Genomic DNA, 103201 nt, shown 5'->3' on the forward strand with positions numbered 1-103201 from the left:
GGACCCTCCCGCGCCGCCGGTGCCACCGGAGGCGCCGCTGCCGCCCGAGCCCGCACCGCCGGAGCCGGAGCCGCCGCCCACGACGGTCGGAGTCTTGGCGCCGCCCGTGCCGGTGGCGCACTGCGTCGCGCCCTTCTTGTCACAGGCGGGCGGATAAGGGGCGGTCTTGGCAAGGGTGTTGCTGCCGTCGCTGGAGAAGGTGGGGTTGTGGCAGCTCTTGATGTTGATCGACTCGACGTCGACCCCGGGGATCCTGCGCACCTGGTTGAGGCCGGCCTTCACGAGGTTGATCGGCAGCGGGGAGTAGCCGAGGTCGTCCACGTGCTGCTGCCCCTGGCAGAGGAAGTAGTACGCGAAGGCGCCGAGGGTCTTGCCCTTTTGGGTGTTGAAGTTCGACTCCAGCTTGGTCGGCAGGATCATGTAGCTGTAGCTCGACAGCGGATAGGCCCGCCGGTCCGGGTCGGTGTAGACGTCGTCGAGGATCTGCGTGAGATAGCTGGGCGAGGAGGTGTCCTCGTTGATCCGCGCCTTGAGCAGTGCCACGGCGACGTTTCTGGCGGTCGGCTCCACGTAGTACCCGGAGGCGTTGAGCACCTTGGCCACCGGGAAGCCGGTGGTGTACACGGCGTACGAGTACTCGACGTAGGTGATCGTGCCGACGTTGCCGGCCTGGGCGACATAGCCGGAGACACCGTTGGAACCGGACTGGGCGACGAAGCCGCTGCCCGCCACGAGCGGGTAGTTGGAGGTGGTCCCGCAGGGGGTGCTGCGTCCGGCCCGGCCGCAGTAGCCGTTCCACAGAGAGCCGTACCGCTTGCTCATCCAGGTCGTGAACTGCGCGGTCGTGCCCGAGCCGTCCGAGCGCACCACCGGCACGATCCGGCGGGCGGGCAGCGCCGAGGCGAGCGCCGGGTTGTCCGCCCGGATCGCCGGGTCGTTCCAGGTCTTGACGGCCCCGGTGAAGATCTTGGCGATGACGTCCCCGGACAACCGGAGGTTGGTCACCCTGCGGCCCGCGATCGTGAGGTTGTACATGAACGAGGTGCCACCGGCCACGATCGGCATGTACGCGTACTTGCGGGCCGGGGGCGGGTCGACCACACCCGAGTCCTTGATGCCGTACGGGATCTCGGACACCGCGTAGTCGACGGTCCCGTTGCGGAACTGGTTGCGGCCGTCCGAGGAGCCGGTGCCGTTGTAGTTCACCGTCATGCCGTACTGCTTGACGTTGGCCCGCCACTGGTCGAGCGCGTTCTGACTCCAGGTGGACCCGGCGCCGGAGATCGGGACGTACGTCGCCGCGGCGGCGGGCATCAGGGCGGCGTACAGCAGGGCGGCCACGAGGGCGAGGGCGGTCAGGGTCCTGGTGCGGACGCGTGCGGGGGCTGCCGGGCGTGATCCGGACATGGCGGGTTGACTCCTGGCTCCTGGGTCGTGGTCCTGGTCAGCGATGCTCTGGGCGAGTCCGGGCGGTGGCCGGTGCGGAGCGGTTGGCCATGCGCTCCGCGTCCCGGCGCGATGCCAGCACCCTGCGGTGCAGCTGGGCCCGGGTCAGCTCGCCCGGTCCGCGTCCGCCGATCAAACGGGCCAGCACGAACAGCAGCAGGACGAGGCCCATCAGCAGGGCGGCGGAGCCGAATCCCCGGGCGATGTAGGCGGGTTGGGGCGAGCGCACCAGGTCGAAGGTGGCCAGCGGCAGCGAGATCTGCGGGTCCTTGAACGGGTCGGCGTTCAGCCCGGCGTTGACTCCGGAGGTGAGCAGCACGGGCGAGGTCTCGCCGATCCCGCGCGCGGTGCCCAGGATCACCGCGGTGGTGAGGCCGGAGCGCGCGGTGGGCAGCACCACGGTCCACACCGTGCGCCACTGGCTCGCGCCCAGCGCGTACGACGCCTCGCGCAGCGAACCCGGCACCAGCCGGATGACGACGTCGGCGGCGCGGATGATGATCGGCAGCATCATCACGCTCAGCGCCAGCGCGGCGGCGAACCCGGACTTGTCGACGCCGAGGATCAGGATGACCGTGGCGTAGATGAACAGGCCGGCCACGATCGACGGCAGGGCCGTCATGGCCTCGACGATGGTCCGCACGAAACGCGCGTAGCGTCCGGGCACTTCGTTGAGGAACACCGCACAGGCGAGGCCGAGCGGAACGGTGACGGCCAGTGAGATGGTGATCTGCTCCAGCGTGCCGAGCATCGCGTGCATCACGCCGCCGTCGGTGAGCGGCTGCAGCGGGCCCGTGCGCGCCATGTCCTGGGTGAAGAAATTGAGGTGCACCAGCGCCCGGTGACCGCGCCACAGGGTGAAGCCGATGACGAAGACCAGGGCGGCCAGCACCAGGACGGCGAGGCTGTGCCAGATCACCGCGGTCACCCGGTCCCGTACGGCGACGCCCTTCTCGTCGAAGGAGACCAGCACCGCGTAGAGGGCGACGAAGAGCATGTAGCCGACCACCACGAAGCCCAGGACCGAGTCGAACGGGGCGATCCGGACGAACAGCAGGGCCGTCAGGGCGACGGAGCCCACCGCGGCACCCACCAGTGCGAGCACATCGGTGGCGTGGACGGCCGAGGTGTTGCGGCGTACCTCGCGTCCCTCGTCGGGCGTTCGGTCCACTCGCACCTGTTCCTTGTCTGCCTTGTCGAGGGGACCGCCGCTGATGGAACCGCTGTTGACGGGACCACTGTTGAGGGGACCGCTGTTGAGAAGATCGCTCATGTCAGGCCTCCGCCCCCGCGCCCGAGCGGCTGCGCGCCACGATCGAGGAGGCGATGAAGTTGACGACGAGGGTCATCAGGAAGAGGGCGAGTCCGGCGGCCATGAGGGCCGACATGCCGAACGTGCTCGCGGAGCCGTAGCGCAGGGCGATCAGCGCCGACACGGAATTGGCGCCGTTCTGCAGGATGTGCGACTGGACGGCGAAGACCGGGGAGATGATCATGTAGACGGCGATCGTCTCGCCCAGTGCCCGGCCGAGGCCGAGCATGGTGCCGCCGATCACCCCGCCGAGGCCGAAGGGCAGGACGACCGTACGGATCACGCCCCACTTCGTCGCCCCGAGCGCGAACGCTCCCTCCCGCTCACCGACCGGCGCCTGGGAGAACGCCTCACGCATGACCGAGCAGGCGATAGGCGTCACCATCAGGGCCACCACCATCCCGGCGATGAACGTGGACGAGGTGTAGACCGTCGTCGTCGCCAGCGGGTCGTGCGGGTCGGCCCCGTCGACCTTGAGGAAGGGAATCCAGCCGAAGTACGTGGAGATCCACCGGGACACCCCGACCACCTGGCCCTGGAGGAAGAAGGCCCCCCACAGCCCGTACACCACGCTCGGCACCGCGGCCATCAGGTCCACGACGCTGACCAGCGTCCGCCTCAGCCGCCGCGGCGCGTACTCCGAGATGTACAGGGCCGTGCCCAGCGCCAGCGGCACGGCGATGGCGATCGCCACGAGGCCGATGAGCACGGTGCCGGTGAGCACCGCGGCGATGCCGAAGTGGTGGGAGTCGGGTTCCCAGGCCGACGTGGTCAGGAACGAGCCCTTGGCCACACGGAGCGCCTCCGCCGCGCGGTAGCCGAGGAAGATGCCGACCAACAGCATGATCACCAGCACCACGGCACCGCTGCCGCGCGCCGCGCCACGGAAGAGGCGGTCCACCAGCTCTCCCTCGGACCGCACGGCACGCGGTACGTCCAGGATCTCCGGGTCCGCGGAATCCGGCTGTCCGAAGCCGGGGACGGCAGCGCTCACGACGCCCCTGCCCCGGCCTGGATCCGCACACGGGTCGTGGACCGAGGCGGATCGTCTCCGTCACCCGGACCCTCCGACGGCGCGGACCCCGGACCGGGCAGATGCAGACCGCGCAGCCGCGGCCGGCTGACCAGTCCGTCGCTTAACTGGGCCACCGGCACCGCGGCCAGGAACTGGTTCAGGTTGTACTGGCACTCCCGATGCCGCTGATACGCCCGCCCCGCCATGGCGACGTCCCGCCCGTCGAGTTGCACCCGCCAGGTCCAAGCGCCCGCTATGTCCGCCATGACGAGGACCGACCGCACGTCCTCGATGCGCTCCCGGAACCGCATCACCGCGGCCTGGCACGCGGGCAGGCTCTCGAACGCCCGGGCACAGCGGCCGAGTTCACGGTTGTTGGCACCGACCAGCCGCCATCCGACGGGTCTCAGTTCCGTATCCGGTCTGCTTGGTCGTGTATCCGATCTGTGCTGCGCCTGCGGACTCGCCAGCAGGTTCATTCCAAGATCTTCGGTCGGCACATACAACAAGCGCGGACGGACCATGTGGACCGACCCCCCTCCACGTCACTTTCTCGCCGCTGACCAAAAGGTCCCTCAGCGCCCCTGAGAGTCACGGTCTGTGGGGTGTCTGTGAACACGGTCCAGCGAAGGCCGAACGGAGTGAAGATGAACGGGAGGTGCTAGCGACCCAACGTGACAACGATCAAGACGCGGTCACGGAGAGCCCCGAGGGCCGTCCCGAGGGCAGTTGGGTGTGACGTTTGCCGTCGGCTCGCTTGCGGTCGTGAACGCCGGCGGGACCACGGGCAGCGGGCGCCGTCCCGTCGCCCAGCGCCGTCCCGCTGGCAGTCATATAGGCGATGACTACCGACGCGAGCGACGGGCGCCCGCTGCGAGTGTCGAGCCATGACCCGCACCACACCGCTACAGACCACCACTGGCTGGATACCGCTGGCGGTGTTGGCCACGGCCCAGTTCCTGGTCGTGCTGAGCACGTCGATCGTGAATGTCGCCCTGCCCCAGATCCGGGCCGGGCTCGACCTGTCCGACACGAGCCAGGCCTGGACGGTCAACGCCTACGTACTGGTCTTCGGCGCGCTGTTGCTGCCGGGCGGGCGCGCGGGTGATGTCTACGGTCTGCGCCGCGTGTTTCTGCTCGGCATCGGCCTGTTCGCCCTCTCCGCCCTGGGCGCGGCACTGGCGCCCACGGCGAGCGTGCTGATCGCCTGCAGGGCGGTGCAGGGAATCGGCGCCGCGCTGCTGGCGCCCACGGCGCTGGCCCTCGTGCTGACGCTCTATCCCGACGGCAACCGGCGTGGCACCGCGCTCGGCGTGTGGGGCGCGGTCTCCGGTGCCGGCGGTGCGGCGGGCGTGCTGCTGAGCGGGCTGCTCACCAGCCTGTTCGGCTGGCGTGCGGTGTTCGTCGTGATGGTGCCCCTGGCCCTGGCCGTCCTGGTGGCCACCTGGCTGCTGGTCGCAGCCGACCGACCACGCGGCGGAAGCCTGGATGTGCCGGGCACGGTGACGGTCACGGCGGGGCTGGTCGCGCTGACTTACGGCCTGTCAGGGCCTTGGCCGCTCGCCATGATCGGTCTGGCGCTGCTCGGCGTGTTCGTGGCGCTCCAGCGCCGCGCCACCGACCCGCTGCTGCCGGCGCGCATGAGCGTGGTGGCGGTGCCCAACGTGCTGATGTCCCTGCTGGGCGCGGTCTGGCTCGGCCTGTTCTACTTCCTGCCCCTCTACCAGCAACGCATCCTCGGCTACTCGCCCTTGGAGGCCGGGCTGACCCAGCTGCCCCTGGCCCTCATGATCACCCTCTCGTCGTGGGTCACCGGGAAAGTCTCCGGCCGTCCCGTGCTCCCCGTGGGCCTGCTGGTCCTCGCGGCCGGACTGGCCTGGCTGTCGCGAACCCCGGCCGACGGCACCTTCCTCGTGGACCTGCTCGGCCCCACGCTCCTCATCGGCATCGGGCTGGGGGTGGCCTTCGTCCGGCTCACCGCGATGTCCTCCACGGGCGTCCCGGCCGCCGACAACGGCCTGGCCGGCGGGCTGGTCAACGCCACCCGGCAGATCGGCGGAGCCATCGGCCTGGCCTTCCTGACGCTGCTCCCCTCCTTCGGCGCGGCCTTCGGGGCCTGCGCCGCCCTGACCCTGCTCATCTCGGCTCTCTCGACGCGAAAGGCATGACCATGCCCCTGGACAAGCCCTACATCACCGGCCACTTCACCCCTGTCTCCGACGAGATCACCGGCCGTGAACTGAAGGTGCGCGGCACCCTCCCGCCCGAGCTGAACGGCCGTTACTTCCGCAACGGGCACAATCCCAAGCCCGGCATCACTCCCAGCCACTGGTTCCGCGGCGAGGGCATGATCCACGGCGTCCGCCTCACCGGTGGCCGGGCCGAGTGGTACCGCAACCGCTGGGTGCGCACCCCCTTCCTGGACGGCGTGCCGTTCACCGGAACCGAGCTCGAAGTCAGCGCCGCCGCCACCAACATCATCTTCCACGGGGGCCGCTACCTCGCCCTGCAGGAGGCCAACCTGCCCTGGGAGGTCAGCGCCGACCTCGACACGATCGGCGTGTACGACTTCGGCGGCAAGCTCACCAGCGCGATGACCGCCCACCCCAAGGAGGACCCCCAGACCGGCGAGCTGCACTTCTTCAGCTACAGCCCCTTCCCGCCGTACCTGACCTACTACGTGGCCGACGCCACCGGCGACATTGTCACCTCGCAGGTCATCGATGGCTCCGGCCCCTCGCTCATGCACGACTTCGCCATCACCCGCGAGCACGTCGTCTTCATCAACTCGCCGGTGGTCTTCGACCACGCCGAGCACTCAGGCATCCCCTACCGCTGGCACGACGACGTCCCGCTGCGCATCGGCGTGATGCCGCGAGCCGGTGGCGACACCACTTGGTTCGAAGTCGCCGACCAGGCCGCGCTGTTGCACGTCAGCAACGCCTACACCGACGCCCAGGGCCGGATCGTCCTCGAAGCACCGCGCTTCGACCGTTCCGCCTGGGAGAACTCGTGGAAGTGGTGGGTCGGCGCCCCCGGCTACGGCACCAGCCCCGACGCCGGCTCGACCTTCCACCGGTGGATCATGGACCCGGCCACCGGCAAGGTCGCCACCGAGTCCCTGAACGACCTGGCCACCGAATTCCCGTCGATCAACGACGCCCACACCGGCTCGGTCTACCGCTACAGCTACGCCATCGCCTTCCCCGGCGCGGGTCTGTCCGGCTACCACACTGTCAAGTTCGACACTCAGACCGGCCAGGAGACACTGCTCGCGCACGGCGAGGGCCGAATGCCCGGCGAGGCCGTCTTCGCGCCCGCCGCGGGCGGGACCGCCGAGGACGACGGCTACCTCCTCACCATCGTCAGCGACCTCAAGGCCGACGCCTCGGAGCTGCTCGTCCTGGACGCGAGCGACCTGAGCACCGTGGCCGCCGTCGAACTCCCCCGCAGGGTCCCGGCCGGCATCCACGGCCACTGGATCCCCGACACCGAACAGCCGGCCTGACCCACCAAAGCCGCCCGGGCCGCTGATTCCCCCTCAGCGGCCCGGGCACCCAACGCGGCCGGCATTCACGGCCACGGGAACCCGCACTCCGAACCGCCCGCCGCGCCCCAACTGCCCGGGCCGCCGTTTCCCCCACGGCGGCCCGGGCCCACGACTCCGAGGAACCGCCATGACCTACCCCACGACCATCGACGAGAGCGCTCCCGTCGTCGCCGACCACACCATCCGGATCGCCGCCCCTCTTGAGCGGGTCTGGCAGTTGCACACCGGGATCGGCTTCTGGCCCGGTTGGCAGCCCGCCATCACCGAGGCCCGGCTCGACGGCCCCGTCGCCCCCGGTACCACCTTCCACTGGGTGACCGCGGGCCTGTCCATCGACTCCACCATCTACGCGGTCGACGCTCCGCACCGCATCCTGTGGGGCGGACCCGCGCACGGCATCACCGGCGTCCACGAGTGGACCTTCACCGAGGACTGCGACAGCGTTGTGCTCCGTACCCGGGAATCCTGGGCGGGCGCGCCGGTCGACACCGACCGGGACAACCTCGCCGCCGCGCTGAACGACTCGCTCAGCGCCTGGCTCGACGCCCTGAAGAAGGAGGCGGAGCAGGGGCCGAACCACTCCTCCTCACCCATCTGATGCCGGCCTTCGTGCCGACGATCGCCGACAGGCGCATGCGACCTGCGAGGCGTTCGCGCCCGCACCCCGGTGGGTGGCCGACTCCTTTGAGCGGCCACCTTGTGCGCGTTTGAGCGGCCGCCTCGTGCGCGACAGGTTCCTCCTTTCTGGACGCGGCGCGCCGCCTTTGGGCGTCAGCGGTAACCGGTGATCGGCCGGCGGTCGTAGCACACGGAGTCCGGGGCCGCGCTCGCGCCCTGTCGGCCCCTGATGTCCACGCGCGCGCCGAGCTTGATGGCGTCGTAGACCCGCTTCCCGTCTTTGCGTGAGAGAGCGATGGCGCCGTGGACGCTGGCCGTGGCCGAGATGTCGATCTCGGGGGGATTGAGCGCGAAGAACAGGAGTCGCTCGTGGTCACTGCGGTCCGTGAACGTGACGGCCCACCGCCTGTCGTCCGTGTACTCGTCGAACTTGCCGCCCTTGGCGGGGGGCATGGTCAGGGTGGCGTACTTGGCGCTGACGGTGACCGTCGTCTCGCCGATCGGGCACGTTGCCCGCGGTGTGCCGATGGCGAACTTCCTGCCTTCGATGGTCAGTGAGTGGGCGTCCAGGTCGACCGTGACCCGCTGGACCGGCGCCGGGGACGGGTGGGGCACGGACGTCGCAGGGGATGCGGTCGGCTTGCTGGGGGAAGCGATCGCACCGGAGGTGACGGCGATGAGGGCCGCTGCCGCCAGCGCGGAGGTGGAGAGCAGAGCGCGTCGGCCGCGGCGGCGGCGGCGCGCCTGGCTCCTCACCTGTGCGCCCGTGGCCGGGGCCGGGGCCGCGCTGTGTGCGGCCAGGCCGATCAGCCGAGCGGACAGTTCCGTCTCTGTCAGAAGTCGCGGTGGCGGCTGGTCAGACACAGGCTTCCTCCGTCGGGTGGGTTTCCTCGCTCGCCAGGTGAGCGGCCAGTGCGGTACGGCCGCGTGACAGTCGTGCCTTGACGGTGCCGACGGCCGCGCCGGTCTCGGCGGCTATCTGCTCCACGCTCAGATCGCACAGGTGATGCAGCACTATCGCGGTCCGCTGGGCTTCGGGCAGGCACCGCAGAGCGGTGACCAGCGCCACGTGGTCGGGGCTCGGTTCGGGCACAGACCGAGGTGCGGACTCGCCCCTCACCAGCTCCCACCAGTGGCGCGCCCGCCGCCAGCGGCTCATCGCCAGACGGTGTGCCACCGTACGGATCCATGCCTCGGGAGCCCGGTCACCGTTCAGGACGGACGAACGCCGGTCCCAGGCGCGTACGAACGCCTCCTGGACCACGTCCTGGGATTCGGCGTAGTCGCCCGTCAGGGCATAGAGCTGGCCGACCAGACGCGGGTAGGCGGCCGCGTAGAAGAGGTCGAACTCGTCCTCGGTCACCGTGTCGTGCTCTCTCTCACGGCGTGGGACGCGCCGCGTACGGTCGGTGCGGTGGGGGTCATGCGGTCTTGGTCTCCCCGGCGGCGCTCTGCTCGATCCACTGCTTCCAGGTCAGGTTCCAGTCGCCGTAGCCGTTGCCGGTGGCGACGGGGTCCTTGTTCGACCCGGTGACCTTGATGACGTCACCGACGATGACCTGGTCGTAGAAACGCTTGGCGGTGCCGTCGGTGGCGAGGCCGACACAGCCGTGGGTGACGTTACTGTGTCCGGCCGCCGTGTCCGCGTGCGGGTTCTGGTGCACGTAGGTCCCCGACGTCGTCAGGTGCACGGCCCAGTAGTAGTCGCCGTTGTAGGCGTCGCCCAGGCCGACGGTACGGGAGTCCATGCGCACCTTCGACGCCTTGTCCATGACGACCATCGTCCCGTTCCAGGTGTCCGTCCCCGGCGCCCCGGTGGTCACCGGGATGCTCTTCGTCGTCCCGCCGGTGCGGACGGTCATCGTGTGCGTCTTCGCGTCGACCGTGGCGACCAGCGACCTGCCGATGGTGAACTGGCGCACGCCGTGCGAGCCGACGCGGAGGGTGACCTTGGTGCCGGGCTGCCAGTAGGCGGAGTTGGGGCGGAAGTCGACACGCTGCCCGTCCAGGAGGTTGCGGTCCTTCACCCAGCTCCACGCGCCGCTCGTGCCGGACGAGGTCTGCACGCGCAGCCAGCTCTCCACGGCCTTGCGATCGGCGGCGGAAACCGGCCGGGGGAAGGTGACCGATATCGGCATGCCCACACCGACCGTCTGCCGGTCGGATATGTTCACCCGCGCCTGCGCGAGCTCGGCAGGCTCCGGCATGGACGGAGCCGGACGCTCGGACTTCTTGTCCGTGCCATCGCCGTTTCGGCCCTTGGCTTTCGCCCCCGCCGCGGCTGAGGCCCGGCCATCCGGTGCGTCGGCGGCCGCCCGTACGCCCAAACCCCCGTCCGCCGAGCAGCCGACGGCCGAGAGCAGAGCGGTGCAGGCCGCGACAGCGGCACCGACACGGCCGGCGGTCCGACCGGCCGAACGGTCCAAGTACATGAAATCCCCCTGGTTAGGTGCGGTTATCGCCTCCTATACGCATGGGCTCGGGGCGAGGTTGCATCGGAACCGAACGATTCTTCGGGAACAAAAGCCTCCCCGGCGCCCAAGTGGAACCAAATGATCCACGAAGACGTTCTTCACCTTTGAGATCCTGGCCGGACGAGAGGATGACCTTGGACACCGCACGAAACCCCATGTCCCGGCGCTGGGTGCTCACTTGGGGAGCCGGCGCGGCACTGGCTACTACCCTGCCTGCGAGCGGAAGCGCCTACGCATCGACGCCGGATGGCAACAGTGAGACCGTGCGCCGGCTGAAGGATCTTGAGCAGCGGCATTCGGCCCGACTGGGTGTCTACGCCCGCAACACCGCCACCGGCCGGATGGTGCAGTACCGCGCACACGAACGTTTCCCCATGTGCTCGGTCTTCAAGACGCTGGCCGTCGCAGCCGTTCTGCGCGACCTCGACCGCAACGGGGAGTTCCTGGCCAGGCGCATCCGATACACCGACGCGGACGTCACGGACTCGGGCTACGCACCGATCACCGGCAAGCCGGAGAACCTCGCCGACGGCATGACCGTGGCCGACCTCTGCGCCGCGGCAATCCGCTACAGCGACAATGCCGCGGCGAATCTCCTGCTCCGGGAACTGGGAGGACCGACCGCGATCACCCGGTTCAGCCGCTCGATCGGGGACAGGACCACGCGGCTCAACCGGTGGGAGCCCGATCTGAACTCCGCCGAACCCTGGCGCGTGACGGATACGACCACCCCGAGCGCCATCGGGCACACCTACGCGCGCCTGGCGCTCGGCACCGTACTCGTCCCCGAGGACCGCGAGCGGCTCACCGACTGGCTGCTGGCCAACACCACGGGCGGGGAGAAACTGCGAGCCGGCCTGCCCGCCGACTGGACCGTCGCGGACAAAACGGGAAGCGGCAAGTACGGGACCAGCCACGACGTGGGCATCACCTGGCCCCCTGGACACGCCCCCATCGTCATGACGGTCCTCACCACAAAACACCAGCCCGACGCCGCACCCGACAGCCCCCTGATTGCCGAGACCGCCGCACTACTGGCCAGAGCGCTCACCTGACCACCCGTCGCCGACCGGGGGCGGGCCTGTCCACCGCCTCGTGCTCCGGGATACGGGTAGCGTCGGCGCGTATGGACGTTGAACTGATAGAAGGTGCGCCTGAGTTCGGGCGCCTGATCGCCCAGGTCGAGGAGACCGGCGAGCGCGTCCGGCTCACCGCGGACGGCGAGCCGACGGGAGTGCTGTTGCCGGCGGCCGAACTGGCGGCACTGGAGTACTGGGCCGCACGTCACCACAAGGGCGCGCGGCCGCAGGAGGAGCCGGCGGACGAGTACCCGCCGGGGCCGACGGCGTTCGGACCCTACATCGGCTACCGCCACCCGCACGGCGGGATGACGCTCACTCGGGGCCGGGTTGTCGTGGCCGAGCTGCGTGACGCCGATACGGTGGCGTGGCTGGAAAAGCAGGCGATGTACGGGCGACAGGGGTACATGGGGCCGAAGCGCTTGGCGGCGTTCGCCGAGTTCCTCGCCCGCTAGACGCCGGTCGGCGACGAGCACTGAGCAACGTAGCCGCGGACCTTGCGGCGCATGTTCATGGAGCGGGTAGCGTCAGGGCCCATGAGCACCGATTTGCCGACCCTGTACGGACGGCGGGGCGTCGTTCTGCGGCCCGCCGAGGAGCGGGACGTCGCGGCGCTGGCAGCGATCCGGGCCATGCCGGAGGTACGCCGGTGGTGGCGGGGCGGCCCCGACCTGGCCGCCGAGGTGACCGCGGACCTCGCCGACGCGGACACCCAGGTCTTTGCAGTGGAGTACGAGGGTCGGGTGGTCGGGCAGATCCAGTGGTACGCCGAACAGGACCCGGAATACCGGCACGCGGGCATCGACGTCTACCTCGACCCGGCCGTGCACGGGCGGGGCCTCGGGACGGACGCCGTCCGCACCCTGGCCCACCACCTGATCGAGGACCACGGCCACCACCGCCTCGTCATCGACCCGGCGGCCGACAACACGTCGGCCATCGCCTGCTACCGCCGGGTGGGGTTCCGGACGGTCGGCGTCATGCGGGCCTACGAGCGTGGCACGGACGGGAGTTGGCACGACGGCCTGTTGATGGACCTGCTCGCCGCCGACCTCACCTGACACCGCATCCACACCGGTCCTCATTTCGCACGGCCCCTCGCCCAGCGAGCTGGTACTCCCCCGGAGGACGAGGATGTGCGGCGCCCCGCCGCCGGATGTCCGGGGCGGGGCGCTGTCGGGGCCGTGAGGCCGGGCGCGAGGCTATGCGGCCTTCAGGCGGCCAAAGGGCACGTCAGGCTGAGGCGCAGATGGCGTAGACGCTGATGCCGACGCTGCTGTAGCCGTCCTGCCGACCAAGCGCGATCCAACCGGCGCCGTCGGGGGTGGGGAAGGTACCCACCAGAACCGCGCCGTTGCCCTGGGCTTCCGCGCCGCCGCCGATGGCTCGCTTGCCCGACGGGCAGTAGACGGTCCGCCGCTGGAAGTTCGGGACGTTCGCGTTGGGAAGCGTGACGATCTGGTAGCCCGCGACGGCCGCGCGGGCCTGTGCGGGCTTGTGAGCGGGAACGTGCTCGGCGGACGCCTGGGCGGCCCAGCCTGCTCCGGCAGCAAGGGTGAGTGCCAGTGCTCCGGCGGTGAGGGCCGTCATTGCTCGCATGTGTTTCCTCCTGCTGAGGCGGGACGCCTTGTGTCCCGTCGCTGAACGCAACGGTGCCGTAAGCCATCGCCGCAGGTAGGGGCACCAGTGGTCAAACTCCCTGATCGTGGGAGGCAGGAGCGCGGTGCACGAGGGAGCGCAGAACACGGCGCGGATCCACTGACAGCCGGGTCTACGTCCCCCACCGCAGCCATCCCATGCTGTCGCGCCGACCAAGCCGAAGCCCTGCCAAGGCCGGTGCCCAGCCCGCGACTTGAGCCGGGCCATTTCAACATGGGCGACGCTGTCGGCCGCACGGTCGCAGCGAATGGCGGCTACCGGGACGTCGGCACCTGGTCATCCCCCACCAACATCACCAGGTCATGGAGTGGAGCGCCTCAAAGATCACTCACGGGACAGGTCTATCCTGAGCGGCTGCACGAAGGTAAATCCCGGACAATAATTCCGTCCACATTTTGGACCCGACATGGCCACGAATGGGCCGACACGGGATGCCTCGGCCCATTCCAACCCGGCCACTTACCGATCTATTACGCTTTCACTACCTATGCAGTCCCTCCTGGATTCTTCACCCAAGTTGGAGGACTAGCATGGTCATTGCACGAAGCGCCCCGTACGATCACAGCTTTTGACGGGTCGTCCTTCTCTTCGATGGAGGCCGCCATGTACGTGCATGCACGCGCATTCGTTGCAGGAGCGATGTCCGCCACGCTTCTCTCCTTCGGCGCGGGTGCGGCAATGGCTGCAACACCCCCGTCGCATCCTGCCTCGATCACGGTCAAGGCAAGCCCCACTACCGTGAAGGCCGGGAACACGGTCCGGTTCGCTGGTCGCACTTCTGGAATTCGGTCCGGAGCATCGGTGATGCTGCAGATGGACAAGAACGGAAAGTGGATTCCCCTTCACGTCAACTCCAAGGTGAAGAAGGGCAACGCGTACGCCCTTGCTACCCGAGTACACATGAAAGGAACTCAGCAATTCCGTGTCGCCTCGGGTAAGACTCACTCTTCGACCGTCAACGTGACAGTGCAGTAGACCACTTCCTCACCGAGGACAGGAGAGCCCTCGGTGCACGGCCGCCCCGCGTCAGGCAAGATTCCTCACGTCGGGGCGGCCGCCGCCGCGTCTCACCAGAGCACGATCCATGCACCGAGATCACGAAAAACTCACGCTCCCCAGGGCCAGGCCAGAGGCATTCGTCGGCGCCATCGCACGACGGCGGCAAGCCGACCGGAATCACCGCCGAGCAATGAGCTGCCGCCATTCGTTGGACGCTCGGCAGAGCGCAACTCCTTCAGTAATACAAGATGGTTAGTACGGGCGGCACGACCAGCGTGCACGACGAGGGCAGACACTCGACGAGAAGATCCACCTTCTCTGACGTTTCGTGATTTACACTTTGGCCCGTCACAGAGCGTGAGGGATATTGTGAAAAGCGTAAACGAAATTCTGCGCAAAACGCGCCGCCCCCTTGTTCTCCGCGCCGCCTTGATCACCGCGCTCGTCGCGCAGTCGGTCGCGCTCGTCGCCCAGGACTCGGAGATCGATGATCTGCGAGTACAGCACATCGACCTCCAGGGTCACCAAATCGAAGTTGGCCCATCCGGCCCACCCGGCCCTGTCGGCCCGTCCGGTCCCGTAGGCCCGGCCGGAAAGGACGGAAAGGACGGCACGGACGGGCAAGACGGAACGAACGGTATCGACGGGAGGCAAGGGAAAGACGGCAAGGACGGCAAGGACGGCACAAACGGGAAAGACGCCGTCGCTCCTCCAGCACCGGCCGAGACCAAGAGCAACGGTTGAGCCCAGGGCCACAATGCAAACGTCGAGGACGAGGCCCCCTCGGGCCGTTCCAGCGTCATGCCGGTACGTTCCACCAGCGTATGACCGGACGCGGGGATTCGCGGTCGCAGAGGGCCCTACCCGACGAATCGCGGCACCCACACGGGTGCCCCCCGGACCGGTGACCGGGCGCGCATGCCGCGCATCGGGAACGGGTCCGCTAACTCCTCATCACGAACTCCCGGCCGGAGGGGCATGGTTGTCTTGCCGGCCGGTCAATTGGGCACCGGAGGTCTGCGGCGGTTCGCCGGAGCCGATGGCGCGCCGACATGGGACCCCGCGGGGCACAGACTCACGGCCTCGCGTGGAACTTGAGCACTCAGCCCCCAAAGCCTCCGATCTCAAGGGCGCGTTGACGGGGCGACCCCGCCGAGCAGCGGTTCCGCGGCTTCCGCGCGCTCAGCCTGCTTCACCGTGATTCCCCCTGGATCCGGTGCTGTGGTGGTGCCAGTCGCCCCACCACCACCGGCTTCCGCAGCGCGGTCATCGGATCGGGCCGCCCCTCGTGCCGCCGCGAACTCGGGCACCAGGGGCGGTCTCACGCGCCCGCTCGCACTTCACCCCAATGATGTGCTCCAGGGCCTCCGTACAGACACTCCACGAGAAGGTCCAGCTTCTCCAACGCCTCGCCATCCACACTTTGGCCGTCACACAGCGTGAGGGATAATGTGAGCGACACAAACGAAAAGCCGCGCAGACCGTGGCGCCCCCTGGTGCTCGGTGCGGCACTGATCACCGCACTCGTCGCACAGTGGGCCACGGTCGTCGATCATCAAATGCAGATCGACGACATGCGAGTGCAGAACCTCAACCTCCAGGGCTACAACGTCGAGCCCGGTCCATCCGGTCCGCCAGGCCCCTCCGGTGAACCCGGTCCGCGGGGCCCCTCCGGCCCGCCAGGCAGAGAAGGCAAGCACGGGCGGAACGGGAGGGACGGGGACGACGGGGACGACGGCCGCAGAGGCAGGAGAGGGGAGCGAGGGAGAAAGGGAAGGAACGGCGAGGTCATCTCAAGCACCGACGTCGATCACGGCTGGTGAGCGACTGGCCCGGGCCATCTGTAGCCCGGGCCCCGGCAGGCCGGCCGGATCGCCTCCCACAGTGCATCCGGACGAACTGTGGGAACACCACTGCCCACCCCGACCGGTCAGCCGTCGGCACAGTTTCGACACCTCGACGTCCAATGCGCCACCTCGCCGTCAGTCGCGGAAGCCAATCCGGTTCCGTTGACTGCTGGGAGGTGGCGCACAGCCCTGCCAGTCCTCTCCCCCTGACCCCAGCGTCGGCCTTCCGACGCTGGGTGCGCAGGCCACCGACGTGCGACCCTCGCGAAGGCGCCCAATCCAGGCATGGCCCGACTGCCGGCCAGGCCACTAGGCCACGTGTCGGCCCCGCACGGTGTCGGCCACGGACGCCGCGGCGCGGATGAGTGCCGCCGTGGCCGTCGAACGGGACTGCTGCGGCCAGGCGATGACCAGGACAGACGGGGGCGCATCCGGGATCGCCCGGTAGACGACACCCGGACGTGGATAGCGAGAGGCGACAGAGGCGGGCAGCAGTGGTGTGGGACCGCCCAGTGCGACGAGCGTGAGCAGTTGGGCAAGGTCGCGACCCTCGCTGCGGCTCTTCTCGATGTACTGGTGCACGCCGTCAGGGCGCAGGCCCAAGTCGACGAGTGCCAGGCGGTCGCGGGCAGCGAGCGGGTGGGCGGCGGCCAGAGCGGCGACGCGTGGTTCGGCGATCAGCCTCTCGGAGTCGAGGCCGGTACGGTCGAACGGCTCATGAACCAGGGCCGCGTCGGCTTCCCCTTGGCGCAGCAGGCGCGGCTGTTCGGACCAGCCGCACAGCCGGACGGCGACCGGTAGTGCCGCCGGTTCCGACGCGAAGCGCGCCAGAATCGGCTCCAACAAGCCCGCGTCACCATCGGCCTTGACGGCCAGGATCAGCTTCGGCTCGACGGCCGCTGCGCGTTGGGACCGCCGCTCGGCGGCCTGGAGAGCGTCCAGGGCGATCCTCGCCTCCGCGAGGAGTACCGTTCCGGCCGGGGTCAGTGCCACGGTGTGGGTGGTTCGCTCGAAGAGGGCGACGCCCATCTCCGTCTCCAACTGGCGGATCGCGCGGGACAGGGGCGGCGGTGAGATGCCCAGCCGCTCGGCGGCCCGGGTGAAGTTGAGTTCCTCGGCGACGGCGACGAAGTAGCGCAGTGGGCGGGATTCCATGCTCTACCTCTCTGGGCCCTCTGAGGCCGGTGTCGATCGGCGATGCTCGGTATTGCTTTGAGGGTAACAAGCGCTAGCGGACCGATCCTTCAGTTCGGACGCGCCACCCAGCAGGCTCGACGACATCCACCGAGCACCTCAACTTGGAGTTCTTGATGATCGTCGTCACCACCCCCACCGGTCAGATCGGCCGACAGGTCCTCGACCGCCTCCTGGACGCGCCGGAAGGCTCGGTGGGGATCCGCGTGATCGTCCGCGACCCCGCCCGGCTTTCCGCGCGAGTACGCGAGCGCGTCGAGGTCGTACCGGGATCGCATGCCGATCCCGCCGTCCTGAAGGAGGCATGCACGGGCGCCGACCGCCTCTTCTGGCTCGTGCCCCCGACTCCCCAAGCCGACAGTGTCGAGGGCCACTTCCGCGACTTCACCGAGCCTCTGCGCGAGTTGATCGGGAGCCACGGCGTCGAACGGGTCGTCAACGTCTCCACCCTGGGCCGCGGAGTGGCGAAGAACGCCGGGCAGATCTCGGCATCGCTCGCCATGGACGAGGCGATCATGGCCACGGGCGTGCACTACCGGGCGCTGTGCCCGCCGTTCCTGATGGAGAACCTGCTCGGCCAGGCCGCATCGATCCGCGACGCGGGCGTGTTCTTCCTGGCGGTGGCGGAGAACCGGGTCCTGCGCACCTGCGCCACCCGGGACATCGCCGCCACCGCGGCCCAGTTGCTGCTCGACGACTCCTGGACCGAGCAGCACGACGTCCCGCTCGTGGGACCCGACGAGCTGTCCGCCGAGGGCATGGCACACGTCATCTCCAAGGTCCTGGACCGTCCGGTACGCCTCCAGCGGACCAGCAGCACCGACTACAAGACGACGTTGCTCCGCTTCGGCGTGAGCGACGCCTGGGCCCAGGGTCTGACCGACATGACGGAGGCCCTGAAGGACCAGGGCTTCTACGGCGCCGCCCAGCCGAGCACTCCCGCGTCCGCACCCACCGGCTTCCGCCAGTGGTGCGAGGAGGTGCTCAGGCCCGCCGTGCTGGGCTAGGCAGTACAGCACGGAGTGTCTGCTGGGCCCGCCGGTCGCTGTGGGCCCGAGTGCGTGTGTCGCCCCATGAATGGACCCGCCTGGACCGGTGCCCGGGGCAGGTCAGATGCCGCCGGTGTTGAGCAGCCGGTTGGGGGTGTCGGAGCGGACGCCGCGCACGACACCACGGGTGGCCGTGTGGTCGAGCCAGACGTGGACCTGGTTGGCCGTGGCGTGGGGGTGTGCCGACAGGTACAGCGCGATGACGCCGGTCGCATGGGGCGCGGCCCAGGACGTCGCGCCCCCGTCCTCCGTGGTCGTACCGCCGCCGGCGAGGGCGGCGGTCACCTTCTGGCCGGGGGCGTACAGGTCCACGCACCGTCCGTAGTCCGATCCGTAGGAGCCACTGTCGCTCCACACGCGGTCGGTCGAGGTGGAGGCCGCCACGACGATCGTGCCGGGGACTCCGGCCGGGGAGTGCTTGCAGGCGTCGTCATGGAAGTTGCCGGCCGCCACCACCGTCGGGATCCCGGCGTCGACCATCTTCTTCACGGCGGAATCCACGGCCGCCGACCGGTGTCCGAAGTTGAGCGACATGTTCACCACCGCAGGCTTCTGCGCGTGCGCGGTGACCCACTTGACCGACTTCACCACGGCCGCCTCGGCCGCCGCCTCGGAGCCACCGCCCTCGCTCTCGCACAGGATGCCCTGGACCCGTACGAGCTCCGCCTTGGGCGCCACCCCGTACTTCGCCCCGCCGATGATGCCCGCGACGAACGTGCCGTGGCCGAGGCCGTCCTCGCTGAAGCAGTCACGGGAGTCCTTCGGGCCCACGAAGTCGGCGCCGAGGTGGGCGCGTCCGCCGAACTCCTTGTGGGAGATGTCCATCCCGGTGTCGATCACGTAGACGTGAACGCCCTTGCCCGTAGCGGTGGTGGTGAGTTTCCCGTTCAGCGGCCGCGACCGCTGGTCCAGGATGTCCAAGTTCCACGGCACGTGCCGGGTGGTGGACAGCGCCCCGGCCTGCGCGACCCCGGACAGCTTCCCCACGGCTTCGGCAGACGCCGGCGCCGAGCCGTCGCCAGAGCGCGCCACGGACTCGCCCTTCCCGTGCCCGGGAAGCTTCCCGCCGTTCCCTGCGGCCGCCGCGCCGGCTTCCCCGCCGCAGGCCGAGGCCCCGAGCACCGTCACCATGGCCACCGCCACGAGACCGGCCTTCGTCACGTTCCGCATCACAACGCCCCCCACATCCCCGCTTCGCACACAGTCAGCGCACAAGACGACCACAGGGTGCGGGCGGTTCCAGACGGGTGCGCGGGTGCGTCGCCCCACGCGCCCGACACACGCCAGCCCCACCCGAGCCGCAGGCTTCCGTCCGTGAACTACGCAGCGAGACGGGCCGCCGGCGTTCATTCCACCGCGGTGTGTTCCAGGATCGCGGAGACGATCGTCGTCCAGTCGGCTCGGTCGACGCCGTGGCCGGCGTCCTTGAGAGTCAACAGCCTTGCCCCGGGGATCTCTTCTGCCAGTGCCTCACCGTGCCGGAGCGGGAACATCGGATCGGCGGTTCCGTGGATCACCAGCGTGGGCACGGCGATCGAGGACAGGAGCGCCTGTGAGACCTCGCCGTCCGTAAGTGAGTCGTGGTTGCGGGCCGCGGTGAAATCGTGCGCGCGCTCGACATCGCGACGGACGAGTCTGCGAGCGGCGGTCTCATCGAACGGGCGCCTGTCCCCCGCGAGCACGCGCGCGTAGGCCACCTGGTAGTCGATCACCGAGTCGGCATTCGACCAGTCGACGCGCGCGGCCGAGGCGAACCGCATGAACGCCTCAGTCGGCGCGGGAAGTTCGCTGTCGCCTGGCACGGCGGAGGACGTGCTGATCAGGACGAGTGACAGAACGCGGTCGGCGTGGCGGAGCGCGAGGAGCTGCGCGAGTGCCCCTCCGGCCGAGACACCCACGACATGCGCTGCCGGGATCTCGTAGGCGCCGAGCACTCGGGCGGCATCATCGACGAGGTCCGCGCCGGTGTAACGGGGACGGCCCGGCTCGTAGCTGACCGATCGGCCGGTGTCGCGGTGGTCGTAACGGATCACGTGGCGCCCGCCCTCGGCGAGCATCCGGCAGAAGCCCTCCTCCCACCAGAGCATTGAAGCCCCGGTGCCCATGATGAGCAGGATGGGCGGATCCGACGGGGCACCGAAGGACTCGGTGCACAGCTCGATGCCCTTCGCCTCAATGACGCGCTCGGTCATCGCTGCTCGTCAGAGGGGCTGGAGCCGGGAGCGCAGGAGGCAGAATTCGTTGCCTTCCGGGTCGGCCAGGACATGCCAGCTCTCGGTGCCGGTCTGGCCGACGTCGGCGGGTCTGGCGCCGAGGGCGAGCAGCCGCTCCAGCTCGGCGTCCTGGTCGCGGTCGGTGGCGTTGACGTCGATGTGCAGTGTGAGCTTCCCGGGCCGCGGGTCGCCGCTGGGGCTGAGCACGAGGGTGGGCTGTGGGCCACCGAAGCCGACACCCGGAGGCCCGATCTCGATGCTTCCGTCGTCCTCCCGGCCGAGTTCGACGTAACCGAGGACCTCGCTCCAGAATGCGGCGAGCAGCTCGGGGTCGGCGCAGTCGAGGACCAGCTCACTGATACGGCATGCCATGCCCGTCATCGTACGATCCCCTTCCCTTTGGCGGTTGGCGGCCGACAGCCGACAAGTCCGATGCCCGGCTGGGACCGGGCCGTGCTGTGCTCGGCCGCGGGACCGGCCGTAATTCGCTTGACCTGGCCACGAGTCAACCCTGCATGGTGGCGGGGCACCGCGACTTGTGGTGCCAGATCCCGGGGAGGCGGCCGCAGCAATGGAGATACGTGCCACGACCGACAAGGACCTCGACGTCTTCGTCGACACACTCCATGCCGCGTTCGGACGCTTCGCGGACACCCCGACCGAAGGCGGCGGGGTCTGGTGGGCGGCGTTCGAAATGAACCGCAACCTGCTCGCCATGACGGCGGACGGGCGGCCCGTCGGCACCGCCGGTGCTTACTCCTTCGAGCTCACCCTGCCTGGTGAGATCGTCGTTCCGGCCAGCGGGGTGACCGCCGTCGGCGTCCTGCCCTCGCACCGACGCCAGGGCGTGCTCAGCGCCATGATGCGTCATCAGCTCACCGAGCTGCGGGCCCGCGGGGAGTTCCTCTCCGTGCTGCTGGCCTCCGAGGCGCCGATCTACGGCAGGTTCGGCTACGGACCGGCGACCTACACACGGCGGCTCACGGTGCCGCGCCACCAGGGCGCCCTCGCCCTCCCCCGGGCGCGCCGAACAGCCGACGCCCCGGCGGCCGGCACGGACACCGGCTCGGTCGAACTACTGCGGCGAGCCGAGTGCGGCGAGATCCTGGAGGAGGTGTACGACCGATACCGCCGCGCGCAACCCGGCGCGCTGTCCCGGCCGCACCGCTGGTGGGCCTCGGGCGCGGGGCGGCCTCCGGTCTCTCCGGCGCCGCGCTACGTCGCCGTACACCGTGATGCCGACGGTGTCCCGGACGGGTATGCCAGCTATTTCCTCGACGAGCCCGACACCTTGACGGTCGACGAGATCATCGCCGTCGACGACGCCGTCTTCACGGCCTTGGCTCGGTTCGTACTCGGACACGACCTGGTCGCCAAGGTCGTGTTCAAGCACTTCCCGCCCGAGCATCCGCTGCGCTGGCAGTTTGCGGACTTCCGCGCCGGTCAGGTGAGTGACGACACGGACTGGCTCTGGGTGCGGTTGCTGGACGTCCCGCGTGCGCTGACCGCGCGCGGCTGGTTCATGGACGGTGAGCTCGTCCTCGACGTCGACGACCTGTTCCTCGGCGAGCACGGCCGCTACCTGCTGACCGTCCGCGACGGCAAGGCCGAGTGCGTCCCGACGGATCGGGAGCCCGATCTGTCCTTGGACGTGCGCGACTTGGGCTCGGTCTACCTCGGCGGCACCGCCCCGAGCACGCTCGTGCGTGCCGGACACGTCCGGGCCCACCGCCCGGGCGCGGCTACCCTCGCCGACGCCCTCTTCCGTGGCGAGCGCTCCCCGCACTGCCTGCACTGGTTCTGACCGTGCCCGGGCCGACCCTGCACAAGTCCCGTCTTCTTCGGCCGGCTGCGGCAAGCGCAGGCGCAGGCGTCGGCGAAGCGTTGCTGCGTGGCATGGGCGTACCTGCCCCCGAGTCACCGTCCGGCGATCCTGCCACGATGATCACAGACGCGGCCGCGTTCAGCGTGGACGTACCCAACCCGGCGTCCAGGTCCCGGCGGCGTCGTGGCCGGTCGCTGTGGCGGCGAGGTGGGCACGGAGGGTGGCCAGTGCTGGGTGGGGGTTGTCGCGGTGCCAGAGGAGCGAGTGCGGGTAGACGGGCGTCGGGTCGGTCACCGGGATGCGGCGCAGGCCGTGGGCGGCGGGCCAGACGAGGCGGGTGTGCTCGCCCATGAAGGTGGCCAGGGCCGGGGTGTCAGCGACGGTGTCGAGGAGCGCGTCGGAGCCGAAGTTGGGGCCCGTCGCCTCGATGGTGAGGCCGAACTCGGCGACGAGGTCGTCGTAGTAGGCGGCCCACTCGGTACCGGGGACGATGCCGGGCATCCAGATCCGGTGCCCGGCGAGCTGAGCGACGGTCACTGCCCGGGCTCCCGCCAGCGCGTGGGCGGGGCCGGTGAGGAGTTGGAGCGGCTCGTCGAGCACCCGGACGGACTCGATGTCTTCGGGAAGGGGCCGGCCAGGCGCGGCGACCGCGCGGAAGGACGCGTCGATGGCACCGGACCGGATGGCGGCGACGGCCGTCTCGATGTCGAACAGCATCACCACGTCGAGCTCGATCTCGGGGTGGGCACGGTGGAAGCCGCGCATCAGGCCCGACGCCGCGCCGCGCGAGGCGATGATGTCGACGCGCAGCGGACGGTGGCCCGTGCGCACGGACGCGACCGCGCGCTCGGCGACGCGCAGCAGTTCGCGCGCGTGGGGCAGGAACGCCTGCCCGTCGATGGTGAGCTCGGCGCCACGCGCGGTGCGGGTGAACAGCCGCACACCGAGGTTGCGCTCCAGCGCGGCGATGCGCTTGGAGACGGCCTGCTGGGTGACCGCCAGCTCGACGGCGGCCTCCTGGAACTGCCCCGCGTCGGCGGCGGCGACGAAGGTCCGGACGGCGTCTAGGTCCATACCGACACCCTATGTTCACAACTGTTGGTTGTGGCTGGAGACCCTGCGGTTGTTTGATCGCAGGTTGTGGTGCTCCCCTTGATGCTTCCGAACGCGGATCGGTTGTGCCGGTGCGTGGCGAGGGGTCGAACGAGATCTCACCGCGTGTGCACCGCAGCATCCGGACCAGCCGGTGATTGCTCGTAGGATCGCGTGACCATCTCGGCCTGTACTCCGAGGAAATCGGCCTGACCAGCGAGCAACTCGGCAACTTCCCCCAGGCGTTGACCCACCTTGCCCTCGTCACCGCCGTGCTGAGCCTGGACAGCCATCTCGACGCCGCCAGGCCGGGCTTCCCTCCCACCTCTGCGGTTCCACTCCCTTTCGTCTACGCGCAACCGATGGCGGCGGTGGCCGGAGGTCCACCTGTCACGCCGACCACCCCATATCCGTCGGACCATGTCACCGCAGGTGAGCGCACTTCAGGCTGCCGCGTGGCGGCGCGGGCGATGGCGGGAGGCGACGGTTGCGGTCAGGGCCTCGATGGCGTCGACGGTCGCGGTGCTCAGGCGGACGGCGCGGCTGGTCGTGACGCTGCCGTCGCCGTCGGACGTCTGGGCCAGCAGGCCGCAGCGGGCGGTGAAGGAGTCGTAGACCGACCGCAACGCCCCTGGGGCCACGGTCTCGGCTCCGGCGGCCGCGCGGGCCAGGGCGGTGAGATGTTCGTGCAGCGGATCGACCAGCTCGGTCAGCTCCGGCACGGTGTCCTGCGGGGTACGCGGCAAGTGCTCGCCCAGCAGGGTGGCGCATCCGGCGACCGTCGACACCTGAGTCCTGATCTGCTCCAACTGCGCGGTCGACCAAAGGCCGCGGTGCTCTGCCGGTTCGGCGTGCGACTGTTCCACCGCCGCCTCCAGGTGCTCCCTGACCTGCCGTGACCGTGCCCGCAGTGCGTCGACGGCCGCCTGGTCGGTGGCCCCGACGTCGGCATAGCCGGTCAGCAGCTCGGGCAGCAGCCGGTCCTGCACCCGCAGCCACTCCGCGAGCAGGCCGGGCACCCGCCGGGTGGACCAGGTCGGCCAGAGCAGGAAGATGAGTACGGCGATGGCGGCGCCGACCACCGTGTCGGCGGCGCGCGCCCATGCCGTGGGCCCGGGCAGCCCGCCGATGTGGTGGATCAGGAAGACGATCCAGGTGGTCAGCCAGAAGTTGAGCATCAGCTGCCCGGTCCGCAGGGTCACGAACGCCGCCGCCGCGAGCACCACCGACAGGACCGCGAGGCCCGCGGGCGACCAGTCCGGCAGGGAAAGCACCCAGGCGAAGAGGCCGCCCAGTACGGCCCCGGCCGCTCGTCCCCAGGCGCGGGCGAGGGTGTGTCCGTACTCGGGGAAGAGCACCAGCATGGTGGTCAGGGCCACCCAGAAGCCGTGCGCGGAGATGCCCAGACCGCCCCACCCGCCGATCGAGCGGCCGATGACCTCGGCGGCCACCACGCCCACGGCGAGCCGCACCGCATGGCGGAAGATCGGCGACTGGGGATGCAGCTGCGCCCGGATACGCCGGGCGGTGCGTGCCACGGAGGGGGTGCCCGTGTACAGACCCGGCACCTCGGTGTGGGGTTCCAGTACGTCGCCGAGGCGGTCGTCGGTCGAGCGCCGGGCCAGCTGCTGGGCCGAGTGCAGGCGCGCGGCCAGGTCATGCGGGCCGCGCACCGACGAGGCGGCCGCCCACGACTCCAGGAGGGTCCAGACCTCGTCGGGTGTACGGGCCTCGCGGCCGGAGGCGACCGTACGGGAGATGTTGCCCAGCACCTGCGCGGTGGCGGCCGCTGCCTCCTGGTCCCCGGCCGTTGTCGCCGCTGGTGCCGTCAGCCGCACGGTGTGCAGCGCGCGGCGGATGCGCTCTGCCTCGCCCAGCAGTCCGAACAGGGCCGCTGCCGCCGGCCGACTGAACTGCGGCAACAGGTCCAGGGCCTGCCGGGCCGCCGTGAACGGGGCGGACCCGCCCAGCGCGGCGGAGTCCGCCGCCGAAGCCTCGGCGAGCGAGCGGTACAGGGCCGCGAGGGCGCGGCGCTGGGCGGCGAACCGCGGACCGTACGGCGGGAGCAGTTGCACCACGACGACGAGTCCTGTCCCGACCGCGATCCACCCGGCCATCATCAGGCCCGTGCTCACGTCGGGAGCGAGGTCAGCCGTGATCATCAGCCCGATGACCGCGAGGCAGGCCCGAATGCCGGGCGCGATGCCCAGCGTCCGCCACAGCCCGGTGGCGAACGCCGCGACCGCGAGCAGCAGCAGGAACACCCAGGTGGTGCCGTGCACCAGGGCCCCGAGCACCGCCATCGCACTGAAGGCCGCGGCCATCGCGAGCGCGTTCACCACAGGATGCCGCAGCGGGCTCAGCAGCGTCCCGATGCCGCAGATGAAGGCACCTACGCTGGCCATGGCCCCGGCCACCGGGTCGTCCAGCAGCAGGCCGAGGATCGTCGCGAGCAGCACGCCCAGTACGGCCCGCGCGATGGCCGACGGGGCGGCGAATGCCCGCTGGATGCGCAGCCCGTCCCGTCCGATCGTGATCAGCGACGACCACCAGCGCATGTCCGGGCCTCCTTAGCGGCACGGTGGCACGGCGGCGCGAGAGCACCGCTCTCCATCTTCTGCCGGCCCGGGCGCGGCTGCCACGCCGGCGACAGCAGCGGGCCCGGCAGCTCCCGCGCCGAAGAGGCGACGGGCTCGGTCCGCGGTCGGCTCCGGCTTCGCTGTCGCGGGCGTCGTGCGCGGTGGCGCCGGCCGGTGAGGGGTTGGCGGGTTCCGGCAGCTTGCTCATGCGCGGCGAGCGCCAGGACGCCGGGGCGCGAGACGCCCTGCGCGCCCGCTGAGTGCGTCCCGGGCACCCTGGTCGACCTCTTACAGCCTCTGCCTGCGCACGGCACGGTTACGGGTGGCTACGCCAAGCAACGCGCAGGCAATGGGGCAACTCGTACTGCAGGGTCGGATGGGTGTCCTCGCTCATGCCGACGCTCAGCACAAGGGGCACACTCCCAGAACATCGCGATGTTCTGCACCTACCTCAAGCAGAAGCCTTCGCGGCCAAGCCCAAGGCGACTCAAGGTGCAGACGTGCGCGTCTTTGCCGGTCCGAAGTCCGCGGTCAGCCGCTCCAGCTCGTGTACGGCGGCGCGGACGTCGTATGTCCGCAGGACGGGCTTGCGCAGCCAGTCCTGCGGCCAGACGTCCCAGACCCAGTACTCCGGCCTGCGGTCTGGGCTTTCGTAGTCGTCGTATCGGTACAGGAGGCATGGGTCCAGGATGTCGACGTCTCCGCCGGCGAAGTCGAAGGCCCTTGCGAGGCGCAGGGAGTTGTGGCTGGAGAAGGGAAGGAAGCGCACGAGCGTGCTGGCCTTGGCCATCCGCCAGAGCAGCTCCTCGACAGGTGGCACCCACGAGTTGATGCGCCGGAGATGATCGTCGCTCTCCGGCGCATACCGAATGCGTGCATCCCACTCGGGATCCGGTTCCGTCACGTGACCAGTGTGGCCGCCTGCCCGCGAACCTGGAACTGCCCCGGGCCCCTGCCGGCGCCAATCCGCGGACCGAATGCGGAACCCGCCGATTGCGGAGCCCGCCGACCTGCGCGAGTCGGCCCCGTGGACGCAGGGGCCGTATGGATTCCACGACCCACCATCGGTCAAGCGCCGGGTGCTGACCACGGCGCTGGTCGGTGCCCTCACCGCAGGGACGGTCATCGCCACCGTCCAACCGCGCCCGACGTATTGGGCGCTCACGGACCGTCGACTGCTGTTCGTCGACGCCAGGACCGCGACGGGCCGACCTGGCAAGCTCCTCATGGCCCTGCCGCGCGAGTTGATGTCCCTCACCCCGATGAGGAAGGCATTGCTGGGTCTGGGAATGCAGACGTCCTCACTGTTCAAGGGCTGGAGCAGGACCTGAAGCTCACCTTTCCCCCTGCCTGCAGGGCCGCTCGTAGGACCTCGCCTCCCGTATCGCTCTCGCGGCCTGACCCACCGCCGCGAGGCGGGTCCTTATGGCGGGCGCTGCCGGCGGCCTCGGCTCGTTGCATGGCGGTTGCCATGCTGATGCCGAGGCCGGAGGGGAGGCGTGTCAGAAGCTGGGCGCTCCAGGAGTGCGCTGCGGTGTCGGGACGATGCCCTGGTTCACGCGGGGGCTCTGGCGACCGGACGTCGTGCAGGTGACGTCCTGCGCCGGGAGCTTTCCGCTGCTCAGGTACGCGTTGATGGTGCGGTTGGCGCAGAAGCGCGGGTCTCCGGAGTAGACGCCGTGGCCCTCGCCACCCTTGACGTACACCATGCGCGAGCCCTTCAGGGCGTGGTGCATGCCCAGGCCGCTGGTCAGGGGCGTCTGGGAGTCCCACTGGTTCTGGACGGTGAGCAGGCCGACGTTGTTGTCCACCTTGGTGACCGGCTCGACCGGCTTGTCCCAGAACGCGCAGGGCGTGATGTTGGAGCCGAAGTCGCCGTAGATCGGGTACTTGGCCTTGTCCCGGATCGCGTCACGCCGGTACTGCTCGACGTCGTGCGGCCAGGCGGCGGTGTCACCGCAGACGACGGTCCAGAAGGCGGCGGAGCCGTTGTCGGCGGGCGGCTGGGCGGCGGAAGCCACGGAACGGCGCGGTACCGGCCGGCTGTCCGATGTGAGGGAGCGGTGGGAGATCCGGTGACCGTCGGCGGCCCTCTTGAAGTCGACGACCGACTCGGCGGCAGTCTGGGGGCTGAAGAACTGTTGGCGCAGGGTGGCACGGATGTCGTCCCCGGTGAGCTTGTCGCCACCGACGTCGATGGGAGTGCGGTCGGCCCGGGCGATCAGGTCCCAGAACGTCTTCTTCACCTTGGCGGCCGTGTTGCCGAGTTTGTAGGTGCGGTGGCGCTCCGCGGTCCACTTCGTCCAGCGGGTGAAGGCCGGTTCGGTGCCCTCCGCCCAGACCTGGATCATGCCGCGCCAGATGCGTGCGGGGTCGACCGCGCTGTCCAGCACGAAGCGATCGGTCCGCTCGGGGAACATCTGCGCGTAGACGGCGCCAAGGTACGTGCCGTAGGAGTAGCCAAGGTAGGAGATCTTCTTCTCGCCCAGAACAGCGCGAATGACGTCCATGTCGCGGGCCGTGTTGCGGGTGGTGAAGTACGGCAGCTTGTCGCCGTACTTGGCACGGCACTTGTCGGCCACGGTACGGGCCCACTTGACGTCACGGCTGAACGTTGCGGGCCTGTAGGGGTGTTCGATGTTCTCCTGCGCGGCGGTGAGACCGCACGTGAGCGGGCTGCTGGTCCCCACGCCGCGCGGATCGAACCCGATGAGGTCGTACTGCTCACGGACCTTCTTGGGGATCGTGTCCTTCATCATGGCCGGCATGTCCAGGCCTTCGCCGCCCGGACCACCGGGGTTGAGGAAGAGCGCGCCGTGCCGCTTGCCGGCGACACTGGTCCTCATGCGGGAGATGGCCAGTTTGATCGTCTTGGCTTCCGGGTGGCTGTAGTCGAGCGGGACCTTGATCGTCGCGCACTGGAATGCGGCAGGCAGTGCCGCGTCGCATCGGTGCCACGAGGGCTGCTGGTTCTCGAATCTCTGCAGCGGCGGTTCCGCCGCGGATGCCGGCGCCGGGGCGAGGGCGGGGATCAGAGTTGCCGTGATCCCCGCAGCGACCAAGGGCGCCATGCGTCCTATCCGCACGATGGCCATACCTTTCTATCAACTTCCGTGACAGCACGACGATTTCGTGGCGGTGGTAGCGGGCGAATCCATCCGAAGGGCAATTCCGCTACGACTCCAGGCGTAGTCAGAAATGGACGTGCGGATGACAACCCGGACGGGCCGATCACCATCCGCACCGTCCGAACGCGGTGGGAGGATTGGCGGGTTGCAAGGCATGTAGAGCCCGCCAGGAAACGGACGGACGCCGCAATGGGAGGCACGGTGCGACGCAGGACAGCCGCGGTCGAGGGTCAACACGGTTCGGAGTGGGGCTGGTTCCTCGCGTGGATCGCGGTCGGCGGGTGTCTCGCCCTGGGACTGGCCGCCCTGTTGTCGGTGGGTGTGGTCCTGATCGTCCTGGCCGCGGCCGTCGGCGTGTTCCTGCTCCGCAAGGGGCACAGGAACGCCGTCGTCGGGGGCGTCGCGGGCCTGGGCCTGCCCCTCTTCTACCTCGGCTACCTGAACCGGGGCGGCCCCGGGACCGTCTGTTACGCGACGGCAGGCGAGCGCACCTGCACCGACGAGTTCGCACCGGTGCCCTTCCTCGTCGTCGGCGCGCTCCTGTTCGCCGCCGGGTTCGCAGTCTTCCTGGTTCTCGATCACCGGCACCGGCGAACGAGCTGATGACTCCGCCGCACGCCAGGAAGGGGACGGCGGCCGATGGACCGTGCCTTTCGGATCAGGCCGGCTCAGCGGTCCACGGCCAGGCAGCCTCTCGGCCGGCCTCGATGAGGCCGACCATCCGGAACGCGGCGTCCGTGAGTCCGCCGAAGGTGTGCCGGTGAGGGCCCGTGGGGCCGTGGGCGGGCCGGTACCCCGCCAGGTTCCACGTGTAGACAGGGATGTCGGCCGGGACCGATTCGGCCGGCCCGCGTGGGTCGCCGTAGGGGGCGGCCTGCTCATCAGTGACGATCAGGACCCGGTCGTGCTCCCGGTAGTGGGTGCGCACCGCCTTCGCGGTGTACGTGCCTCCGAGACTGTGGAACCGTTTCAGCACGTCGAGCACCGGCTCGTCCCGCTCGAACGGCACCACTCTGTTGTTCCACCCGAACTCCACCAGATCCGCCTGCTCGGCACGCATGGCGAGCGCGGTGCCGAACACGGCCGCCGCGTCTGCCCGGGTCAGCTTGGACCGCTCGGAGACGGTGTCCCAGAACATGGAGTCGGACCGGTCCACCAGGATCAGGGTCCGGCCCGGCAGGGGCGGTACGCTGGCCAGGGAGTGGCCCAGTGCCCCTTCCAGCGCTGCTGCCCAGCGCTCCGACGGCGCGTGCTGGTGGGCGGCCAGGTAGCGGAAGGGGAACTGCCGGGACCGGGCGACCTCGGAGGCGTCGGAAAGCCGTGCGGCGACCCGGGCAGCGGCGTCGTCCGAGACACCCGCCTCGTCGAAGTTCCGCAGATTCCGCAGGAGGGCCATCGGGCCCATCGTGGGGATCACGGCTTCCCAGACGGCGGCGTCCATCGGTCCGTGCAGCCAGCCCGCCAGGGCCTCCCACGTCATGCCCGCCGCGGCCAGTCGCTCGGGGCCGTCCGGACCGGTCACCACCGCCCGCCGCTCGTCCGCGGCCGAATCCATGAGCGCCCGATGGGCGGTCAGTAGGCGGTCGGAGGTCGGCGGAACCGCCCGTTCTGGGTGGTGGGCGCGGTCCAGGGCGTACCGGAAGAGTGCGCCCTGCCAAGGCTTGTCCGGGGCAGGGGAGGCGTGCACCAGGTTCAGCACGTCGCCGAAGCGGAAGCCCTTGGACGCGGTGTCGTACTTGAGCAGGGATCGGGACGTGTACAGCCGGCGTACGCCGTCGGCGACGCCCCGCTTCACGGGCTGCGGTACGTTCCGCCCGTACACCGAGATCCAGTGGGCGAGCAGTTCACCGGGCTCGTCGGCGCGCTGGAGCACCGAGTCGATCACGGACCGGTTGGACGGGCCTCTGGACGCCCCGGCCGCAAGCCGGGCCCGCACGTACGCGGCGGCGCCCACCAGGGACGCCGTGCGCATATTGCCCTCGCCGCGCAGCCAGCGCAGCAGGCCGGCCGTCCACACAGGGTCCTGGACAGCGAGTTCACCGACGAGACGGGTGTACCGGTCGTCCCGTTCCTCACCGCTCTCGTAAAAGGTGCCCTGGGAGACGAAGTTGCCGACCGCAAGGAGGAAGAGTTCCTCGCGGGGCTCCCGGACGAAGGCGGGGCCGCCTTCGTAGGTACGGAAGTCAGGCTTGGCGGGCCCGTGATGCGGCCGCGGTGCGGGCAGAGAGCGGGCGGCCGCCGAAACGTGCGGGGCCACGAGCATCTCGGACCAGATCTTGGAGACGCGTGGGGTGTGACGAGGCAGTGAATCCCCCCGGATTCAAAAGATTGGACGGCCCCGACCCAGAGGTCTGACGGGGCGAAGACGGCCGCGCCTGCCGAGATCAAAGAGGGCGGCGGCGTCACTTGGTTGTCAGAAGGAAGTAGCCGCAGCCGAGCGCATCGGAGGCGCGGTCGCGATGCCAACGTACAAGTACCAACGGGCCGCACACCAACGAATTACGCGGGCCCGTTCTCGGAGGTCATGCGTGTGATCGTCCGGCTGCTCCGCAGGAATTCACAGTGACTCTTCGTAGCGCATCGGATGCTTTCAGCCACCCCAGCCCCGGGCCGCCATTCGCATGCTGCGATAAACTGCGACAAAAGCATCCGGGCCAGTTGTCTTCCGTGGGTCCGTTCTCCCGTAGGTCGGTGTTCATGGACCTCAACACCATCACCGAAGTAATCCGGCGACCCTCCGAGCGGCCAGGTACGGAGTGGCACGAGGGCGACGCCTGGCTCGCAGGTGGGACGTGGCTCTATTCCGCGGAGCAGCCGGACCTGCGACGGCTGATCGACCTGACGGCGTTGCCGTGGGAGCCCCTCGTTGCGACGGACGAGGGGCTGGAGATCGGCGCCACGTGCACCATTCGCGACCTGTACGCCTTCCCATGGCCCAAGGACTGGACCGCCGGAATTCTCTTCCGGAAGAGCTGTGAGGCATTCCTGTCCTCGTTCAAGGTCTGGAACGCGGCGACCGTCGGCGGAAACATCTGCATGTCCTTGCCGGCAGGCCCGATGATCACGTTGACGGTCGCGTTGGAGGCGCAGTACGAACTATGGGCGCCCGATGGCTCCGTGCGCTTTGTCGACGCACTTGATTTCGTCACGGGCGACCACCGCAACGTTCTCACTCCCGGGGAGATCCTTCGGCGCATCACCATTCCGAAGCACGCCCTGCGTAAGTGCACCGCGCACCGTCGCTTCACCCTGACCCGGCTCGGCCGTTCGACGGTGTTCCTCGTCGGCACCCAACGGCTGGGAGGGAGTGACCTGTTGCTCACCATCACCGCCGGCACCACGCGGCCGGTCCGTATCGCCTTCGACTCCCTGCCCGATGTGCGAACCCTGCGACAGAGCATCGACGCCGTGCCGGCCGACGTCTGGTTCGCCGATCCCAACGGGACCCCTGATCACCGTCGGCATCTGACACGGCACTTCGCCGAGGAGATCTGCCGCGAACTCACGGCTGGGGACCTGGCATGAGCTACCTCGTGAACGGCAAGGAATTCGACCGGGAACCAGCACCCGGCCAATGCCTGCGCACCTTCCTGCGCGAACTCGGCCACTTCGGCGTCAAGAAGGGGTGCGACGCGGGCGACTGCGGCGCCTGCACGGTGTGGCTGGACGGCACACCGGTACACAGCTGCATCACCCCCGCGTTCCGCGCGGACGGCCATGAGGTGACCACGATCGAGGGCCTCGGGCGGCCCGGCGCCCCGCATCCCATGCAACGGCAGTTCGAGGATGCCCCGGGGTTCCAGTGCGGTTTCTGCACCGCAGGGATGATCATGACGTCGGCGACCTTCACCGAGGACCAAAAAGCGGACCTGCCAAGGGCGTTGAAGGGCAATCTCTGCCGCTGCACCGGATACCGGGCGATCGAGGACGCCGTGAAGGGCGTGGGCGCGGTGGAGACGGCGGCACCGGGCAAGGCCGTCGGGACGAGTGTCGGTGCGCCCGCGGGCCACGACGTGGTGACGGGTCACGCCGAGTTCACCATGGACACGCATATCGACGGCATGCTGCACCTCAAGGTGCTGCACTCCCCCCACGCGCACGCCCGGATCCTCTCGATCGACAAGAGCGCCGCCCTCGCGGTGCCCGGGGTGCACCGGGTCTACACCTGGGAAGACGTACCCCGCAAACGCTTCAACACGGCGATCCACACCGACCACCTGGTCGACCCGGACGACACCTACGTCCTCGACGACAGGGTCCGCTTCGTCGGTCAGCGCGTCGCCGCCGTCCTGGCCGAGACGGTGGGCGCGGCCGAGGAGGGCTGCCGACGTCTCGCGGTCGAGTACGAGGTGCTGCCGGCGGTGTTCGAGCCCGAGGCGGCGATGGCCGACGGCGCACCCCAACTGCACGGCTCCGACGATCCGTTCGTCCGCGATCCCGTGCACAACATCCTCATCGAACTCCACTCGCACATCGGCAACGTCGACGCGGGATTCGCCGCGGCCGACGTGATCCACGAGGGCACGTACTTCTCACCGCGGGTGCAGCACGCGCACCTGGAGACGCACGGTTCGATCGCCTGGCTGGAGGACGGCCGGCTGAACGTCCGCACCAGTTCGCAGTCACCGTCGATCGCGAAGGTCAAACTGGAGTACCTGTTCGCGCTGCGCCCGGACCAGTTGAGGGTGTTCTGCAAGCGCGTCGGCGGTGGCTTCGGCGGCAAGCAGGAGGTGATCACGGAGGACCTGGTCGCGCTCGCCACGCTGGACACCGGGCGGCCCACCTGTCTTGAGTTCTCCCGTGAGGAGGAGTTCACCACGGCCTCGCCGCGGCATCCGATGAGCCTGACGGTCAAGCTCGGCGCCAAGGCCGACGGAACGCTCACCGCCTTCCAGGTGCGCAACGTGTCGAACACGGGCGCCTACGGCAACCACGGCGGCGAGACGCTGTTCGCGGGCGGGGCCGCCGTCATGCTCTACCGCTGCCCCAACAAGAAGTACGACGCCTACTCCGTCTACACGAACACCGTGCCGAGCGGGGCGTTGCGAGGTTACGGGATGACGCAGCCGGCGTTCGCCGTGGAGTCGGCGATGGACGAACTGGCCCGTGCTCTTCACCTGGACCCGCTGGAACTGCGTCGGCGCTACATCGTGCGACCGGGTGAGCCCTTGGTCGCTCTGCACGACGGGCCCGACGACGTGATCTTCACCGAGGACGGACTCGCCAAGTGCGTCGATCTGGTGGGCGAGGCCCTGGCCCGTACGGCCGACCGGCCGCCTCCCGGGCCCGAGTGGCTCGTCGGAGCCGGCATGGCGAGTTCCCTGCACGAGACCGCGCCGCCGACGGAGCACCTCTCCGAGGCCTGGGTCACGCTGGGCGACGATCTGATCTACGAACTGGCCGTCGGGACCGTCGAGTTCGGGGAGGGAACCTCCACGGCGCATGTCCAGATCGCGGCCAACCAGTTGGGTACGACGCCGTCGCGGATCCGTCTGGTGCAGTCCGACACCGACCGCACGGGATTCGACACCGGTGCCTTCGCGAGCGCGGGCCTCTTCGTGGCGGGCAACGCGGTCCTGCGGGCGGCCAATGCCGTACGCGACCGCATCCTGGAGTTCGCCGCGGCGCACACGGGCGTCCATGTCGTGATGTGCACGATGGACGACGACGGTGTCATCTGCGGGGACCGGCGGGTGTCGCTGGCCGAACTTGTCGCGCTGGCCCGGAGGCGTGGGATCCGTTTCACCGCCGCGCGCAAGGCGTACGGCTCGCCCCGGAGCGTCACCTCCAACACGCAGGGGTTTCGGGTCGCCGTGCACCGTGTGACGGGGGAGATACGGATCCTGTACAGCGTGCAGGCGGCGGACGCCGGGGTGATCATCAATCCGGCGCAGGTCCGTGGGCAGGTGGAGGGCGGTGTCGCCCAGGGAATCGGCTTCGCGCTGACCGAGAACCATCATGTCGACGACAACGGCGTCATGGTCAACCCGAACCTCCGGAACTACCGCATCCCCACCTACGCCGACATCCCCCGCACCGAGGTCCTTCTGGTGGGCTCGGCGGATTCGGTGGGGCCCATGCGGGCGAAGGGGATGGCGGAGTGCTGCATCAACCCGGTCGCCCCCGCGCTCGCGAACGCGGTGCATGACGCCACGGGCGTCCGCTACCGTGCGCTGCCGCTGACTCCGGAACGCATTTACGGCCGACTCCCCGCGGAGCAGTCGGTGTCGGCGGGTTGAGCCACCATGGACGCCGGAAAGAACGTAGCCGCCGCGGCGACGGCGATCATCGGCCAGAAGGTCCTGCCCGGGATGGACCGGGACTTCGAGTCGTGGCAGGAGGGCCTGAACTCCGCGGCCGCCTACTACCCGGGTTTCCTCGGTGCCGAGGTCTCCCCGCCGACACAGCTGCAATCCGACTGGGTGGTCGTGTACCGGTTCGACTCGGTGGCGCATCTGCAGGCGTGGATCAACAGCGGGACCAGGCAGACGTATCTCGACGTCGGTGCCAAGTACTTCGACGGTCCGGCGACCCAGCAGGTGGTCAGCAGTGGCACCCAGTCACTGGATCCGCTGGTCACCGTGGTGGTCACCCACCGCGTCCACCCGAACCAGGTGGACGCCTTCCTCGACTGGCAGCACCACATGGTCCAGGAGGAGAGCAAGTTCGAGGGGTTTCGCGGGACCGAGCTCTTCCGCCCCATCGAGGGGCTCCAGGAGGAATGGACCACGCTGTACCGCTACGACAGTGCCGAGCACCTGGACGCCTGGCTGACATCGCCCCAACGGCAGCAGATCCTCGCCGAGGGCGAGCGGTTCAGTGACTTCAACCTGCGTACGATCGACAACTCGTTCGGCAGCTGGTTCGCCTTCGAGGGCAACGGCAAGGAGGTACCGCCACCGCCCTCCGAGACCAGGACCTCCCTCGCCATCTGGGTCGGCCTGTACCCGACCGTCGTGCTGCTGACGCTCGCTCTGTCCCCCCTGCACCTGCGGCTCTGGATCGGCCTGCTCGTGGGCAACCTGCTGTCGAGCTTCATCATGAGCTTCCTGACCATGCCGTACTACGTGAACCCGCTGCTCGGGCGATGGCTGCGGCCACCGCCAGACGAACCGGCGGCAAGGAGCAACCTCCGCGGCCTCGGTATCGTCGCGGTGGCGATGGCCTTCTGGGCTGTCGTCTTCTACCTCGTCACGGTGCACTTCTGGACGCTGCCCTGACTGGCAACACCCTGGACACCGGCAGCCCTTCGTGAACAGCGGGGGTCGGTCCTGCGCGGACCGACCCCCGCTTCGGGCGTACGGATCAGGTGGTGCGTCGGTGCGTCAGACGACCTTGAGCGCACTCCAGGCCGCGGCCACGGTGGCGTACTCGGGACTGGTGGCGCCGTAGAGGTCCTTCGCCGCGTTCAGCGTCGCGGTGCGAGCACCCTTGTAGTCCGTGGTGGAGGTCATGTAGACGGTCAGCGCCCGGTACCAGATGGCGGAGGCCTTCTGGTTGCCGATGCCGGTGACGGTGGAGCCGTTGCAGGTGGGGCTGTTGTAGGACACGCCGTTGATGGTCTTGGCGCCGCTGCCCTCGCTCGCGAGGTAGAACCAGTGGTTGCCGACGCCCGAGGAGTAGTGGACGTCGAGCCGGCCGACCGACTTCGACCAGCAGTCGGCGGAGCGGCCGTCCAGGGACGGCTTGTCGAAGCGGCGCAGCCACGGCGGGGTGGACTGGTCGCTGAAGAGGTAGTCGGGGGTGTCGACGGGGTTGTTGGCGTACCACTCGACCATGGTGCCGAGGATGTCGCTGGTGGCCTCGTTCAGGCCGCCGGACTCACCGCTGTAGCGCAGGTTGGCGGTGGCCGAGGTGACGCCGTGGGTCATCTCGTGGCCCATGGTGTCGAGGTCGACCTGCTCGGGGTCGGTGGTGCCGTCGCCGTCGCCGGTCAGCATGCAGAAGCAGGAGTCCGACCACTGGGCGTTGTCCCAGTTGGTGCCGACGTGGACGAAGACGGTGGCGCCGCGGCCGTCGTTCTTGATGCCGTTGCGGCCGAAGGTCGTCTTGTAGTAGTCGAACGTCTTCGCGGTGTTGGCGTGCGCGTCGACGGCGGCGGTGGCGCGGTCGGTGGAGAACTTCTTGCCGTCGCCCCAGATGTTGTCGGCGTCGGTGAACAGGGTGCCGGAGGAGCTCTTCACGGACGAGGACGAGAGGTTGTGCGCGTCCTTGGTGATGTGGCCGCGCACCGGGTCGATCAGGGCGAAGCTGCCGTCGGCCTGCTGGGTGGTGTCGATGCCGATGTCACCGGTGTACTCGGAGTGGCCGGTGCCGGTCGCCTCGCGCTCGGCGTCGTAGTTCTCGATCGCCGCGCCGGTGGTGGCGTCGGTGACGAAGACCTCGCCGTGCGGCTGGCCCTTGTCGCCCAGGCCCTGCACGGTGGTGCGCCAGGCCAGGCGCGGGGTGCCGTCGGCTGCCCATACGATCAGTTCGGGGCTGGACTTGGCGTTGCGCACCAGCCCGTGCGAGCGCTTCAGGGCGCCGGCCGCGGTTCCCCTGGCGTCGACTCTCGGCTTGACGGACTTGAGCGACACCTTGTGGGCCTTGGCGCGGGTGGATCCCTTGAGCGAGCCGTCTCGCTTCTGGTGGACGACGAAGTCGCCGCCGACTATGGGGAGGCCGTGGTAGGTCCGCTCGAAGCGGACGTGCTGGGTGCCGTCGGCGTCGATCACGACGTCCTTCACCCGGAGGGCCTGGCCGGCACCGAACCCGAAGGCGTCGGCGTGCCGGGTCACGTTCGCCTTGGCCTGGGATATCGCCGTGTCGCGGACGGAGGATCCGCGGGGCACCGCGTCGGTCTGCGAGTGCGCGGGTACGGCCATCGCCGTGGTGATGACGCCGGCGGCTACCATCGCGGAAAGGGCAAGAAGAGGACGGGACATGACGGGGGGATTCCTTCGCTCGTCGTGGGGTGACGACGTCCTAGGACGTTGACGCGAAGTGTTCAGTAGGTGACATGTCCCTGACGCGACTTCATCTGGGATATAACCGCGGAGCTATAGGGCAGGGGGACCCATGGAGCGGCCGGTCAACTGCCCTCGCCCAGGGCGAACTTCCGGCCCCCGTCCTCCCACCAGGCCAGATACTGCGGCCGCTCCCCCACCATCGCAAGATAGGCGGCCAGCAGACGCTCGCACGCCGCGTCGGCGAGTTCGGGCGGAACCGAGTCCGTATTCCAGGCCAGTACCAGCCGCCGATGGAACGGGACGTCCACGAGCGGTCGCTGCACAGTACCCCGGGCGGAGACATCGGCGGTCGGCCAGACCCCGCAGACGGCACGCCGACCGGCGACCAGGATCTGCGCCACGGACAGGTCCGACGTCACATGGGCGATGCGCGGAGTGAAACCCGCGGACTGACAGGTGAGATGGAGGTACGCGTGCACGCCGCTCTCGTCGGCCTCCGGCATCACCCAGTCCTCCCCCGCCAACTCATGGAGAGCGACCGACTCCCGGCGCGCCAGCGGGTGGTCCTCGGCGAGCAGCACGAAGACCGGCTCACGGAGCAGTGTGCGCGTCGCCACCGACTCGCCGACCGAAAGGGGAAAGCCCGGGAACTCGCCGAACACGGCGATGTCGCATTTCGACAGGCTCAGCGACTTCACCAGGGTGTGCACGGAGCGGCGGGCATCTATGGTGAGCCGCCGCTCCGGGGCGAGTTCGAAGAGGGTGGTGACCAGCAGGGACACCAAAGGGCCGGCGGTTCCGCCGGCCTTCAGCGGGGCGGTGGCCTGCCGGTCCGCCTCGGCCGCCGAGCGCGCGTGTTCGCGCAGCCGGTCGAAGCCGACGACGAGGTCACGGGCGCAGCGCAGGACGTACTGTCCGTTCTCGTTCGGCTTCACCCCGTCGGCGCCGCGGATGAACAGCGGGCCGCCCAGCTCGTGTTCGATCCGCTTCAGCTGAGCGCTCATGGCCGGTTGCGAGAGCTGCAGCCGTGCGGCGGCCCTGCGGATGCTGCCGGCCTCGGCGACGGTCAGCAGGATGCGGAGGTGACGGAACTCAAGGTGCATGAAGCATCCCCCGCTCAGCGCGGAGGGGCCCATGCACCCCCCGTGACCAGCAGAACCAGCTGCCCGACGGCATGGTGACCAAGAATCCGACGGACCTGTGAGGGCGACAAGCACGGGACGGTAAAACCTATGCGCGAACGCGACGGCGTTTCACCGGCAGCACGGTCTCAGTCTGTACATATCGGCACGATTCACCGGACTGCCCTTGTCCTTGAGATCCTTGAGAAAGAAGCGCGGTCGCGGCAGCTGATGTTCAGAACGCCGTGTGGGCGAACCAGCGGTCCAGCAGCGCGGCGTCTCCCGTCACCTCGTAGCCGGGCTCCTCGTACGACTGGCGCCCGTAGAGGAGGAGCAGAAGGTCGGCTGCGGACGCGCTTACCGCCGCGTGCGGCTCGGACGTCCCGGCGTCGTCCGCGGCCGTCGGCGGCAACGAGCGCAGGCCGTCGGGGTCCAGTCGCACCCGCCACTCGACATCGCCGGCGTCGCCGAGGTCGGCGCAGCGGAAGGCGATGGTCTCGCCGGTGCCGCGCAGTTGGGTCACGGCCGGGGCGAAGCCGCCCGCGTAGGGCAGGTTGACGAGGAACTCGTCCACCCCGTCCGCGGCCAGCACGGGATCGATCCCCGTCTCCTGTCCGACGGCGCGTTCCGCGTCCACCCGGTGCACCAACGTCTCGAACAGCATGCGCCGGGCCCAGAACCGCGCGTGCTGGTCCTCGCCCCAGGCCCACATGGGCGCCCCGGGGTCCGTGTCCCGCAGTACCGCCGCTACCGCGGGCACGCCCGCGGCCACCCAGGCGGCACGCTCCCGCGCGTCGTCGGGCCCGGGTTCCACGTCCCGGGTGGTCGGACGCTCCTGCACCAGCGCGGTCAGCAGCCCGCCGAACCAGCGCTGGAGCATCCCCACGTGCCGGGTGAGGTCGGCCAGCGACCAGTCGGGGCAGGAAGGCACCGCCGTCCCCGGATCCGCGCTCCCGGCCGCCTCGGCGAACGTCAGCGTCTCGCGCTCGATCGCCTGCCGGTAGATGTCGTACGGGAGCGGGTGTCCCGCCCGGCTGGTCGTCGCCATGTGCTTTCGCCGTCCTGTTGTGGGTCCGGATCTCGTCGCGCCAAGTCTGGCTGCTGGAGTGCACTCGAACGCAAGTCGGCACGGCCCTGACCCGCAGCTCCGGGCGGCTGCGCGCCGTGTCGCTCACTGGCGACGCTCGCCTTCACGCATACGCGCCCACCCTCACCCGACGCCGGGCCATCAGCGAGGAGTCCCTACACGGGCACCGGTTCAAGCCATCTCGGCCGGCGCTCAACTACAGGGCATCACCCGAGGGTTCGAGAATCCTTTCTTCCGCCTCCGGCCCAGGTCGGCGGCCGGACGGCCTTCGTCGGGCCGTCGGTGTGGCGCCCCCTCGGATTGTCCGGATCACGGTCTCCGACCCCGCTGATTGTCAGTGGCGTGCACGAGGGTGCCGTCCGCAGACCACGTCCACGTCCACCTCTTCCTGAAGGAGACCGGTGCAGGCGACGCCTTCACGCAATCCCCCGCTCGGGCTACGGCCTCCCCGCCGTCCCCTTGACGAGTGAATCGAACGGACAGGTGCCCGGCACTCGAGCCCACAGCACTTGGCCGCGACCTAACGCATCGAACTTTCACTCGACCATTCGCCCGATGCGACCCGTATCGGTCCTGTGATCAGGGCCGTTGTCCGGAGTGCTCTGCCCGTTCCACCAACCGAGGAGAACCCGTGAATCCCGTGCTCGTACTCACCGCCCATCAGCCTACGTTCGAAAACCCTGGGGCTCAGGCCACCTCCCCGACCGGTCTCCGCCGCGCGGTTGACGCCCGCCGCGTTCTGTTCGCATCCGCATCACGCCCGTCTACGAGGTGGGGTGCATGACCCACTCGACCATGCCCTCGCCGGCCCTGCTCGCCTGGGCCGCCAAGGAACTCGGCACAGAGGTGTCCGTTGCGCGGGCCCGCCACGGTGTCGCGTCCCACCCGCGCGAGAATTCCCGCGTCTGGGCCCTTCGCCGCCCTGACGGCATCCGGTTCTACGTCAAGGTCGAGCCCGAGCCTCTGATGTACGAGCGGGAGACCTTCGCCCTACGGCACGCGGTTCCAGCGCTCGGCGCCGGCCACGCCCCGCAGCTGCGCGCCTCAAGCGCCGAGCACCTGGCCCTCCTGCTGACCGCTGTCCCCGGCGCCCCGCTCGACAGACTGACCCTGGCTCCCGCCGAGGAACTCCGCGCGCACCGTCGCGGCGGTGCTCTGCTGGCCCTGCTGCACGCGGCCGGTGACCTGTCAGGCCCCCATCGTGTGGGGGCCGAGCGGGCGCTGCAGGCCGCGGCCGACAGCGCCGACCGACACCTGCGACAGGCCGGGGACAGGCTGACGCCGGCCGAGCTCCGGCTGGTGCGCGACCTCGCCGAGCGGCTGCGCGATCTGCCGGCCCTCCCACTGGCGTTCATCCACGGTGACGCCCGGTCCCGCAACCTGCTGTGGTCCCAGCGTCCGGGTCGCGCCGCGTGGATCGACTTCGAGCGTTCACGGTTCGCCACGGCAGTACAGGACTTCGTACCGATGAGCTGCGGGATCTGGGCGGAGCGGCCCGACCTGCGAGCTGCGTGGTTCCGGGGCTACGGCCGCGATCTGCTGCCCGAGGAACAGCACGCGCTGAAAGGGCTGGCGGCCCTGGACGCGGTGAGCTGTCTCGTACGGGGCCCCGCGCACGACGATCCCGCGCTCACCGGGCGGGGACGGCGCACCCTGGACCGGCTGATGGCGGGGGTGTTCGCATGACGTCGTCCCAGGACAAACAGGTGGACCCTCCAGTGGAGGCGGCGTCCCACAACGGCGTGCCGCCAGCCGTCCCGGCGGCACGGGCAGGGACCTCGCAACCGGCCGCGCCGCCCGAACTCGACTACAACGGCCGCAAGCACCGGCGTGCCCTGGATGACGCGACGCTGTGGGACATGGCCCGCCGGATCCCGAGGGCACTGGCACAAACGGCCCGGCTCGCCTGGTCCGTCGACCGGCGCATGACCGTCACGATCGTCGTCTGCCAGCTGCTGTCCGGCCTGGGGACGGCCGTGATGCTCAGCGCCGTCGCCGAAGCCCTGCCGAAGCTGACCGCCTCCGAGCCCCGCCAGGGGCTGGAACAGGCATGGCCGGCGCTGACCGTCGCGGTCCTGGCGATGGCCGCGGGGGCGACGATGTGGATCCTCGCGGACTGGGCGACCCGGCGTCTCAACCCGAAGATCGCCTCGGCCGCCGACCTCACCCTGGTCGATCTGCACATGTGCGCCGAGCTCTCCGCGTACGACACCGAGGGCTTCACCGACCGCAGCCGGGCGGCGGAGATCGGTGCGTTGCGTGCCGTCGACCTCGCCGACGACGCGAAGACGCTCACCAACGGCCTCGTACAGCTGGTGTCCGCCGCGACGGTGCTCACCTCCCTGCACCCGCTGCTGCTGGGCGTGCTCCTGCTGTCCGTGATCCCGAGGGGGCTCGGCGGGGTGATCGCCGCCCGCATCGACTACCGCGTCCACGACCGGACCATCTCCGCCCGCAATGTGCGGGGCATGATGCGCTGGTGGCTGACCACCGCGGAGCTCGCCGACGAGCTGCGCGCCAACACGATGCGGCCGTACCTGCGCTTCTGGTACCGGACGATGTGCGACCGGGTCGAGGGCCGGGAACTCGAAGGTGCCCGCCCGTATCTGCTCGTGACGCTGCTGGCCGCCGCACTGGCGGGTGTGTTCACGCTGGGCATGTGGGCGTCGCTGGCCGCGCTGGTCCTCGCGGGCGCGATGTCGGCGGCGACCGCGGGCACGGCCGTCGTCGCCTCGCAGACCGCCGGCCGTGCGCTCAACTCGATCGTCCGCTATGGAGCGGTGATGTTCCATCACGGGCTCTACCTCAGTGACTACTACGCGTTCGTCGACGAGATCCGGTCCCTGGCCACGGCCCGGGGCTCCGCGCAGGTCAAGGCGCCCCGGCGGATCCGCCTCCAGGGCGCCGGCTTCACCTACACGTCCAAGGACACCCCGGCGCTGCACCCGATCACGCTCACCCTCGACCGGGGTGAAGTCGTCGCCCTGGTCGGCGAGAACGGCGCCGGCAAGTCCACGCTGATCAGGTTGCTCACGGGGCTGACCACGGCCACCGAGGGAGCGGTGCTGTGGGACGACACCGATCTGGCCACCGCGGACGCGGAATCGGTGTGGCGGCACGTCGGCCTCGTCCCGCAGAAGAACGGGCACTGGCCGTTGGCGGCACGGGAGAACATCACCCTCGGCCAGCCTCGGGAGCACAGCGACGACCGGGTCTGGGCGGTCGCTGACCAGGTCGGCATGGCTGACGCGCTGCGCACGCTGCCCGTACAGCTCGACACCCTGCTCGCCCGATCGGTCTGGGGCGGGCATGAGCTGTCCGGCGGGCAGTGGCAGCGCCTGGCGTGCGGGCGGGCCATGTACCGAGAGCCCGCCGTTCTCGTCCTGGACGAACCGACCAGCGAGATGGACGCCCGGGGCGAGCACCAGATCTTCCGCGAGCTGCGGGCGATGGCACCGGACCGCATCACGATCGTGGTCACGCACCGGCTCGACAACGTGAAAATGGCCGACCGGATCGTCGTTCTCGACGGTGGCCGAATCCGCGAACAGGGCCGCTTCGAGGACCTCGTCGCCACCGAGGGCAGTCTGCTCGGCGAACTGCACGCCCTCTCCCAGGACCGCTGACCGACCACAGCACGGGGCCGTGCCGGTTACGGCACGGCCCCACACTCTCGCGGCCGCGGTCGCCTCCGCGCTGGGCACGGCCACGGCCGCTGAGGGGCGCGGTTCACTCGGCGTCGAGCTGGTGGTCGGCCCAGACGTAGCTTTCGGGAAGCAAGTCGGTGATGCACACGGTTCGGATGTGGTCGTCCTTGCCGACGATGACCTTGAGGGCGGGGAAGTAGTCGAGAAGGACCTGACGGCACCGGCCGCAAGGGGGAACAACCCCTCGGTCGCGGTCGCCCACGGCGACGATGGTGTCCAGCTCGTAGGCGCCCTGGGCGGCTGCCGCGCCGATGAGGACCAGCTCGGCGCAGGGCCCTCCGGTGAAGTGGTATGCGTTCACCGCAGTGACGATCCGGCCGTCCTGGGCGCGGGCTGCGGCAGCCATGGTGTGGTTGTCGCCCCGGCAGCGAGTGCGGGCGACGTGCGCTGCGGCCTGGACGAGTTCGTGATCGACGGGCTGGGTTTGCGTGGTCATCTTCTCTGCCTTCGTCAGGTGTCAGGCGACGTTGACCCGCGTGACGACGGTGTGCAAGCGGATATCGGCGGTGTGCTCGTTCCGCCGGATGATGTGGCCCACGCCGCCCGGACCAGCATCCAATCGGCGCGTCACGTCCGTACGGGGCAAGGATTGCCTGATGCGGCACCGGTTCACGGCGACGATCTCTGACCGCCCGACGCGTGAGTCCTGCGGCGATCAGTGTGGCCGCAGCCCGTCGAAGACAACCTCGAAGACCCGCTCGCGGGCAGCCGGGTCGGCCGCGAGCTGCTCCATCGCCGCGCCTGTTCCGGCCAGCAGGGCGAGCAGCTCCGGCAGGCCCAGCTCCGGGCGGACCGCCCCGGCCCGTTGCGCTCCGGCCAGCAGTTTCTCCAGTTGGGCCCGGATGGTCGTACTCGACTCCCGCAGGGCCGAATGCACGTCGACGCCGGCCGCGGCCAGTGCCTGGGCGAAGTCGTTCTTGCCCGCGGACTGGTCGATCAGCAGACGGAAGCAGCCGAAGAAGGCTTCGGCGGGCTCGGACTCGGCGGCCAGCCGCGCGGTCTGGGCCGCCATCGTCTCCAGCCGGCGCACCATCACCGCCTCCAGCAGTACCTCCTTGGTCGGGAAGTGCCGGAAGAGCGTGCCGACCCCGACCCCCGCAGCCCGGGCGATCTCCTCGGTCGGCACGCCCACGCCGCGGCTGGTGAACACCTCCGTGGCCACGTCCAGCAGCTTGGCTCGGTTGCGGGCCGCGTCCGCCCGCAACGGGCGCTCCTGAGCGCCGCCCATCCCTCTCACCTCTTCCCGCCCATGTCCAAACCATCTGGACAACCGGAGTCGGCAGTCCGTATCGTCGCAACCGGAGTCACTAGTCCGATTCTAACGACGACGACGGCCGGAGGTTGACCATGCCCGAAACGCGGTCACCGCGCGACGTGTTCCACAAGCTGCTCGACGGCATCACCGCCGGACGGTTCTCGGAACTGGCCGACCTCTATGCCGAAGACACCGTCGTGGAAACCGTCTTCGAGCCGCTCGGACCACGCCAGTTCGAGGGCCGGGGCACGCTAAGAGAGCGGTTCGCGCAGGTCGCGGCGCACTCACCCATCGAACTGACCTCGTCGAACGTGGTGGTCCGGGAGACCGATGACCCGGAGGTGATCGTCGCCGAGTGGGACTACCAGGTGCACCACCGGGTGACCGGACGGACCTTCGAGGCCGCCAACATCCAAGTACTGCGGGTCCGTGACGGCCTCATCGTCAACAGCCGTGACTACCACGACCACTTGGCCCTCATCATGGGCAGCAACGGCCTGCCGCAGCTGGTGGCGGCACTGGAAGGCCGGTAGCGCTCATGCGTGGCGAGGCCGCAGACCGACACCATCACCATCAACCCGGCTGCTACGGAGCCGAGATGTGTACTTCGTGAGGTACGCCTCCAGCTCGGCGGCACCGGTCAGCAGCGCCCGCCCGCGGGCGGACAACCGGCCGTGCCAGTCGCACAGTGCGGCCTCCAGCGGCTCCAGCCCGCCGGCCGTGCGCACCTGGGCGATCAGCGGAGCGATCTGCTCCAACAGGTAGCCGCCGCGCCTGAGTTGGTGGGCCAGCCGGGCATCCCGTACGTCGGCCTCGTCGTAGACGCGGTACCCGGTCCGCGGGTCGCGGTGCGGCCGCACCAACCCGGCGCGCTCCCATGTGCGCAGCGTCGCGGGCCGGATTCCGAGTTTGCCCGCCAGCGGCCCGATGAACGTGCCACTGGGCCCGGACACCGCGCCCGGCTCGGTGCCCACACCGGGCTCGGGCGCCGCGGTCGGCTCCAGGTCGCGCAGGGCACTCTCCACGGCCTGGAGGGTCCGGCGGTCGTCGAGAAGCTGGGCGTGGCTCTCGTCGATGAGACGGAACGCCTCGTCGGCCGAACCCTGGTTCACGGCCCGCATGATCGACGTCGCCGTCTGGTGGCCGTGGCCGGGCACCAGGGCGAGGAACGCGCGCAGGGCCTGCGCGTGCAGCGGGGTGTAGGTCCGGTAGCCGTGGGGTGTGCGACCGGCGGCCGGAAGGATGCCCGCCTCCTCGTAGTTCCTCACCGCCTGCGTGGACAGACCATGCCCGCGCGCCAGATCGACAGGCCTGAGCCGCTCACTGGTTTGAAGGTTTTGCCCCATGAGACCGAAGATATCGCGGCAGTATCGCTGCAAAGTTTCAACCGAAGGTTCAACGATAGCGTTGAAGGCATGGCTATCGACATCAAGGACACCGCTCATGCCGTCGAGGCTGCCGCCGTCATGAGGCTGCTCCCGGCCCGCCCCCGGCTGCTGGCCCTGGGCGAGCCCACCCACGGCGAGGACACGCTGCTCTACCTGCGCAACGAGCTCTTCGAGCAGCTCGTCGAGCAGGAGGGCTACCGGACGATCGCGATCGAGAGCGACTGCATGATGGGTTTGGCCGTGGACGAGTACGTCGCCTCGGGCACGGGCACGCTCGACGAGGTCATGGAGACCGGATTCAGCCACGGCTGGGGCACCTCCGCGGGCAACCGCGAACTCGTGCGCTGGATGCGCGCCTACAACGACGGCCGTCCCGCGTCCGAGCGGCTCCGCTTCGCCGGTTTCGACGGCCCACTGGAGATCACCGGCGCCGCGAGCCCCCGGCAGGCCCTCACCGCACTCCACGCCTACCTAGCGGCCCAGGTGGACGCGCACCTGCTCCCCTGCACCGCGGAAGCGCTCGACCGCCTGCTCGGCCCCGACGACCAATGGACCAATCCCGCCGCGATGACGGATCCGGCCCAGTCCGCGGGGCAGTCGGCCGAGGCCGGGGAACTGCGGCTGCTCGCCGACGATCTGGTGGCGCTTCTCGACACGCAGATGCCACACCTGATCACGGCGACCTCGCGGGACGACTGGGACCGCGCGCGCCTGTACGGGCGTACCGCCACCGGCCTACTGCGCTACCACCACTGGATGGCCGACACCTCGCCGGCCCGCATGACACGGCTGGTGAGCCTGCGGGACCAGATGATGGCCCACAACCTCCTCACCCTCGCCGAACGGGGCCCGGCTCTCGTCCACGCCCACAACTCCCACCTGCAGCGGCTGAAGAGCACGATGCAGATGTGGGAGGGGCCGGTGGAGTGGTGGAGCGCCGGTGCGCTGGTGAGTGCCCAGCTCGGCGAGGCGTATGCCTTCGTGGCCACGGCTCTCGGCACGATCCGGCACCAGGGCGTGGACACCCCGCCGCCGGACACCGTCGAAGGCCTCCTGTACGCGCTCCCGGAGGACCGCTACGTCATCGACGCCCCGCGCCTGGCCACCGCCCTCGGCGACACGCTGCCCGCGCTCCGCGTCTCCCCCTGGTTCGGCTACGCCCCGCTCGCCCCGACCCACCTGGCACACAGCGACGGGCTCGTGTTCGTCAAGGACGTCCCGACGAGCGACTGCGTGTGAGTTGGCACCGTGCGGGCCGGGGGTCGCGCAGGCCCCTGGCCCGCATCCTGCCGGAAGGACATCACGCGTGGTGCGGCGTACGCTCGTCGGCAGGGGACTCCTGGTCGACGTCGTCGGCAGGGCCCGCAGAGGACGCGTCGGCGTGCCCCGCGTGCGGCGTCCACCGTCACCCATCACTCACGAGCACCGCACGCTCGTCGCCTGCCTCCCACGGCTCCGTAGCAAGCCGGACCCGGACGAGACCGCGGGAGGATCCATGACCGCACTCGGTGACCTGATCGAGATCGACGAGCGGACCGTGCTGGTCCTCGGGCAGGAACTGCGTGTCGAGCGCGATCAACCGGATGTCGCCAACTCCCTCGTGCACCGGAGCGGCGACACCCTGGTGATGGTCGACACCGGCGTCACCTCGGCCTTCCGCGCGGCCCTGAGGGAGGCGGCCGACCGCGTCGGGCCCTGGTCCCGGGCGCTGGTGCTGACCACGCACGGCCATCCTGACCACGTCGGCAACAACGACCTTGCCGACGAACTGGGCGTGCCGGTCGAGCACTACGTCCCCGCCCGTGACCTCGACCAGATGCGGGACCCCGGGCCGTACTGGATCCGGTCCTTCGAACGCATCGCCGGGTTGGCACCTCTCCCGGTGCCGCCCGCACTGGTCGGCGCCAAGGTGGTGTCGCTCTTCCAGCCCATGCGCCCGTTCGGCCAGACGACTCGCACCTACGAGGAGCGACCGCTGGAGCGGATTCGGATCGGCTCGCTCCGATTCACCGGCTGGACCTTCGCCGACGGCGCGGTCCGCGTGCTGCGCAGCCAGGGCCACTGTGCCGGGCATGTGATCGTGCACTTGAGAGACTGCGGCGTCCTGCACCTGTCCGACGAGGGCAACGGACCCTGCGGTGCGATGTGTGACGCCGACCAGCTCAAGATCCAGACCGTGCTCGGCGCCGTCTCCCTTCTCTTCGAGGAGGAGGAAGCCACGCTCCTCACCGACGGGCACACCTTCGCCCTGCGCCGTGGCGCTGACGTGGTGTCCTACCTGGACGGGCTGCTGGAGCAGGCCACCGCCCTGCAGGTGGCGGCACTCAAGCTGACCGGTGAGAGCAGGCAGGTTCGGCCGAGCGAGTTCACCACCCGCTTCGCGGAAACCATCGCCGATCTAGAGGTCGGGGGCGCCAACCCGAACGCGATGTTCACCGCCATGATGGCGGTCAACCAGCTCCGCGAACTCGGGCTACGGCCGGAGTCCGGAGCCGTCGACGCGCCTTGGTCCCGGCCCACCCCGCACAACCCCGATCCCACGGGACCTGCCCCTGGTTGACGCAACTGGCCGAGAAACTCGTCTGGTTGCCGAGGCTCAAGATCTGCTCAGGTACCGGAACCTATTCCGTCGGCTGGTGCATCCTGCCTGTCAGGACCACTTGCACAAGGGGGAAAACGCGTGAAGACCATGCTCAGCCGCGCTACGACTCGTCTGCGCGACATCGTTTCCGGCCGCCGACGTCTCAAGGAGTACGGCGACCCGGAGGCCCATCGCTACAGCCACAACCGCGACGCCAACCTCGCCTACCACTACCGCCCGACGTCGCAGGTGCCCATGAACGGGCCCGGCGGCATGTGAACGGCACTTACGCGAGGCGGCGCGTCGGCCAGGCACTCACGCGAGCCGGCGCGTCGGCCCGGGCGGCGCGCGGGCCTCTGGCCGCAGAGCCGTCCAGGCAGACCGCCGCCGGGACTCTCCCGTCGGCCCATCCATGAGCATTCCCACCCTGCTCCCTCAGGGGGCACCGGATGCGCGATGCTCTCGGCACTCCGGTGGCCCAGGTGGGTGCCGACCGGGGCGGCGACGCAGATCACTAGGCTCCACACCATGACCAGTGATCCCGGATTTTCCTGCTCGTGCTGCGGCGCGCACCACCCCGAGCTCCCGATGAACTTCACGGCCGCGGCCCCGGCCGTGTGGAATCCGGCCTTTGCCGACGCCGAGGACTGTCTGCTCTCGTCGGACCAGTGCGTGGTGCAAGGGCAGCACTACTTCGTCAAGGGCCTCATCGAGATACCGGTCATCGGCGGCAACGAGGTCTTCTCCTGGGGTGTCTGGGTCTCGCTCAGCCGCGAGAACTTCTCCCGCGCTGCCGACAGGTGGGACACGCCGGGCCGGGAGTCCGAGAAACCGTACTTCGGCTGGCTCACCACCGACCTGCCGGTGTACTCGCCCACCACCCTCAACCTGAAGACGAACGTCCACACCCGACCGCTCGGCGAACGCCCCTTCGTCGAGCTCGAACCCACCGACCACCCCCTCGCCGTCGAGCAGCACACCGGGATCACCCTGGACCGCGTCCGGGAGATCGCCGCGGCCGTGCTCCATCCCGCCGCCGATGGGTAACCGTGATGGCCGACATGGCCGACACGGCAGCGGCGTTCACCCCTCGGCGCCAGAGGGCTTGAGCCGCCGGGCCCGGGATTCGTCGCGGTGCACGGACTGCGCGGCCCAGCCGCGGACATCAGGCCCTGGCGGGACGGGGGCTTCCGGTACGGGACAGCCGCCGTGCAGATCAACCGTGCCGCGGGCGCGACAACCGGGGCCGGGTGTGTTGCCAAAGCGCACGGCCGAACGCTACTTCTCCCTCTGGGCGGGTCAGTTGGCCGTCAGCTGCCACATGACTTCTCCGTCGTGCCAGTGATCCGTGGCGGTGAGGCCGGAGGCGGTCGCGACGGCGGCGGATGCTTTGTGGTCGGGGTGGATGTGGGCGATGACCGTCCCCACGCCTTGTTCCCGGAGCCAAGCGACCAGTCCTTGGGCCGCTTCGGTGGCGATGCCTCGCCCCTGCCAGGGCGTCCCCACGACCCAGGCGATCTCCGCCACTCGTCCGTTGTCACTGACGGTGACCGTGGCCTGGACCGTGCCGGTCAGGCAGGTCGCGTCGCGGAGCTGAATCACCCAGTTGCACCAGGAGACAGTGGGGTCGGGTGAGCCGGCGACCAGGCGTTCATAGCGAGTGCGCAGAGCCTGCGGGGTGGCCGGGTCGCCGCCGATGAAGGTGTGCAGGTCCGGGTCGGACAGCACCGCGGCCATCTCTTCGGCGTGCTCGACCGACAGCGGCAGGAGAGTGAGCCGGTCGGTGTGGATGATCTGGGGGACGATGAGGGTCACGCTGTCTCCCGCTCGGGGCGTTCGGTGAGGATGCGGAGTTCGGATCGTTTGGCGAAGTGCGGGTGCACCAGCGGTGCTGTCGGGCCCGCAGGTGGTGAGCTGCCGATATCCTCGCAACCGTGATCTTCGAGGGAATAGCGGGGATGGCCGCAGGCCCGCCGACGACAGCTCGCTTGCGTGATGTGCTGAACCGTGCCGCGCGCGTCGTGATCGTCGAGGGAGCGCCCGACAAGGCCGACTCCGTCGACGTGCCGCGGATCGTGGTGACCGGCGCCGAAATCACCGACTTGGCCGAGCTGTTGGCCGTTGTGGACGGCGGGACCGGCGACAGCTGCCGGTGCAACGGCTGGCCGACCATCATGGTGCACGACTCAAGCGGCGAACTGATGGCCTGCTGGACACTGCATCACCAGTCCGGTCTCCGAGGGGGCGGTGACTGCGACGCGGACTTGCGGGACGGTCCGGCGCTCACCGCATGGCTGGCGGAGCGAGGCCTGACCCGCTCACGGGATGCTCAGGCGGCGCGGGCTTTACAAGAGGCCAACGCCGAGGCTCGCCGGATGCGTTGGGTCCAGGGCGCGCCTGCCGGGCTGTCCGAAGCGGCCGCGGACGTGGCTTATCCGCAGGGTGGTGACCTCGGAACCTGGTCACGTCGAGTGCGGGACGCCGGAGAGCGGCTCGCCGCTGTCACCCGACACCACTATCCCGACGCGATCGAGCGGATTCGCGTCCTGCTGGCCTGGGCCGGGCTCCCCACCAGGGAGTCCACCGGCGGCCTCATGTGGTACGACATGGCGGTGGAACGCCTGCTCCTGGCCGAAGAACCCAACCTCCTTGTCACCGCATGCGCTGCGCGGCCGCCGAGTCCGGTCCAACTCGACGGTGCCGCCGCACTGTTCAGCTCGCTCGAATGGACCCGAGCACACGGCATGCAGCTGCCCGAGCCGCTGAGGTCGATGCTGATCGAGCACATCCAAGAGAACGGTACCGACCCCATGAGGTTCCGGATGCGTCACGGCTACTACGGTGCGGATCGCTCCGTCTGACAGCAACTCGCCGTAATTCGCCCTAGCGGTCCGGCCGCGGCAGGGCGCCGCCCACGAACGGTTCCCGTGGCGTACGGCTGACCTCCACATTCGCGATGACGAAGACCCTGGTCATGAGAACGAGGTATGTGTCCTCAGGCTCGCTCGGGGCACGGTCACGCACCACACGGAGCCGCTGCTGTCTCCGTGCATCCCGACGCTGGAAGACCCTTTCACCGGTTAGGCAACGCGTTCTCGGGGAGCGTCGCCCCACCGGCCGATCGTGGCCAGGTTGCGGGAGCCGGGGATGCCGGTCCGGACCCCGAACAGGATCCTGTTCGACGCCGCCCGCCCGGGCGACCTGCCGCGCCGCCTCCCCGCACCGCGACGTCGCCATGCCTCTCGCGCGAGCGGTTACACCGACTGCCGTACCGGTTTCACCCGATTGCACTGGGTGAGCTGGCTCGGCGCCGTGGGCGCGTGAAGCTGATTGCCGTAGGGCCTGACGGAAGGCGAGAACAGAATGAGCGCGGTCCATGGCATACGACGCCACACGCGGCGTCTCCACGGCGCGGCGGCGGGATTCGCCGTCGCTGTCCTGTGCGCGGTCCCGGCGGCACCGGCTTCAGCGGATGGTGGCGCAGGCGGTGTGAAGCCCACCGTCGTGCTGGTGCACGGTGCCTTCGCCGACGGTTCCAGCTGGAACGGGGTGATCAAGCGCCTGCGGCAGGCGGGGTATCCGGTCATCGCTCCGGCCAACCCGTTGCGCGGGCTGGCAAGTGACGCCGCGTACATCCACAGCGTGCTGATGAGCGTGCACGGACCGGTCGTACTCGTCGGTCACTCCTACGGCGGCGCCGTGATCAGCGAGGCTGCCGTCGGGGATGTCCAGGTCAAGGCGTTGGTCTTCATAGCCGCCTTCGCCCCCGCGGAGGGGGAGGGTGCTCTGGAACTGTCCAACAAGTTTCCCGGGAGCACTCTCGGCAGTGCACTCAACAACGTGCCCTTCCCCCTTCCCGGCGGTGGCACGGGCACCGACCAGTACATCAAGGTGGACAAGTTCCACGACCAGTTCGCCGCCGACGTGCCCAGGTCGGTCACCGACCTGATGGCCGCCGCCCAGCGTCCCGTGGCCGCCTCGGCCCTGGAGGAGAAGGCCACCAAGGCCGCCTGGAAGACGATCCCTTCCTGGACTCTGATCACCACCGAGGACCGCAACATCCCGCCGGCCTCGCAGCGCTTCATGGCCCGGCGCGCCCATGCGCACACCGTCGAGGTCAAGGCGTCCCACGCCGTCTCGGTGTCCCAGCCGGGGGCGGTCACCCGCCTGATCGAACAGGCAGCCCAGGGCACCGCCACCACGACGACCGCCGCCGATCCTTCCGGCGCGATCCTCGCGGACACCGGCTCCGAGCGGTCGGCCACACGGGCCATCACCCTCGGCGGCGTAGCCGCTGGGTCGGTGGCCGCCGGTTGTGCCGTCGTCCTCCTCGGCCGACGCTGGCGATCGGGAGCGAAGAGCGGTCGCTGAGGCCTGTGCTTGCTGCGATGGCAGATGTGCGGCTCGCCGCATTCGATGCCGGGGGTGATGGGCGCGGCGTGGGCCACGCCCATCACCCCTCGGATGCGTCAAGCCTGACGTGCCCGGTCAAGGGTCAGGGCACCACCGTCTTCTCGGCGATGCGGGGCTTGCCCTCGCCCGCGGCGTTCCAGCTGCAGATGAAGACCTGGTAGTGGTGGCCGGGGGTGAGACCCGTGATGCGGCGCAGGGGACGCACGGTGGGGGCGTAGCCGTAGACGCGGGCGAAGGTCAGCGGGGTGTCCTGGTCGTAGACGTAGACCGCGTAACGGGTGAGCGAGTCGTCGTAGACGGGGGTCCAGCTGACGTCGAACTCGCCGGGGCCGGCGGCGGTGGCGGTCACCTCGTCGGGCGGGTCGGGCGTGGTCGGGTGGGCGATGCCGGAGACCGGAGCCGACCAGGCCGACTTGAGGTGGTCGGCGTCGCCGGCGACGGCGCGCACCCGGACCTCGTACCGGTGACCGTCGACCGGCTGGAAGCTGTACTGCCACGGCAGATCCCACCGGTTGAACTGGGCGGCGGGGACAGCGGTCTCCCAGGGTTTGTCGGTGCCGGAGACCACTTCGCGCCATTGCACGTCGTAACTGTGGGCTCCGATGACCTTGTTCCACGTCACGGTGACACCCTGTTGGGTGCCGTCGAAAGCCAGGCCAGTGGGGGTGGCCATCTGCCGGTCGGGGACGTTGTCCGGTACCTGGGGGTCTTGCGTACCGATGTCGAACGCCTTGTGCAGTGCGGTGCCGAAGGCGCGCGCGATGCGGTATTCACCGAGCGGGTTGGGGTGCAGTCCGTCGTAGGCGGTGGCGCAAGTGGTGGCGGTGGGGTCGCAGTTCATCGCGCCTGTCGAGGTCGGCGAGTACGACGGGCGAGGTGGCCGTGCTCCACTGCGGCACCGCCTGGTCGAGAGCCGCGTCGTAGTCCCGGGTGCGTTGTGGGAGCTGTGGGTTGGCGTTGCCGAGGCTGGTCCGTTGCGGTACGTCGGCCAGCACGATGTTTACGGCCGGGTTGGCCTTGCGGGCGTTGTCGACGAAGTTCTTCATGGTGTCGACCAGGCCCGCGCCGGCGCCCTGCCAGCCGATGTCGTTGAAGCCCAGTTCGACCAGGAGCACGTCGGGCAGTCGGCCTTGGGCTTTGAGCTGGTCCATGACCGGCTCGATGGTGTCCACGTCCTGTCCCAGGCGGCGCCCCCACATGGCGTAGTGGGCGGAGCCGCCCTGGGTGAAGCCGGGATCGGCGCTCGCGGCGTACGGTCCGGTGAATTGGGCCGGGCCCGGATCCTCCGTTGCGGGTTCCCCGCCGTTTTCCACCGGGGGCGGCGGCTGCGGAGGGTGGGCCTCCTCCGATTTCCTGGTTCCGGTCAGCGGTCCGACGAAGTTCGCCTTCCACTGCTGGTCGCGAGCCCACTCCCACAGGCGGTAGCGCCAGGTGTGGTCACCCTCGTACCCATTGCTGATCGAGTCACCGACGATCATTACGTTGCACGCCTGGTCCGAAGCGGCGTCAGCGCCCACGGCGCCTGTGTCGTCGCCCGGGTCGGGTTTGTCCGCTTCGGGTTGGCTGGTGGCGCCGCCCGAGCCGCCCGGGACGGTGCCGGCATCACCGCACTGATCCCTGGGCTGGGCCTCGGCAGCGGAGAACGCGACCGCGTTCTCGAAGGTGCAGATGTCCTCGTACGGCTCCGACGGCTGCCGGGCGAACCACTTGCTGCGGTCGACGAGCTGAAGCCGGTAGGGCCGTGTGTCACGGCTGTTGCGGAACCAGCCGATCAGGTTGTCGGTGTGGCCCACGATATAGCTGGGGTTGTTCGGCCCGCTGTCGTCCGGGTCGATCGAGTAGCTGTATCCCTTGGCATCGGGGCTGATGTCGTCGTCTCTGGTGCCGGGGTACGGCTGGCCGCCGATGCACGCCCAACCGTAGAAGTAGCTCCAGGAGTTGACGTCCTTCTCGTCGAAGTGCCGCCACTTGAAGCCCTCTTCGAGGTTCTGCTCGTCGAAGGCGACGCAGGCCTGTGCGGCCTTGTTGCGCAGGTGCACGGGGCCGTTGCAGGTGCTGCCCCACCACCAGGCGTTCCAGATGAGCTTTTCGTAGGCCTCGTGGTCGGGGTCGACTTCCCAGATGCACTTCACCTTGCCGCTCTTCTTCAGCTCCGGCAGCTCCCGGGTCTCCCAGGTGTTGTCGTCGCGTACGCATTTACCCTTGAACACCCATGCCTCGCCGGAGGTCTGGCGGGCGTACTCCGCCGAGGCGAAGCGCCAGATCTCCTTCGCGTTGTTGTCCGGGGTGTCGAACGGCGGCATCTTGACGCCCGCTTCGGCGAGCCGCATCTCCAGCGTCTTCTGGCCGCGCCACTTCGCGAACTTCTCGGCGAGCGGCTTGACGCTGTCGTCCTCGCTCTCGCAGGCGCCCACTCGGCCGGTCCAGAAGATGTTGCTGCCCGGCCTGCTCGCCAACGCGGTGCGCACCTCGTCCTGGGTCGGGATGTCGGCGGCGCCGGCGACCGACGGCAGGAGGACCTGTCCGGCGCCGAGCGTGACCACGGCCAGCAGGACCACCAGCCACCTGTGCAGTGTCCGTCTGAGCCGACGGCGGTGCCGCTCAGTGGTCATCGTCGTCATGCGTCGCGCCATGACCGGCTCACCCCGTCCTCCAGCACCGTCACGGCGGCGCGTAACGAACTTGTCAAAGGAATCTCCTCATTCCGTGGCAGGCGTCCCGGGAGCCCGGATTGCCAAGAGGGGAAGGTGCCGGTGGTCCTGAGGGAAGAGCCGGCCCGAGAGAGGATCGCCGGACCGGTGACCGCCCGGCACCCCCCATTTCAGTGAGTGGAACCGCATCGGTGTGATCCGCGAGACTTCCGGCATGACCGGTCCCACCGACGCCGACACCAACACCGACACCGACACCGACGGCGCTGTCGAGGAACCCTCCGAGGCCGGCGGGCACCGCCCCGCCCCCGGCGAACCCCTCCTGGAGCGCGCCTTTCGGCTGCTGGCCTGTTTCGGGCCCCACACACCGGTGTTGTCGCTGACCGGCCTGGCCGCCCGGGCGCAGCTGCCCAAGGCCACCGCCTGGCGCATCGCCCGCCAACTGGTCGACCACGGCGCGTTGGAGCGCACCGCGGCCGGCCACTACACCATCGGGTTACGCCTGTTGGAGCTCGCCACCCTCGCGCCGCGCGGCCACGGCCTGCGCGCCGCCGCGCTGCCCCACCTGCACGACCTCTGCCACGCCACCCGCCAGCACGTGCAGTTGGTAGTGAGCGAGGGCTCGGAGGCCGTACTGGTCGAGCGACTGTCCGCCCGCGACGCGAAACACATCAGGTATCGCGTCGGCGGCCGCCTCCCGCTCAATGCCACCGCACCGGGCCTGGTCCTGCTCGCCTGCGCCCCACGCACGTACAGGAAGACTTCCTCACCGCCGACCCGTCGGCGAGGGAGGACGAGGAGCGCCCCACTGGTGAGGCGCTACGGGCCGAGCTGGCGGCCATCCGCCGTAACCGCTACGCGGTGTTCTCCCGTTCCCCACGCCAAAACACGATCACCGGGGTGGCCGCCCCCGTCCTCGACCGCCACGACAACACCGTCGCCGCCGTCTCCATCGTCGGCCCGACCGAGCGGAGCCGGCCGGCACACATACCCGCAGTGGTGACCGTGGCCCGCGTCATCACCCATGCGCTGGCCACTGACGCCGTACGCGGCTCGGTCCCCGGCGCTTGAACACTCGCCGCCCACCGGGCTCACCCGTCGACGTGCTGCCAGGGGAAGGGCGCGAGGTCGGGCTCGACCCAGTCGGTTCGGGCCGGGGTGCCGGCCAGTGTGGCGGGCCGGTAGAAGCGAGTGAGCAGCTTCTTGTCGAGCAGGGAAGGGTGTTGGTGGGCGAAGGCGTCGAAGTCGGCGGTGTCCGACTCGCCCGCGTGGTGGCCCACCAACTCGACCCAGGCTCGGCTGACGGTGACGTTGTACTTCTGCGGGACACCTGCGTAGCGGGCGGTGCGCTGAATGCCGTCACTGATCAGGTTCACCGCCGCGCCGGTTCCGTAGCGCCGGACGGCCAGCCAGGTCAGGTGTACGTGCTGGCGGTGACCGAATCGCTCGGCTGTGGCCATCACCTCCCCCATGAGCTCGGTGAACGGCGAAGGCTCCCCCTTGGTGCCGTGGTCGTTCGTCATCACGTTCCCTCCTTGATCAACGCGTCCACAACGGCGTAGAAGCCGGCGACCGTCTCGGCAGGCAGTCCGTCCAGCGCACGGCTCTCAAGATCAGCCAGCGTCTGCCTGATCAGGGCGGCCGTCGCGTGCCCGGACTCGGTCAGTTCGATCAGCACCGAGCGGCGGTCGCCGGCTCGTGTGCCGCGGGTGATGTGGCCCCGTCGCTCCAACCGGTCCAGCACGCTGGTCAGGGTGGTGGGGCGGGTGCCGACGGCGGCGCCCAGCTGGGACACGGTGCGGCCCTGGCCGTCGGCGAGGTTGGCCAGGGCGTTGATCTCGGAGGCGGTCAGGTCGAGGTCGACGAGTTCGGCGGCGATCAGCTGCAGGGTGGCGTGGGTCGCACGCTGCAAGGTCAGCAGCACCGATCGTTCGGATGACACGGATTCGGACTTCACGTTTTCGGATACTACGAAATCGTATTACTGGTGCGCAAGCCCAATCCGGTACGGCCACTGTGGATCAACGGGCGAGATGACGTTGCAGCTCGATGTGCCGGAACTGGTACACCGCACCGACTTGCCTCAGTACGCCGCGATGTTCATGCGCGTCTTGCATGAACGCCATGAGGTCGCGCGGGGCCCCATGGCACAGCGTCAAGTACACCCGTGCCACGACGAAGTAGGCCCAGGCCGTCTGGGACAGTCCCCCCACCATGCCTCCGGCGAGACCCAATGCGATACCTCCCGTGACGCCGACCGCGACACCTCCGGCGACGCCGACCGCGAGACCGAACGCGAGACCGAAGACGACGAAGGCCCGCCGGTCCAGGGCGAACTGGGCGGCCGGCCCGACAACGGATGTCGGCTCGGGCTCTTCGGTCTGAATCCCGAAGGCGATGCCACCCGCCACGCCCCCGACGATCCCGAAAGCGATCTTTTCCAGGAGACTGCTCGCGATCCCGCCGGCGAATCCGAATGCCGCGCCACCGGCGACTCCCGCCACTGTCCCGCCCGCGATGCCGCTGGGTGACCAGCGCAGCCGCGTGCTCGGAGTGGCGGAGCCCACCCTGTGCCCGAAGGAGATTCCGATCGCGACACCGACGGCGATTCCGATTGCCGCCCCGACCGCGAGGCCACCGGTCAGGCTCCCCGCCAGGCCTCCGGCCAATCCACCGGTGAGCCCACCCACGATGCCGCTGGGCGACCAGCGCAGCCAGCTGCTCACGGTGGCGGAGTTCTCTCTGTGGCCCCCCACGATGCCTCCGGCGATCCCGCCCGCGACCCCGCCCGCCAGCCCGAACGCCATGCCGATCGCCACTCCGAGGGCGATCCCGATGCGCGACCAGCGGAGCCGGACTCTCGACGGGGCACCCAATCCGTGGCCGAAGAAGATCCCCAGCAGGACCCCTGCCGCGACGCCGACCGGGACCCCACCCGCCAGTCTTCCCGCCATGCCGAACGCGATGCCCGAGGCGAGCCCCCCTGCCAGCGTGGCCGTCAGGTAGCGCATGCTCAACGGCAGCGCCCGCGGCAGTTCCCACCAGGCCAGGTCCGGGATGCCTTGGCGCTGGCTCTCCAGGAACCGGGCGAGGAACACGAAGGTACGGAGCGCCTGTTCGGAGCTCCACCGTGGCGGGTGCGGATTCTCCGGGTGTTTGGTGTAGGCGGCAGGAATGAAGGCACGAAAGAGGTGGGTGTCGATGGCGGCGCGGTCGGGGAATCTGTCTGCGTCGCACAGCTCGTCGGGGCGCAGTGCGCTGCCTTCGCCGGTAGGTGGGGAGTCGGCTCGGCAGTGGGGGTTGTAGATGGTGCAGGCCAGGAACAGCCCCAGTGGGGTGCTCAGGGCCTCGCTGACCGGACTACTGGTCCCCAGTTGGGCGACGACCGAGTCCCAGCGTCGGGCTGGCGGCGTGTCCGGTCCCCCGGCGTCGCGGTGGAGGTAGGCAACGGCTGCCTGAGGGCTGAGAGGCTGCAGGTGGATGGCTGCGGCGCCGTTGAGGCGGACGCTGAGGTCCGAACGGTTCAACACCGCGCGGTAGGCGTCGGCGCGGCTCGCCAGTACGAGGGGTTGCCCGGCCGCCAGAGACCGGTTGAGGGCGTAGAGCACGGTGGCGTGCCGGTCGGGCGGCAGTTCATCGAAACCGTCGAGCAAGGGGAGAATGCGGCCCGCGTCCAAGAGCGTCCGTGCCAGGTCGCCGCGGGCGTTCCCGTTGCCGAAGTTCCACCTGGGCGCTGGACTGAATTGGCGGGGGTAGGTGCGGCGAAGCTGGTCGGCCAACCATGCCATCAATCCTTGCCGGCTGGGATCCCAGGAAGCCAGGGAGAACAAGACCGGGACGGGGCTATCGGTCGTTCGGCGTTCGATCAGGTCCTGCAACAGCCGGATGAGCAGCACGCTCTTGCCCGCGCCACGGTCACCCAGAACCACCAGGCGCCGTGTGGGCACGCGGTCACCGAACACCTCCCCGATCTCGCCGCCCGCGCCCGCCAGCCCGGCAGCGTCCGCGGGCCACCGCGCTGGGTCGCCGGGCGGTCCGCCCGGCCAGGCGTGGGCCAGATCCGTCAGGAGCGGCCAAGGCTCGGCCAGCTCTGCCTCAGCCGCCCGCCATGCCACCGGCAAGGGGTAGGGGTCGAGGACCCGGCACACAGCAGGCTCGTTGTCCCATTGCGTCTTGACCTCCACCGCCAGCTCACCGGCCGTGGTGTCCAGATCGATCACGCCGGCCGTGGACCCGGCACGGTAGGCCGCCCAGGCGATGTACGCCGGTGCCAGCCCCATCAACACTGTGACCGCCGTCTCCGGCACGCTCAAGTCGAAGTGCCGGGCGATCGCCAGAGCTCCCGCACCGCCCACTAACACCAACAGCAAGTACCAGGTCCCCACGCGCCCCGGCGCACGGCGCCCGCCCCCGTCGCTCATAGCCCATTATCTTCCCGCATCAGCAAGCCAATTGGGCTTGAATGCTGCGGTGCGAACAGCCAGGAATCCAGGGCCGACCACCACTGTGTTCAATGAGGCTGTGGGTGCACCAGGATCTGTTGAGCTACGCCAACCGTGGATGCCCACCCGTTCGAAGTGGAGCTGTACGAGACCGGGAGTGTCATCGACTGATGCTGGGATCACCGGCAGGTGATCGGCCGGGCTTCTTGCCGGTGGTGGGCAGCAACGGGGTGACGATCTTCTCCATCGTGGTTTGTGTCACCGCTCCCATCCGGGTGGCCGCGATCTTCCCTGCCGGGTCGATGACGATCGTGAAGGGGAGTGACTGCGTGTTCACCAGGCCGCGCGGCAGCCTCAGGGCCTGTCGGCCCGACGGGTCGTGCAGGGACGGGTAGCCGAGGCGGCGGTCTTTCTGGAAGGCGAGCCCGTCGGCGCGGCTGTGGTCGTTGTCCAGGCCGAGGACCTGGAGTCCGCGGCCTGCCCACGCCCGTTGGATCTTTGCCAGCTCGGGCGCTTCAGCGCGGCAAGGGCCGCACCAGGACGCCCAGGCGTTGACCACGACGACCTTGCCCCGGTAGTCGGACAGGTGGACCGTACGGCCCTCCAGGGTGGTCCCGGAGAAGTCGGGGGCGGCCGGGCGTTCGCCTTCCTTCAGGGTTCGGGTGAGGGGGTCGGAGGGGCTGGTGTCGCCGATGGGGGCCGGTGTTGAGCAGCCGGCCAGGACCGCGCAGATGGCGGCCGCGGCCGCGTAGGGGCGTCGCGTCTTGGTCACTGGCTGGTCCGGTCCCTGTTCGCGGAGTCTGCCTCGTGGTCTTTCAGGACGACCTGTAGGTGGCCGGAGCGCCATGCGGACAGCAGCCACGCGGCCGGGAGTTGGAGCGTGAAGAGGGCGAAGTACGCCATGAAGAACGCGCCGTCTACCGGCGCACCGTCGCCGGCCGCCCATACGGAGACGCCCCAGGAGGCGAGGAACGCCGCGAGGTAGAGGCCGCCGTCGACCAGGATGACGCGCCGGCGCGGCAGGGGCGTGTCCAGGCGGCGGGCCAACGTCAGTACTACGGTGGTGGCCGCCACGAAGACCGCGTTCCACGGGTCTTTCAGCCAGAAGGACAGCCAGGTGTCGATGCCGCCGGATGTGGCCTGCCATGCCAGGTCGACGGCCGCACCGGTCAGCCAGGACAGGACGACGACGGTCAACGCGTATAAGAAGGCACTGCGCCAAGTGACAGTCACATCAACCCCCATGTGGTGCGGGCCGCCCTGCGGCGGCCCGCTTTCCCGTTCGTTCATTCTCCTACTGGTGTCCTGGCGTCCTGGCGGCCGGGTCTGCCGTCAGGGTTGCCGCGTCCGAGGCAGGGAGAGATAGAGGCGGGTGCCTTGCGGTCGGTAGCCGACGCGCTCGTAGACGCGGCGGGATCCCTCCCCCGAGTACTCCAGCCAGACGGATCCGGCGCCCCGGGCGAACATGGCTTCGGTCAGCGCAGCGGTGACCGCGGCGGCGATGCCTCGGCCACGGTGTGCAGGGCGGGTTCCGACGCCGGACAGCTCTGCGGTGTCCTCGGCCGGCGGGGAGCAGGACGCTCCGCCGGCGACGCCGCCCTGCGGAGCGCGGACGAAGCGCACTGCTCCGCCGCGCTGCTGGGTGCGGCGCAGTCGGGCCGCACCCTGTGCGGAGGGGGTGAAGGCGCCCTCGAATGCCTCGGCGAGTGCGGCGTCGAGGTCGGCGAACTCCTCGTCGGTGGTCGGGTTCTCCACGTACGGGGAGTCGGCCGACGGGGGCAGGATCAGCGTGTGCGGTGTGCAGACGAGGTACTCGTGCACCGCCTCCGTGCCGAAGCCGGCCGCCCGCAGGACCGGTGCCACGCCGGGGGCCGCTTCCGGTGCGAACTCCAGCCGCGGCAGTAGACCGCGCTCCCGGAAGGCTCCGATCAGCGCCGCGACGTCCCGCTCGGTCGGCTCGACGCCGGGTAGCGGGGTCGCGTAGTTGAGGTAGGGGTTGTCGGTGTCGGGGGTGAAGCCCGCGACGAAGCCGCCGGTCTCGACGACCAGGGGACGGCGGCGGAGGTTGGTGACGGCAAAGCTCTGGACCTGGATGTCCATGGTGGGTGTTGACCTCACGAAGTCTCAGGGAGAGCCCCTGACGAACTCGGGGAGTTCGGGGCACGGGAGAGTGGCGATGCGTCAGGCACCGCGTCGTGGGCCGCCGTGGGAAACACCATGGCAGGCTGAGGCTGCTGCGGGGAGCAGGCGCTCAGTGCCGACGGCGGCCGCTGGGGGACGCCGAGAACATGGGCTTCGTTCCTCACCGTGAGTGTGTCTGCAAGGTCGCAGAGCGCAGCACACTGTTCCATGACCGATCGGAGCGGGCAAGCGGATTATTCCGAGTCGGCAGGCAGCGCACATATCGAGCTGTCGTCGGGGCTCCGTGTCACGGCAGGGCGAGGACGCAGAACTCGTGGCCCTCCGGGTCCTCCAGGCACGTCCACGGGGCGTCGCCCTGGCCGACGTCGAGGTCGGTGGCGCCGAGGGCCCGCAGCCGGGCCACCTCCGCCGCTTGGTCGTCACCGGGGTACGGCAGCAGGTCAAGATGGACGCGGTCCGGCACGGTCTTCACGTCGGGCGTGCGGAGGAACTCAAGATACGGGCCGACGCCCTTGGCGGAGCGCAGCGTCGCGTGATCGTCGGTCACCTCGTGCAGGGTCCAGTCCATCGCCTCGCCCCAGAACCGGCCCATGGCACGCGGATCCGCGCAGTCGACCACCACCGCGGCGATCGGCCCGGTGTCGCGGTAGGTCTCCCGAGGCTCCAGCACGCAGAACTCGTTGCCCTCGGGGTCGGCGAGTACCGTCCACGGCACGTCGCCCTGGCCCACGTGGGCGGGCGTCGCACCGCGAGCCTTGAGGCGTGCGACCAACTCCGCCTGATGGGCCGCGGAGGTGGTGGCGAGGTCGAGGTGCACACGGTTCTTCGTTGCCGTCTTGGGTTCCGGGACGGGAACGACGTCGATGCCGACGGCCACCGGGTCCGGCCATACGAGGCCGCCCGCGGGGCCGACGTAGGTGGCCACGCCGGGGCTGTACGCAGTCCAGCCGAGCACCTCGGCCCAGAACCGGCCCACCGCCGAACCGTCAAGGGCCTTGATGATCACGTGCACGGGTCGCAGTGCCATGCCGGCGATCCTATGTGCCCGTCCCGCAACTGCTGTGTGGGTCACCGGACGGGTCCCGCGGGCTGATCGGGTGGTGGGGGAGGCGTAAGGCCGAGTGCGTGCTGTGCGAGCCAGAGGGCCTCGGCGCGTGCCAGCCGTTTGGGGACGGCGGTTGTCGACAGGGCCAGGGCGGCGGCGGTGGCCTCGATGTGGGCATCGTGTTGGAGCCACAAGGTCAGTGTCCACGCGCGGTGTGACGGCTCGGCGGGGACGTTCCGGCCCGACGACCATGTCAACGGGCACCCGTCCAACATGTGCCTGACCTCCTACAACACCCTCGTCTACCTGGAGACCTGCCAGGACGGCAACTGGTGGCAGCAGTGGGAGGAGATCTGGACGGGGAACGCCTGGAAGCTCCAGCACCGCGGTGACGGCTGGGTGAAGGGCTTCTTCCTCGACAGCGACGGCTCGCGCACCTACACGGAGCCCGGGAACGACGGTCGCAACCAGGTGTGGCACTGACAGTTCCGACACCCCGCACATGTCTGACGCCTCTCCAACGCGGCTGAAGGCGATCGCGTCGGGCTGAACAGCACATCGATGGCCGCTGCGGCATACGAGACACACGCTGCAGCGGCCCTCTTCGTGATCACGGCTGCGTGGTCACCGTACGGATGCCGCGGCTTCGCAGGTGCGCCCGCTGTTTGTCGGCCGTGCCGGAGGGCCGCGCCGGCACCGGGCGATCGCGGTGCACCAAGAGCACTGTGCCGGAGAAGGTGTCGTCCCATGTAGCGGCGGTGTCGAGTTGGGCCCGGACCGTCGCAGTCTGCGGCCTTGACCAGGCCGCTGTGGTGGTCGGCGATGACCAGGCGAACCCCGGACTGTCCCCTCGCGCAGTGAGCGTTGGTGTGGTGCCGGGCCGCCTGATCGCCGCCCTGGCAGGATGGCGGCATGGAACATGTACTTGGAATCGGTGGTTACTTCATGCGGGCCGCAGACCCGGCGGCCCTGAACACGTGGTATCGCGATTGCCTGGGCCTGGACGCCGATGAGCACGGCGTGTGGAATCAGGAAACCGGACCGACGGTGTTCGCGACGTTCGAGTCCGAGACCGACTACTTCGGGTCCCGCGCCCAGCGGACCATGCTCAACTTCCGGGTCCGCGACCTGGATGCGATGCTCGCGCAGTTGCGCGCCAAGGGTGCGGACGTGGCCGAGGAGACCCAGGACATGGACGGTGTCGGTCGGTTCGGCTGGGTCACCGATCCCGAGGGCAATCGGATCGAGCTGTGGCAGCCCGCCTGACCGTGGCTTGGGGAGAGCACCCCAGGGCTGTGTGCGGCCCGTCTTCCGCGGTGGCCTAACGTGGGCCCGACCAGCGGCCCCGACCGGGAAGACGACCTCACACATGCCCTTAACGCGCCGCGCCCGACTCGCCCTCACCGGCGTGACGTGCGCCCTTGCCGTCGGCGCCGGCCTGACCACCTACGCGCTCACGCATGTCGACGCGGATGCCGGGGTACACCCGGCCAAGGCCTCCGGCGCCCCACAGTGCCGCCGCATCACCGACACGGCCCCGGCAGCTCTCGGAGGTCTGTCCCGCCGCGACAGCAGCCTTGCGGGCGTGGCCGTGTGGGGGGACCGTGACATCCTGCTGCGCTGCGGGGTCACACCCCCACGACTGACCCCGGATCCGTGCTTCGCGGTCAACGGCGTGGACTGGGTCATCGACCAGGCGCAGTCCACCCACACCCGCAAGGTCATCGTCAGCTACGGGCGCACCCCGGCCACACAGGTCGTCTTCGAGGGCCGAGGCAAGACCGACGCCGCCCTGATCGACCTGTCCCGACTCATCGCCCCGATCCGGCAGACCGACCACTGCATCCCCTCGCAGTGACCGGTTCTGTGCCCGAACCTGGTCGGCGGGCGGGCACAGAACACGGGCCGACCACCTCGCGCAGTCGCCCGCCGCCACCATCGCCAGCATTCCGGCTTCGACAACTCCCCCACCGGGTTGGCCAGCCAGACCAGTTCACTCAGCCCCAGCCCGCCCCGCTGAACCAACAAAGCGGCCTGGGCGAGGAGTTCACGGCCCCGTGCAACCCGGGGCAGCCCGGGTTCCGTGTAGGGCGTGAGGAGCTGCGGAACCGGCATCGACTCGGTTCCGGCGCAGGCGACGTATGGATGCGTGGCACGAGGAGGAGCGTGACGGATCATTCCCGCGAGACCGACTTCCGCGCCTGGGTGATTGAGCACCGAACGCGCCTGCGTACGACGGCGTTTTTGCTCTGCGGTGACTGGTACCTCGCCGATGACCTCGTCCAGGACGCGCTCGGACGGCTCTACTCCAGGTGGGGCAAGGTGGTGGCAGGCGGCGATCCGCGTGCGTACGCCCGTCGGATCCTGTGCAATCTCCACACTGACCACCGGCGTCGGCCGTCCCGGCGTGAGATCAGCGAAGCGGATGTGGCCTCGCTGCGCGCACACCCGCACATCCGCATGGCCGAGCGCGACGACGAGTTGATCGCCGCCTTGATGACAATCCCGGTCGGACAGCGGACCGTTGTGGTCCTGCGCTTCTTCGAGGATCTGTCCATAGAGCAGACCGCGGCCCTGCTCAGGACGAGTCCGGGCAACGTCAAGAGCCAGACGAGCCGCGGGCTGGAGGCCTTGCGCTCCGCACTCCGCACGCCGCCCACCCAGCATGCGCGACCGACCGGGATCGAAGGAGCATCGTGAACCCCGACCAGACGCCCGACGAACTCACCGCGCGCATCGCGGCCATCAGCGTCAGTGCTCCCGCCGACCATATCGACATCGACGAGGCGGTCCGGGCGGGGACGAAGCGACGCCGACGCCGACGGCTCGCCACCGCCGGCGCGTTCACCTGCGTCGTCGCGCTCGCCGGATCGGTGGCCGTCGCGACGCAAGCGGGCCACGACCAGCGCGACACCATGGCCACACCCACCTTCGGCCGCGCAGCCCTGACCGCCAACGACCTCGGCGGGCGCTGGATCGCCGTCCGGGTCCAGGGCCGTGACATCTCGTCGTGGCGCGACGTCAGCGGCATTCCGGCGAACATCATCATCGGCGCCGACGGCGAAGCGAATGCATGGCAGGTAAACACTGCCTGCGGGCCGCTGGTCGGCGGTGATTTCACCCTGGGGACGGACGGCTCCTTCACCGCCACGGTGCCGCCACGGCGGTTCCAGTCCTGCCCGAGGCTCGCCACGCCGCCGCCCGACCTCCCAGAGGCGATGGCTCGTACCGCCTACGTCGCCGTGGACGCGCAGGGTGACGCGCGCGGCCGAACGCTGCGGTTCCTGGACAGCCACAAGCGGCTCATCGCCCTGTGGCGTGAGGACACCGCGATCAGTTCGCGCGCCGCCATGACTTCCGTGTGCAAGAAGGCGCTCGGGCGCGAGTCCGCCTCCAACGGCACCTTCACCACCGTCGAGCATGTCCGCGCGAAGCACCTGGCGGCGACGAACGCCAAGTCCGAGGACGTTCTGCCCGACGTGCCCGGCGGCACCATCGCCGTCCGCTGCTCGGCGACCGACCGCGGTTCGCCGGCCAGGTACGCGGTCACGGTCGACGGCCACAAAGTGAGGCTCCGCCCGGTCATGTAACCGACCGCCCGCGAGGACCGACGGGGCCGATCAGCCTGCCCCCTACCCTGTACGAGTGATCGACTACGGCGGTTCCGGTAGCCCCGCGGTCCGCGTGGGAAACCCCGGCCAGGCCTCCCTGCTTCTCTCGGAGCCGACACGGCAGTTCGAGGATGAACCAACTCTCGACTTCCGCGGCTGGGAAGGGGCACGTACCTGGCACTCCCTCTACTACGACCTGACCATCGCGGCGGAGCACCGCCCCGGTGGCTACGTCCACCTGACCTGGGGCATCCACGACCGGGCGCCTTCCGAGGAATGGCACTTCGAGACCACCACGGTGCACCCGGCGGGCGAGGACATGGGCAGCCTCGCCGTCGAGGTCCGTACGTTCATCGCGACCGTGGCGGAGTAGACAGGCGAGGGCGCTCGGCGTGCGGCCCTTCCCGTAGTAAGGCGGAGGGAACCGAGTGACCGGCGTTTGTGGTCTCCGCGTCTACAACGAACGGGAGACAGCCGATGGTTCAGGCAGGGCCGCCGAGTTCTTCGAGGAACTGGTCCAGAGGAATGCTGCTCGGCGTCCTCGTCGGGGGTCTGACATCGGTGGTCTCGATCGCCGCTGTCGGGAGGGTGTGGGCCGCGTGTGACATCGGCGCCAATGGAGCAGCCGACAGCATGACTCTCCTTGGTCTCGCTCCTGTCATATGGATCGCCGCAGCCGTTCCGTGGGTCGTCCTGCACGGCACCCTGGGAAGACGTCACCCCAAGGCAGCGCTGGCCGCGGGGCTCGTCTTCAGCGTGTGGTTCACGTGGTTCCTGGTGACATGGCTCGGCATGGCGGACTCCTACCCGGCCCCTCTGTGCCCAAGCAACGTTCCTTCCTGGTGGCCGAGCTTCATCCCTACCTAGCCGTGCGGCCGGACCGATGTGCGCGGGTGTACCGATGGCCCGCCCATGAGCCGAGCCATACCGGCCGGAATGTGTGATTCCGGCGTTGATGACCAGAACGCGACCATTTTCAGCCACACCTGCGATCAGGCGGGCCGCATGCGCGATCGGTCGGCACGGTCGGGTGATCGGTTGCGGCTCCACTGCTCGAAGTTGGGACCGACAGGCGTCATTCATCCGAAAGTGGCCGCCATCTGACGCAAAATTTCCCGCCTTGACGCCAAAGATGCAAAGGAATCGACCGAAACTGAGCATTGGCCTTTGACGGCTGATCTGTCGGTCCCTGAATGTCGTTCACATGCCCGTAACACCCCGAGCCGCCACAAGCGGCCCGTTGCGCATGCCCGATTTCCGCTTCTTGCTCGCCGGAGCAGCCGCAGGGCAGCTCGGCGCCCAGGTCACCCTGGTGGCGCTGCCCCTCGTAGCCGTGCTCGAACTCGACGCATCGGCCTTCCAGGTAGGACTGCTGACGGCGGCCGAGACCGCCGCGTTCCTGCTCATCGGGTTGCCCGCCGGAGCGTGGACCGACCGGATGCGCAAGCGGCCCCTGATGATCCGGGCCGACATCGTGCGCGCGGCGGCCATGGCGAGCATCCCGCTCGCAGCCGCCGCCGGCGCCCTGACCATGGCCCAGCTCTACGCCGTGGCCCTCATCACCGGCGTGGCCACTGTCTTCTTCGACGTGGCACACCAGAGCTTCCTGCCCCAACTGCTGCCCAAGGAACAACTGGTGGCCGGCAACGGGGCGCTGGAGACGGTCCGCTCCTCGGCGCAGGTGACGGGCCCCGGACTCGGCGGCGGACTCGTCCAGTTGGTGGGAGCCCACCTCGCGATCGTGGCCGACGCGATCGGCTACGCCCTGTCCGCGCTGCTCCTCCTCGGCATCAAGACACCCGAGAACAGCCCCCAGCCGGAGCCCAGTTCCTCCTTGCGCAAGGACATAGCCGAAGGCGTGCGCTTCGTCTTCGGGCACCCGCTGCTGCGCGTCATCGCCCTCACCACCGGTCTCGCCAACCTCTTCAGCGCCGTGGTCATGGCGACCCAGACCGTGTTCCTGGTACGGGTGCTGGGGCTGGAGCCCGGCGCGATCGGCCTGGTGCTGTCCGCGTCGGCCGTCGGCGGACTCGCCGGTGCGCTGTGTGCCGGAGGGCTCGCCGCCCGGCTCGGCCAGGCCCGCACGATCTGGCTGTCCCTGCTCGTCACCGGCCCGTTCGCACTGCTGTGGCCGCTGTCCGGACACGGAGTGGCCGGCGCCGCCATGTTCGCGGCCGGGTCCGGCGTCGTCTTCTTCGGCGCCGTCGTCTACAACGTGGCCCAGGTGAGCTTCCGTCAGGCGCTGTGCCCGCCCCGGCTGCTCGGCCGGATGAACGCCACCCTGCGTTTCCTCATGTGGGGAACCCTCCCGCTCGGCGGACTGCTCGGCGGCGCCCTGGCCGACACCTTCGGCCCGCGCACGGCACTGGCATGCAGCGCCGCGGGCTTCCTCGCCGTACCCCTGCCGCTGCTGCTGTCCTCGCTGCGCGGGATGCGGGACCTTCCGACGACCACGGACACCGACGAGCACCCGACCGACGACGCCCCCGCCCTCGCGGAGGACCGGTCCGAGTACCAGTCGGCCGACGACCAGCCCGCCGCCGACCAGTCCGCTCCGGTGAGCTGAGCTCCCCCGGCCCTCCCGTCCGCGACAGCTCCGCAAGCCCCGCAAGCCCCGCAAGAACGTTCCACCACAGAAAGGCCCACGTGCCCAGCATCACGAGCCAGTATCTGGCCCGCTATCGGCGACTCGGCGCCGGCGAAGGGGCCGACGATCCGCTTCCCGTCACCGGAGCCCAGCGCCGCTTCGTTCTGGTGCGCTCCCTGGACCCCGTCGGGCGACCGGACCTGGTGCCCATGTTCTTCGCCTTCCCGCGCGGCACCGTCGACCCGGCGCGTCTCACGGCGGCGGCCGACCGCCTCGCCGCCCTGCATCCCGTGCTGCGCGCCCGGCCGACCGTGGTGCGCGGCACGCCCGTACTCCTCCCGCAGCAGCCCGCCGTACCGCTCGCCCGGGTGCACCCCGCCCCCGGTGAGGACACCACGTCCACGCTGCGCCGGGCGCTCGCCGACTGGACCCCGCAGGGCCCGCCGATACGGATGTTCCTGGCACAGGACGAAGCGGACGACGGTGAGGAGGTCCTCGCCATCGTCCTGGACCACGCCGCCTGCGACGGCCAGTCACTGGCCCGCCTGGTGGACGAGCTCGAAGCCGCCTACACCGAGGGGCCCGCCGCCACCGGGCCGGGCCCCGGCGAGGCCGTCGCCGAACTGGCCTCCTACCGGGAAGCCGTCCTGCTCCAACTGGAGGCCGAGGACCGCGCCTCCTCCCCCGCCGCGATGGCCTATTGGGGCGAACGGCTGCGCGCCACACGCGAACAGGCGCCGCAGCCGCGGGCGAACCGACCGATTGCCGCGGAACTGCCCAGCGGCTCCGCCGAGTTGATGCTGCCCTCCGCCGCCCCCGGCGTGCCCTTCCCCGACCTGCTCGACGCCTGCCGGGCCGCCGCGCGGACGCTGTACGGGGCGGGGCACGTCGTACCGATCGGGTATCCGTGGGGCGGGCGGCCGCCCGGCGCCGCGCCGGTGCTCGGCTGCTTCCTCAACACCGTGGTCTTCCCGGCCGCGACCGCGCAGACCTCCGACGCGCACCCGACGTCCTCCGCCTGGTGGGACGACCTGGACCGGGCCGACACTCCCTTCGACGCCGTGGTGCACGCCGCCCGGGCCGCGGGCTCCGGCTGGACCGGCCGGCTCGACGGCCTGCTCACCGTGGACGACGCGACCCGGCGCCCGCTGCTGCGCCTCGGTGGTGTGACGGCCCGTGAGATCCACATCGACGGCAGATCCGTCCGCGGTCCCTTCGCCGTCTCCGTCACCCAGGGGACCGAGCTGCACCTGCGCATGGTGTGGGACCGCGCCGTCCTCGACGACGACACCGCCGAACGCGCCTTCACCGCACTGACCGACGCCGTGAGAGAACCGGCCGGCACACCCGGCTGATCCGTCCGCGCCGGTGCCGACCGGCCCCGACGACCGACAGGCACCGACGACCCGACCATCACCGACAGTTGGGCCCCGCCGCGCGATCCGCGGACGGCCCGCGCACCCCCGCCGGGCACGACCGCGCCCGGCACGAACAGAACCGACCCGACAACCCCAGGGATCGCCCATGCTCCCCCTCTCCTCCTCGCAGGAGATCGTCTGGCTGCACGAGCAAGTGCAACCGGGCAGCCGCGCCTACAACTTCACCGGCGCCCTCGACCTCTACGGCACCCTCGACGTCGAGGCACTACGCCGTGGACTCGGCGCCACACTCGACCGGCACCCCGGTCTGCGGCTCGAACTCGTCGCCGTCGAAGGGGCGATGCCCGGACAGCGCGTGGCCGGGACCTGCGCGCCCCGCCTGCACACGGTCGACCTGAGCGGCGAGGACGATCCGGAGGCGGCGTTCGCGCGACTGCTGCGCACCGAGGCCGAGACGCCGCTCGACACCTTCGAGGCGCCGCTGCTGCGCTGGACGCTGGTCCGGCTCGCCGAGGACCACCACCGTCTCATCCATGTCGAGCACCACCTCATCCACGACGGCCACTCGTTCGCGATCCTGCTCGACGACGTCTTCCGCGTCTACCGGGGTCATGTCCTGGGTGAGCCGGTCACCCTGCCGCCCGCGTCCTCGTACGCCGACCACGTCCGCGCCCAGGCCCAGGCCCCGTTCGCGACGGAGAGCCTCGACTTCTGGACCCGCGAACTCGGCGACCTCGCCCACGACATGCCGCTGCCCGGACTGACCCGGCCCGGCGCACGGCGCAGGCACCACGGCGGACAGCTGCGTCAGTCGATCGGCGCCGACCTCGCCGTACGACTGCGGGAACACGCCCGCGAGCGGGGGCTGACGCCGTTCGCCACCCTCCTCGGTCTCTTCGCCGAAATGCTGCGCCGGCACAGCGGCCGTTCGCAGATGGTCGTCGGCACCGCGGTCGGCAACCGCCCGCGCGGCTACGAGGACGCGGTCGGGATGTTCGTCAACACGATCCCGCTGCCGCTGAGGCTCGACCCCGCCGCGCCGGCCGAAGAGGCCATGGACGAGGTCACCGACATCCTCATCAGGGCCCTGCCGCATCAGGAGGTGCCGGTCCAGGAGCTCACCCGCGCCCTCGGCATGCACACCTCGGGCGCCGACAACCCGCTCTTCAGCGTCATGTTCAGCGCCCATGACGCGCCGCTGCCCGAAATCGACATCCCCGGACTGGAGATCACCCTCTTCGAGGGCTTCAACACCGGCACCACCCGCTTCGACCTGGACGTCGTGCTGCTGCCGGACGACAGGCGGGGCGTCACCACCCGCCACGGGGCCGCCGGTATGACCCTCGTCTGGGACTACGACGCCGACCTGTTCGGCGAGGACGTGGCCAGGCTGCTCGCCGGACGGTTTCTGGACCTGGTGCGGGCCTACCTCGACGCCCCCGCGACCGCCCTCGCCGACCTCGCGCCCACGCGCCCGCAGGAGATCCGGCCGGCCGCGCTGGCGGAGCGGCCGGAACGCGACCCGCTCGACCCGGTGGCCGGCCAGGAACCGGAGCTGCCCGCGCTGCTCATCGGTGCCCGCCGCATCACCTACGGCGAGCTGGACGCGCGGGTCGAGGCGCTCGCCGAACGGCTGCGCGCCGCCGGGGTGACGGCGGGCCTGCCCGTGGCCGCCGTACTCCCCCGCGGCCTCGACTCGGTGACCACGCTGCTGGCCTGTCTGCGCACCGGAGCGGTGTACTGCCCGCTCTCGCCGTCCGACCCCCAGGCCCGCATCGACTTGCTCCTGACACGGCTTGCCCCGGCGCTCGTCCTGACCTCGGCCGACAGCGCGGTGACGATTCCGGACGGCCTGCCCGCCGCCCCGGCCGACTCCCCCGTGCTGCCCCGGGCACACCAGGCGGAGGCGGTGCCGGGTGCCTCGTACATCATCCACACCTCGGGCTCCACGGGTGTCCCCAAGCCGGTCGCCGTCGGCCGCGCGGCGCTGGAGCACCATCTGACCGCCACCGCCGACCGTTTCGGCCTGGCGCCCGGCGACCGGGTCCTGCTGTTCGCCCAGCCGTCCTTCGACGTGGCACTCGAAGAGGTACTGCCGTCGCTCCACGCCGGAGCCTGCCTCGTCGTCCCCGAGCACGAAGTGCCCACCGGCCCCGAACTGACCGGACTGCTCGGCGCGGCCCGTGTCACCGTCGCCAACCTTCCCACCAGCTATTTCCTCGCCACCCGCGAGGACATGCGGCCCGCGCTGCGGGACGGGGCGTGGGCACCGCGACTGCTCGTGCTCGGCGGGGAGCGGCTGCCCGCCGACGTGCTGCGGGACTTCATGGCCGACACCGACGTCAGGGTGCTCAACGTGTACGGCGTCACCGAGGCCGCAATCAGCTCGACCGTTCACGAGATCAGCCGCGAGGCGCTCGCCGACGGGGCCGAGATCCCGCTCGGCACGGAGCTGCCCGGCGAGCGGGTGCACGTCCTGGACGCCGGGCACCGCCCGCTGCCCTCCGGCGCGGTCGGTGAACTCGCCATCGCCGGACCGGGACTCGCCGAGGGCTACGCCGGCAACCCCGAGGCCACGGCCGCCCGCTTCGTGACCGTCGACGCGCTCGGCGGTGAGCGGGTCTACCTCACCGGTGACCTCGGCTACCGGGGCCTCGACGGTCTGCTGTACTTCCTCGGCCGCCGCGACAACCAGATCAAGCTGCGCGGCCACCGCATCGAACTCGAAGAGGTGGAGGCCGCCGCTTCCGCCGCGCTCGGCGGCCGTTCCTGCGCGGTCGTCCTGGACCGGGAGGCGCCCGGCGGCCCCCGGCTCGTCGGCTTCCTGGAGGCCCCGGCGGGTGCGGACGCCCACGGGGCATGGGACGAGCACGCGTTGCACACCGAGTTGAGCCGGCGACTGCCCGGTGCGCTGGTACCGGCCCGCTGGGCGCGGCTGGAGAGCATGCCGACGCTGGCCGGGGGCAAGCCCGACCGGGTGGCGCTCGCCCGCAGGGCCGCCGCGCTCGAACCCGCCGAGCCCTCCGGTTCGGCCAGTTCCGCCGGTTCCGCCGTGTCCGAGGGCACGGCCGGCGACCAGCCAGCCGTTCCCGCCGATCCGATGACCGCCCTGCTCGCCGAAGGCTGGCGCGAAGTCCTCGGCCACGGCCGCTTCGACGAGACCTCGCACTTCTTCAAGACCGGCGGCCACTCGCTGCTCGCGGCTCAGCTCGCCGCCTGGCTGGAACCGCGGCTCGGGCAGCGCCCGCCGCTGCGAGTGCTGTTCCAGAACCCGGTGCTCGCCGACCAGGCCGGTGCGCTCGCGGCCACCGCCCCCGCCACCACCTCGACGGAGTCGTGATGACCGAGACGTCCCACCAGCCTCTGAACCCCCTGACGGACCGGACCGCCGTCGCCGACCGCGCCGTTGAAGGTGCCGAAGGCGTCGAGGGCGCCGGAACCGTCGAACGCACCGAGACCGTCGAGGCGATCGAGGGCGCCGCGCTCAGCATCGCCCACGGCACCGCCCCCGCCGGAGCCGCCAAGGTGCTCTCCCTCTTCGAGGAGTGGGTCGGCCGCACCCCCGACGCCGCCGCGGTCATCGACGGCGGCCACAGGTGGACCTACCAGGACCTCGATGCCGCCGCCGCGGAGGTCGTCGTCGCGTTGGGCGACCGCGTACGCCCCGGCGACCTGGTGGGCATCTGCCTCGACCGCTCGGCCGCCCTCGTGGTGACCGCGGTCGCCCTGGCCCGGATCGGCGCCGTCTATCTGCCGCTGGGCCCCCGCCCCGGTCAGCGCCGTATCGACGCCGTCACCGAGGACCTCAACGTCGTCTGCCTCGTCGGCGACCCGCAGGTCCTGCCGGAGCGGCACCGCACCGCCCACCACGTCCCGCTCGCGCTGCCGTCTGAGGGCGCCAACGTCGGCGGTACGGTGGTCGCCGCCTTCGCTCCTCCCGGCCCCGGCGCGCGCCGGGCACCCGACGAGGCGTTCTACGCCGTGCTGACCTCGGGATCTACCGGACGCCCCAAGGCCGTCGCCGTCGCCGAGGACGCCCTCGGCACCCTGCTCGACTGGTACCGCCACGAGACCGGGCTCGTCCCCGGTGACCGGCAGTCCCTGCTCATCGGCGTCGCCTTCGACCCCCACCTGCTGGAGCTGTGGGCGGGGCTCACCTCAGGCGCCGCGCTCGTACCCGCCCCGGACGAGGTCCGCTGGGACCCGGCCGTGCTCACCGACTGGTGGCGCGACGCCGGGGTGACCGTGTGCGTCGGGGCCACCCCGATGATCGAACCACTGCTGGACCGCCCCTGGCCGCGGGATCTGGCCCTGCGTCATCTGATCGCGGGCGGCGACCGGATGAGGCGTCGGCCCGGCCACGACGTCACCGCCACGGTCCACAACGCCTACGGTCCGGCCGAGGCCACGGTCGCCACCACCACCTTCGCGATGACGGGCACGGACCGGCTCGCGGGCGAGCAGACCCCGCCGCCCATCGGATCTCCCCTTCCGGGCGTGACCGTCGTCGTCACCGACACCGAAGGCCGTGTCGTCCCGCGCGGCGAGGACGGCGAACTCCGCATCGGCGGCACCTGCCTGGCGCTCGGCTATCTGGACCCCGAGCTCACGGCTCGCCGCTTCACCGCCCCGCCCGCGGGCCTGAACTTGCCCGACCGCCTCTACCGCACCGGCGACCGGGTGCGGATGAGGCCCGACGGTCCTGTGGAGTTCATCGGCCGCCTCGACGACCAGGTCAAGATCAGTGGCGTACGTATCGAACCGGCCGAAGTGGAAGCCGCGTTCGAGCAGGACCCTTCGGTGCGCAGCGCCGTGGTCACCGCGCCCCGCACCCCCGACGGCCGTACCCGCCTCGTGGCCCATGTGCGTCCGGCGGCCGGGGCCGCCTGCGACGCCGACGCACTGCTCGCGGCGGTACGGGCCTGGCTCCCCGAGCAGGCCGTGCCCTCCGAGGTCCGGATCGTCGACAGCTACCCCCTCGACGCCAACGGAAAGGTGGACCGGGCCGAGCTGAGCCGTACGGCCGCCGAACCCGCCGCCCCCGGCGACGGCGACGGCGACCTGCCGACCGGTGCCACGCCCGGCGAACTGCTCGTCCTGCGCGCCGTACGCGACCTCCTGGGCCGCCCCGGCATCGCGCTCACCGACAACTTCAGCGACTCCGGTGGCACCTCGGTGCAGGCCGCCCGGCTGCTCACGGCCATCGAGCGGGACAGCGGCGTACGGCTGCGCGCCCCGCAGCTGCTCCGCCAGCCCGACCTACGGGCCGTGGCCGCCCTCATCGACCAGCGCCGCGCCGACGCACCGCAGCCGGGAGCCTGAATGACCCCCATCGACCCGCACACCCACACCACCCGGAAGGACGGCTCCGTGCCCACCTCCGACTCCCGGACCACAGCGGCCGGGACCCGCTCGGTAGCCGACGGAGGACTGCCCGCCCTCGTGGCCCGGCTCGCCGAGGCGACGCCGGACGCGCTGGCCGTCGCCGACGGCGACACCACTCTCACCTACGCCCAGCTCGACCACTCCGCCCGCGCCCTCGCCGCCCATCTGCGCGACAACGGTGTGTCCCGCGGCGACCGGGTGGGCCTGCTGATGCCCCGCTCGGCACGCGTCATCGTGGCCCAGTTGGCGCTGTGGTGGGCCGGTGCCGTCTGCGTACCGCTCGACCCGGCGCACCCGCGCCCGCGCACCGAGGCCGTGTGTGCCGACGCCGGGGTGACCCTGACCGTCGGCGACCGCAAGCTGCTGGAGTCCGCGGCCCCGGCCGGCCCCGCGCTGCCGCTGCCCGACGAGCCGCTGCTCACCGGTGCCGTACTGGCCGAGACCGAGGCGGACCCGGACCCCACGGCGTTCATCATGTTCACCTCGGGCTCCACCGGTCGGCCCAAGGGCGTGGCCGTCCCGCACCACGCCGTGGCCGAGCTGGTCACCCGTACCACCTATGTGACCATCACCCCGCGCGACCGTGTGCTGTTCCACTCGCCGATGACCTTCGACGCCTCCACGTTCGAGGTGTGGGGAGCGCTCGCGGCGGGTGCCGCCGTGGTCGTGTGCACCGTCGAGCGGCCCTCGTTCGAGGACCTCGCCCAGCACGTGGAACGGCACGGCGCCACCGTCGCCTTCCTCACCACCGCGCTCTTCCACCAGCTCGCCACCCGCCGGTCGCGGGTGTTCTCGATCCTGCGCAGCGTCCTCGTCGGCGGTGAGGCCCTCGCGCCCCAGCACGCCCGCACCGTCCTGCGTGCCTTCCCCTGGCTGGAACTCGTCAACATCTACGGTCCGACCGAGACGACCACCTTCGCCACGGCCCACCGCGTCACCGACGCCGACTGCGACGGGCCGATACCCATCGGCCGGCCGATCGCCGCCGCGACCGTGCACGTCCTGGACGACGACGGCCGGCCCGTCGCCGAAGGCCGGCGCGGTGAACTGTGGATCGGCGGCAGTCGGTTGGCCCACGGCTACGTCGGGCAGCCCGAGCTCACGGCCGAACGGTTCGTCGAGCATCCCGAACACGGACGGCTCTACCGCACCGGTGACGTGGTGTCCCCGCGGCCCGGCGGAGCCCTCGACTTCCACGGCCGCACCGATGACCAGGTCAAGGTACGAGGCTTCCGTATCGAACCGGGCGAGGTCGAGCACGCCCTGCGTGAGCAGTCCGACGTGGACGACGCGGCGGTCACCGTGCACCGGCCGACCGACGACGACGCCCGGCTGGTCGCCTTCGTCGTCGCCGCTCTCGGTCCCCTCCCCCGGGCCGACTCCCTGCGCGCGCGGCTCACCGCCGTACTGCCCGCCCACCTGGTCCCGGACTCCGTGACCGTCGTCGAACGGCTGCCGCTCACCGGCACCGGCAAGGTCGACCGGCGCGCCCTCACCGCCCTCGTCGGCAGCGACGCGAGCGCTGTGCCGGCGGCGCCGATGAACCCGCTGGAGCAGGCCGTCGCCGACGTCTGGAGCCGGGCGCTCGGCACCGAAGTCACCCGGCCCGACGCCGACTTCATCGCCCTCGGCGGTCACTCGCTGCTCGCCCTCGTCGTCACCGACGATCTCCGCGAGGAGTTGGGAGTGGAGCTGGCGCTCGCCGAATTCTTCGGCGCCCCCACGGTCGCCAGGCAGGCCGCCCTGGTCGAACGCGCGCTCCTCGCCGCGCACGGCGATCCGCGCCCCGACACCCCGGAGCACACCGATGGCCACTGACACCTCCGCGGACCGCGGCCGCCAGGAAGAACTGCTGCGCCGGGCACGCGCCCGCGCCTCCGCACGCACCACGCCCGCCGCCGCCCCGGCCACTACCACGGCACCCGCGAGCGGTCCGGCACCGCTCTCCCACGCGCAGCGCCGTATGTGGCTCATGGACCGGCTCGGCCACGCCGGAGCTTCCTACAGCGTGCCCTTCGCCACCCGGCTGCGCGGCCCCCTCGACCTGACCGCGCTCACCACCGCACTGACCAGGCTCGTCGGCCGGCACGAGATCCTGCGCACGCGCTACGGACAGCGGGACGGCGAGCCCTACCAGGAAACGATGGACGCGCCCGCGACGGTCACCGTGCCCGTCGTGGACGCCGACGAGCCGAGCGCCGCGGCCCTGCTCACCGACGAGGCGCGCCGCGCGTTCGACCTCTCCGCCGGCGAAGCGCTGCACGCCCTGGTCCTGCGCCACGGCGAGCAGGACCATACCGTGCTGCTGACGTTCCATCACATCGCCATCGACGGCGGATCACTGGACACCGTCACCCGGGAACTGACCGCGCTCTACACCGCCGCTGTGCAGGGCACCGAACCGGCCCTGCCCGCCGCGCCACCGCAGTACGCCGACTTCGCCCGGCGCGAGCACGAAGGCGCCGGCCGTACCGAAGCGGGGCTGCGCCACCGGGAAGCACGCCTCACGGGCGCCACGGCCCCGCGCCTTCCGCACCCCGAGGGGACCACGGCCGTCACGGGCTCCAAGCCCGCCGGCACCCACACCGTGGCGCTCGCCGAGCGAGTGCCCGAGGCGCTGCGGGCACTGGGCGGCGAACACCGCGCCACCGTCTTCACGGTGGCCCTCGCGGCGTCGTTCGCCGCGCTGCACCGGCTCACCGGGGACGAGGATCTGGTCATCGGGGTCGCGAGCACCCACCGCCAGGGCGCGGCCATGCGCGACCTGGTCGGTCTGTGCGTCAACACCCTGCCGGTACGGGTGAATCTGACCGGGGACCCGGCGTTCACCACGCTCGTCGAACGGGTCAGGGACGCGCTCCTGGAAGCCCAGCGGTGCCGACACGTGCCCTTCGACCTGATCCTGGAGCGGCTCGGCGCCGCCGCACGGGGCACCGACGGAACCGCACTGGTCCGGGTGACCGCCGACGTCCTCGGCGAACCCGCGACGCTCCAACTGCCCGGCACGGTGAGCGAGTACGTCGAAGTGGGCGCCGAGGACGCCAAGTTCGACCTCACCTTCGGCCTGGTCGACGCGGGGGATCCGGCCGCCGTGGTGCAGTACGCAAGGACCGCGCTGGACGACGCCACCGCGGCCGTGCTCGGCGCGGGGTACGCGGCCCTGCTCGAGGCGGTGGCGGTAGAACCGGGGCTGAGGCTTTCGCAGTTGCCGGACATCGCACCCGTCGGGCACGACGGCTTGAGCGACCGGAGCGGACAGGACGGAGAAGACGGCCGGGAGGTCCGGAGCGCGACCCCGGACCACGACAACACCCCGGCCGGGCAGCGCGCTGAGGCCGCGCTACTGTCCCATCCCCGCGTCGTCGACGCCACCGTGTCCGAACTGCCGGGCGGTCTCCTGCTCGCGTACGCCGTGCTGCGCGACAGCGTGGGCCCGACGCCGTACGAGCTGCGCGCGCACCTGCGGACGGTCCTGGCACCCGGGGCGGTACCCGCGGCCGTGACCCTGCTGGACGCCATGCCGCGCAGGGCCGACGGTGCGATCGACAAGGACCGTCTGCCCGGACTTCCGGCGCCCTCCGCACTGAATGGACCGCGCGCGGAGACCGTCACCGAGGGCTTCACCGCACTGCTGGGGCGCACCCCGGCACCGGACGACGACTTCTTTGACCTGGGCGGGCACTCCCTGGTCGCCGTCCAACTCGCCGAACGACTGCGCTCGGCGCTGAGACTGCCGCTGACCGGGCTGGACGTCCTCCAGGCACGCACACCACGGGCGCTCACCACGCTGCTGGACACCCGCGCGCACGAGCAGGCCGCCAAGTCGGCCCGCCTCCACGAGCAGGCCGCCAAGTCGTCCCGGGTGTCGGGCACACGGCGGACCACCCGCCCGGGCACGGTCCTCGTCACCGGAGGCACCGGTGGGGTCGGGGCGTTCGTCCTTCGTGAACTGGCCGCTCAGGGGCGTCCGGTGCTGGCCCTGGCGCGTCCCGAGTCCGCCCATCTCGTCGCCGGGGACGGCGTGGAGGTCGTCGAGGGCGACCTCGCCGATCCGGCGGCGCTGCGGGAGGCGGTCGCCGGCGCGGACGCCGTCATCCATGCCGCGTGCACGTTCACCCGGCCCGAGGTGGACCTGGCGGCGATGGAGGCCATGATCGAGGGCTGGCGGCGCGGCCCGTTCGTCTTCGTCAGCAGCGTCGACGCATACGGGCACCCAGCCGACCATCGGGTCACGGAGGCGTCGGCCTCGCAGGAACCGCTCAGTGCCTACGGTCGGGGCAAGCTCGACTGCGAGGCACTGCTGCTGCGGGCAGCCGGAACCGAGGGCCGCGGCGGCGCGAGTGCCGTGCGGTCGCCGATCGTGTGGGGCGCCCACGACCGGCTGCGCGACCAACTGCGCTGGGGATCCACGGGACTGCTCTACCAGGCGGCTCACGCGGGGCGGCCGATCGAACTGCCGCGACCGGGGACGGCCGGACACCCCTGGTACGGGGCGGCTTGGGTGCACGCGGCGGCCCTCGCCCGAGCGGTGACGTCCTGTCTGGACGCACCGGTGCACGGTGTCGCCAACGCCGTCAGCGGCCATGTGTCCTGGCAGGAACTCGCGTCCGACCTGACCACCCTGCTCGGCAGCGCGAGCACCGCCCAGGAGACCGACCGCGTTCACCAGGACCTCGACCACCGCTGGCACTACGACAGCCACCGCCTGTCCGTCCCGCTGCGCGCGCAGCCGGGCGAGGACCGCTACTCGGTCCTGGCCGCGATGATCAAGGGCGGGACGGAGGACGACGCGTCCTGACGTCGGGAGCACCTCTCCGTAACGTCTGGCGGAAAAGCGTCTGACGGACAACCCGGTGCGATGCTGTGCGGCGCAACGGCGGCCACGAAGGCCGCTGTGCGCCGCGCAGTCATTCAGCCGATTCTTGGTGGTCGGAGTAGATCACCAGGGTCTGTTCGGGCTGCTCGGCCAGATGAAACGCGGTGTAGGCGAAGTCGACGATCCCGCGCTCCCGGCACCGTAGCCGTTTCCGTCCGCCGTGCCGGGCCTGCACGTCGTACTGCGGCCACCAGGCCCGTACTTCCGGGCTGCCCGCGTTCAACTCGTCGATCAGCCGGGTGTATCGGGGGTCGCCCGGGTGGCGCCCGGCAAGCGTCCTCAGGCGGGCAAGCAGTCCGCGTGCCTCGCTCTCCCAGTCGACCAGAACGTCCCGGGCGGCAGGTTCGAGGAACGTCCAACGGGCGAAGTTCGCTCGCCCGTCCGCCGCGGTGAGGTGCGGGAACAGATCGTCGGCCGCCTGGTTGTGGCTGAGTACGTCGTAGTTGCCGCCGATGATGTACGCCGGATGCGGCTGGAGCAGGAGCGGGACGGCAGCCACCTCGGCGGCGAGGGGCTCGGGTCCTTCGATGTCGACCGCAGGCGCATGACCGGCGAGCCGGAAGAGATGACCGCGCTCGTGTCGATCCAGCCGCAGCGCCGAGGCGAGGGCGTCGAGCACCTGGTCCGAGGCGCGGATGTCCCGGCCCTGCTCAAGGTACGTGTACCAGGTGGCGCTGATGCCGGCGAGCAGCGCGAGTTCTTCCCGGCGCAGGCCCGGTGTCCGCCGTCGGCCGGATTGCGGCAGCCCGACCTGGTCAGGAGTGATCCGCTCCCTGCGACTGCGCAGGAAAGCGGCCAGCTCACGGCGCTGGTTCGGCTGCGTCGGCATGGTGGATGGCACCCCTGGTTCCAGAATAAATAGCTTCTGGATACCAGGCTAAAGCCCTTACAGACTGGATCCCGAGGGGGGAGGTACGGCTCCCACCGATGACCCGTGGGTCATCGGTCACCGGTATTTCAGAAGGAAGAGGCGGACATCGTGTCGGGAATCGACGGCAAGGTTGTGGCGATCACGGGAGCCAGCAGCGGCATCGGCGAGGCGACCGCGCTGCTGCTCGCCGAGCGAGGCGCGCGGCTCGTCCTGGGCGCGCGCCGGTCCGAGCGGCTCGCGGAGCTGGTAGCGCGGATCGAGAAGTCGGGTGGCGCGGCCGTGCAGATCCGCACGGACGTGACGCGACGGGACGACCTGCACGCCCTGGTCGCGCTGGCCGGCGAGCGCTTCGGCCGGCTCGACGTGCTGGTCAGCAACGCGGGGGTCGGCACCATCTCGCCGCTGGACGATCTGCGGGTCGACGAGTGGGACCAGATGGTCGACGTCAACGTGAAGGGTGTGCTGCACGGAATCGGCGCAGCGTTGCCGGTCTTCCGGGCCCAGGGCGCGGGCCACTTCATCGCCGTCGCCTCCACGGCCGCGTTTCGCATCGTGCCGACCATGGCGGTCTACGCCGGTACGAAGTTCGCGGTCCGCGCCATCTGCGAAGGCTTGCGCCAGGAGGCCGGTGATTCTCTGCGGGTGACCACTGTCTCGCCTGGCGTAGTAGGGACCGACTTCGCTGAGGCATCGACGAATCCGCAGGTCCGAGCACAGATCACGGAGATGCGGGACCGGATCGCGATCCCGCCTGAGGCGATCGCCCAGGCCATCGCGTTCGCCATCGAGCAGCCTGCGACCATCGACGTGAACGAGATCGTGGTCCGCCCCACGGCCCAGAGCTGACCCCGCCCGGGTTCGAGGCGCATTTCGGTCCTGGGCCTTGAATCAACGGCGCGACATCGGCAGGGAGTTCGAGCTGTTCTACGGTGCTGGGGAACCGGAGCGGTGGCTCGTCGTGGTGAGGCGTCGCAGCGCGGCGTGGGCGGGTGGGCCCCAGGTGGGCTTGCCGCCCGGACGGCCGTGTATGCCTGCCTCTCCGATGAGAATGCAGACGAGGACTTGCAGCACGGCCCAGCCACGGGCGCGGCGCCGGGTCGCTGCGTCCGGGGCCGGCTGCCGCAGAAGGTGCCGCCCGCGGTGAGGACGTTGGCCGGATGCAGGTCGCCGTGGAGCCACAGCGCCGGGCCCGCCCACGCGGGCGCGGCAACGGCGTCTTGCCAGACCGCGCGGACGGCGTCCGGATCGGGGAGCAGTCCCAGCTCGGTGGCCGCGGCAAGCTTCTCGGCGAACTGCTCGGCACTGTCGGCCAGTGGCCATAGTTCTCCCGAAACGGCAGCACAGCCGACGCAGGGTCCGGCCGATTCGGCCGGACCCTGCGCGTGGACGGTTGAGCTACCCCAGCGGAAGGATCACCGCGCGTCGGACTTGCGGTGGCCTCCTCGGCGGCCGGAGCCGCGGCCGCCGGTGTCGGCAGCGCCGCCGCTCGTTCCGCCCGCCGCTGCCCGTCGGCCGGAGCCGCGGAGGTCGTTGCCGGAGGCAGCGCCCTTCGCCGCGGCGCCCCCGACCCGGCGGTCGGAACCGCGGCCGCCTGCGCCCGCGGCACCCCCGCGGACCGCGGACGTCCCGCCGGAGGCCCCGGCCCCGGCCGCGGCACGGCGGTCCACGCCCCGGTCCCTCGTTCCGTTGGCAGCACCCGTCGCCGTCTTGGCCCCGCCGCCGTTCCGGCGGCGGCGGGATCGGCCGCCGGGCTCGGCGCCGGTCCTGCGCTCCGGGCGGGACGCCGTCGGTGTCGCCGGCTGGGGGACCTCGATGGTGACGGCCACACCGGACGGCTCGCGGGCGCCGGTGATGGTGGCCAGTTCCGCGTCGCTCGACGTGATGCGGGCCGTCCGGGGGCGGATGCCCGCGTCCGACATGAGCCGGGTGACGTCCCGCTTCTGGTCGGGCAGGACCAGCGTGACCACGCTTCCGGAACCGCCGGCCCGGGCCGTGCGGCCGCCCCGGTGGAGGTAGTCCTTGTGGTCGGTGGGGGGATCGACGTTCACGACGAGGTCGAGGTCGTCGACGTGTATGCCCCGGGCCGCGACGTTCGTCGCCACCAGGGCGGTGACCTGGCCGTTCTTGAACTGTTCCAGGGTGCGGTTGCGCTGGGGCTGGGACCGGCCACCGTGCAGGGCCGCCGCGCGGACACCGACGGCCAGCAGCCGCTTGGCGAGCCGGTCGGCGGACCTCTTGGTGTCGAGGAAGAGGATGACCCGACCGTCACGGGCCGCGATACGCGTGGTGACGGCCTTCTTGTCGGTCTCGTCCTGGATGTGGAGCACGTGGTGCTCCATGGTGGTCACCGCTCCCGCGGACGGGTCCACGGAGTGCACCACGGGGTCGGTCAGGAACCGCTGCACCAGGCGGTCGATGTTGCGGTCCAGGGTGGCCGAGAACAGCATGCGCTGTCCGTCCGGCCGCACCTGCTGGATCAGCTTGGTGATCTGCGGCAGGAAGCCCATGTCGGTCATCTGGTCGGCTTCGTCCAGCACCGTGATGTGCACATGGTCGAGCACGCAGTCCCCGCGTTCCACGAGGTCGTTCAGCCTGCCGGGTGTCGCCACGAGTACCTCGGCACCACGCCGGAGCGCACCGGCCTGCTTGGTGATGGACAGCCCGCCGACCACGGTGGCCAGCCGGAGGTTCACCGCCGTCGCGTAGGGGGTCAGCGCGTCCGCCACCTGCTGGGCGAGTTCACGGGTGGGCACCAGCACGAGAACGAGGGGCGCCTTGGGCTGTGCGCGCAGTCCGGCCGTGCGGGCGAGGAGGGCCAGCCCGAAGGCGAGGGTCTTGCCGGAGCCGGTGCGTCCCCGTCCGAGCAGGTCACGGCCGGCGAGCGAGTTCGGCAGGGTGGCGGCCTGGATGGGGAAGGGGGAGGTCACACCTTGCGCCGTGAGGGTCTTCAGCAGCGCGGCGGGCATGTCCAGACCGGCGAAGTCCTCGACGGCGGGAAGTGCGGGCGTCGTGCTTTCCGGCAGCCGGAACTCACTCGGTGACGACGCGGACGGTGGGCGGGACGAGGCGCGCCGGTTCGGCTTCTGGGGCCTGCGGGACATGCGGTGATCTGCCTTCCTGGAAACAGCACAAACCGGGGTCCGCACCATGACGGTGCGGACCCCGGTGAGCGGATACGCGTCCCGTGATCAGGCGGGGACGATGTTCTCCGCCTGCGGGCCCTTCTGGCCCTGCGTGACGTCGAAGGAGACCCGCTGGCCCTCCTGGAGCTCACGGAAGCCCTGGGTCGCGATGTTCGAGTAGTGGGCGAAGACGTCCGGACCGCCGCCGTCCTGCGCGATGAAGCCGAAACCCTTTTCAGAGTTGAACCACTTCACGATTCCCTGTGCCATGACTTTCTCCTTCAATAGGCAGAGGCCCCATCCGGAGATGCCGGAAAACAAATAATGCGCCTGAAGGATAAACATTCCCGTCAGGCGCACATGGGTTCATGGGTACCACAACTGCAACTCGGGAACCTTAACACAGGTCCGGCGGCCCGTGCGGAGGGTCACCCCGTCCCTGAACGGCTCGGGCCTGTCGATCGCGGCTGGGTGGCGGACAGCGAGGGGACCGGGGGATTCGGTGGTTCGGTGAGGCGTTGGGAGCCTCCGGGGCCCGTGCAGCCGTGTCGGCCGGAGGTGAGGACGGCGCAGGCCCTGACGGCGGACGGGGTCGGGGCGGCGAGCATGGCGCTGTAGGTGTCGGTGTCGTAGTGCACCTTGTTCTGGTGGGCGCTGTTGCCCGGGCCCACGACGCGGGCGATGTCGCCGGGGCGCCCCCAGCTGATACGGGCCCACGCGGCCCTGCAGGCCTCGCTGTAGCGCAGTTCCACATAGACCTGCTGCACCTTGGTCATGGCCGAGGTCCACGCGTCACCCCCGCAACCGGCCTCCTTCGGGTCCTTGCCGGCGCACCTGTCCGCGAAGCAGTTCACGTCGAGTTGCCTGCCCGCGGTGTCGGTGGCGGATACGGCGGCTCGTGCGGTGCGTGCCGACGAGTCCCCGTTCATCAGCACGGCAAAGGTGCCCAGGACTACGACGGTCAGGACGAGAGCCCCCGCCCAGAGCAGCCGTACGTTCCGGAGAGGACGCCGTCGCCCCGCGTCTCCTGTGGTGGCAACCGGTGTTCGGGGCGCGACGGTGTCGCCGGAGGAGGCGGTCGCCTCGGTTCCGGAGGCGGACGGCGTCGGGGCGGTGGCCGCGGTCAGGTCGGCGGCTGCTTCCGACGGCGCGGCCTGCGCCGCTCGTCCGCTGCCTGCCTGCTGATCGTGGGTGGCAGCCTTGGCCAGTTCCCACAGCGCGGCGAGCCGGGCGGGCTCCGCGTCCAACAGCTTCCCCAGAACGGTGACCGCCTGCCGTGGCGGCAGCGTCTTGCCGTTGAGGTACCGCTCCCAGGAGGACTTGCTGTACGGGGTCCGCTCGGCGAGTGCCGCCAGGCTCAGTCCGCTGCGGATCTTCAACGTCCGTAAATCGGTGAGCAGAAGACGGACGTCCGATGGAAGGTCGTCCGGCAACGCCTTCCACTCGGTCACTGAGGCCCCCGGCACCACCAGTTGTCTCCCGTATCTCCTCACCGTATCGACGTGGCATAGGCCACCAGCACCGTCAATTCCGCCGAATTCATTGGCCGTTGGCTGCGGACGCGGCTAAGACGGGTGGATGCGTGGGAGGACCGCGGCGAGCGCCGCGCTGTGCGTACTGGTCGTGGGAGCCCTGTGCGCCGGGGCCGCTCGGACGGAGGGCGAGCGGGGGCCGGGCGGTCGGGTAGTCCTGTCCGACCTGCACGCGGCGGACTTGCTGGAGTCCGGCCGAACCGCGCCCAGTGATGTCGTCGGGCTGCGGCAGGCGATCCTGTGGGCCGACGGCTACCTGGCGAGACACCGGGTCTCCTGCGCGTACGACGGTCCGACGGCCGTCACGACGCGCGCATGGCAGAGCAACCACCACCTGTCGGCAGACGGGATCGTGGGCCCGGCCCTGGGGGCGAGGAGGCCGCCCATGCTGTTGCCGAGCAGGGCACCCGACGGCTGTCGACCTCGGGCAGAATCATGGCGAGGTCCAGCACCGGACCCACCACGTTCTCCCACTCGGGGCGGAAGACCAGACCTTCGCGGTGCAGGGACCTGGCTGACCGGGACCGTCGAAGGCGAGCACGGTGTAGCCGCGCTCGACGCCGGCCATCGCGCCGAAGAAGGCCCTCTCCTCAGCGGCGCCGTCGAAGCCGTTGTGCATGACCACGGTCGGGCGCGGCTCCCCCGAGGTGTCGGCCCGGTAGAGGCAGCCGGGCAGCGTGGTGTCCTCGGACGGGATCTGGACCGGCTCCATCCGGGGGCTGAAGAGGACTGCCGCCGCCGGGAAGCAGTCCACGGAGCGCGCGAAGGCAAGCTCGTGCCGTGGGTCACAGGGATGGCCGTGCAGGAAGAACTCGGCCGACCGATAGTAGTTCTAGGCCCGCAGGAAGCCGTCCCGGGCGCTCACCGCGTGCCCCGTGTCCAGGGCCCGTGCGGCCTCGCCGGCCACCCGGTCGGCCATGCTCAGCCACTCGTCGTGCCAACTGCCGTAGTCACCCGCGATGATGCCGCGGATGACGGCGACCACCTCACCGAAGTCGGAGCCGCCGTAGGCGATATGGCCGAACGAGCGCAGGGTCTCGTACCAGAACTGAGGGTCACCGGGAAACAGCAGTCGCTCCATGAAGCTTCTCCTTGGCGTCGGTGTTGCCGAGTGAGCGTGCAGGGCTCATGGAGCACAGGCTCTTCGCGGCTGGTGTCCACTTTCCAGGCCGTACCGGGGCGGCAGCTGTCCATTGCTGTCCACTTGCGCTGCGCACCCCATCTATACACATCACGTATACACATCATGTATACGTGATGTGTAGAGTCCCCCTGAGGAGAGCAAATGAGTGAGTCACCGTCGAATCAGAACGCGCGCAACCTTGCCGCCCCAGAGGGGGCCGGGAACGATGACCCGAAGCACGTCCCTCAGCAGTCGCCCGAAGTGCAGCAGAACGACCTACCGCACTACCGGGTCGAGCTGGAGAGCATCGATGAGGGGATCGTGCGGGTGGACTACGTTCACGCGGGTTCGATGGAGGAGGCCTTGGTGAAGGCCCGCGAATCGGACGAGTGGCCGAGTAGCGGGCCTGGCAGCGACCCCAGCAGGTTTCACGTGGTGGAGGTGAGCGAGGAGAGTGCCTCCAGCGAGGCTCGACACCAGAGGAACGCGCGCCGGCGGTACATCAACACCATCGTGGAAGCCGGCCTGACGGCACTGGGCAAGACCGCTCCCGATCGCTCGGACGAAGAGTTCTTCGACGTCTTGTGCGACTTCTTCAGCCGGGCCATCGTTTGGCCCGAACACATCGGCTTCCCCTCGGACGATACGGAGGCCGACCGCCTGCTGAAGCCCAACGACGTGTCCAGCGTTCTGGCTCAGCTCCTCACAACTCACCTCACGCATCACGGCTTGAAGGTGACACAAAGCCTTCCGGAGTAGACACCGCACGAGTCATGACGAGGTGGACTCCTCGACGTACGGACGGCTCGTGCCGGAACGGTCGAGGTGGCGCAGGGCCAGTAGACCGCCCACACCCGGAACGAGCGCCACGGCTTTCGCGGTGGCCGGGGCCTGCCTGAGCCGCCAGGCCGCGCCGACGACGAACAGGTAGGCGCACCCGTGACTGGGGCCCATCACGGCGGAGACGGGTCGGAGGTGTGCCGTAGCGAGGTTGGCCAACATGACGACCAGGGTGACGAGTTCGACATGCGCCGCGATGCGCAGCGACCGCAAGTGCCCCACGCTCACACCTCGTTGACGGACTCGGGGCGGACGCGACGCCGCTCGCCGGTGAGCTTGGAGGAGGGCAGGCGTCCGGCCTTGGACGTGCCGGTGAGGGTGTCGCCGTCGAGCCTCACGTCGAAGGCCAGGTTCAGCCGCAAGGGCTTGGTGATGGCCTGCTTCCAGGTCAGCCGGTCGCCGTCGAGGACAACCTCGGTCAGCGGAACGTCCTCGCCCGTCCCATGGGCGGTCCCGGTCAGGACGCCGTCCCGGGAGCGGAGTTCGATCACGGCCTTCATCCGGCCGATCGGGGTGGACATGGTCAGATCCCAGGTGCCTTCAGCGGACTGCATGGTGCGTTGCTTCCTCACGGTGTGGTGCACGACAAGACGGTGCGGGGCGGGGTCAGAAGGAGACGACCCAGATCGAATCGGAATCAGAATCAGAATCAGAAGGAGACTGGTGCCGGCCCCTGGGCGCGCCAGACGACACCGCGCCGCTCGTGGGCGAACAGCTCCTCGACGGCGTGAGCGACGCGGGGACCCACCTCGCGCTCCAGAAGGTAGAGGCCAAGGTCGAGTCCGGACGTGACGCTGCTGCCGGTGACGAGGTCGCCGTCGTCCACGACGCGGGCGTTCACCACGTGGACGCCGGTGGCGTCCAGCAGATCCAGCCCCAGGTGGTGGGAGGTGGCATGGCGACCCTCCAGCAGTCCGGCCATGGCCAGGACCAGCGAGCCGCCGCACACCGTGGCGACCGTGACGTCCGGATGCGCCATCGCCGTCTTCAGCAGGGCGGGCAGCTCGGTGGTCAGGGTGCGGCCGAGCAGTACGGGGATGAGCTCGTCCTGCTCCGCCTCGCCGGCCCCCTCGCCCTCCTCGGGAACCTCGCCCGGTTCGCCGATGCGGCCCGAGGCGCCGGGCACCAGGACGTAGCCCGGCCGTTCGGCGTCCAGGGCCGCCGTGGCACGCAGCGCCAGTCCTCCCGTACCACTGACCACCTCACGGGGGCCTTCGGCCGAGACCAGTTCCACGCTCACCGCGCCGTCGGATGCCATGCCGCCCGCGTACAGCACCTCGTAGGGGGCGATGACGTCGAGCGGGTCGAAGCCGTCGAACAGAACGATCTGAACGTGCATGGCACTTCCTCGGGGATTACGGAGAACGGGGTCTACGTCGAAACCGGCCCGGTATCGGGCCGCGAACGTTCTCGACGCTATGCGGCCTCCGACGCACCTCCCAGTGGCAAAAGTGTCACTGTGCAACGGAATAGTGCCAGGGCTCCGTCCGCGCGGAGCGAAGGCTGATCCGCAGCCCGTCGGAGGGGTACCTTCTCGCCCTTCACACCATGCGGATCACTCGCCCGGCTGTCAGTGGGGTGCGATGGAATGGCCGCGTGACCGTATTTGACGTGGCCAGGGCGCTCCCGGGTATCGAGGCGCTGCGCAGCCATTGCCAAGGGCTCGCCATGCTGGACGCCGTACTCAGCCCGGAGTGGGATGCGCGGTTCTACTCCTACGACGCCCACTGGGCTGAGGGCAAGCAGATGGCGTCGATGCGGGACGGCATCGGCGGTGAGTACGCGATCGCCTTCTCAGCCGCCGGGGCCTACGTCCGCGGTTTCGACCACGAGTCGCTCATGAGTCCCTGGGCACGTATGGACGTACCCGCGGTATGGCCGGGCGTGGTCGACGACGTGCCGGAGGTCTTCCGCCCGTACGTCCAGGAGCCCGCCTTCTGCGACGAGCGCGGTGTCCCCGCCATCACCTGCTGCCTTTGGCGCGGAACGCCCGACACCCTCTGGCAGACCGGCGCCATTGTCTTCCCCGAGGAGGGGGACGGCGCCCCGGACGGTGCTGACGTCCTTTTCGAGCTCCTCGTCGACCGCTCGCCGGAGGCCTACGCGAAGTGGGCGTCCGAGTACTACGAAGTTCCCGTCGACGTCGAGGCCGTCCGTCACGTCCTGGCCGGGCACCCGCTGACCGCGGAGATCGTCGCCGTGCTCAACCCAGACATCGAGCTTTTCGGCCTGGCCGAGGACATTGCGGAGATCGGATACCCGACTTGAGGGCGTCGGCGCGCCAACTCGCGGCAACAGACGTCCCGTTGGGATACCCGCTCGCGATCAGCGGCCCCTCGTCTGGAAGTTCGATGCAGGCCAGGGCTGTTACGGGTCCGCCCTCCGGGCGGGCGACGACCGGATCGGCGTCGCTGTCGAGCCGGCGTGCCCGCAGGGTGCCGTCCTCGTCGCTGGTGACGGCGAGCGTTCCGGACACGGTCCAGGGGCCGACGCCGTCGTCACTCGCCGAGTACTGCTCGGTGCCGGGCTCCATGGGGTCCGGGGACGTCGAGAGCACCGTCCAGCGGCCACTGATGTCGTCCGTGTCGAGGAAGCAGCGCGATCGGCTTCGGGGCGTCCTGCACCGCACGAGGCGTCTCGATCCGCTCGGACCAGTCGAGACCCATGCGGGCGCCCAGCGTCTCCAGCGCCTCCGCGCTGCGGCCGTAGACGGTCAACTCGGCGTCACCCGCGCCGGTGTCGTGGAAGACCAGCGCGTCGAGTGCGCCGAACACGGTGATGTGCTGACCCAGTTCACGCCACGGCTGGTAACCCAGCGTGGGCAGTTCGTCCTTGACCCACGCCACGATTCGTTCGGTGTCGTCGTCTCCATACACCGTCCAGCCGTAGTACGAGGGCAGTCGCTGTACGGCGAGTTGCAGGAAGAACTCGGAGAGGGAGCCCGCCTGGAGCACCCACTCCCCGTCGGAGACGGTGACCAGCACCCGTGGATCCGGCTGTCCTGCCTCGGCCGCCGGACACCCCCACTCGTTGCAGTACTCGTACTCGACCTTGAACACGCACATCCGGCGGTCGGCGCCGGCCGGCACCTGACCCGTGCATCGGGCAGCCCGCCCGCGACGCCGTACCCGCTGGGGTCGGGCCGCAGCGTCGGCGGGTACTTTGGGTGCGTCCAGTACAGGCGCGGACTGTGCGTGAAGGAGTTGAACGGCAGCTCCCACCACGTTCCAAAGGTCCGCAGCCGCGCATGGACAGCCGTCAGCCCACAGCTGCTGCGCCGCGCAGGCACCCGAGAGCGACCGTCAAACCACCCAGCACCCCGGCGACCGCAGATCCGCTGGGTGAGGGCAGCTTCGAAAGGTGAAGGACGCCGTGACACAGCCCGCACCCACGCCAGTGTTCCCAGCCGCTGGAGCTGGACGACCTCACCGTCCGTGAACAGGTCGCACCGCATGATCACAACCGCGGGCGCCGCCTGGCGACGAGGGCGGCGATGTCGTCGTCGAGTGCGCCGCCGCTGTAGGCGATCAGGTCGCGGTGGAGATGGTCGAGGAGTTGGTGGGGCGCATCGACGCTCCATGAGCGGATGCGATCGGTGAGGGGGTAGAAGGCGCCGCAGCGGTCGCGGGTCTCAGTGACCCCGTCGGTGTACAGCAGGAGCTGGTCTCCGGGGTGGAAGGGGGCGAGGTCGACGTGGTAGCCGTCGCTCACCAGGTTGCCCAGGTTGAGCGGCGGCGAGGGGGCAGCGGGATCCAGCTCACGGACCTCGCCGCGGTGCAGCAGCAGCGGGGGCGGGTGGCCGCAGGTGACGGTCCGGACGACCGGTTCGTCGTCCGGGATCTCGGCGAGGAGAGCGGTGATGAAGCGTTCCGTGGGCTCCGAGCCCGGAACCTCCGGGTACTGGGCGGAGTAGCGGCTCATGCTCGTCTCCAGGCGGCTCGCGAGGCGGGGCAGGTCGGGCGCGTCGTGAGCGGCCTCACGGAAGGCGCTGAGCAGCGTCGCGGCCGCCTGGATCGCGAGCAGGCCCTTCCCGCGTACGTCCCCGATGAGCAGCCGTACGCCGTACGGGGTGCGTATCGCCTCGTACAGGTCGCCCCCGATCCGGGCTTCCGCCGCGGCGGCCAGGTAGAGGCTCTCCAGCGTGACGTGCCCGAGGTGTCGCGGTATCGGATGCAGCACCGCCAGCTGGGCTGTCTCGGCCACTGAGCGGACCTGAAGCAGCTGATGAGCGCGTCGGCTCAGCAGGCGGTTGAAGGAGACGGAGAATGCCGCGATCGCCACGAGGGTGGCCAGCTCGGAGTAGGCGGTCGCGTCCCGCAGCGCATCGAAGTCCACCATCAGGCCGAGAAAGATGCCGCACGCGCCCACTCCGGTGAACACCGTCCCCCACAGGGGCAGCAGTGCGGCGGCGGAAACCATGGCCGTGGCGAGGAAGGCATCCGGCCTGACATCGCGGGGTGTGAAGAGGCCGACGAGCAGGCCGACGAGCAGCAGCAGAGCGGGCACGACGGGCAGCAGCCTGCCCCGCGCACGAGCTCTGCGCGGGACTCCGCGATCCTCAGGAGACCTCGCCACCGTGCCGCTCCCCAAGGTCACACAGGCCGAGCAGCAGCCTAGGTCCGGAAGCCAGGCCACCGATTTGGGCAATTTTATCGCCGTCCGCCCGAAGCCTACGAAGATGCGGCTCCAGTCGGGCCCGCTCCGCGTTCGCCAGATCACCGGCCGGACGGTTCCCGGTCCAGCTGATCGCGGCATTGATGGGATCCGCCGGCATTTCCGCCTTCGAACGTCGACATTTCTGCCTTCAAGCGAGGACCGTCGACAGCCGAGGAGGCACCGAGCTAGCCCCCTCACACCATGTACACACTGTGATTACGCGGCGTAAACAAGGCATCGTGAGCCCCACCCCAGGCCATCCGTCCCGACGCCTACGAGCCCTTGCCGCTGGCCTCCAGGAAATCGGCCTGCCCCGCCAGATCCGCCGCGATGTCGTCCCAGTCCGGTCCGTGCAGCCACAGATTCTCGGCAGCCTCCCGCATCAGCGCCGGCTCGTCCGGCCGCTGCAACAACACCAGCCACCTGGAGCCTACGACGCCCGTCCAGGAGACCCCGCCCGCAGACAGAAGATCTTGAGATCCCCATTGCTGATCTGTTGTCAGCCGCCGCCTGACCTGCGGCGTAACAATCGTTACCACCGGGGGGAACACCCATCATGAAACGCGCCCTCGATGCCTCGGCGCCCTGACCGCCCTCACCGCCGGTCTCGTCATCAGCGGTCTGTCGACTCAGGCCGCTTCGGGGTGCGGCACCACGACCAAGTACTACGACACGCACGGGTACTACACCGACGTCCCGACCGTCGGACTGCGTGGCACGAACTTCTGCACGCTGCGCCGTGGCGCCTCCAACAACGTCGTCTACGCGCTCCAGGTCACCCTGGACTACTGCTACGGCAAGGACACGGGCGGCTTCGACGGTGTCTACGGCCCCAACACCCATGACGCGATGGAGTGGCAGTGGCGCGCCATGAACGGCTCGCAGCTGTGCGACAAGCTCTCGGTGTGCGGCCCGCCGCGCGACGCCTGACCGTCATCCGGCACTCCGCACGATGGCCCGCCACCGCGGGTGGCGGGCCATCGCTTTGTCCAGATGGGAGGGAGGTCGGCGGCGTACGAGAGTGGCCCGTACGGGGGCAACCTGGAAGGTCAGTGGTGGGTCGGGAGCGCGCAGCGGAAGCCAGCGGCGGTGGCGGTGGCGGTGGCGGTTGTGGCGCCTTGGCCGTCGTCGAGGCCGTCGTAGCGGGAGACCTGCGGGTAGCTGCACAGGTTGCGGGTGATCTGCTCGCCGGAGGCGTTGCGCAAGGTGGCGGGGAGGGTCCGAGGGACCTTGCCGTGTTCGACCCAGTTCCGCAGGGCGCCCAGGTCGTCGACCGTGGCGCCGCTGCCGTTGTTGAGGCCGCAGTGCGGTGTGCCCGGGGCGAGGAAGAGTCGGTAGAAGTCGTCGACTTTCTTGGCGCCGCCCATCGTCCGCTCGACCTGCTTGCGGTACTCCACGGTGCCCTGGGTGGGGATGTACTCGTCCGCCTGGCCGTGCCAGGTCAGGAGCTTGCCGCCGGAGTCGCGGAAGGCGGTCAGGTCGGGGTCGTCGGTGCCGATGACGCGGTCGTACTCGGCCTCGGACTGCTTGAACAGCTGCGTGAACTGGCTGTAGGTGATGGACGAAACGTCGAAGGACGGCTGTTTCTTGAGCCATGTGGCGATCCAGGCGGCGGGTACGGGGAACGGCGCGCCCTTGACGTTGCCGTCGGCGTCGGGCGGGGTGGTGCCCGCCAGGCCAGACAGGGCGGCTCCGACCGGGACGCCGGACCACAGCTTCTTGCCCGACGGGGTGCGCGGGCCGTCCCAGATCTTGTGTACGACCACCGCGTCGGCCGCCGTGATGGTCAACTCCCGGCCCGCGCACAGTACTTTGGTGCCGATCAGGCTGCGCGGGTCGAAACCGCACCGTTCGGGGGCGTCGACCAGGCCGTCCTCGGCGCCGTCCAGCGGGTCGCAGGTCTTGACGGCGGCGTTCGTGAAGGCGTCCAGCTCGCACGGGGTCGGGTAGGTCTTCTCCTGGTTCATGACGACCTGCGGCCAGAGGGTGGCGACCTCGAACTCGTCCCAGTTGACGGCGGGCGCGTTGGCCAGGATGCCGTCGTAGTCGTCGGGGTGGCGCTGGGCCTCCGCGTAGCCCTGACGTCCGCCGGTGGAACAGCCGTTGAAGTACGCGTAGGAGGCGGGCCTGCCGTAGAAGCTGCCGATGACCTCCTTGGCGATCACCGCCGCCTCGTGCTCGGAGCGGCTGGCGAAGTTCTTCAGCAGCGCCGCGTTGACCTGGCCGTCGCTGTTCAGGGCCCAGCTGGTGTCGACGTAGGTGCTGACGCCGGCGTCGGTGGTCGCGGCGGCGTAGCCGTTCTTGACCGCGTTGGCCAGGCCCTTGCCGTAGTCACCGGCGGCATAGGCGCTGCCGCCGATCGTCTGCAGGCGGCCGTTCCAGCCCCGCAGGGGCAGCCATACCCGCACCTTGGCGTGATCGCCGGCTCCCGGGTGGGTGAGCGTGATCGTCACGTCGCAGAACGCCGGTACGTCGTCGACGTGGTCCGCGGGCAGCGGCCAGACCTCAGGTACGTCCACGGTGCCGGCCTCGTGCCGGACGGCCGTCGTCTTCTCCACCTTGGTGCCGGCCGGGGCTTGGACGGACTGCGGGGAGCAGGTGACAGGGGTGGATACCGAGGCGGGGCCGCGTGACGGCTGCGCGGACGCGGTCGGCAGGTAGACCGCCGCCGTGATCAGCGGCACGCCGGTCGCGAGGGCAGCAAGAAGTCGTCGTTTCATGGTGTTTCCCCGATCAAGAGGCAATTCAAGAGGCAAACAAGAAGTGGGGGCAGGGCGGTTAGGTAGGGGGGCTTACGGCAGCCAGTGCTTGTGGTGCCGTTCGGCCCAGGTCCGGCTGACGTGTCCGGTGCGCATGGCGAGCAGCGCTTCCGGGTCGGCCAGGGCCTTGCGCAGGTGTGCGATGAGGGCGATGGCGATCGCCCAGGCCACGAGGTCGTGGACGAAGATCGCGCTGGTGCGGGAGATGAAGGGCAGCAGGCCCACGCACCACATGAGCAGGCCGGTGAAGAGCATGACCAGGACGGCGCCGGCGAGGGAGCCCGCGTAGAGCTTCTGGCCCGCGTTGAACTTGCCGGCCGGACGGGCCTCGGGGGCGGTGCGGCGCCGGAGGGCGGCGCTGAGCCACTGTCGGTCGTACGGCGCGAAGCGGTTCAGCCTGCGCAGGTCCGCGCGGAACGCGGCGGAGAACAGGCCCAGCAGGGAGGGCAGCGGCAGGGCGATGCCCGACCATACGTGGATCGTGGCCAACAGGTGGCGTCGTCCGATGAGTTGGCTGAGCGGGGCGAAGTAGAGGCAGGCCGCGGTGGTCACGCACAGCAGCATCAGAAGAACGGTGGTCTGGTGGACCGTGCGCTCGACGATGCTGAAGCGGCGTACGCGGTCGCGGAGTTCAGGCCGCCCTGTCGTGCCGGTCGGCGTCGTCGAGCCAGCCGTCGACGGCATAGCCGCGCTCCTCCCAGTAGCCGGGGACGACCTTGTCGGTGACCGAGATGCCGGACAGCCACTTGGCCGATTTGTAGAAGTACATGGGCGCCACGTAGAGGCGGACCGGGCCGCCGTGTTCGTGGGTGAGGGGCTTGTCCTGCATGGTCAGGGCCACCAGGACGTCGGAGCGGCGTGCCTGTTCCAGGGTGAGGCTCTCGCTGTAGGCGCCGTCGAAGCAGGTGAAGCGGACCGCCGCGCCGCTAGGGCGCACGCCGGCGGCGTCGAGGAGGTCCGCGAGACGCACCCCGGTGAAGGGGGTCTGCTTCACCCGCCAGCCGTCGGTGCACAGCACGTCGTGGACGATCCGGGTCTGCGGCAGGGCGCGCAGTGCGTCCAGGGTGTAGGTCCGCGGTGTGCGCACCAGGCCGTCGAGCCGTAGCCGGTAGGTCGTGGCGTCCTTGCGCGGCACCGAGCCGACGACGCTGTAGTAGCGGAAGCCTCCCGGGTTGGGCAGCAGGCCGGTCAGGCCCGTGGGGTCGGCCTGGGAAGCGGCGCCGAGGAATCTCTCCCAGCCGTGCTGGAGGTAGGGCGCCGCGGCGAGTCCGGCGGCGCCCGCGCCGAGGACGCCGAGCAGCGCCCGCCGTCCCACCGGGGCTCCCTCGGACGCCCGCTTCGGTGTTCCTCCTGACATGGTGACTGCGCTCCTTCGCGACACACGTGTGAACTCTGCCGGGCCGCCCTTCGGAGTCGACGTCACCGGTTTAACTGGTGACGATGCTGGCATGGGCGTCTTCGGGCTGTCAACACACGCATCCGGCCGCGGCGGACGGCCGGGGAGCAGCGGGACGCAAGTGGGCGCGAGAAGGAGGCTGTTACGCTGCCGGCGACGTAGACCGTGCACCGAGACGTAGACCGCGTATCGAGGAGTCGCAGACGTGGCGGGTGACGACGACATCTCCGGGTGAGACCCGGATCTGACGGCCACCGGACGCACTGAGGGAGCGCCGCAGAGGTGGCCCGTTCGTCGTACCCCTTTTCCCCATGTCTGCCCGGGGCCAGCGGTAGCACGGGCCTGGTCGCCCCCAACGGTTCCGGCAAGAGCACCCTGCTCAAGCTGATCGCCGGCGAGCTGCGGCCCGCCACCGGCTCGGCGTCCGTCAGCGGCACGCTCGGCCAGCTGCCGCAGAGCCTGCCCCTGACCGGTGACCTGGTCGGCGCGGGGCAGCTGGAGAGCGCGCTCAACTCCTGTCGGGGCGCTTGGTGGTCAGCCACGACGAGCGGTTCCTCGCCGAGATCGGGGTGAACCGCTGGCTGCGGCTGGCAGATGGGAGCATTGAGGAGACGGGAGCGCCCGAGGTGTGAGCCGCCGGCATGTGCAACGGCCCGCGCGCGGGCTGCGGGTGGAGTGAGGCTTGCGCCCAGCCCGAGCCTTGCGCCACACCACAGTCACCTGTCAAGATGGTGATGTGAATCTTGACCATGTCTTCGTGTGCGGGCACCCGGCGCTCGACTTCGCGGCCACGCTGCGCGCCCGACGCTCGATTCGGTTCGAGATGTTCGTGACGCCGGACCGGCTCAACGCCTGGTACCTGGAGTCCGGGCTCGTGGACACGATCACGCCCGGCGAGCCGGACGACGTCCGGGCGGCGATCGCGCTGCGCGAGGCCGTCTACCGGCTCGTCACCGACCGCCGCCTCGGCGAGGACTTCGACCGGCAGGCCCTGGCGGTCCTGAACGCCGCCGCGCGCCAGGTCCCGGTGACGCCACAGCTCACCCTGGCGGGCCGGCACACCGACGCAACCCCGCAGCAGGCCCTGGCCACCGTCGCCCGGCAGGCCGTCGAACTGCTCAGCGGCCCGGACGTCCCGCTGCTCAAGGAGTGCGGCAACCCCGAGTGCACGCGCGTCTACATCGACCGCTCCCGGGGCATGCGGCGACAGTGGTGCGGCATGGAGTCCTGCGGCAACAAGATCAAGGCGGCGGCCTACCGCGCTCGCAAGAAGACGACGCCCACCGCGGCCGGGAGCTGAGCCGGCGGGGACACGTGTGCCCCGGTCAGTGGGCACACGTGTCGCCGCCGGGCAGACATGTCCACAGGTGGTCTTCGGCGTGGACAGCTTGCACGGCATCGCCGACGACGGTGAGTGAACGCCACAACGGGACGCACCCCGGCCGAGGCGGCGTCCGGCTCGACGAAGGCCGGCGCGCCGTGGCAGGCACACCGGCCTCTGCTCGGCGACCGCCTGGGCGGCCACGACGAGCCGCGCCCGGCCAAGGAGCAGCGGTCCGTGATGTACACCCCGGTCAGAGCCGACCGGGACGGGTGGAGTGACGCAGGGTGAGTGCCGGTTACAGCCCGAGGTCGAGGGCGAGGCACGAGAAGTACTGCCACGAGCCCTCGGGGTTGTACGTGGTGGCGGTCCCGCCCGCCTCGCTCTCCACCTCTTGGGTCATATCCTCGAAGCGGATCCGCTCGGGGAGCTTGCCAAAGCGTGCGTGCCGTGCCGCTGCCGCGGCGACGTCCGCCGCGAGTTCCTTGTTCATGACCCGTACTCCACTTCGTCGGTGTTCTTATGCCGAGCGGATCGCGTCCGTCCTACTGTCGCACTTGACATCCCCGAGGATGCACCCGCATGCGTCACCAGTCAAGGCGGTGATGAGCGTGAGGGTGTGCACACATGCGTCGCCGGACGGGCCGACGTCCGTCGAACAGTGACGGCCCTTGTACTTGGCGTAGGCGCCGAGCCCCACCGCGTCGCGCTCGCGACTGATGCCGTCCTTCGATCTTGAGGGCTCACCAGTCAGAGGCGGTCGGCGTCGACGACGGCCTGCGCGAAGGCGGTCGGCGCCTCCTGGGGCAGGTTGTGGCCGGTGCGCGCGAGGGTGCGGTGCTCGTAGCGGCCCGTGAAGTGGTCGCGGTAGGCGGAACCGTCGCCGGCCGGGGTGAAGGGGTCGAGGGCCGGGTCGAGGGTGATCGCGGGGACGCCGATGGGCGGCTGCGCGGCAAGTTGTGCCTCGTAGCGGCTGTAGCGGCGGTCGGTCTCGATCAAGCCGATGCGCCAGCGGTAGTTGTACAGGACGATGGCCGCGTAGTCGGGGTTCATGAAGGCCTGGGCAGTGCGCTGGAAGGTGGCGTCGCCGAAGTCCCAGGTGGGTGAGACGAGGGTCCACACATAGCGGCACAGGGCGATGCGTTCGTCGACGTTCTCCATCGCCTTCTTGCCGCGCTCGGTGGCGAAGTACCACTGGTACCACCAGTTGTGCTCGACGGCCGCGGCGGCTGGCTCCTGCTGCGCCTTGCGGTTGGTGATGAGGTAACCGCCGGTCGAGACAAGGGCCTTGACGCGTTCGGGCCACAAGGCGGCGATGATGTCGGCGGTGCGCGAGCCCCAGTCGAACCCGGCGAGCACCGCCTTCTCGATCTTCAGGGCATCCATCAGGCCGACGATGTCGAGCGCGACGGCGGACTGCTCGGCGGTACGCGGGGTACGGCGGGACAGGAAACGGGTGCTGCCGTGGCCGCGGAGATAGGGAACGATCACGCGGTAGCCCTGGTCGGCGAGGAGTGGGGCGACGTCGACGTAGCTGTGGATGTCGTAGGGCCAGCCGTGCAGGAGCAGGACGGCCGGGCCGTGGGCGGGTCCGGCCTCCGCGTAGCCGATGTCGAGGACGCCGGCCCTGACGCGCTTGAGCGCGGGGAAAGCGGTGTGGGTGCCGGGGGTGACGGCGGGCAGAGTGATGGTGGCGGGGGTGGGTGTACCGCCCGGGGCGTGCGCGGTCGCCGCTGCGTCGGCACCGTTCACGCCGTACTCGCCGCCCGCACCGCGGGCGGCTGACGCGGTGGACTGCAGGCCGGTCAGTGAGACCGCGGCCGCGCCGGTGCCCAGACCGACGGCCCGGGTGAACGTACGCCTGTTGATCATGAGAAGCCCCTCCGTCGTGCGCATTCCGGTGACCGGTCCGTGACCGGGAGAACTGCCGCCCGCGCTCTTGGGTGCGAGATCGCCGCGGCATGTGTCGCAACGACACTCACACAGAGCGCGTCACCTGTCAAACAGGTGACGAGAGTGAATCGCCTTGAGCGTCACCGCCACGGAGGCCGCACCCCTCACGCCCCACCGGCCCACCGGCCCACCGGCCCACCGGCCCACCGCAACGCATCACCGCCTTGACTGGTGACGACACGGCGTGACACATTCGGCACCGGTCAGGGGGGTGACGATCGTCTCGCCCCCTCACCGATATGCCTGGAAGAAATGCCTGAAAGGGGCTTGTCGTGGTGAACATCAAGGGTGGACGCAAGCGGCGGATGACGGGTGTGGCCGCGACGGTCACAGCGGGGCTCGCGCTCGGCGCCTTCGCCCTCAGTGGCACCGCCGACGGCGCGACCCGGACCGTCGGCCACCTGGCCAGGCCGACCGTCATCCTGGAGCACGGCGCCTTCGCCGACGGCTCCAGCTGGAACGGCGTCATCGCCCAACTGCGCGCCGACGGCTACCCGGTGGTGGCCGCCGCCAACCCGCTGCGCGGCCCCGCCTCCGACGCCGCCGCGCTGCGCACCGTTCTCGACCACGTCAAGGGACCCAAGATCCTCGTCGGCCACTCCTACGGCGGCAACGTCATCAGTCAGGCCGCCACCGGCGACCCCCAGGTCAAGGCCCTTGTCTACGTGGCCGCGTTCCTCCCGGCTCCCGGGGAGAGCGCGCTGGAGCTGACCGGCAAGTACCCCGGCTCCACCCTCCCCGACGCGCTCGACCCCGTCACCTACCGGCAGCCTGACGGCACCACCGCCACCGACCTGTACATCCGACAGGACGAGTTCCGCCACCAGTTCGCCGCCGACGTCCCCGCCGGTCAGGCCGCACTCATGGCCGCCGCTCAACGCCCCATCGCTCAGGCGGCATTGGAAGAGCAGGCGACCAGCGCCGCCTGGAAGACCACGCCGTCCTGGGACATCGTCACCACGCGCGATCTCAACATCCCCGCCGCCGTCCAGCGCTTCATGGCCAAGCGCGCCCACGCCCGCACCACCGAGGTGGCGGCCTCGCACTCCGTCGCCGTCTCCCACCCCCGCCTCGTCGCGGACGTCATCGAGCGGGCCGCCCGCGCCACCGCCGGCTGACCGGGCGGCTGGACAAGACGGCCCCACTCCCCCCACACCCGCACACCCGCACACCGGCGGGTCCTCACGGCCCGCCCGGCCCGCTCGGCGCTTCCCCCTCGCGGTCGTCGCCGTCCTGCCACACCCCCATCCGCGATACGCCCCTGAGCTCGCCATGCCCGTCAAGGGCACGGCGAGCTCACGCGCGTTGACGCAGGGGCACTGCTTCGCACTGGGTCGCACGTGCGGCTTGCTTGATCGCGCCCGCACAGGTCCGCCGCGTCACTACCTTGACGGGTGACGCGACCACTTGCCATGATGGCGTCACTGCCTCAACCAGTGACGCACTAAGGGCGTCCCGGATCCGAGGCCAATCGAAACCTCCGACCCAGATGGGGAGCACGAGCCATGGCAGTCACCTACACCGCCCGAGTCGACGTCGACGGAGAGGGCCGTAACGGCGGACACGTCCACTCTTCCGACGGCCTCCTGGAGACCCAGCTCGCCATCCCCAAGGAATTCGGCGGAGCGGGCGACGCGACCAACCCCGAGCAGTTGTTGGCCGCCGGCTGGGCCGCCTGCTTCCTCGGTGCCTTGCGTCGCGCCGCCGCCATCCGCAAGATCCGGCTCACCAGCACCACCATCACCGCCGAGATCACGCTGACCCACGGCGACGACGGCGAGTTCTCCCTCTCCGCACTCCTCAGCCCGGTCCTCGGCGGCGTGGACCAGGCCACCGCGGAGGAACTCACGCAGGCCGCCCACCAGATCTGCCCCTACTCCAAGGCCACACGGGACAACATCCCCGTCACCCTCAACCCCATCGCCACCGCG

95 protein-coding genes and 3 pseudogenes are annotated in these 103201 nt (G+C 70.2%); 46 read left to right on the plus strand and 52 right to left on the minus strand.

The genetic code is table 11. The annotated features are described in order from the left end of the window. The 4 genes from pstS to IPZ69_RS14150 form a co-directional block, all read right to left on the minus strand. Nucleotides 1–1407: phosphate ABC transporter substrate-binding protein PstS (pstS, locus tag IPZ69_RS14135; protein WP_235454462.1), on the minus strand; the 1407-nt coding region annotated here is incomplete at its 3' end. Nucleotides 1408–1444: 37 nt separating this feature from the next. Next, on the minus strand, nucleotides 1445–2719 hold the full coding sequence (pstA, locus tag IPZ69_RS14140) for a phosphate ABC transporter permease PstA (RefSeq protein ID WP_235454463.1): 1275 nt from the start codon (nucleotides 2717–2719) through the stop codon (nucleotides 1445–1447). 1 nt (nucleotide 2720) lies between these two features. Then, nucleotides 2721–3752, minus strand: a complete 1032-nt coding sequence (pstC, locus tag IPZ69_RS14145; RefSeq protein ID WP_235454464.1) for a phosphate ABC transporter permease subunit PstC — start codon at nucleotides 3750–3752, stop codon at nucleotides 2721–2723. Continuing rightward, nucleotides 3749–4084, minus strand: coding sequence for a hypothetical protein (locus tag IPZ69_RS14150; protein ID WP_235454465.1), 336 nt, complete (start codon nucleotides 4082–4084; stop codon nucleotides 3749–3751). The genes pstC and IPZ69_RS14150 overlap by 4 nt, the downstream gene beginning before the upstream one ends. A gap of 576 nt (nucleotides 4085–4660) precedes the next feature. Between IPZ69_RS14150 and IPZ69_RS14155 the strand changes: the two genes are divergently transcribed. The 3 genes from IPZ69_RS14155 (at nucleotide 4661) to IPZ69_RS14165 (ending at nucleotide 7921) form a co-directional block, all read left to right on the plus strand. Beyond that, complete coding sequence (locus IPZ69_RS14155; protein WP_235454466.1) at nucleotides 4661–5941, plus strand: MFS transporter; 1281 nt, start codon at nucleotides 4661–4663, stop codon at nucleotides 5939–5941. After that, entirely contained in the window at nucleotides 5938–7281 is a 1344-nt protein-coding gene (locus IPZ69_RS14160; protein ID WP_308407459.1) for a carotenoid oxygenase family protein, read from the plus strand. The genes IPZ69_RS14155 and IPZ69_RS14160 overlap by 4 nt, the downstream gene beginning before the upstream one ends. Before the next feature lie 169 nt (nucleotides 7282–7450). Further along, entirely contained in the window at nucleotides 7451–7921 is a 471-nt protein-coding gene (locus IPZ69_RS14165) for an SRPBCC family protein (RefSeq protein ID WP_235454467.1), read from the plus strand. A gap of 173 nt (nucleotides 7922–8094) precedes the next feature. Here IPZ69_RS14165 and IPZ69_RS14170 read toward each other — a convergent pair whose 3' ends face one another. From IPZ69_RS14170 to IPZ69_RS14180, 3 genes are read right to left on the minus strand one after another with little or no spacing between them, the layout of a single operon-like run. Continuing rightward, nucleotides 8095–8805, minus strand: a complete 711-nt coding sequence (locus IPZ69_RS14170; RefSeq protein ID WP_235454468.1) for a L,D-transpeptidase — start codon at nucleotides 8803–8805, stop codon at nucleotides 8095–8097. After that, nucleotides 8798–9304 carry a SigE family RNA polymerase sigma factor gene (locus IPZ69_RS14175; RefSeq protein WP_235454469.1) on the minus strand — a complete coding sequence of 169 codons (507 nt, stop codon included), beginning with the start codon at nucleotides 9302–9304 and terminating at the stop codon, nucleotides 8798–8800. Before IPZ69_RS14175 ends, IPZ69_RS14170 begins: the two co-directional genes overlap by 8 nt. 58 nt (nucleotides 9305–9362) lie before the next feature. Then, nucleotides 9363–10148, minus strand: coding sequence for a L,D-transpeptidase (locus IPZ69_RS14180; protein WP_235454470.1), 786 nt, complete (start codon nucleotides 10146–10148; stop codon nucleotides 9363–9365). A gap of 395 nt (nucleotides 10149–10543) precedes the next feature. Between IPZ69_RS14180 and bla the strand changes: the two genes are divergently transcribed. The 3 genes from bla (at nucleotide 10544) to IPZ69_RS14195 (ending at nucleotide 12555) form a co-directional block, all read left to right on the plus strand. Beyond that, nucleotides 10544–11470, plus strand: a complete 927-nt coding sequence (bla, locus tag IPZ69_RS14185; RefSeq protein ID WP_235454471.1) for a class A beta-lactamase — start codon at nucleotides 10544–10546, stop codon at nucleotides 11468–11470. 71 nt (nucleotides 11471–11541) lie between these two features. Beyond that, nucleotides 11542–11949, plus strand: coding sequence for a type II toxin-antitoxin system prevent-host-death family antitoxin (locus IPZ69_RS14190; protein WP_235454472.1), 408 nt, complete (start codon nucleotides 11542–11544; stop codon nucleotides 11947–11949). An 81-nt stretch (nucleotides 11950–12030) separates the two neighbouring features. Then, a complete protein-coding gene (locus tag IPZ69_RS14195; protein WP_235454473.1) occupies nucleotides 12031–12555 on the plus strand; it encodes a GNAT family N-acetyltransferase in 525 nt (174 codons plus the stop codon). A gap of 172 nt (nucleotides 12556–12727) precedes the next feature. On the opposite strand, the gene IPZ69_RS14200 is transcribed toward IPZ69_RS14195, so the two are convergent. Continuing rightward, on the minus strand, nucleotides 12728–13093 hold the full coding sequence (locus IPZ69_RS14200) for a hypothetical protein (RefSeq protein WP_235454474.1): 366 nt from the start codon (nucleotides 13091–13093) through the stop codon (nucleotides 12728–12730). A 663-nt stretch (nucleotides 13094–13756) separates the two neighbouring features. Between IPZ69_RS14200 and IPZ69_RS14205 the strand changes: the two genes are divergently transcribed. Beyond that, complete coding sequence (locus IPZ69_RS14205; protein ID WP_235454475.1) at nucleotides 13757–14128, plus strand: hypothetical protein; 372 nt, start codon at nucleotides 13757–13759, stop codon at nucleotides 14126–14128. A 372-nt stretch (nucleotides 14129–14500) separates the two neighbouring features. Here the strand turns inward: IPZ69_RS14205 and IPZ69_RS14210 are convergent, their stop codons facing one another. Next, nucleotides 14501–14677: a hypothetical protein gene (locus tag IPZ69_RS14210; protein ID WP_235454476.1), complete on the minus strand. Its 177-nt coding sequence runs from the start codon at nucleotides 14675–14677 to the stop codon at nucleotides 14501–14503. A 1631-nt stretch (nucleotides 14678–16308) separates the two neighbouring features. Further along, nucleotides 16309–17154, minus strand: a complete 846-nt coding sequence (locus IPZ69_RS14215; protein ID WP_235454477.1) for a LysR family transcriptional regulator — start codon at nucleotides 17152–17154, stop codon at nucleotides 16309–16311. A gap of 155 nt (nucleotides 17155–17309) precedes the next feature. Here IPZ69_RS14215 and IPZ69_RS14220 point away from each other — a divergent pair, with 155 nt between their 5' ends. Beyond that, nucleotides 17310–18200 (plus strand): NAD(P)H-binding protein, encoded by an 891-nt coding sequence (locus IPZ69_RS14220; RefSeq protein WP_235454478.1) that lies wholly within the window; start codon nucleotides 17310–17312, stop codon nucleotides 18198–18200. 102 nt (nucleotides 18201–18302) lie between these two features. Here the strand turns inward: IPZ69_RS14220 and IPZ69_RS14225 are convergent, their stop codons facing one another. The 3 genes from IPZ69_RS14225 to IPZ69_RS14235 form a co-directional block, all read right to left on the minus strand. Beyond that, the gene (locus IPZ69_RS14225; protein ID WP_235454479.1) at nucleotides 18303–19412 is read right to left on the minus strand and encodes a S8 family peptidase; all 1110 of its coding nucleotides are present in this window, start codon (nucleotides 19410–19412) and stop codon (nucleotides 18303–18305) included. A 176-nt stretch (nucleotides 19413–19588) separates the two neighbouring features. Then, a complete protein-coding gene (locus tag IPZ69_RS14230; RefSeq protein WP_235454480.1) occupies nucleotides 19589–20434 on the minus strand; it encodes an alpha/beta fold hydrolase in 846 nt (281 codons plus the stop codon). A 9-nt stretch (nucleotides 20435–20443) separates the two neighbouring features. After that, nucleotides 20444–20827 carry a VOC family protein gene (locus IPZ69_RS14235; RefSeq protein WP_235454481.1) on the minus strand — a complete coding sequence of 128 codons (384 nt, stop codon included), beginning with the start codon at nucleotides 20825–20827 and terminating at the stop codon, nucleotides 20444–20446. Between the two features lie 199 nt (nucleotides 20828–21026). Here IPZ69_RS14235 and IPZ69_RS14240 point away from each other — a divergent pair, with 199 nt between their 5' ends. Beyond that, the gene (locus tag IPZ69_RS14240) at nucleotides 21027–22259 is read left to right on the plus strand and encodes a GNAT family N-acetyltransferase (protein WP_235454482.1); all 1233 of its coding nucleotides are present in this window, start codon (nucleotides 21027–21029) and stop codon (nucleotides 22257–22259) included. Nucleotides 22260–22418: 159 nt separating this feature from the next. Here the strand turns inward: IPZ69_RS14240 and IPZ69_RS14245 are convergent, their stop codons facing one another. From IPZ69_RS14245 to IPZ69_RS14255, 3 genes are all read right to left on the minus strand, one after another. Then, a complete protein-coding gene (locus tag IPZ69_RS14245; protein ID WP_235454483.1) occupies nucleotides 22419–23354 on the minus strand; it encodes a LysR family transcriptional regulator in 936 nt (311 codons plus the stop codon). A 461-nt stretch (nucleotides 23355–23815) separates the two neighbouring features. After that, a complete protein-coding gene (locus IPZ69_RS14250; protein ID WP_235454484.1) occupies nucleotides 23816–25930 on the minus strand; it encodes an FUSC family protein in 2115 nt (704 codons plus the stop codon). A gap of 508 nt (nucleotides 25931–26438) precedes the next feature. Continuing rightward, on the minus strand, nucleotides 26439–26771 hold the full coding sequence (locus tag IPZ69_RS14255; RefSeq protein ID WP_235454485.1) for a hypothetical protein: 333 nt from the start codon (nucleotides 26769–26771) through the stop codon (nucleotides 26439–26441). Nucleotides 26772–26928: 157 nt separating this feature from the next. On the opposite strand from IPZ69_RS14255, the gene IPZ69_RS14260 reads away from it, so the two are divergent. Beyond that, nucleotides 26929–27282 carry a hypothetical protein gene (locus tag IPZ69_RS14260; RefSeq protein ID WP_235454486.1) on the plus strand — a complete coding sequence of 118 codons (354 nt, stop codon included), beginning with the start codon at nucleotides 26929–26931 and terminating at the stop codon, nucleotides 27280–27282. A gap of 171 nt (nucleotides 27283–27453) precedes the next feature. Here the strand turns inward: IPZ69_RS14260 and IPZ69_RS14265 are convergent, their stop codons facing one another. Beyond that, the gene (locus tag IPZ69_RS14265) at nucleotides 27454–29022 is read right to left on the minus strand and encodes an alpha/beta fold hydrolase (protein WP_235454487.1); all 1569 of its coding nucleotides are present in this window, start codon (nucleotides 29020–29022) and stop codon (nucleotides 27454–27456) included. Between the two features lie 258 nt (nucleotides 29023–29280). On the opposite strand from IPZ69_RS14265, the gene IPZ69_RS14270 reads away from it, so the two are divergent. Continuing rightward, nucleotides 29281–29682: a hypothetical protein gene (locus IPZ69_RS14270; protein WP_235454488.1), complete on the plus strand. Its 402-nt coding sequence runs from the start codon at nucleotides 29281–29283 to the stop codon at nucleotides 29680–29682. A gap of 55 nt (nucleotides 29683–29737) precedes the next feature. Here the strand turns inward: IPZ69_RS14270 and IPZ69_RS14275 are convergent, their stop codons facing one another. Beyond that, on the minus strand, nucleotides 29738–31342 hold the full coding sequence (locus IPZ69_RS14275) for a TROVE domain-containing protein (protein WP_235454489.1): 1605 nt from the start codon (nucleotides 31340–31342) through the stop codon (nucleotides 29738–29740). Nucleotides 31343–31776: 434 nt separating this feature from the next. Between IPZ69_RS14275 and IPZ69_RS14280 the strand changes: the two genes are divergently transcribed. The 3 genes from IPZ69_RS14280 to IPZ69_RS14290 are packed head-to-tail and all read left to right on the plus strand — an operon-like array spanning nucleotide 31777 to nucleotide 36299. Continuing rightward, nucleotides 31777–32604, plus strand: coding sequence for an FAD binding domain-containing protein (locus tag IPZ69_RS14280; RefSeq protein WP_235454551.1), 828 nt, complete (start codon nucleotides 31777–31779; stop codon nucleotides 32602–32604). Continuing rightward, a complete protein-coding gene (locus IPZ69_RS14285; protein WP_235454490.1) occupies nucleotides 32601–35318 on the plus strand; it encodes a molybdopterin-dependent oxidoreductase in 2718 nt (905 codons plus the stop codon). Before IPZ69_RS14280 ends, IPZ69_RS14285 begins: the two co-directional genes overlap by 4 nt. Nucleotides 35319–35324: 6 nt before the next feature. After that, a complete protein-coding gene (locus IPZ69_RS14290; protein WP_235454491.1) occupies nucleotides 35325–36299 on the plus strand; it encodes an antibiotic biosynthesis monooxygenase in 975 nt (324 codons plus the stop codon). Between the two features lie 105 nt (nucleotides 36300–36404). On the opposite strand, the gene IPZ69_RS14295 is transcribed toward IPZ69_RS14290, so the two are convergent. The 3 genes from IPZ69_RS14295 to IPZ69_RS14305 all read right to left on the minus strand — a co-directional run bounded on the left by IPZ69_RS14295 (nucleotide 36405) and on the right by IPZ69_RS14305 (nucleotide 40196). Next, on the minus strand, nucleotides 36405–37973 hold the full coding sequence (locus IPZ69_RS14295) for a M4 family metallopeptidase (protein WP_235454492.1): 1569 nt from the start codon (nucleotides 37971–37973) through the stop codon (nucleotides 36405–36407). Nucleotides 37974–38149: 176 nt separating this feature from the next. Continuing rightward, nucleotides 38150–39130: a LysR family transcriptional regulator gene (locus IPZ69_RS14300; protein WP_235454493.1), complete on the minus strand. Its 981-nt coding sequence runs from the start codon at nucleotides 39128–39130 to the stop codon at nucleotides 38150–38152. 253 nt (nucleotides 39131–39383) lie between these two features. After that, nucleotides 39384–40196: a maleylpyruvate isomerase family mycothiol-dependent enzyme gene (locus tag IPZ69_RS14305; RefSeq protein WP_235454494.1), complete on the minus strand. Its 813-nt coding sequence runs from the start codon at nucleotides 40194–40196 to the stop codon at nucleotides 39384–39386. 819 nt (nucleotides 40197–41015) lie between these two features. On the opposite strand from IPZ69_RS14305, the gene IPZ69_RS14310 reads away from it, so the two are divergent. Both IPZ69_RS14310 and IPZ69_RS14315 read left to right on the plus strand, forming a co-directional pair. Beyond that, the gene (locus IPZ69_RS14310; RefSeq protein WP_235454495.1) at nucleotides 41016–41921 is read left to right on the plus strand and encodes a phosphotransferase; all 906 of its coding nucleotides are present in this window, start codon (nucleotides 41016–41018) and stop codon (nucleotides 41919–41921) included. Continuing rightward, complete coding sequence (locus IPZ69_RS14315; protein ID WP_235454496.1) at nucleotides 41918–43861, plus strand: ATP-binding cassette domain-containing protein; 1944 nt, start codon at nucleotides 41918–41920, stop codon at nucleotides 43859–43861. The genes IPZ69_RS14310 and IPZ69_RS14315 overlap by 4 nt, the downstream gene beginning before the upstream one ends. Before the next feature lie 103 nt (nucleotides 43862–43964). On the opposite strand, the gene IPZ69_RS14320 is transcribed toward IPZ69_RS14315, so the two are convergent. Together IPZ69_RS14320 and IPZ69_RS14325 are read right to left on the minus strand one after the other, a co-directional pair. Then, nucleotides 43965–44378, minus strand: coding sequence for a cytidine deaminase family protein (locus IPZ69_RS14320; RefSeq protein ID WP_235454497.1), 414 nt, complete (start codon nucleotides 44376–44378; stop codon nucleotides 43965–43967). Between the two features lie 219 nt (nucleotides 44379–44597). Continuing rightward, the gene (locus tag IPZ69_RS14325; RefSeq protein ID WP_235454498.1) at nucleotides 44598–45170 is read right to left on the minus strand and encodes a TetR/AcrR family transcriptional regulator; all 573 of its coding nucleotides are present in this window, start codon (nucleotides 45168–45170) and stop codon (nucleotides 44598–44600) included. A 119-nt stretch (nucleotides 45171–45289) separates the two neighbouring features. On the opposite strand from IPZ69_RS14325, the gene IPZ69_RS14330 reads away from it, so the two are divergent. Continuing rightward, the gene (locus IPZ69_RS14330; protein ID WP_235454499.1) at nucleotides 45290–45730 is read left to right on the plus strand and encodes a nuclear transport factor 2 family protein; all 441 of its coding nucleotides are present in this window, start codon (nucleotides 45290–45292) and stop codon (nucleotides 45728–45730) included. 3 nt (nucleotides 45731–45733) lie between these two features. Here IPZ69_RS14330 and IPZ69_RS14335 read toward each other — a convergent pair whose 3' ends face one another. After that, the gene (locus tag IPZ69_RS14335; RefSeq protein WP_235454500.1) at nucleotides 45734–46543 is read right to left on the minus strand and encodes a TioE family transcriptional regulator; all 810 of its coding nucleotides are present in this window, start codon (nucleotides 46541–46543) and stop codon (nucleotides 45734–45736) included. 69 nt (nucleotides 46544–46612) lie between these two features. On the opposite strand from IPZ69_RS14335, the gene IPZ69_RS14340 reads away from it, so the two are divergent. The 4 genes from IPZ69_RS14340 to IPZ69_RS14355 all read left to right on the plus strand — a co-directional run bounded on the left by IPZ69_RS14340 (nucleotide 46613) and on the right by IPZ69_RS14355 (nucleotide 50213). Beyond that, entirely contained in the window at nucleotides 46613–47824 is a 1212-nt protein-coding gene (locus IPZ69_RS14340; protein WP_235454501.1) for an erythromycin esterase family protein, read from the plus strand. Nucleotides 47825–48080: 256 nt separating this feature from the next. Next, on the plus strand, nucleotides 48081–49145 hold the full coding sequence (locus tag IPZ69_RS14345; RefSeq protein ID WP_235454502.1) for an MBL fold metallo-hydrolase: 1065 nt from the start codon (nucleotides 48081–48083) through the stop codon (nucleotides 49143–49145). Nucleotides 49146–49265: 120 nt separating this feature from the next. Continuing rightward, entirely contained in the window at nucleotides 49266–49445 is a 180-nt protein-coding gene (locus tag IPZ69_RS14350; protein WP_235454556.1) for a hypothetical protein, read from the plus strand. Nucleotides 49446–49754: 309 nt separating this feature from the next. Beyond that, entirely contained in the window at nucleotides 49755–50213 is a 459-nt protein-coding gene (locus tag IPZ69_RS14355; RefSeq protein WP_235454552.1) for a DUF2199 domain-containing protein, read from the plus strand. A 252-nt stretch (nucleotides 50214–50465) separates the two neighbouring features. On the opposite strand, the gene IPZ69_RS14360 is transcribed toward IPZ69_RS14355, so the two are convergent. Next, on the minus strand, nucleotides 50466–50981 hold the full coding sequence (locus IPZ69_RS14360; protein ID WP_235454503.1) for a GNAT family N-acetyltransferase: 516 nt from the start codon (nucleotides 50979–50981) through the stop codon (nucleotides 50466–50468). 119 nt (nucleotides 50982–51100) lie between these two features. Here IPZ69_RS14360 and IPZ69_RS14365 point away from each other — a divergent pair, with 119 nt between their 5' ends. The 3 genes from IPZ69_RS14365 (at nucleotide 51101) to IPZ69_RS14375 (ending at nucleotide 53537) form a co-directional block, all read left to right on the plus strand. Then, a complete protein-coding gene (locus IPZ69_RS14365) occupies nucleotides 51101–52027 on the plus strand; it encodes a hypothetical protein (RefSeq protein WP_235454504.1) in 927 nt (308 codons plus the stop codon). Nucleotides 52028–52115: 88 nt separating this feature from the next. After that, on the plus strand, nucleotides 52116–52250 hold the full coding sequence (locus tag IPZ69_RS14370) for an Imm7 family immunity protein (protein ID WP_235454553.1): 135 nt from the start codon (nucleotides 52116–52118) through the stop codon (nucleotides 52248–52250). Between the two features lie 405 nt (nucleotides 52251–52655). Continuing rightward, nucleotides 52656–53537, plus strand: coding sequence for an alpha/beta fold hydrolase (locus IPZ69_RS14375; RefSeq protein WP_374293271.1), 882 nt, complete (start codon nucleotides 52656–52658; stop codon nucleotides 53535–53537). Between the two features lie 124 nt (nucleotides 53538–53661). Here the strand turns inward: IPZ69_RS14375 and IPZ69_RS14380 are convergent, their stop codons facing one another. Then, a complete protein-coding gene (locus IPZ69_RS14380) occupies nucleotides 53662–54420 on the minus strand; it encodes a fibronectin type III domain-containing protein (RefSeq protein WP_235454506.1) in 759 nt (252 codons plus the stop codon). Further along, the gene (locus IPZ69_RS14385) at nucleotides 54350–56212 is read right to left on the minus strand and encodes a GDSL-type esterase/lipase family protein (RefSeq protein ID WP_235454507.1); all 1863 of its coding nucleotides are present in this window, start codon (nucleotides 56210–56212) and stop codon (nucleotides 54350–54352) included. Before IPZ69_RS14385 ends, IPZ69_RS14380 begins: the two co-directional genes overlap by 71 nt. A 232-nt stretch (nucleotides 56213–56444) precedes the next feature. On the opposite strand from IPZ69_RS14385, the pseudogene IPZ69_RS48070 reads away from it, so the two are divergent. Continuing rightward, nucleotides 56445–56933: pseudogene (locus IPZ69_RS48070) on the plus strand (IclR family transcriptional regulator); the annotation flags it as partial. Nucleotides 56934–57091: 158 nt separating this feature from the next. Next, a complete protein-coding gene (locus tag IPZ69_RS48075) occupies nucleotides 57092–57301 on the plus strand; it encodes a hypothetical protein (protein WP_445330171.1) in 210 nt (69 codons plus the stop codon). A gap of 20 nt (nucleotides 57302–57321) precedes the next feature. Here the strand turns inward: IPZ69_RS48075 and IPZ69_RS14395 are convergent, their stop codons facing one another. The 7 genes from IPZ69_RS14395 to IPZ69_RS14425 all read right to left on the minus strand — a co-directional run bounded on the left by IPZ69_RS14395 (nucleotide 57322) and on the right by IPZ69_RS14425 (nucleotide 63841). Next, nucleotides 57322–57753, minus strand: a complete 432-nt coding sequence (locus IPZ69_RS14395) for a hypothetical protein (RefSeq protein WP_235454509.1) — start codon at nucleotides 57751–57753, stop codon at nucleotides 57322–57324. Further along, complete coding sequence (locus tag IPZ69_RS14400; protein ID WP_235454510.1) at nucleotides 57753–58172, minus strand: MarR family winged helix-turn-helix transcriptional regulator; 420 nt, start codon at nucleotides 58170–58172, stop codon at nucleotides 57753–57755. The genes IPZ69_RS14395 and IPZ69_RS14400 overlap by 1 nt, the downstream gene beginning before the upstream one ends. Before the next feature lie 79 nt (nucleotides 58173–58251). Further along, nucleotides 58252–60651 carry an NACHT domain-containing protein gene (locus IPZ69_RS14405; RefSeq protein ID WP_235454511.1) on the minus strand — a complete coding sequence of 800 codons (2400 nt, stop codon included), beginning with the start codon at nucleotides 60649–60651 and terminating at the stop codon, nucleotides 58252–58254. A gap of 181 nt (nucleotides 60652–60832) precedes the next feature. After that, nucleotides 60833–61444, minus strand: coding sequence for a TlpA family protein disulfide reductase (locus tag IPZ69_RS14410; RefSeq protein ID WP_235454512.1), 612 nt, complete (start codon nucleotides 61442–61444; stop codon nucleotides 60833–60835). Further along, on the minus strand, nucleotides 61441–61905 hold the full coding sequence (locus tag IPZ69_RS14415; RefSeq protein ID WP_235454513.1) for a hypothetical protein: 465 nt from the start codon (nucleotides 61903–61905) through the stop codon (nucleotides 61441–61443). Before IPZ69_RS14415 ends, IPZ69_RS14410 begins: the two co-directional genes overlap by 4 nt. Before the next feature lie 99 nt (nucleotides 61906–62004). After that, nucleotides 62005–62772 (minus strand): GNAT family N-acetyltransferase, encoded by a 768-nt coding sequence (locus tag IPZ69_RS14420; RefSeq protein ID WP_235454514.1) that lies wholly within the window; start codon nucleotides 62770–62772, stop codon nucleotides 62005–62007. A gap of 328 nt (nucleotides 62773–63100) precedes the next feature. Then, on the minus strand, nucleotides 63101–63841 hold the full coding sequence (locus tag IPZ69_RS14425; protein ID WP_235454515.1) for a VOC family protein: 741 nt from the start codon (nucleotides 63839–63841) through the stop codon (nucleotides 63101–63103). Nucleotides 63842–64027: 186 nt separating this feature from the next. Between IPZ69_RS14425 and IPZ69_RS14430 the strand changes: the two genes are divergently transcribed. The 12 genes from IPZ69_RS14430 (at nucleotide 64028) to IPZ69_RS14485 (ending at nucleotide 81619) form a co-directional block, all read left to right on the plus strand. Further along, on the plus strand, nucleotides 64028–64342 hold the full coding sequence (locus IPZ69_RS14430; RefSeq protein ID WP_235454516.1) for a hypothetical protein: 315 nt from the start codon (nucleotides 64028–64030) through the stop codon (nucleotides 64340–64342). 429 nt (nucleotides 64343–64771) lie between these two features. After that, nucleotides 64772–65125: a VOC family protein gene (locus IPZ69_RS14435; RefSeq protein ID WP_235454517.1), complete on the plus strand. Its 354-nt coding sequence runs from the start codon at nucleotides 64772–64774 to the stop codon at nucleotides 65123–65125. Between the two features lie 103 nt (nucleotides 65126–65228). Beyond that, nucleotides 65229–65717, plus strand: coding sequence for a DUF3515 family protein (locus tag IPZ69_RS14440; protein ID WP_235454518.1), 489 nt, complete (start codon nucleotides 65229–65231; stop codon nucleotides 65715–65717). A 287-nt stretch (nucleotides 65718–66004) separates the two neighbouring features. Further along, nucleotides 66005–66559, plus strand: coding sequence for a SigE family RNA polymerase sigma factor (locus tag IPZ69_RS14445; RefSeq protein WP_235454519.1), 555 nt, complete (start codon nucleotides 66005–66007; stop codon nucleotides 66557–66559). Continuing rightward, complete coding sequence (locus tag IPZ69_RS14450) at nucleotides 66556–67449, plus strand: hypothetical protein (protein ID WP_235454520.1); 894 nt, start codon at nucleotides 66556–66558, stop codon at nucleotides 67447–67449. Before IPZ69_RS14445 ends, IPZ69_RS14450 begins: the two co-directional genes overlap by 4 nt. Before the next feature lie 55 nt (nucleotides 67450–67504). Next, the gene (locus IPZ69_RS14455) at nucleotides 67505–67843 is read left to right on the plus strand and encodes a DUF6228 family protein (RefSeq protein ID WP_308407460.1); all 339 of its coding nucleotides are present in this window, start codon (nucleotides 67505–67507) and stop codon (nucleotides 67841–67843) included. Nucleotides 67844–68674: 831 nt separating this feature from the next. After that, complete coding sequence (locus tag IPZ69_RS14460; RefSeq protein ID WP_268834572.1) at nucleotides 68675–70036, plus strand: MFS transporter; 1362 nt, start codon at nucleotides 68675–68677, stop codon at nucleotides 70034–70036. An 80-nt stretch (nucleotides 70037–70116) separates the two neighbouring features. After that, the gene (locus IPZ69_RS14465) at nucleotides 70117–71412 is read left to right on the plus strand and encodes a non-ribosomal peptide synthetase (RefSeq protein ID WP_235454522.1); all 1296 of its coding nucleotides are present in this window, start codon (nucleotides 70117–70119) and stop codon (nucleotides 71410–71412) included. A gap of 169 nt (nucleotides 71413–71581) precedes the next feature. Beyond that, nucleotides 71582–74776, plus strand: coding sequence for a non-ribosomal peptide synthetase (locus tag IPZ69_RS14470; RefSeq protein WP_235454523.1), 3195 nt, complete (start codon nucleotides 71582–71584; stop codon nucleotides 74774–74776). Further along, nucleotides 74776–76758, plus strand: a complete 1983-nt coding sequence (locus IPZ69_RS14475; RefSeq protein WP_235454524.1) for a non-ribosomal peptide synthetase — start codon at nucleotides 74776–74778, stop codon at nucleotides 76756–76758. The genes IPZ69_RS14470 and IPZ69_RS14475 overlap by 1 nt, the downstream gene beginning before the upstream one ends. Next, nucleotides 76759–78639 (plus strand): non-ribosomal peptide synthetase, encoded by a 1881-nt coding sequence (locus tag IPZ69_RS14480; protein WP_235454525.1) that lies wholly within the window; start codon nucleotides 76759–76761, stop codon nucleotides 78637–78639. Then, complete coding sequence (locus tag IPZ69_RS14485; protein WP_235454526.1) at nucleotides 78629–81619, plus strand: condensation domain-containing protein; 2991 nt, start codon at nucleotides 78629–78631, stop codon at nucleotides 81617–81619. Before IPZ69_RS14480 ends, IPZ69_RS14485 begins: the two co-directional genes overlap by 11 nt. Nucleotides 81620–81728: 109 nt before the next feature. On the opposite strand, the gene IPZ69_RS14490 is transcribed toward IPZ69_RS14485, so the two are convergent. Then, on the minus strand, nucleotides 81729–82526 hold the full coding sequence (locus tag IPZ69_RS14490; protein ID WP_235454527.1) for a helix-turn-helix transcriptional regulator: 798 nt from the start codon (nucleotides 82524–82526) through the stop codon (nucleotides 81729–81731). Nucleotides 82527–82676: 150 nt separating this feature from the next. On the opposite strand from IPZ69_RS14490, the gene IPZ69_RS14495 reads away from it, so the two are divergent. Next, entirely contained in the window at nucleotides 82677–83414 is a 738-nt protein-coding gene (locus IPZ69_RS14495) for an SDR family oxidoreductase (RefSeq protein ID WP_235454528.1), read from the plus strand. 78 nt (nucleotides 83415–83492) lie between these two features. Here IPZ69_RS14495 and IPZ69_RS14500 read toward each other — a convergent pair. The 6 genes and pseudogenes from IPZ69_RS14500 to IPZ69_RS14525 form a co-directional block, all read right to left on the minus strand. Then, nucleotides 83493–83884, minus strand: a pseudogene (locus IPZ69_RS14500) (phosphotransferase); the annotation flags it as partial. Between the two features lie 96 nt (nucleotides 83885–83980). Further along, nucleotides 83981–85669 carry a DEAD/DEAH box helicase gene (locus tag IPZ69_RS14505; protein WP_235454529.1) on the minus strand — a complete coding sequence of 563 codons (1689 nt, stop codon included), beginning with the start codon at nucleotides 85667–85669 and terminating at the stop codon, nucleotides 83981–83983. A gap of 87 nt (nucleotides 85670–85756) precedes the next feature. Further along, the gene (locus IPZ69_RS14510) at nucleotides 85757–85960 is read right to left on the minus strand and encodes a cold-shock protein (RefSeq protein ID WP_235454530.1); all 204 of its coding nucleotides are present in this window, start codon (nucleotides 85958–85960) and stop codon (nucleotides 85757–85759) included. A gap of 158 nt (nucleotides 85961–86118) precedes the next feature. Further along, complete coding sequence (locus IPZ69_RS14515) at nucleotides 86119–87141, minus strand: helix-turn-helix domain-containing protein (RefSeq protein WP_235454531.1); 1023 nt, start codon at nucleotides 87139–87141, stop codon at nucleotides 86119–86121. Nucleotides 87142–87655: 514 nt separating this feature from the next. Continuing rightward, nucleotides 87656–87976 (minus strand): hypothetical protein, encoded by a 321-nt coding sequence (locus IPZ69_RS14520; RefSeq protein WP_235454532.1) that lies wholly within the window; start codon nucleotides 87974–87976, stop codon nucleotides 87656–87658. A gap of 78 nt (nucleotides 87977–88054) precedes the next feature. Then, nucleotides 88055–88303, minus strand: a complete 249-nt coding sequence (locus IPZ69_RS14525) for a hypothetical protein (protein ID WP_235454533.1) — start codon at nucleotides 88301–88303, stop codon at nucleotides 88055–88057. Between the two features lie 204 nt (nucleotides 88304–88507). Between IPZ69_RS14525 and IPZ69_RS14530 the strand changes: the two genes are divergently transcribed. Further along, complete coding sequence (locus IPZ69_RS14530) at nucleotides 88508–89104, plus strand: hypothetical protein (RefSeq protein ID WP_235454534.1); 597 nt, start codon at nucleotides 88508–88510, stop codon at nucleotides 89102–89104. A 12-nt stretch (nucleotides 89105–89116) separates the two neighbouring features. On the opposite strand, the gene IPZ69_RS14535 is transcribed toward IPZ69_RS14530, so the two are convergent. The 3 genes from IPZ69_RS14535 to IPZ69_RS14545 form a co-directional block, all read right to left on the minus strand. Continuing rightward, nucleotides 89117–89407, minus strand: coding sequence for a DUF3817 domain-containing protein (locus IPZ69_RS14535; protein ID WP_308407461.1), 291 nt, complete (start codon nucleotides 89405–89407; stop codon nucleotides 89117–89119). 2 nt (nucleotides 89408–89409) lie between these two features. Further along, the gene (locus tag IPZ69_RS14540; protein ID WP_235454535.1) at nucleotides 89410–89739 is read right to left on the minus strand and encodes a hypothetical protein; all 330 of its coding nucleotides are present in this window, start codon (nucleotides 89737–89739) and stop codon (nucleotides 89410–89412) included. Nucleotides 89740–89834: 95 nt separating this feature from the next. Next, nucleotides 89835–90524 carry a DJ-1/PfpI family protein gene (locus tag IPZ69_RS14545; RefSeq protein ID WP_235454536.1) on the minus strand — a complete coding sequence of 230 codons (690 nt, stop codon included), beginning with the start codon at nucleotides 90522–90524 and terminating at the stop codon, nucleotides 89835–89837. 257 nt (nucleotides 90525–90781) lie between these two features. On the opposite strand from IPZ69_RS14545, the gene IPZ69_RS14550 reads away from it, so the two are divergent. Next, complete coding sequence (locus IPZ69_RS14550; protein WP_235454537.1) at nucleotides 90782–91453, plus strand: hypothetical protein; 672 nt, start codon at nucleotides 90782–90784, stop codon at nucleotides 91451–91453. 230 nt (nucleotides 91454–91683) lie between these two features. Here the strand turns inward: IPZ69_RS14550 and IPZ69_RS14555 are convergent, their stop codons facing one another. From IPZ69_RS14555 to IPZ69_RS14580, 6 genes are all read right to left on the minus strand, one after another. Next, a complete protein-coding gene (locus tag IPZ69_RS14555) occupies nucleotides 91684–92274 on the minus strand; it encodes a hypothetical protein (protein ID WP_235454538.1) in 591 nt (196 codons plus the stop codon). Nucleotides 92275–92641: 367 nt separating this feature from the next. Then, nucleotides 92642–93691 (minus strand): PP2C family protein-serine/threonine phosphatase, encoded by a 1050-nt coding sequence (locus tag IPZ69_RS14560; protein WP_235454539.1) that lies wholly within the window; start codon nucleotides 93689–93691, stop codon nucleotides 92642–92644. 422 nt (nucleotides 93692–94113) lie between these two features. Next, nucleotides 94114–94257 (minus strand): hypothetical protein, encoded by a 144-nt coding sequence (locus IPZ69_RS14565; RefSeq protein ID WP_235454540.1) that lies wholly within the window; start codon nucleotides 94255–94257, stop codon nucleotides 94114–94116. A 633-nt stretch (nucleotides 94258–94890) separates the two neighbouring features. Beyond that, nucleotides 94891–96561 (minus strand): tannase/feruloyl esterase family alpha/beta hydrolase, encoded by a 1671-nt coding sequence (locus IPZ69_RS14570; protein WP_235454541.1) that lies wholly within the window; start codon nucleotides 96559–96561, stop codon nucleotides 94891–94893. Between the two features lie 72 nt (nucleotides 96562–96633). Next, nucleotides 96634–97284: a cytochrome b/b6 domain-containing protein gene (locus IPZ69_RS14575; RefSeq protein ID WP_235454542.1), complete on the minus strand. Its 651-nt coding sequence runs from the start codon at nucleotides 97282–97284 to the stop codon at nucleotides 96634–96636. Further along, nucleotides 97232–97957: a molybdopterin-dependent oxidoreductase gene (locus IPZ69_RS14580; RefSeq protein WP_235454543.1), complete on the minus strand. Its 726-nt coding sequence runs from the start codon at nucleotides 97955–97957 to the stop codon at nucleotides 97232–97234. Before IPZ69_RS14580 ends, IPZ69_RS14575 begins: the two co-directional genes overlap by 53 nt. A 366-nt stretch (nucleotides 97958–98323) precedes the next feature. On the opposite strand from IPZ69_RS14580, the pseudogene IPZ69_RS14585 reads away from it, so the two are divergent. The 3 genes and pseudogenes from IPZ69_RS14585 to IPZ69_RS14595 form a co-directional block, all read left to right on the plus strand. Beyond that, a pseudogene (locus IPZ69_RS14585) lies at nucleotides 98324–98485 on the plus strand (ATP-binding cassette domain-containing protein); the annotation flags it as partial. A 247-nt stretch (nucleotides 98486–98732) separates the two neighbouring features. Beyond that, a complete protein-coding gene (locus tag IPZ69_RS14590; RefSeq protein WP_235454544.1) occupies nucleotides 98733–99296 on the plus strand; it encodes a CGNR zinc finger domain-containing protein in 564 nt (187 codons plus the stop codon). Nucleotides 99297–99410: 114 nt separating this feature from the next. Further along, nucleotides 99411–99608: a hypothetical protein gene (locus IPZ69_RS14595; protein WP_235454545.1), complete on the plus strand. Its 198-nt coding sequence runs from the start codon at nucleotides 99411–99413 to the stop codon at nucleotides 99606–99608. Nucleotides 99609–99615: 7 nt separating this feature from the next. On the opposite strand, the gene IPZ69_RS14600 is transcribed toward IPZ69_RS14595, so the two are convergent. Beyond that, nucleotides 99616–99810 (minus strand): hypothetical protein, encoded by a 195-nt coding sequence (locus IPZ69_RS14600; protein ID WP_235454546.1) that lies wholly within the window; start codon nucleotides 99808–99810, stop codon nucleotides 99616–99618. Nucleotides 99811–100067: 257 nt separating this feature from the next. Continuing rightward, entirely contained in the window at nucleotides 100068–101189 is a 1122-nt protein-coding gene (locus IPZ69_RS14605; protein WP_235454547.1) for an alpha/beta fold hydrolase, read from the minus strand. 353 nt (nucleotides 101190–101542) lie between these two features. On the opposite strand from IPZ69_RS14605, the gene IPZ69_RS14610 reads away from it, so the two are divergent. Then, nucleotides 101543–102388 (plus strand): alpha/beta fold hydrolase, encoded by an 846-nt coding sequence (locus tag IPZ69_RS14610; RefSeq protein ID WP_235454548.1) that lies wholly within the window; start codon nucleotides 101543–101545, stop codon nucleotides 102386–102388. A 387-nt stretch (nucleotides 102389–102775) separates the two neighbouring features. Beyond that, the coding region (locus tag IPZ69_RS14615) for an organic hydroperoxide resistance protein (RefSeq protein WP_235454549.1) at nucleotides 102776–103201 on the plus strand (426 nt) is incomplete at its 3' end.

This window comes from Streptomyces olivochromogenes, from assembly GCF_021538895.1.
Taxonomy (GTDB): Bacteria; Actinomycetota; Actinomycetes; order Streptomycetales; family Streptomycetaceae; genus Streptomyces; species Streptomyces olivochromogenes_A.

Coding starts and splice junctions, on each gene's coding strand:
- pstA (WP_235454463.1), bottom strand. CDS start 2,719: ATGAGCGATCTTCTCAACAGCGGTCCCCTCAACAGTGGTCCCGTCAAC.
- IPZ69_RS14150 (WP_235454465.1), bottom strand. CDS start 4,084: ATGCGGTTCCGGGAGCGCATCGAGGACGTGCGGTCGGTCCTCGTCATG.
- IPZ69_RS14155 (WP_235454466.1), top strand. CDS start 4,661: ATGACCCGCACCACACCGCTACAGACCACCACTGGCTGGATACCGCTG.
- IPZ69_RS14160 (WP_308407459.1), top strand. CDS start 5,938: ATGACCATGCCCCTGGACAAGCCCTACATCACCGGCCACTTCACCCCT.
- IPZ69_RS14165 (WP_235454467.1), top strand. CDS start 7,451: ATGACCTACCCCACGACCATCGACGAGAGCGCTCCCGTCGTCGCCGAC.
- IPZ69_RS14180 (WP_235454470.1), bottom strand. CDS start 10,148: ATGCCGGAGCCTGCCGAGCTCGCGCAGGCGCGGGTGAACATATCCGAC.
- bla (WP_235454471.1), top strand. CDS start 10,544: ATGACCTTGGACACCGCACGAAACCCCATGTCCCGGCGCTGGGTGCTC.
- IPZ69_RS14190 (WP_235454472.1), top strand. CDS start 11,542: ATGGACGTTGAACTGATAGAAGGTGCGCCTGAGTTCGGGCGCCTGATC.
- IPZ69_RS14195 (WP_235454473.1), top strand. CDS start 12,031: ATGAGCACCGATTTGCCGACCCTGTACGGACGGCGGGGCGTCGTTCTG.
- IPZ69_RS14200 (WP_235454474.1), bottom strand. CDS start 13,093: ATGCGAGCAATGACGGCCCTCACCGCCGGAGCACTGGCACTCACCCTT.
- IPZ69_RS14205 (WP_235454475.1), top strand. CDS start 13,757: ATGTACGTGCATGCACGCGCATTCGTTGCAGGAGCGATGTCCGCCACG.
- IPZ69_RS14215 (WP_235454477.1), bottom strand. CDS start 17,154: ATGGAATCCCGCCCACTGCGCTACTTCGTCGCCGTCGCCGAGGAACTC.
- IPZ69_RS14220 (WP_235454478.1), top strand. CDS start 17,310: ATGATCGTCGTCACCACCCCCACCGGTCAGATCGGCCGACAGGTCCTC.
- IPZ69_RS14225 (WP_235454479.1), bottom strand. CDS start 19,412: ATGCGGAACGTGACGAAGGCCGGTCTCGTGGCGGTGGCCATGGTGACG.
- IPZ69_RS14230 (WP_235454480.1), bottom strand. CDS start 20,434: ATGACCGAGCGCGTCATTGAGGCGAAGGGCATCGAGCTGTGCACCGAG.
- IPZ69_RS14235 (WP_235454481.1), bottom strand. CDS start 20,827: ATGGCATGCCGTATCAGTGAGCTGGTCCTCGACTGCGCCGACCCCGAG.
- IPZ69_RS14240 (WP_235454482.1), top strand. CDS start 21,027: ATGGAGATACGTGCCACGACCGACAAGGACCTCGACGTCTTCGTCGAC.
- IPZ69_RS14245 (WP_235454483.1), bottom strand. CDS start 23,354: ATGGACCTAGACGCCGTCCGGACCTTCGTCGCCGCCGCCGACGCGGGG.
- IPZ69_RS14250 (WP_235454484.1), bottom strand. CDS start 25,930: ATGCGCTGGTGGTCGTCGCTGATCACGATCGGACGGGACGGGCTGCGC.
- IPZ69_RS14260 (WP_235454486.1), top strand. CDS start 26,929: ATGCGGAACCCGCCGATTGCGGAGCCCGCCGACCTGCGCGAGTCGGCC.
- IPZ69_RS14265 (WP_235454487.1), bottom strand. CDS start 29,022: ATGGCGCCCTTGGTCGCTGCGGGGATCACGGCAACTCTGATCCCCGCC.
- IPZ69_RS14275 (WP_235454489.1), bottom strand. CDS start 31,342: ATGCTCGTGGCCCCGCACGTTTCGGCGGCCGCCCGCTCTCTGCCCGCA.
- IPZ69_RS14280 (WP_235454551.1), top strand. CDS start 31,777: ATGGACCTCAACACCATCACCGAAGTAATCCGGCGACCCTCCGAGCGG.
- IPZ69_RS14285 (WP_235454490.1), top strand. CDS start 32,601: ATGAGCTACCTCGTGAACGGCAAGGAATTCGACCGGGAACCAGCACCC.
- IPZ69_RS14290 (WP_235454491.1), top strand. CDS start 35,325: ATGGACGCCGGAAAGAACGTAGCCGCCGCGGCGACGGCGATCATCGGC.
- IPZ69_RS14295 (WP_235454492.1), bottom strand. CDS start 37,973: ATGGTAGCCGCCGGCGTCATCACCACGGCGATGGCCGTACCCGCGCAC.
- IPZ69_RS14300 (WP_235454493.1), bottom strand. CDS start 39,130: ATGCACCTTGAGTTCCGTCACCTCCGCATCCTGCTGACCGTCGCCGAG.
- IPZ69_RS14305 (WP_235454494.1), bottom strand. CDS start 40,196: ATGGCGACGACCAGCCGGGCGGGACACCCGCTCCCGTACGACATCTAC.
- IPZ69_RS14310 (WP_235454495.1), top strand. CDS start 41,016: ATGACCCACTCGACCATGCCCTCGCCGGCCCTGCTCGCCTGGGCCGCC.
- IPZ69_RS14315 (WP_235454496.1), top strand. CDS start 41,918: ATGACGTCGTCCCAGGACAAACAGGTGGACCCTCCAGTGGAGGCGGCG.
- IPZ69_RS14320 (WP_235454497.1), bottom strand. CDS start 44,378: ATGACCACGCAAACCCAGCCCGTCGATCACGAACTCGTCCAGGCCGCA.
- IPZ69_RS14325 (WP_235454498.1), bottom strand. CDS start 45,170: ATGGGCGGCGCTCAGGAGCGCCCGTTGCGGGCGGACGCGGCCCGCAAC.
- IPZ69_RS14330 (WP_235454499.1), top strand. CDS start 45,290: ATGCCCGAAACGCGGTCACCGCGCGACGTGTTCCACAAGCTGCTCGAC.
- IPZ69_RS14335 (WP_235454500.1), bottom strand. CDS start 46,543: ATGGGGCAAAACCTTCAAACCAGTGAGCGGCTCAGGCCTGTCGATCTG.
- IPZ69_RS14340 (WP_235454501.1), top strand. CDS start 46,613: ATGGCTATCGACATCAAGGACACCGCTCATGCCGTCGAGGCTGCCGCC.
- IPZ69_RS14345 (WP_235454502.1), top strand. CDS start 48,081: ATGACCGCACTCGGTGACCTGATCGAGATCGACGAGCGGACCGTGCTG.
- IPZ69_RS14355 (WP_235454552.1), top strand. CDS start 49,755: ATGAACTTCACGGCCGCGGCCCCGGCCGTGTGGAATCCGGCCTTTGCC.
- IPZ69_RS14380 (WP_235454506.1), bottom strand. CDS start 54,420: ATGAACTGCGACCCCACCGCCACCACTTGCGCCACCGCCTACGACGGA.
- IPZ69_RS14385 (WP_235454507.1), bottom strand. CDS start 56,212: ATGGCGCGACGCATGACGACGATGACCACTGAGCGGCACCGCCGTCGG.
- IPZ69_RS14395 (WP_235454509.1), bottom strand. CDS start 57,753: ATGACGAACGACCACGGCACCAAGGGGGAGCCTTCGCCGTTCACCGAG.
- IPZ69_RS14405 (WP_235454511.1), bottom strand. CDS start 60,651: ATGAGCGACGGGGGCGGGCGCCGTGCGCCGGGGCGCGTGGGGACCTGG.
- IPZ69_RS14420 (WP_235454514.1), bottom strand. CDS start 62,772: ATGGACATCCAGGTCCAGAGCTTTGCCGTCACCAACCTCCGCCGCCGT.
- IPZ69_RS14425 (WP_235454515.1), bottom strand. CDS start 63,841: ATGGCACTGCGACCCGTGCACGTGATCATCAAGGCCCTTGACGGTTCG.
- IPZ69_RS14430 (WP_235454516.1), top strand. CDS start 64,028: ATGTGGGCATCGTGTTGGAGCCACAAGGTCAGTGTCCACGCGCGGTGT.
- IPZ69_RS14435 (WP_235454517.1), top strand. CDS start 64,772: ATGGAACATGTACTTGGAATCGGTGGTTACTTCATGCGGGCCGCAGAC.
- IPZ69_RS14440 (WP_235454518.1), top strand. CDS start 65,229: ATGCCCTTAACGCGCCGCGCCCGACTCGCCCTCACCGGCGTGACGTGC.
- IPZ69_RS14445 (WP_235454519.1), top strand. CDS start 66,005: ATGCGTGGCACGAGGAGGAGCGTGACGGATCATTCCCGCGAGACCGAC.
- IPZ69_RS14460 (WP_268834572.1), top strand. CDS start 68,675: ATGCCCGTAACACCCCGAGCCGCCACAAGCGGCCCGTTGCGCATGCCC.
- IPZ69_RS14470 (WP_235454523.1), top strand. CDS start 71,582: ATGCTCCCCCTCTCCTCCTCGCAGGAGATCGTCTGGCTGCACGAGCAA.
- IPZ69_RS14475 (WP_235454524.1), top strand. CDS start 74,776: ATGACCGAGACGTCCCACCAGCCTCTGAACCCCCTGACGGACCGGACC.
- IPZ69_RS14480 (WP_235454525.1), top strand. CDS start 76,759: ATGACCCCCATCGACCCGCACACCCACACCACCCGGAAGGACGGCTCC.
- IPZ69_RS14485 (WP_235454526.1), top strand. CDS start 78,629: ATGGCCACTGACACCTCCGCGGACCGCGGCCGCCAGGAAGAACTGCTG.
- IPZ69_RS14490 (WP_235454527.1), bottom strand. CDS start 82,526: ATGCCGACGCAGCCGAACCAGCGCCGTGAGCTGGCCGCTTTCCTGCGC.
- IPZ69_RS14505 (WP_235454529.1), bottom strand. CDS start 85,669: ATGTCCCGCAGGCCCCAGAAGCCGAACCGGCGCGCCTCGTCCCGCCCA.
- IPZ69_RS14510 (WP_235454530.1), bottom strand. CDS start 85,960: ATGGCACAGGGAATCGTGAAGTGGTTCAACTCTGAAAAGGGTTTCGGC.
- IPZ69_RS14525 (WP_235454533.1), bottom strand. CDS start 88,303: ATGGAGCGACTGCTGTTTCCCGGTGACCCTCAGTTCTGGTACGAGACC.
- IPZ69_RS14530 (WP_235454534.1), top strand. CDS start 88,508: ATGAGTGAGTCACCGTCGAATCAGAACGCGCGCAACCTTGCCGCCCCA.
- IPZ69_RS14540 (WP_235454535.1), bottom strand. CDS start 89,739: ATGCAGTCCGCTGAAGGCACCTGGGATCTGACCATGTCCACCCCGATC.
- IPZ69_RS14545 (WP_235454536.1), bottom strand. CDS start 90,524: ATGCACGTTCAGATCGTTCTGTTCGACGGCTTCGACCCGCTCGACGTC.
- IPZ69_RS14570 (WP_235454541.1), bottom strand. CDS start 96,561: ATGAAACGACGACTTCTTGCTGCCCTCGCGACCGGCGTGCCGCTGATC.
- IPZ69_RS14575 (WP_235454542.1), bottom strand. CDS start 97,284: ATGCCGTCGACGGCTGGCTCGACGACGCCGACCGGCACGACAGGGCGG.
- IPZ69_RS14580 (WP_235454543.1), bottom strand. CDS start 97,957: ATGTCAGGAGGAACACCGAAGCGGGCGTCCGAGGGAGCCCCGGTGGGA.
- IPZ69_RS14600 (WP_235454546.1), bottom strand. CDS start 99,810: ATGAACAAGGAACTCGCGGCGGACGTCGCCGCGGCAGCGGCACGGCAC.
- IPZ69_RS14605 (WP_235454547.1), bottom strand. CDS start 101,189: ATGATCAACAGGCGTACGTTCACCCGGGCCGTCGGTCTGGGCACCGGC.